Raw genomic sequence first — 115,343 nt, 5'->3', positions numbered from 1 at the left:
GCACCGCACAGGACCCACGGCCGTGATGCTCTGGGCCCAGTCGCGCTCCTCCGCCGGAGCGCCGCTCGCCGAGCACCTCATGCGCGTGGGCTGGGGACTGAAGGGCGCACGCCAGAAGCCCGTCATCCAGCTCGGCGGCCCTGGCTGGCGGGGCGCGGCGGTCGCGGGTGCCACGTATCCGGCCACCCTCGGCGACGCCCTGGCCGCGTTGCGCGGACGGTGACACCGGTCCCCGCGAGCGCGGCGCATCCGTCGGCGTCCCTTTCGCGGAACACTCCGGTACGGGCGGAACAGCCGCGCCGAAGGACGGAAGAGGTGGTCGCATGTCAGCGACCGGCGCACCCGGAGGTCGCACGTCCGCAGCCCAGGACCGGGCGGACGTCCTCGTGGTCGGAGCCGGTGTCGCCGGACTCGCCTGCGCGCGGGATCTGGCGGCGGCCGGTGTCGACGTGCAGGTCCTCGAAGCGGGCGACGAAGTGGGCGGCAGGATGCGCTCGGACGAGGTCGACGGATTCGTGGTCGACCGCGGCTTCCAGGTCTGCAACACCTCCTACCCGCAGGTGCGGCGCAGGCTGCCACTGCGCAAGCTCCGTCTGCGGCCCTTCACCGCAGGCGTCCTGGTCCACGGGCCCGCGGGCCGGCTCCGGTTCAGCGACCCCAGCCGCCGCCCGCGCACCCTGCCCGACCTGCTGCCGGGCCGCTTCGCCGGACCCCGCGACCTGGCCGCCCTCGCCGCGCTGTCCGCCCGCGACATGCTGGCGCCTCCCCGGCGGCTGAAGCGGTCCGCCGACACCACCACGCGTACCGCGCTGGCGGACGCCGGGATCTCGGACGAACTCGTCGAGCGGTTCTTCCGCCCGTTCCTGTCCGGGGTCTTCCTGGAGGACGAGCTGGAGACGTCCGCCCGGTTCTTCCACCTGGTGTGGCGGAGCATGCTACGCGGCACGCTGTGTCTGCCCGCCGCCGGCGTCGGCGCGCTCCCGCGGGCCCTCTCGGCCGCCCTGCCCCCGTACGTCGTACGGCTGGAGTCACCCGTCGCCGGGCTCACCGACGCCGGAGTGCTCACCGTCGAAGGAGACGAGATCCCCGCGCGGGCCGTCGTCGTGGCCACTGGACCCGGCGCCGTCGCCGGGCTGCTGCCCGACGTCAGCACGCCGGAGACCCGCGTGGTGACGACGTACTACCACGTCGCCCCGCGGTCCCCGCTCGGCGAGCCGACCCTCCTCGTCGACAACCGGCGCCGCTTCCTGAACACGTGTGTGCTCAGCGACGTCGTGCCCGAGTACGCGCCGCCCGGCCTCGCCCTCGTGGCCACCTCGGTGCTCGGCCGGAACACGGCGGGCCGGGAGCGCGCGGTCCGGGCCGCGGCGGGCGAGGCGTACGGCACCGGCACCGACGGCTGGGACCTGCTCACCCAGCGCACCGTCGAGGACGCGCTGCCCGCCATGACCCCGCCGCAGCCGCTGACCCGCACCACCCGCGTGACACCGGGCCGGTACGTGTGCGGCGACCACCGGGCCACCGGCTCGGTGCAGGGCGCGCTCGCCTCCGGCGCCCGGGCCGCCCGCGAGGTGCTGCACGACCTGCGGCACTGAGCCGCGCCGCAGGTCACGCAGCGGGTCACGGAGCCGCGTCACCGCGCTCCCGTTCGTCGCGCAGCAGCTCGTCCAGGTCGGCCAGCCGGTCGAGCCCGCGGACCGGCTGCGCCATTCGCGGATTGCGCTCCAGGCGGGCCCGGTGGCGGTGCAGGAACGCCCAGTACCCGGCGGTGAACGGGCAGGCCCGGTCGCCCGTGCGGTCACCGGGCCGGTACGCGCACCCCTTGCACAGATCGCTCATCCGGTTCACGTAGGCGCCGCCCGACGTGTACGGCTTCGTCGTCATGCGGCCGCCGTCGGCGTACTGCGACATGCCGACGACATTGGGCACCATCACCCAGTCGTAGCCGTCGACGAAGCAGCGGTGGAACCAGTCCGTGACTGCTTCCGGGTCCCAGCCCCGCTGGAGCGCGTGGCTGCCCAGCAGCATCAGGCGCGGTATGTGGTGGGTCCAGCCGGTGTCCCGGACCTGGGCCAGCGTCGTGGCCAGACAGCGTGCCTGTACGGCGTCGGCGTCCAGTTCCAGGAACCAGTCGGGCAGCGGCTCGTGGTGCCGCAGCGCGTTGCGGTGGCGGTAGTCCTCGTCGATCTCGTCCTCGCGCGGCCGGTACGGCGCCGGGGCACCCAGGGTGCGGGCCCCCTCGGGCGGGGGCTCGCGGTTGTCGTGGTCGTGGTTCCAGCGCCCGCCCGCCGGCTGGTCGCCGTCCATCAGCAGTTCGTGCGAGCGCCGCACCCACCGGTAGAAGTCCTCCTGCCGCAGCTGCCGTCCGCCGTGCCCGTCGGCCCACGCGCGGAACTCGCCCCGCGGCACGAGGAATCCCCGCGCGGGCAGCACGTGCACCGAATCCAACGACTTCACCAGCCGCAGCGCCGCGTACGAGGTCGGATGACTCACGGTCACCTGCCCGCCGTCCGGCACCGCCTCCCGCAGCCCCTCCGCGTACGTCTCGGCCCGCACGTACCGGGCCCGGTCGCCGAGTTCCGCGGCCCGGTGGCGCATCGCGGACAGCACCAGGTGTGCCTTGGCCCGGTGGAAGCGGCGACGGCGGAACACCGAACGTGCCTCGATCATCACCACGGGCACCTCGCCCAGACCGCTGAGGTGGTGCGGCCCCAGCTGGTCGCCGAAGAGCCAGTGGTGGTCCGTCATGCGGGTGTCTCCTCGCTCGCGCTCCCGGGCGTGTTCCGCCGGAATGCCACCCATGTTTCGCGACGGCGCCGCACACCGGATGCGCCGACGCGGCCCATCAAGCCGTTTGGATCCCGGTGCAACCGTTCGGCCTCCACCGTCGGAAGACGTGTCACCAACGGACGGAGTACCCACTTCGTCGCGGGAGGGACGCTATCCCGGTCGTCGTGGGCCCCGTCCTCAGCGGCTTCTACCACCTCTTCGTCCTGGACCGTCCCGCCAACTTCCTGGGCTTCGGCATGTCGAACGTCGTGTTCAGCTTCGTGATGGGGCTCCTGGTGGCCAGCTTCGGCAGGTACGGCCGGGTGTCGGCCGGCCTCCCGCACGACAACCCGTACTGGCGCCGCCGCCAACCCCGTCAGGCCGCCCGCGAGTCCCTCGCCCGCCGCCACGGCCCGACGCCGGGCGGGCGCGCGTGGGCCGACGGGTAGGCCCTCAGGCGCCCGCCCCGCCGTCCACCGGCAACACCGCCCCCGTCACCATCGACGCCCGGTCGCTGAGCAGCCATGCCGCCGCCTCGGCGACCTCGCGGGGCTCGGCCATCCGGCCGAGAGGGATCGCCCCCTTGATCTGTTCGACGATGCCGGGGGTCGCCTCCTCCCAGGTGTCGATCATCTCGGTCGCGGTGCCGCCGGGAGTGAGCCCGTTGACCCGGATGCCGTCCGGAGCCCAACTCACCGCCGCGGTCTCGGTGATGCTGTTCAGCGCCCGCTTCATGGCGCCGTAGGCGGGCAGCGCGGGGTTCGCGCGGCGGCTGCCGATGCTCGACGTGTTGACGATCGACCCGCCCCCGCCGCGCCGCATGAGTGCGGCCTCGGCGTTCATGGCGGTCCAGTGCGCACGGAAGTTGACGGCGAACTGCACGTCGATGTCCTCGTCGCCGGTGGTGTCCAGCGGGCCGGGCCGCTGGATCGCCGCGCCGTTGTTGAACGCGCCGTCCAGGCGCCCGTGCACCTCGCCGACGTGGTCCACCGCGGCCCGGATGCCGGCGCGGTCGGCCAGGTCCAGGGCGACGGCGTCGGCGGTGCCGCCCTCCGCGCGGATCTCCTCGACGAGGCGCCGCAGCGCGTCGGTGCCGCGCGAGGCGAGGACGACGGCGGCGCCCTCGCGGGCGAAGAGGCGGGCCGCTTCCGCCCCGATGCCGCGGCTCGCGCCGGTGATGAAGACGACCTTGCCCGTGAGCAGGCCGATGGGCGGGTGCGGCGTGTGGTGCGTCGTACGGGCGGCCGCGCCACCAGTTGTCCGACTGGTCGTGTCATGCGTCGTGTCGTTCGTCATGAGGGGAGTGTCGGCGGGGTCCGCGTCCCCGGTACAGGCACAACCGGTACCAGGATGCGCGGCCGCCGCGCGGGCACACTGGAGGCATGGACAAACAGGAACTCGGCGCGTTCCTCCGCAGCCGTCGCGAACGGCTCCGGCCGCGGGACGTCGGCCTCCCGGCGGGCGCCCGGCGCCGGACACCGGGACTGCGCCGCGAGGAGGTCGCGGTCCTCGCGCACATCTCCACCGAGTACTACGTCCGGCTCGAACAGGGCCGCGCGCCCCGCCCCTCCGGCGAGGTGCTCGCCGGGATCGCGAGCGCGCTGCGCCTCACCGACGCCGAGTCCGACCACCTCCACGTCCTCGCGGGCACCGCGCCGCACCGGAGCCGACGCCATCGGCGCGACGTCCGCCCGAGCATCCTCGCCCTCCTCGAAAGGCTCCCGCAGACGGCCGCTTTCGTGACGTCCGCCGTCTTCGAGGTCCTCGCCTGGAACGACCTCGCGGCCGCGCTCATGGAGGACTACGGCCAACTCTCCCCGGAGGAGCGCAACTTGGCGCGGCGCGCCTTCCTCGGACCGCGGCACCCCGAGGAGCCTCTGTACGGGATCTCCGATGCCGCGGAGTTCCGCCACCACGTCGTCATGGAGCTGCGCTCCGCCCTCGCCCGCTACCCGGAGGACCCCGCGGTCACCGGCCTTGTGGCCGAACTGCGCGACGGCAGCACCGAGTTCGCCCAACTGTGGGAGCTGCGCGACGTACAGGCCGCGCCGACCCTCACCAAGACCTTCGACCATCCGGTCGTCGGCAAGGTCACCGTCGACTGCGACGCACTCGCCCTCACCGACCGCGACCAGCACCTCGTCCTGTACAGCGCCCCACCCGGCTCCCACGATGCCGAAACGCTGGCGCTGCTCGGGGTGCTGGGTGCCGGTGCGGAGGGGGCACTGCGGCGGAGCCGCTGAGACGGCGGGCGCGGTTCAGCCCGCCGGGCGGTACTCCTGCTCCGGTCGGCCCGTCGCCCCGTACCGCAGTCGCATGCGCAGCAGCCCGTCCGTGCACAGGCCCGCGAGGTGGCGTTGCGCCGTGGCGCGGGAGATGCCGATGGCGAGGCCCACCTCCGCCGCGGACCGGGCGGTGTCGGCCTGGCGCACGGTGGTCAGGACCAGTTGCCGGGTCGCCGCGTGCGCGCCCGTGGGGCGGTCGCGGCGCGGCGGCGGGGCCGAGAGCGCGGCCACCGCCTCGTCGATCGTGTCCTGGTCGACGTGCGGGGAGTCCAGCGTGCGGCGGTAGCGGGCGTAGCCGCGCAGGCGGTCGATCAGGCGCTGCGGCGGGAACGGCTTCGCGAGGTAGGCCAGCGTGCCGGCCGACAGCGCCGCACGCACGGTCCGCCCCTCCGTCGCCGCGCTCAACACGAAGCAGTCGCAGGGCAGTTCACGGACCAGGTCCACGCCGGACCCGTCCGGGAGGTACACGTCCACCAGCGCCAGGTCGACCGGCTGCTCCCGGACGACCTCGCGCGCCTGCTCGGCCGACCGCGCGGTGGCCACCACCGTGAATCCCGGGGCCTGCGCCACGTGCGAGGCGTGCAGGTCCGCCACGTGGAAGTCGTCGTCCACGACCAGCACCGACAGCGTGGGACGTGCGTTCACCATGTCTCCTTCAGTACGTCCGGCAGCCGCGCTACGAACATGGCGCCACCGAGGTCTCCGCCCGGTGCCACCAACTCGACCTCACCGCCCCGGCCACGCGCGATCTGCCGCACCAGAGCCAGGCCGACACCACGGCCGCCGGGCACCGAGCCACCCTCCTTCGTGGAGAAGCCCTCCTCGAAGACGGCCTCGGCGCGGTCCGCGGGAACACCGTCGCCGCTGTCCGCCACGGTGATCACCAGCGTCGTGTCCTGGGTCATCAGCTCCACCTCGACCTGACGCGCCGGGCGCCCACCCTCGCCCGCCGCGTGCACCGCGTTGTCCAGCAGATTGCCGAGGACCGTGGTGACATCCACGGGTTCGGTGACGGGGGAGTCGACCCAGGTGCCCTCCCCGAGCACCAGCTCCACGCCCTTCTCGCGCGCCTGCGCGGCCTTCGCGCGCAGGAAGGTGCGCAGGTAGTCGTCGTCCACCGCGTCCAGGCCGGGCAGGGACACCGACGCCGAACCCGTGCCGGTCAGTTCCTCCAAGTAGCGTGCCGCCTGCGCCAGATGGCCGCCGTGGACCAGGCCGGCCACCACGTGCAGCCGGTTGCCGAACTCGTGGCGCTGGGCCCGCAGCGCCGAACCCATCGCCTGCACCGCGTCCAGCTGCCGGGTCAGCGACTCGACGTCCGTACGGTCCTTGACCGTGACGAGCGTGCCCAGGTCACGGTCGGCGCGGCGCACCCGCCGGGCCGACACCACGAGGACCCGTTCGCCCGCCGTGGTCACCACCGGCTCACCGCTCCCGCCGTCCGACCTGGCCGCACGCGCCACCGCCAACACCCGTGGAGGGAGCCCCCATTCGGCCACCGGCGCGCCCGCCGGGCCGTCCACCGCGAGCAGCCGCCGCGCCTCGTCATTGACGACCGTCACCCGCTCCCGCGCGTCGAGGGCCAGCACCCCGTCGCCGATGCCGTGCAGCACCGCCTCCTGCTCCTGCACGAGACCCACCAGCTCCTCCGGCTCCAGGCCGAGGGTCAGCCGCCGCCACCGCCGGGCGAGCGCAGCCGAGGCCAGTACGCCGACGAGCAGCGCCAGCGTCAGGCAGGCCAGACCGACAAGGAGGACGCGGACCACCTGGTCGTGCACATGGCTCGCGGCGACCCCCGCGTTCGCCTCGCCCACCACACGGCGGCTGTGCGGGGCGTAGACGGGGACCTTCGCCACGATCTCCTCGCCGAGGTGCGCGCGGTCGTGGTCGAGCACCTCGTGCCCGGCCAGCGCGCGGGACGGGTCGGTGCTCACCATGCGCCCGAGCTGGCTCTTCTGCGGGTGGGCGAGGCGGACACCGCGATCGTCGGTGACCACCACGAACAGGGACCCGGTGCGCGCCCGCGCGGCCTGGGCCAGCGCCTGCACCGGTCCTTCGGCGAGGGCGGCGACGTCCTGCTCCGCGCGGGCCCGGCGGCGCCCGTCGGCGGACACCGAGTAGCGGGCCGCCTGCGCACGGACCACCGGATTCGCGGCGACGGTACGGGCCACCCCGAGCGCCCGCAGCTGGTATTCGCGCTCGACGTGCTGATCGTTGACGTATGCGAAGGCCCCGAAGGCGGCCGTGAGGGCGAGCGCGACGACCGCGCTCTGCAACAGCAGTACCTGGGTGCGCAGTCGCAGTCGCCGTCTTCGCCACCGCACCGGCCTGGAGAACTTCACGTCGCGACGGTATCCGCCGCCTCCCGCGGGCCCGTCAGGGACCCCGGTCCGTGCGTGCACTCAATGAGCAGAACCCGCACAAGGCGGGTTTCGCGGCTTGCGCGCGCAACCTGTTCGGCGCGGATCGGCGCGGGATACGTTCGCCCGGCCCATCCCCCCACCACCCCCCTGCACACGTACCCCGAGCCATCCTGTCCGAGCCGCCCCGACCAGGAGTTCCCCATGACAGCACCGACCGCAGAGGCCAGGGACGGCCTGCGTGACAGCACCCGCGGAGGCCGCCGGTGACCACGCACACCTGGGGCCTCCTGGCCATCCTGGTCCTGTCCATCGTCGCGCTGATCGCGCTCATCAATACGCGGCTGCGCCTCCACCCCTTCCTGGCCCTGACGCTGGTCTCGCTCGCCGCGGCCGTCGCCGCCGGTGAACCCGCGGAGAAGATCGCCGAGTCCCTGGAAACGGGCGCGGGCTCCATCCTTGGCGACGTCGGTGTCACCCTCGCCTTCGGAGCGATGCTGGGCCGGCTGCTGTCCGACTCCGGAGCCACCGACCGCATCGCCCGGCTCATCGTCCACCGGGCCGGCCGACGGTCACTGCCCTGGTACATGGCCGGCGCGGCCTTCGTCATCGGGATCCCGATGTTCTTCGAGGTCGGGCTGATCGTGCTGCTGCCGCTGATCTTCAGCGTGGCGCGGCGGCTGCGCGACGACCACGACGTCAAGGGCTCCCCGTACGTGGCCCTCGCGGCCCCGGCGATCGCCGCCCTGTGCACCCTGCACGGCATGGTGCCCCCGCATCCGGGACCGCTGATCGGAGTGAGCGGTCTGCACGCCAACCTCGGACTGACCATCGGCGTCGGCCTGATGTGCGCGATACCCACGGTCGTTCTCGCGGGCCCCGTCTACGGCCGGTGGATCGCGCCGCGCCTCGACGTCAGGCCCGACCGCACGCTCGTCGCCCAGTTCACCGGTGACCGCTCCGACGACGCGGACACCCACGGGGACACCACGGAGTCCGGCCGGACGCGCCGCGGTGTGCCCACCGGCTGGGCGGTCGCCGCGGTCCTCGTCCCGGTCGTCCTGATGCTCCTGAACACCGTCGCCGACCTCGTGCCCGCGCTGCCCGCGGGGCTGCGGCACACCCTCGCCCTGACCGGTTCGCCGGTCGTCGCGATGTTCTTCGGCCTGCTCTTCGCGCTGTTCGTCGTGGCGCTGCCCAGCGGGGCGGGCGGCGAGGCGATCCGCGACTCCCTGGGCGAGAGCCTGCGGTCCGTGGCCGGCATCCTGCTGATCATCGCGGGCGGCGGCGCGTTCAATCAGGTCCTGGAGGACTCCGGCATCGGCAAGGCGGTGGAGTCGGCCGCCTCGGGCGCACACCTCAACGTCCTTGTGCTCGGCTGGCTGTTGGCGCTGCTGCTGTCGTTCTCGACCGGCTCCGCGACCGTGGGCATCGTTGCCGCCACCGGCGTCCTCGCCCCGATGGCCGCCACCGAGTCGAGCCTGACCGTCTCGCTGCTCGTCGTCGCCATCGGTGCCGGTTCCGTGGGCCTCAACTACGTGAACCACGCGGGGTTCTGGCTGGTCAAGGAGTCCTTCGGGATGACACTCGGCCAGGCCACCAAGTCGCACACCGTCATCCAGACACTCGTGAGTGTCTGCGGACTGCTGATGACACTTCTGCTGTCACTGCTGGCCTGACACGGTGACGAGGATGCGAAGGTCCCGTCGGGACGCGTGAAGGCTCCACACATAGCTCTCCATCGCTTTGACCTCGACGGAGATCCGTAAATAGGTTCGGGCGCCAAGCATGTGCCTCTCCTGCCACGGAACGGAGCTCAACCCGTGTCGTCCCATGACGCGTTGACGTCGTACGCCCTCAACGGCGAAAACCCGGTGACCAGCGCCCCCGAGTGGCTGCGGGACAACATCGGCACGTTCGTCGGCGTTCCGCTGCGCATCCTGCTGATCGTGCTCGGCGCCGTACTGGTGCGGGCGCTCGCGCAGCGGGCCATCACCCGGACCGTGAACAGGGTCCTCCAGGCGGGCGAGCACGACAGCGAGCCGCGGCGCACCACCCGCGGCCCCGCCGTGCTGCAGCGCGATGCCTCCCGGGCGCAGGAGCGGCGTGAGCAGCGGGCACGCACCATCGGCTCGGTGCTCAGCAGCATCGTGACCATCGTCGTGTCCGTCATGGGCCTCGCCATGATCCTCGACCAGATCGGCATCGCGCTCGGCCCGCTCCTCGCCAGCGCCGGCGTGGTGGGTCTCGCGATCGGCTTCGGCGCGCAGAGCCTCGTCGCCGACTATCTGGCCGGGATGCTCATCATGATCGAGGACCAGTACGGCGTCGGTGACTCGGTCGACCTGGGCGAGGCCATCGGCGAGGTCGAGCACGTCGGGCTCCGCCTCACCCAGGTCCGCGACCTCAACGGCGGCCTGTGGCACATCCGCAACGGCGAGATCATGCGGGTCCGCAACGACAGCCAGGAGTGGGCCCGCGCGGTGCTCGACGTGTCGGTGGCGTACGACTCCAACCTGGAGAAGGTCTTCGCCGTGCTGGAGGAGACCGGCATGTCGCTGCGCTCGGAGGAGGACTACAAGGGTGTCCTGCTCGAGGACCCGTCGGTGTGGGGTGTGCAGTCCATCGAGGCCGACGGCATCGTGGTCCGGCTCGTCGTGAAGACCGCACCGCTCAAGCAGTGGGCGGTCACGCGTGAGCTGCGCCGCCGCACCAAGGAGGCCCTCGACGCGGCGGGCATCGAACTGCCCTTCCCGCAGCGCTCGGTGTGGGTGCGGGGCGCGAAGGACACCGACGCGGAGGACAGTCGAGCCGAGGTCCCGATGGCGCGCTGACCCACCGCGAGCGGGGCGGTTACGAGGCCGGGTTGCGGGTCGCGTCGAGCTCCGCCAGCCGGGTCACCAGCAGCGCGGCCTCCTCGGAATCCATGGTGATGTCGAAGACGTCGTCGAGCAGCTTGGGCACCTCGTGCGGGACCACGGTCCGCGACTCCGGCTCCCGGCCCGGACGGTGCGTCGTCCACACCAGCACGTCGAGGGTGTCGTACCGGTCCGTGCGCAGCCGCTGGATGTAGGGGCGGGTGACGAAGGGCGAGCGCTCGTGCGTGGACACGAAGTGGTTTCCGACGGCGTAGTCGACGGGGTACTGCGGGGTCTCGGTGAAGACCTGCCGCACCGTCCAGCCCGCCGGCCCCTCCGGACCGTCCCCGCGCTGGTGCACCGCCCAGCCCTCCGAGTCGTGGGTGATCGCCTGCCACCGCAGCAGGTACGGCCACGGTCCGCCTTCGCTGCTGCCGCCGTCGACCAGCTCGATGGGTTCCAAGGGGCTGGCGCCGAACCCGATGTCGACCAGCCACCGCTTGTCGTCCAGGTCCACGAGCAGCATCGCGTGGGTCAGCGGGCGGGGCGTGCCGGAGTCCGCGCCGAGCTGCACCCGCGCGGAGACGGCCGTGTAACGGAAGCCGAGCGCCTCCAGCGCGGCGGCGAACAGCACGGTGTGCTCGTAGCAGTAGCCGCCCCGGCCTCGGCGCAGCAGCTTGTCCTGGACCGACGGCAGATCGATCCGCACCTCCCGGTACAGGAACGAGTCGAAGGTGTCCCACCGCAAGGTCAGCACATGCGCGCGCTGCAGGGCCCGCAGTGTCTCCAGGGTGGGCGCACGGTCGCCCGTGTACTCCAGGCGGGCCAGATAGGCGTCCAGGTCGAGTTGCTCGCTGCTCCACATGTGGGGGCAACCCCGCCGGGCGCGGCGGATATTCCGGACGCTGCGCCCGAGCCGGGGCGCCCGGCTCACACCTTCAGCATCCGCTCGCTCAGCTCCCACAGCCGCCGCGCGGAGTCGGGGTCGAGGGAGTGTGACATGGCATCGGACGGGATGCTGTCGGCGGTCAACGGACGTTCCTCGTCGTCCAGCGGCGCGATGTCGCTGTCCTTGAGATAGACGCCACCGATGCCCGCGAGTGCCGGGTGTGCGGCCCCGAACACGATCGTGGCGGCGCCCTGCGCCGCGGTCTTCTTTCCGAGGGCGGGGTCGATGACCGGGCGGCCCCGCTCGTCGACCAGACCCTCGGCGCGCAGCGCCTCCTGGCCCGCCGCGCTGTTCAGCGCCGTGCCGACGACGACGCCGGGATGGGCCGAGTAGGCGCGAATGCCGTCGGCGGCGTGGCGGTGGTCGAGTTCGACGCCGAACAGGACGTTGGCGCACTTCGACTGCGCGTACGCGAGCCGTGGACTGTAGTCGCCCGCCTCGAAGTTGACGTCGTCCCAGCGGATGCCGGACATGCGGTGCGCGCCGGAACTGACGTTGACGACCCGGGCTCCGTGGGCGGCGCGCAGGGCGGGCAGCAGGTCGAGGGTGAGCTGGAAATGGCCCAGGTGGTTGACGGCGAACTGCAGCTCGTAGCCGCGTCCTTCGACCTCGCGGGTGGCGGGGGCGGCCACGCCGGCGCAGTTCACGAGGATGTGCAGCGGGCGGCCTGTGGCATTCCACCGGTCGGCGAAGGCGGTGACGGAGGCCGGGTCGGCCAGGTCGAGGCGGCCGGTCGTCACTCCTTCGACTCCGGCCTCGCTCAGTGCGTCGGCCGCGCGCCGCGGGTCGCGGGCGGCGACGGTGACCGCGGCGCCCCTGGCGGCGAGCGCGTGGGTGACCTCCCGGCCGATTCCGGCGTGGCCGCCGGTGACGACGGTGTGCTTGCCGGTCAGGTCGATGCCGGCGAGGACGTCGTCCGCCGTCGCCGCGGGCGCGAATCCCGAGCCGATGGGCTGCTGTTTGGTGGTCATGAGGCAGGTCCTCTCGCGGTGCGGCGCGTGCCGACCCTGGTGCGGTCGCCGCGCACTTTCCGGAACATTGCTCCGGTTAGCTTACGGAGCGCTGTTCCGTTTCGGCAAGCCCAGTAGGGTTCCTCCTGATGGGCAGTCCTCGGGAGGAACGCGTGGGAACCACGGAAGGCCAGGTCGGCGGAGCCGGCCGGGGCAAGCGGGCGGACGCCGCGCGCAACCAGGAGAAGCTGCTCGCCGCGGCGGCCCGGGTGTTCGTCACCTCCGGCGTCGACGCGCCGGTGCGGCGGATCGCCGCCGAGGCGGGCGTCGGCATGGGCACCATCTACCGGCACTTCCCGACCCGCGCGGAACTCGTGGTCGCGGTCTTCCGCCACCAGGTCGAGGAGTGCGCGGAGGCGGGCCCGCGCCTGCTGGCCGGGGCCCGGTCCCCGTTCGAGGCGCTGCGCGCATGGGTCGATCTGTTCGTGGACTTCCTGGTCACCAAGCACGGCCTGGCCAACACGCTGGAGCCGGCGGGCAGCGGATTCGCCGCGCTGCACTCGTACTTCATCGACCGGCTGATGCCCGTCGCCGAGGAACTGCTGGACGCTGCCGTCGAGGCCGGCGAGATCCGGTCCGGCGTGCGGCCCTACGAGCTGTTGCGGGGCATCGGCAACCTCTGCATCGGCCACGAGAGCGACACCGGCTACGACCCGCGCCGGCTGATCGACCTGCTGATGCGAGGGCTTCGGCAACCACGCTGACGGGCGGGGATCCGCCCTCGCTCGCCCACAGGTGTGACCCCCGGGCGCGCCACCCGCCCCGTCCGACGGCCGAACCGAAGACTGGCCGCATGACTACCCGCCTCTCCCACGCCCGGTTCCTCCAGCGTGCCGCCCTGGTCGCCGCCGCCGCGCTGACGACCGCCCTGTCCGCCACCCTCGTCGCCGCACCTGCGGCATCGGCCGCCCACTGCGCCGCCGGCTCCTGCGGAGGCGCGGCCGTCGTGGCCCCGCTGTCCCAGGAGCCGCCCGCCGTCGGCGCGTGTACGAGCCCGGAACCCGTGGTCTGCGAGATCCGCCGCGCCACGCCCGACGAGCGGGTGGAGCAGCGGGACATCCGCATGCGCTACCTCGACCTCATCGGTGACATGGACCGCGTGCGGTGCTCGATGCGCGCCGAGGGTCGCACCCCGGAGGAGATCGCCCGCCGTCTGGTCGACCTGCGCAACGACGCCAAGGAGATCACCCGGGCCGGGATGACGCCGGAGGAGGTCCGGGTCCTCGAAGCGCGCAACATGGTGAAGTACGGCAACCCCCTCGGCCCCACGGCCGATCAGCTCCACGCCAAGTACGGCTCGTGGGAGAAGGTCGCCGACGCCGCCACCCGCACGAGCCGCGCCGTCGACGGGGAACTCGGCCTGGCGTACCTGCCCTGCCCCTGCGCGGTGCCCACCGCGGCCTGACGTTCGGGCCCCGGCGGGCGGTGCGGTCGACTGCTCGCCGGGGCCCGCTCAGCTGCCCGCGTCCCCGTCCGCCGCGCAGGCCGCCGGCGGGGCGGCGGCGTCCTCGCCGCCGCGGATGGGCGGCGGCCAGACCGGGCGGTGGTGCCGGGGCAACGCCTCCAGGGCGCCGCTCACGGTGGAATGGGACGGCAGCAGTTCATTGCTGGCCGTCTGGCTGAGCAGATCGGACAACCGTCGTCCGGGGCCGGCCAGCAGGAGCAGACCCTCGCGGCGCTGCAACAGCCAGCGGGCGGCGAGCAGGCAGTTGAGGCCGCGCGAGTCGCAGAACGTGAGCGCCGTGACGTCGAGCACGAGATGCCGGTGGCCCGACAGCACGCGGGTCCCGATCGCCCGGAGGAAGAACTGCTCGCAGTTCTGGTCGAGTTCCCCGCTCACGCGCAGCACCGCGCAGTGCTCGCACCGGGCCAGCTCGGTGACAGCCAGGCGGCCTGCCTGCGTGGACATCGTGCCTCCTGTGAGTCGTACGGATACGACACGTCTTCTACGGTTGCCCAGGACCATCCCGCGTACGCGCAGAAGTACATCAATGAGCGCAGTCTTTCCGTAGTCCCGTGCCGCATGTATGACAGAGCGTCAAGTTACAGGTGTGTAACGGGAGGTGGCGGGTAGGTAGGTGCCCTGCCCGACCGACAAGGGGAGCTGGTGAAGGCGTGAGGGGCTTCGGAGGCCGTCCCGGGGAGACACCCCGGATGGCGCCCGGTGTCGCGCTGGCCGTCGTCGCGGCGAGCACGCTGCTGTCGATGAGTGTGTGGTTCTCCGCGTCGTTCGTGCTGCCGCAGTTGAAGGAGGAGTGGGGGCTGAGCCCCGGGTCCGGTGCGCTGTTGACCGTCGCCGTGCAGCTCGGCTTCGTCGTGGGGGCCGTGTCGTCAGCGATGTCAGGTCTTGCGGACCGCGTGGCGAACCGCCTGTTGATGTGTGGTGGTGCGCTGGGTGCGGCGGTGGCCAATCTCGGGGTGCTGCTCGCCGACGGGCTGTGGCCGGCCGTCGTCCTGCGCCTGGCCACCGGGTTCTTCCTCGCGGCGGTGTATCCGCCCGCGCTCAAGGAGACCGCGACCTGGTTCCGCGCCGGCCGGGGAAAGGCGCTGGGCGTCATGATCGGCGCGCTCACCGTCGGCTCGGCGCTGCCCCACGCCGTGAACGCCGCGGGTGGCGTGGACTGGCATCTCGTCATCGCGGTGACTTCGCTGATGGGCGCGTGCGGGGGCGTGCTCGCCCTCTCCCTGCGCTCGCCCGGCCCGTACCCGTTCCCGCGCCGCCGGGTCACCGTAGGGGGCGCCCTGCGCTCGCTGCGCAATCGCGATGTCGTGCTCGCCGACCTCGGGTACGTGGGACACATGTGGGAGCTGTACGCGATGTGGGGCACGGTGGCGTCGCTGCTGGCGAGCGTTCCGGTGGTCGAGGAGTCGAGCCGGACGGACGCGCTGGCCTCCACCGTCGCCTTCGCGTGCATCGGCGTCGGCGCGATCGGGTGCCTGGTGGGCGGGGTGCTCGGCGACCGGTGGGGGCGGGCCTCGGCCGCCCGGATCTGCCTCGTGTGTTCCGGCGGGGCGGCGCTGGTGCTCGCCGCCGGAGTCGACGCGATGCCGTCGGGGCTGGTCATCGCCGTGTGTGTCTTCTGGGGCTTCTGGGTGGTGGCCGACTCCGCCCAGTTCTCGGCGCTGGTCACGGAACGCGCCGACCCCGACTACGTGGGCGGTGCGCTGTCGTTGCAGCTCGCGCTCGGCTACTCGACCACCGCGGTCACGTTGTGGGGCGTTCCGGTACTGGTCGAGCACACCTCGTGGCGGGTCGCGCTGTTGGTGCTCGCGGTGGGGCCCGTCGTGGGCGTGGTGGCCATGAGCCGGTCGATCGTCAGGGACCGGCGCGCGGCGTCGGCCTGAGGTCCGGTCCCGCCTGCTCGTCCGGCTCCGCCGCTCGCAGGGCGCGCAGCAAATGACCTCCTGCCCCAGGGGCTCGACCGCCGTTCGCCGCGGCGTTCGGATCCCTGTCGCGCGGTCCCTGGGGCCGGAGCGCGAGGACCTCGGAAACCGCTCGGGCGCCGATACGGCGGGCCCGGTACTCCGCCGGGTCCGACAGGAATGCCAGCGCCGCCGCGGCGAACACACCAGGGACGAGGGTGAGGCCGGACGGAATGCCCGCCAGGAGGCGGTCGGCGTGCAACCGGCCGGCCGACGCCGTGGGAATCAGTCTTGGGAGGCGGCGGCAGGCGAACTGCGGGTAGCCGTCGTCGAGGAGAGCCCGCGCCACCCCCGTCGAGGCGCCATCGCTGCCGTTCGCCAGGGCTTCGGCGGCCGGCGCGGGCCACGCCTTCGGGCGCTCCTGGTCGGTCACATCCAGGACGGCGCAGCAGATCCGCAGACGGGTGCCGAGCGGCGGGTGTGCCGTCAACTCCGTTTCCTCGTAGGCCGGTTCGGGGTCCAGTGCCCCCAGGATGTCGGCGAGGACCGCGGGGTACGCCGCCCCGCAGGCCAGGCTCGCGCACACGTCCGCGAACACCTCGCCGGACCACGCGGGCGGCAACGACGTGCCCGCGAGCCGCGCCGCGATCGTCTCCGTCAGGCCGAAATCGTCCTCGATGTGATGCCCGACCTCGTGCGCCACGGTGAGCACGGCGGGCACGTGCGAGCCGTAGTACCACGGCACGTCGATCACCGGGAACGGCAGGCTGCGCACCAGCTGGACACCCGCGCGCGTGTGCATGCCGCCGCGCGGCAACAGCTCGCGGTACTGCCCGCCGCGCCGGTGCGCACGCGGCGCCGCGTCCCGGCCGAACGACACGAGCGGCGGCTCCTTGGACCGGGCGTGCCCCGCCCCGAGCGCCGCCTTCAGAGGGCCCGCGTAACACGCCCAGGCGAGTTCGTCCGCGGCGTCGAGGTAACCGCGGTACTCGTCGAGCCTGCGCAGCGCGAACTTCGAGCGGAAGTAGTCCCAGACGTGGTGCAGGTCCAGGACCAGTACGTGCAGGCCCGCCGCCGCCGAACCGGCGGCCAGCTCGGCACGCGCCGCCGCGATGCCCTCGCCCAACATCGCCTCCACCGCGCGGAGTTGACTGCGGTGCTTCTCCAGCGGGGCCTTCGTGTCGAGGGCCAGGTGGCGCCAGGCGGCCAGTTCGTCCTCGAGGCCGTCGAGCAGCGACTCCAGCTCCGCCGGCGGCGTCACGACTGACCCATCGGGCGGCGCAGCAGCGCGGAGGACGCCGCGAACAGCGCCGACGCCCGCAGCGCGTCCCCGTCGGCCTCGAACGTGGTGCCCCGGTCCGCTCCGCCGTCACCCGCCCCCTCGCGCATGCCACGTACCGCGTGCGCCACAGCGGCTTCCTCCGACAGCGCCCGATAGAAGGACACCATGTGCTCCGGGCCGCTCTCGGGGAACAGGCCCGTGCACACGATCGCGGGGCAGTCGCCGAGCCGGAACAGCTGTGCCGCGAAGAGATTGCGCAGCGCCAGCTGGACGTGGAGGTCCACCTCGGAGCCGGGGCACGGCGGCTCGAGGACGACCAGCGGCGTGCGGTCCGGCTCGAACTCGGCCAGCCAGCGCGAGAGTTGGCTCGGGAAGAGGTCCGAGCCGCGGGCCTTGCTCTCCAGCCGGCGGGCATGACCGGGTGGCGAGAAATCGAGGTACGGCATACCGTCGCGCTGGCGCAGCGGCGCGGCGATGTGCAGGACGTCGGTGCCGTCCGGGGGAGACGTCAGGCGAGTGGTGAGTTCGGTCACCGAGTCCACCACGACCAGCTTGACCGGGAAGCGGCGCTGCTGGGGGTGGAGGCGGCGCTGCCAGTACGACAGAGGCACCACCCGCTCCTCCTGCTTCGTGCTGAACACCAGGACCTTGCGCGGCCCCGGCTCGCGTGTCTCGTCCCGCTGCAACGCGCGCCTGGTCTCCGGGCCGACGAGCGGCCGGCCCGCCGTAGGAGCACCCGGCTGGATGCGCTTCAGAGCCTTGCGGGTCTCGGGCCCCACGAGGCCGTCCACGTCGAGGCGCAGGCCGAACCGCCGGTTCAGCCGGTGTTGCAGCCAGCGCACGTCGATGCGGCGGGCCGCGGAGGGCAGCGTGCGGTACATCACCGGCTGCTCCTCCTGGTCGGCCGCGGCCAGCGCGTGCTGAAGTGTCATCTCCCAAGGCAGCGCGTGCGCCGTCGGATCCTCGGACTCCAGCCGCGCGAAGCGCAGCCGGCGCAGCGTGGACTTGCTCAGGGCGGCACGCAGCAGCCACTCGTCGGCGTGCCAGGCCGCCAGCTTCGCCGGATGCGGCGAGGCCTCGTCGTCCACCGGGTCGATGTCCGGGCGCCGGCGCAGCGCCAGCGTCCGCTCGCCCGGCCAGTCCTGGAAGAGCCGCAGCTCGTCCTGCCGGTCCGTATCGCGCATCACCGGCCAGCTCAGGCTGAGCAGGAGGTCCTGGATCCGCTCCGGCACACCGTCGACCTGGACCCGCCGCGCGCAGTCGGCCAGCGTCTGCGGGAGGCTGTGCTGCACGATGCCGGTCTGCGAGGCCAGCGCGACGGCCCGGTGGAACGCCTGGACGGCCGCGGTGCGATCCGGCTCGATCCCGGCGAGCAGCACCAGCGCGGCGAGCGCGAGCCGGGCGTGCGGAACACCCGGCGTGCCGCTCGGCACGGTGCGGGGCTGCTCCCACGGCACCCGGCGAAGAAGCCGCACCGCCTGCTCGCGTTGGCCGAGCCGGGCGGCGATGCGCCCGCACCGCCAGACGATCAGCCGGTTCTCCCCGGCCCCCTCGACGAGACTGTCCACCGCCCGTTCGAGGCGCGCCGGATCGGCGCCGCCGACCTGGGCGATCAGCAGCCGGGCCAGCGCCTGATCGGGATGCTCGCCGTCCTCAGTCATCTCGTAGAACGGGCGCAGCAGTGGCCAGGGCACCCGGTTCTCCAGGGCCGGATTGTCGACCAGATCGCGCAGGGTCGCCAGGCGCGCCTGAGCGGGCCGCACCTCCGCCAGTGCCCGCCCCAACTGCCCCAGCTGCTCACCGGGATCCTGGTCCTCGGTCAGCGCCGCGACACGGCACAGCACCTGCAAGGGACGGACCAGGGCGGGCAGCTCCCCGTACGGCATCGGCAGGCCCTCGACGGACGTCACGCCCTGCGTGCGCTTCGCCCACTCGCGGGCGAGCAGGTGCAGGCGCAGCGCGAACTCCGGTTCCTGGCCCGGGGATTCCTTGGGTTCGAGGAGGCGGTGGGCGGAGGTGAAGTCCATGCTGTCGCGCAGCAGGAAGCGGGCGAACAGATAGTGGCACTCGGGCTCGCCCGTCAGATAGCCGAGTTCGGACCACAGCCCTGCCGCGCTCGTGAACCAGTCGTTGGCGTCGGAGAGTTCTTGCAGCTCACCGTAGGCCACGCCGCGCAGCTGGGCGTTCTGCGCGAGGTGCCGGTAGCGCTCGGCGCCCTGCAACTGTCCCGCGGCGATGTCGGCACGGTGGATCGCGGTGAGCACCGGCTCCTCCCGGCCCAGCAGCAGGTGCGCCTTCGCCTGGAGCCGCGCCTTGTCCGCCCGCTCCGATGGCGTCGTCACCCGCGCCGCGTCGAGCACGGCAAGGGCCTGCTGCGGTCGCCGACAGCGCAGCAGCAGCCCGGCCTGCTGGGCGACGGCCTGGAACGTGGGCTGCCCGGCCTTCCCCAGCAGCTCGGCGGCCTGCGCGTACAGCTCGATGGCACGGCCGACGTCGCCCATCAGGCGGCGCTGCGCCGCCTCCGCGGACGCGGCGGTCGCCGCGACGACCCGCTGGCCCATCTCCCGCGCGAAGACGAGGACTTGGTGGTAGGCCGCCGCTGTGTCCTGGGAGCGCAGCAGGCGCAGCTGCGCGGCGCGGATGCTCAGCGCCCACAGCCGCTCCAAGGCGGGCAGCTCCCCGCGCGAGAGCACGCACTCGTCGAGCAGGTGCACCGCGTCCCCGGCGTTGCCGCCCAGGCCCAGCAGCGCGGCCCGTACGACGTCCTCGCGCACCGAGTGTGGCCGGTCCTGGGGGCTGACGCCGCCCTGTGCGAACAGCTCCTCGGACCGCGTCAGATGCAGCTCGATCTCCGCCCACACGTGGTCGTGCGCCTCCGAGGGCGTGCCCTCGGCCATGGCCTCGCGGAACTGGGCGTAGGCGATGTTCAGATGGGCCTCGGCCATCAGGGAGAACGTGATGACGGTGCCGCCGCGCACCCGGCGCGGGGCGTCGCGTTCCACGTACTCGTCCCCGAGGATCTCCTCGGCGAGGCCGCGCAGCTGGTCGGTGTTCCCGCCCGCCCAGGCGCGCTCCATCGCCTCGCGCCAGCGCCGGGGCGCTTGCGGGTCCCGCATCTGGAAGCGGTGGTAGAGCGATTCGCGCAGATACCAGGCCCAGTTCTCCGGATCGGCCTCGCCCGCGTCGGCGGCCCGCTCCTCGAAGCGTTGGGCGAAGTCCCGGTGCAGCTCGGTGAAGACGTTCTTGTCGGATATCAGGTCGCGCATCGGTCCGAGGACGACGCTGTGGAAGACCACGGACTCCTCGTCGCCCGGGACCACGCTGATCCAGGAGGAGCCGCCCGCGTACTGGAGCAGCTTGCCCCAGGCGGCGTCGAGGCGTTCGCGGCCCGGCGAGGGGACGGGCGGGAAGACCGTCCCCTCGCCGTGGAGTTGATGCGCGTCGGTCAGCGGGTCGTCCGCCGCCTGCGCGGGTCCGGCGGTCATCCGCTTCTGCAGATGGGGCCGCAGGATGTCGTGGACGTGCTCGCGGCGCAGCCTGCGGGGGATCACCCCGTAGCGCACCAGCCACAGCACGACCGGGTCCTCGATGCGCCGCAGCACCCGCTTGACGAGGTAGCGGATCAGCGGGTCGCGCAGGCTGCCCAGCTCCTCCGCGGTGACATCGGGGTTCTGGTCCGTGACGTCCGCGAAGAGCGCGAGATGGAAGGGCATGCCGGAGCTGCGGCGCACGATGATGTCCCGCAGCTCGGGGTGGCGCACATCGCGTACGTCGCGCAGATAGCGGTCCGCCTCGTCGGGGGTGAACTGCACCACCTGTACGTTCTCGTAGTCACCCAGCGAGGCGAGCGCCCGGCCGTGCCGGATGCTCAGGTCGGGGCGGCCGGCGAGAATCAGACGCAGCGCAGGGCAGGCACGCACGGTCTCGCCGAGCAGACGCAGCAGTCCGTCCGTGTGCGAGGCGCTGCGCAGCACGACCTCCTCCAACGTGTCCACCACGACAAGCACGGGCCGGTCCGTGCCGAAACTCTTGTTGAACCGGGTGGTGAAAGCCTCCACGACCTCGCGCTCGATACGGCCCTCGTCCTGCGTCCGGATGCCTCGGGCCGCCTCCTTGGCCGAGCGCGACGTGGGCCGGCGCAGCAGGGAGCGGTAGGCCGCATACTTGTCGAGTCCGGTGAACACCCGCTGCGGCAACCGCAGTTCGAGCTGTTCGGCGGCCTCCAGGAGCAGCAGCCAGGGCCAGTGCGCGGTGTTCAGCGGATCGATGACGTCGAAGTCGATCCGGGCGCAGTTGATGTCGGTCTCCGCGGTCACCGCCTTGCGCGACACCAGCCAGCGCAGCTGCATGGTCTTTCCGGTGCCGCCCGTGCCGTGCATCTGCCACACACGCGGGCCCTGTGCGGAAAGGAGGCGCCTGGCCCGCTCCCACAGCCCGTCCGGTTCCAGGAACTGGGCGCAGCGGGCGTAGTCGGCCGCCCAGTACGTGCGGGCCCGCAGGTATCCGGCCCGGTCCTCCGCCAGCCTGAGCAGCGGGCGCGGGGCGATCGCCGCCCGGTCCGGGTCCGTCAGTACGTCGACGAGGTCCTGGCAGCGGCTGAAGTCGCGCTGGGTGTCGCTGGCGAGGAACAGCTCGTCGAAGAGAGCGGCGGCGTCCTCGGGATCGGCGAGCATCAGATGGCGCAGCTGCTCGGCCGGCCTGCCCCGCGCGGCCCAGTGCTCGCTCAACTGCCTTTCGAAGTCCACCAGTTGCTTGGGGTACGGCGGGCCGCCGTCCTCCTCCAGCCAGGGGGCCAGATAGGCGGGGCGGTCCGCGTCCGGCACCTGGTAGCACATCCGGTGACCGGGGATCTCCTCCACGGCGCCGCGCTCCAGCAGGGCGGTGAGACCGGGCGGGGAGCCGCCCACGAAGTCCCGGACGAACGCGTACGTCTCCTCGTCGAAGAGCCGCGCGACGGCCGCCGCCCGGAGGGTTTCGGTCCACTCCGGGGGCAGCAGGGCCCGCCGGATGTCGTCCAGGGCCTCGCCCTGGCCCAGCCGCCCGACGAGTTGGCTGAACGCGGCCGCGAGACGCTCGTCCGGATCGGACATCAGCCCGCCTCCTCCATGCCGTCGACGTCGCCCATCGCGAGCCAGGTGTCCAGGACCCGCTGGTACACCCCGAGGTGGAACGACTGCTGAGAGCCCCGCAGGCCGTTCATGACGTCGAGGAGCGCCTCGAACTCCTGGAAGCTCTGGCGCCGCAGGACCCTGTTCTGGTGCCGCTGGCGCTCCCAGAACTCCCTGGCCAGACGCTTGTAGTCGGGCTGTTGGAGGTCCGTCAGGACCACGGGGGAGCCCTCCATGAACTTCTGCAGATGCCGGAATCCCGGCCAGCTCTGGGGCGCCACGGCCAGAATGCGCAGCGGGAAGTCGCCGCCGCCCTCCTGTACGGGACCGAGCAGCAACGGCAGCAGGGCCTCGCTGAATTCGGACTCGCTGATCCGCTGCACACTGTCGATGGCCAGCAGATGCGGGCGGCGCCGGGCCACGGCCCGGCTGCGCAGGGTGTTCAGGAACGCCTGGAAGATCTCCGTCCTGCGGGCCTCGGCGTGCCGGTCGGCGTCCACCGTGAAGGAGTGGCCGAGGTCGAACGCGGGCGACGGCATGCCCTCCGCCCACCGCTGGCCGCCCTGCGCGGCGAGGTTGAGTACCTGGTTGAACCGGGCGAACTCCGTGACATGCATGGCGGTGGGCTGACGCTTGTCGTCCGTGCACGCCTCGCGCAGCGCCCGCAGCACCGCCAGCCAGTCCAGGGTCACCGGCTCGTCGCCGTTGCCGAGCCCCGCGTAGTCGGCGAGATCGGCGTACGTGACGTCCTCGCCCCGCAGCATGCAGGTGAGCAGGCACCACTTGGCGAGCCACGTCTTGCCGGACTTCGGCCGAGCGGAGGTGATGGCGAGGAGCCGGTCCGGCGGCGCCGCGGCCGCCTCGTCGGGCCGCTCCCACCAGCCGGTACGGCGTTCCTTGGCCCGCCCCACGAACATCCCGAGCTCGGCGAACGGCCAACTCTTGTTCAGCCGGGTCAGTTCGGGCTCCGGGTGGCCGAACTTCACCCGCACCACGTCGCGCGGGTCCTCCACGCCGCATTGTAGGACCGGCAACGCCCACGACGGTCCGTCCGAGTCGTCGATGTGCAGATGGTTACGGGCCGAGGTGACGGCCGCGTCGATCGACTGGGCGTCGGCCAGGTGCTGGTACAGCGAATGGGAGAACTCGGCGGCGGCCGACGATTCGATGTCCGCCTGCATGGCCACCACCGCCAGGGAACCCCGCTCGAGACATGTCTCGACCAGATCCGCGAAGTCGGCCGCGGGGGCGTGCGCCTGCCGGCAGGCGTTGAGCACCACGAGCCGCGGCTGCCAGGAGACGTAGAGGTGGTCCATCTGTTCAGGACCGAGCGTCCAGCTCTCCTCCGGTGCCTCCCAGCGCGGGTCCTGCGGGCCGACCGCGGGCTGCGCGACATTGAAGTGGAGCCCTCCCGTGTCGCCTTCCACCGCGCGCATGCCGTGCCCGATGAAGTGCAGTACGTGCGGGCGGACATGGGTCACCTCCGCGATCAACTCGCGCAGGCTGGGGCCGTCGATCACCTCGGTGTGCACCCGGCCGGGCAGCCGGGTGAGCGCCGCGCCGATCATCGCCAGCTCCTGGTCGGCGAGGAGACGGCGGTCGGCCGGATTGCACACCACCAACAGGACCCGCAGGGGGCCCTGCTCCGGGGGACTCTCCGCGGAGGTCCCGACGCGCCGACCGCGGCGCAGCAGCACACGGTTGTTGCGCGACCACGCCTGCCGCCTGTCGCGCATCAACTCCCAGGGCAGCCGGGCGAGCGCCGGACAGTCGATGTCGATCCTGACGTGCAGCGGGTCCTGCTCGGACGCCCCGGCCTGCAGCTCCGCCCAGCGCCCTGCGGGTGCCGCGTCGAACACCGCCCGGTACAGGCGCAGTCCGACGTCGGTCCGCTGCTGCGGGGGCGCCCCGGACTCGAGCGCCGCGGTGAACGCCGAGGCCGTGTCGCCGGTCGGATCGTGTGCCACCGCCACCAGTTCGTCGCCCAGTCCCCACTCGAACGCGCGGGTGTTCGTGTGCAGTTGGACCCGGTCGTCGGTGATGCGAATAACTGCGTCGGTCATTGCCGGCCCCCCGAGGGTCTTGCGTGTGCCGTGTGCCGTGTGCCGTGTGCCGTGTGCTTGGCGCTTGGTGGCTGGCGCCTAGAGCCGTTCTCCCGACTCCGGGCACTCCAAGTGGTCTGGCTGCTCTACGTGTTCGACGATCGCCCCTGCCTCGTCGCGGGCCTCGTCCAGCAGGACCGGGGGCACGGGCCCCGCGGCGAGGCCACGGCCGGGCTGTGGTGTGCCGTACTCCTCCCGGACGCGCTTCAGCCACGTCCTGCGCACCCGGAGGACCCGATAGCAGGGGGTGAGATTCGCCCCGGTCCAGTTCAGGCCGAGGTGGCTCGACGCGCTGAAGGCGGCCTGGCCCGCGAGGTCGACCAGCTGCAACGGCCCCGGACCGAGCGCCCCTTGGAGCCGCAGCTCGGCGCTGGCGCCCTTCTTGTCGGCGACGAGGACGGTGCCGGCGCGGGCACCGACCACGTCGGAGACGACGAGCAGATCCGGATCCCAGTCGCCCCGCCACAGCCGCCGCACCAGGGAAGCGGCCAGCCCCGCGAGGTCCGCGAGGCCGGACTGTTCGAGACCGGTGTAGACGATCAGGGCGCTGTGCTGGTCCCGGAACTCCACCAGCGCACCGGCCTCGGCCGCCGCCACAGACGAGAAACCCTGCGCCGAGACCCCCGCCGCCTTGAAACGCACGGCGACCGTGCCCCCGGCGTCGTACGTGATGTCACCCGGAGCGCCCGCGGGGCCCCGCTTCGCCTCGATGCCGCGTTCCGCGAGGCTGCCCGCGGGGACCGCACCACGGCGGTGCAACTTCCGCACCTCGCCGACCTCGACGCGCTCCGTCAACGGCCACGCCAGCCACCAGCCGCCGTAGACGTCCCCGAGCGCCTTCCGGTACGCCTCGTATGAACCCTTGGCCATAGCCGCTCCCCCTTGCCCCCGTGAGAACGCGGCACCTTTTTTGGAGGCTAGCAGCGGTTCCGCTCCTGGGCGCCGGGCCGAACGGCCCCTGCTTTCAGTGGGGTTCGGGGCTCGTACGAGGAGCCCGGCCGGCTCCGAACAGGAGCTCGCATCACGCGTGCAACGCTGCCCCTGGAGGCCCGGGAGCCGCGGCGCGTACGCCGCCGGCGGTACGCGCAAGGGACGGAGAACGTAGCGGGATGCCGACCGGGCCACCGGGCCGCACCCGGTGGCCGGGCCGCGGGCCGAGCGGTCAGGTCACCGGGTTCTCCAGCAGCGTGACCCGGTTGCCGTCCGGGTCGGTCACGGCGGCGAACCGGGCGAGCACGCCGCCGGTCTGCACGGGGCCCGCCGTCAGGCCGCGCTCCGCGAGGGAGGCCAGCGCCTCGTCCAGGTCGGGCACTTCCAGGTTGAGCAGCGTCGAACCGGCGCGCTCGGGATCCTCGAAGACCTGGAGCCAGCCGCCGGAGGTGAGGTGCCAGTCCGCCAGGGACGGCATCGGGCGGGTGTCCGGTGAGCGTCCCAGCAAGCGTTCGTACCAGGTCACCGCGGCGTCGACGTCCCGGACCGGAGCCACCATCAGCACGCGCGCGATCTTCATGGTCGACCAGCCTCCTGAGTGCGATGCCCGTGTATCCCTGTATCCCTGTCTAGCAGTCCGAGAGGGTGCCCCGCTTCTTGTCCTGACGGTCCTGCGCGGGGTCCTTCGCGGTGTTCTCCGCGGTGCCTTCCGCGTGCGGAAGCGACGGGGGAGCGGCGGGCCCGCCCCCGGTGCGCAGTGTCACGGCCGCCGCGACCGCCGTCGCCGCCGCCATCAGCAGGAAGCCGACGGAGAAGGTGGCCACCTGCGCGGCGAGGCCCAGCAGGAGCGAGCCGAGACCGGTGCCCGCGTCGAAGCCGATGTTCCAGACGACGGAGGTGGTGTGTCGGTTTTCCACGCCCGCACGGTTGAGCGCCTGGACGAGGGTGACACTCTGGAGCCCTCCGTACGCCGCCCCCAGCAGCAGGAGCCCGGCCAGCAGGCCGGGCAGCACGGCAGTCCCGGAACGGACGGTCCAGGCGACGAGGCCGAGCCCCGCGCACGCCGCGAGCAGCAGGCCGAAGTTGAGCGGCCGGGCGCTGACCCGGTCCGCGAGCACGCCGCAGCTCCAGCGGGTCACCGCGGCGGTCGCCGTGAAGGTGACGAGCGCCCCGGCCGCCGCGCCCGGTGAGCCGGCGAACTGCGGGGTGAAGGTGAGGATCGCGCCGCCGGCCACGGTCACGAGCAGCAGCAGGACGACCGGCAGCAGGATGCGCCGCAGCGTGGCCGCCGGCCCCGTCCCCGTCGTCGCCGTCCGGGGAGCACAGGGCTCGGGATCGGGCGCGTCCGAGTGGGCGTCGAGGGCGCGCCCCAGGCCGGGCGTGAACGGCAGGGCGAGTACGGGCAGGATGCCGCATGCGAGGATCGCGGGCAGGGCGAACGCGGCGACCAGGGCCGGTGCCGCCGGGGTGAGGATCATCTGGGGCAGCGCGATCGACAGGCCGTACAGCCCGATGGCCGCGCCCTGCCTTCCGGCCGGGGCCAGGGCCGCCACGGCGGTGGCGCCGCACACCGTCATGATGCCGAAGCCCGCGCCGCGCAGCGCCGTGGTGGCCAGGATCGGCCACAGGTTGTCGCTGAGGGCCTGGAGCGGGGCGGGCAGCCCGAGCAGCAGGGCGCCGAGGGCGAACGTGCGTGCCCAGCCCAGCTTGCGGAGCGTGGCCTTGACGCACAGCTGGGAGGCGACCGTCATGGTCATCAGGACCGCGGTGACGAGTCCGGCGCCGAGCTCGTCGGCGCCGCCGTCCAGCGCCCACTGCGGGGACACCGGCAGCAGCAGCGCGAACCCCGAGAAGCAGAAGAGCACCACCGTCATCAGGTGCGGGACGCCGGGCGACCGTATGACGGAGGGTCTCGTTCCTTCAGCCATGCAACTCATTCCTCTTTTCCGTCGGGCCCGACGGGCTTGGCGGGCAGAGGACGAGCCTAAGGCTTGTCCCGTAACGGCTGATCTTGGCGACATGATCTTGGCGTGTCTGGTCTGATCACGGCTTCGGAGCCGTCCTGGATAGTCCCCTTCGCCGGGCTGAGCCCGCGGCAGTTCGGCAAGCTGGTCACCACTTTGCGGCGCGAAGGAGCGGACTCGGCCTGCAAGGGCCGTCCGTGGAGCCTGCCGCTGCACGACCGTGTCCTGCTGGTCACCGCGTACTGGCGGACGAACCTGACGCTGCGGCAGCTCGGCCCACTCTTCGGTGTGTCCAAGTCGGCTGCCGCGCGGATCATTGGGCATCTCGGACCGTTACTCGCCCTGCGGCAGCGCGACCGGTTCCGGAAGGAGGCCGTGCTGATCGTGGACGGCACTCTGGTCCCCACCCGTGATCACGCTGTCGCCGCGCAGTCGAAGAACTATCGGTACTCCACCAATCACCAGGTCGTCATCGACGCCGACTCCCGGCTCGTCGTCGCCGTTGGCCGGCCCCTGCCCGGCAACCGGAACGACTGCAGGGCATGGGAACTGTCCGGAGCCAAAGGCGCTGTCGGAAAGGCCGTTGTCATCGCTGACGCTGGGTACCGAGGCACGGGCCTGGTCATCCCGCACCGCCGCGAGCGCGGACAGAACGACCTTCCCGCCTGGAAGGAGGAGCACAACGCTTCCCACCGCCTAGTCCGAGCCCGCGTCGAGCATGTCTTCGCCCGCATGAAGACCTGGAAGATCCTGCGCGACTGCCGCCTGAAGGGCGATGGTGTTCACCATGCCGTGCTCGGCATCGCCCGCTTGCACAATGTGCTCCTCACCGACTAGGACAAGGCGGGATGTGACTGGTCAGCCGTGCTTTGTCATCCCGCCCAAGGGAGTTCGGCGTGGCGACAGTCTGCGATGGCTGATCCTCCAGCCGTCAGGCGTGGGCACGACGGTGTCGTCGTAGGAGACGGAACCGCAGGAGCCGTCCGGCTTGATACCCAGCCCCTTGGAACGGACCTTTACCCGGCCATCCTCCGACGCCGTCACGACGACGTTGGTGACGTGATGTGCGACAGGGTTGGCCTCGCCCAGCGCCCATGCCGCTTCTCGGATGGCCGCTACCCCAGATAGCGATTCCTGGCCGAAGTCGGTGAGGTCGTAGACCACATCGGCGGTGAACACTTCCTCGAGCCGGTCAAGGTTTCCGTCGTCAACAAGATGACCATGCAGTGAGACCAGTTCGGTGATGGCCAAGCGATCTTCAAGAGCGAGCGACACACGTGTCCCCTCCGGCCCGGCGTGGGAGGCACCAGGCCAAGAATCGATCCGACGTCATCACGGCACCACACCGCTCGACGAGTTGGGCCGCAGCCGACAAGAGCGGGGCCGTGCACGGCGTGATCGTCCCCTACCGACGGTCAGGCTGCCACCGAATTGTCCACCTGTGCCCTGTCACCATCAGCCGAAGCCCGTCTTACGGGACAGGCCTTTGACCAGCGCTTTCCTGTGGAATCCGATCAGCACGCCCGGGAGCGCCGCATGAAGCACTTCGTGCTCGGCGGTGCGGTCCTCCTCGCGAAACGGCTCCTGCGACCTGCTCAGTCCCTGGACCAGGCGCACGCTCCTGAGCGTCTCTCGCATCAGCAGGTCGATGACCTCGGTCAAGCGCATGAGACGCAACGTGTGCTGCACGTATGCGATGAAGGCGAGGACGCAGCAGGTCACCAGGACCATGGTGAAGAAGCCGGAGAGGAACGGGACGAAGACGTCCTTCCGACCCCTCTGGTCCTCGACACGCAACGACAAATACCGCACCACGAGCGTGTAGAAGAAAGTCCCCAGAAAAAGCGCCAGGGCGGTTTTCGTCACCCGGCTCTGCATGAACAGGCGGACCACACGCGGCGTGAGGTTCTCGGCGGCCATCTGGACCGCGACCAGGGTCAGGGAGAAGACCACACCGATGAAGGTGAGCATGGGCGGCCCGACCGACGCGATGACCGCCCGGCTCGGATCGCGGAACGCCTGGAAATCCGGATCGTTCAGTGACGGTGTCGAGGAAAGGACCTGGTCGATTTCAGTGGTGACGATTCCCCATACGCCACCCGCGAGAAATCCCAGCAGCGGTACGAGCAGGGAGAACCGTGGCACATGAGAAGTCGCGTTGAGCCGCCATCTCTGCGGCCGCATCACCCGCCACCTGCCCCTCTCCAAAGCCAAAGCCAGCCGGATTCCGAAACGTATCCCGGTCAAGATCGGGCCGCACATCGGAATGGGGGCTGGGCTTCAGCACGTCACCGGGCGGCCCTCCGCACCGACCACACACCGGCCGCGACGATCAACGCGGCCGCCCCCAGTTGCCGCCCGGTCAGCTCCTCGCCCAGCAGCACGAAACCGACCCCGGCCGCCACCGCGGGGCTCAGCGCGAGCAGCACACCGAAGGCGCGGGCGTCGATGCGCCGCAGCACCGTCATGTCCAGCGCGTAAGGGATCAGCGAGGACAGCAGTGCCACGAGGAGCCCGGTGCACAGGACGGACGGGCGGGCCGCCACCCGGCCGCCCTCCGTGACGGCGGCGAGCGGGGTCAGCACGCAGGCGCCGACGGTCAGCGCCAGCGACAGGCCCGTCCAGTCCGGGAACAGGCGGCCGACCCGCCCGCTCAGGACCACGTACCCGGCCCGGCACACCGCCGCCGCCCCGCCCAGGAGGAGCCCGGCGGCGGGCAGCGAGGCCCCCGGCGTCGCCAGCAGCAGTACCCCCGCCAGGGCGAGCAGCGCCACCACGAGGTGCTCGATCCGGCGGGACAGCGCGATCGACAGGGCCAGCGGGCCCAGCAGTTCCAGGGTTGCGGCCACGCCGATCGGGAGCCTGCTGATGGCCTGGAAGTAGGCCAGGTTCATGGCCGCGAGGACGAGGCCGAGTGCGACGGCGGAGCGCCACTGCGCGGCCGTGATCCCGCGCAGGCGGGGCCGGACGAACAGCCACAGGATCACGGCGGCGAAGCACAGCCGCATCCCGGCCAGCGCCGTGGGTCCCACGGCGGCGTACGCGTCCTTCGCGACGGCTGAACCCACCTGGAGGCTGGCGATCTGGGCGAGCATCAGAGCCGGTGCCGCCCCGGCTCCCCGTGACAGCGACGGCGGCAGCGACCGCCATCGGGACCGCGACGGGGGACTCTGCACCGGCACACCCATCCCAGACCTCCACGTTCACGTTGTCCGAACCTGTGGTGCCCACGGTGCTGTAATGCCCTTATGCACTTCAACCATTACGGCGGCGAGGCCGCCCGGCTCGCCGCGGCCCTGGTCAACCTGACGGAGTCACCACGCCCCGAGGCACTGGAGACGCTGCTCGCCGAGCACGGCGTCGTGAACCGCGCGCTCACCACCGCGCAGGCCGAGTCGCTCTGGGGCTGGAGCCGGCGCCTGGCCGGGTGCTTCGGATCGCGGGACCTCGAAGGGCGGTGCCACGCGGTCAACGAACTGCTCGCGGACGCGTCGAGCAGCCCCCGGATCTCCCTGCACGACGGGCGGCCCCACCTGCACTACAGCGCGATCGGCGCCGACGCGGCCGCACACATCCGAGCCGTCACCGCCGCCGGGCTCGCCTACGTCATCTGCTCCGCCGACGCCGGACGGCTGGGCCGCTGTGCGCGCCGGGGCTGCGCCCTGGCCTTCGTCGACACCTCCCGGGGCGGCCGTCGCACCTACTGCTCGGTGCGCTGCGCCAACAACGACGCCGTGGCGCGGCACCGCGAGCGCGGCCAGGCATCACAAGGCAGAACACATTTCTAACACGAGGGGTGTTGTGTTTGAGGGGTTCGCTGTTAGCTTGTCGGGCAGTGGCAGGAAGGAAACGCTGTGAGCCCCGATGAACTCCCCACGGGATCAGCCGAGTTGCTGAGCCCGCAGGCGCGCCAGGAGCGTATCCGCGACCGGGTCCTCGAGCTGGGTTCGGCCCGCATCGAGGACCTGGCGCGCGAACTCGGGGTCAGCGTGATGACCATCCACCGCGACCTGGACCGCCTCGCCGACGAGGGCTGGCTCCGCAAGACGCGCGGGGCGGCCACGGCCCAGCAGTCCGTGCTCTTCGAGAGCAACGTCCGCTACCGGACGACGCAGCAGGGCGATGCGAAGAAGGCGCTGGCCGGCGCCGCCCTGGAGCACATCGACCGGGGCCAGGCCATCCTGCTGGACGACAGCACCACCTCTCTCGCCCTCGCCCGTGCGCTGCCCGAGAGCGGACCGCTCACCGTCATCACCAACTTCCTCGCCATCGTCAATGCGCTGGCGGGACGGCCCGGCATCGAGCTGATCTCGCTCGGCGGCAGCTACGACCCGCACTACGACGCCTTCCAGGGCATGGCGACCTGCGACCACATCAAACCCCTGCGCGCCGACACGGTGTTCATCTCGACGTCGGCGGTCGCGGACGGCCACTGCTACCACCAGTCGCAGGAGGCGATCCTGGTCAAGCGGGCGCTCCTGGAGGCCGCCCAGCGCCGGATCCTGCTCGTCGACCACACCAAGTTCCAGAAACGGGCGCTGCACCGGGTCGCCCCGCTCTCCGACTTCGACCTCGTGATCGTCGACGACCGCATCTCCGCGGCCGAGTTGGAGGCGCTGCGCGAGGACGGTGTCACCGTGCAGGTCGCCGCCCTGCGTCCGGGAACGTCCGAGTCCTGACCCGCCGGAACACCCCTCGACCACCACGAACCCACCGGATCCCTCCCCACGCGGATCCGTGTCCCCAACCGCATCTCATCCGCGCAAGAGCCGACTGCCAATGGAGGTAGTAGTGACCAGTGTGCCGAAGCGAATGCAGGCCGTCGTCGTCCACGGGCCCGAGGACTATCGCCTCGAAGAAGTCGATGTCCCCACGCCCGGGCCCGGTGAACTGCTGTTGCGGACCGAGGCGGTGGGGGTGTGCGCGAGCGACCTCAAGTGCTACCACGGCGCCCCCAAGTTCTGGGGCGACGAGAACCGCCCGGCCTGGGCGCAGCGCGGCATCATCCCCGGCCACGAGTTCGTCGGCGTGGTGGTGGCGGGTGACGACGCCGCCCTCGCCGCCCAGCAGGTGAGCGTCGGCGACCGCATCGCCTGCGAGCAGATCGTGCCGTGCGAGGAGTGCCGCTACTGTCGGCGCGGTCAGTACTGGATGTGCGGCCCGCACGACATGTTCGGCTTCCGCAACCACCACGGCGCCATGGCGCAGTACATGGTGGTTCCGCCGAAGGCCCGCGCCCACAAGGTCTCGCACGACCTCGAGCCGCACCACGCCGCGTACGCCGAGCCGCTGTCCTGCGCGCTGCACGCGGTGGAGCGCGCCGACATCCACTTCGAGGACGTCGTCGTGGTCGCCGGCTGCGGCCCCATCGGCCTGGGTCTCATCGCGGGCGCCCGGCAGAAGAACCCGCTGAAGATCATCGCGCTCGACCTGGACGACAACAAGCTCGAACTGGGCCGCCGCACGGGCGCCGACATCGTCCTCAACCCCGCCAAGGAGGACGTCGTCGCACGGGTCAAGGAGCTGACCGACGGCTACGGCGCCGACGTGTACCTCGAAGGCACCGGCGCGACACCCGCCGTCGCGCAGGGACTCAACCTGCTGCGCAAGCTGGGCACGTACGTCGAGTACTCGGTCTTCGGCTCGGACGTCACGGTCGACTGGTCGATCATCTCCGACGACAAGGAACTCGACGTCCGCGGCGCCCACTTGGGCCCGCACTGCTGGCCCGCGGCGATCCGCCTCCTGGAGGAGGGCAAGGTGCCGGTCGACGACATCTGCACCCACCAGTTCGGCCTGCGCGACTTCCAGAAGGCGCTCGACCTGGTCGCCGACACCTCCGGCGCCTCCGTGAAGGTGTCCATCCTGCCCAACGCCGAGGCCGACGCGGTGGTCGCGTGACAACCGCAGCCACCGGGCCCGCGAAGGGGCACGAGACCCGGCTCGACCGCATGGGCATACCCCACCCGCTGCGTTGGGGCTTCGTCGCCGTCCTGGTCTTCATGACCGGCAACGGCACCGAGTCCAACTTCATCGCCCCGCACATCGAGCACGTCCTGGGCAGCACCACCGCGACGGCCAGCACCATCATCTCCATGTACGGCGTGTCCGTCCTGGTCGGCAGCTATCTGTCCGGAGCCCTCACCGACCTGTGGGGACCGCGAAGGGTCATGCTGCTCGGCACCGTGGTGTGGGTCGTCTTCGAGGTGCTGTTCCTGGCGGGCCTCGCCGCAGGCAGCATGCCGATGGTCTTCCTGACCTACTTCCTGCGCGGCTTCGGCTATCCGCTGTTCGCCTTCGCCTTCCTGGTGTGGGTGAACCTGGTGTCGCCGAAGGAGCGCAACGGCGCCGCCGTCGGCTGGTTCTACGTCATGTTCACCGGCGGACTGCCCACGCTGGGCTCGCTGTTCGCGCTCGGTATGATCCCCGCGTTCGGCGGATCGACCGGCGGCGAGACCGGCGCCATGGCGGCCTCCACCGCCCTGATCGTCATCGGTTTCCTGATCGCCCGGTTCGCCGTCAAGGAGCCGCACGGATCGCGTCGGGTGGCCCCGGACGACAAGACCTCCTTCGAAGTCCTCACCGCCGGGCTGCGCCTGACGGCACGTCAACCCAAGGTCCTGATGGGCTTCCTCGTGCGGCTGATCAACACCGCGCCCCAGTACGGCATGTTCATCATCCTGCCCGGTGTCATTGCCGACGACCGCGGCTGGGGACAGAGTCGCTGGCTCACCATGACCGTCCTCGTCTACGCGACGAACATCCTCGTCAACGCCCTGTTCGGCGCCATCGGCGACCGCTGGGGCTGGCGCCGAACCGTGCAGTGGTTTGGTGTGTTCGGCTCCTCCGTCGGACTGCTCGCCTGGTGGTACGTGCCGCAGCTCGTACCGGCCGGCTCCACCTGGGGCTTCTGGGTGTCCGTCGTCGCGGGCTGCGTGTTCGGCTGCCTGCTCGCCGGGTTCGTACCGATGGGCGCGATCATGCCCGCCCTGGTGCCCGCGGAGTTCAAGGGTGCGGCCATGGCCATGTACACCACGGCGGCCGGTGGTGCCTCGTTCCTCGGCTCCGCGGTGGTCGCCGCCGTGCTCTCGGTCGGCCTCGGCAACGCCGGCGTGGTGTGGGCGTTCGTCGTGCTGTACGGCGCTGCCTTCGTGATGGTCTCGTTCCTCAACGTGCGCCAGAGCCAGGCGAGTTCACAGGAGGAGCAAGCGGCCGGGGCCGTCATGGCCCGCTGACCCGCGGGCCCGACCGCGTACCGACGCGACGCATCGTAGTAGTTCTTGGAGGTACCCCTCGTGACCAGACTCTTCGACGACCCGGCGAACTTCGCCGAGGACCAGCTGGCCGGCTTTCTCGATCTGTACGCGGACCGGTTGCGCGGAGTGCCCGGAGGCGTCGTCGCACACCGCGACGACCAACCTCAGGTGGCGGTCGTCATCGGTGGCGGCTCCGGCCATTACCCGGCCTTCTGTGGAACGGTCGGGCCGGGCATGGCCCATGGCGCCGTGGTGGGCAACATCTTCACCTCGCCGTCGGCGACCCAGGTCTACTCGGTGGCCAAGGCCGCCGACCAGGGCAGAGGTGTGATCCTCAGCTTCGGCAACTATGCCGGGGACGTGCTGAACTTCCGGATCGCCGCGGAGCGGCTGTGCGCCGAGGGCATCGACACCCGGATCGTGATCGTCACCGACGACGTGGCGTCCGCCGAGCAGGTGGACGAACGCCGGGGCACCGCGGGCGACTTCACGGTATTCAAGGTCATGGGCGCGGCGGCCGCCGAGGGCCTCGACCTCGACGAGGTGGAACGCCTCGGCCGCGCCGCCAACGCCGCGACGCGCAGCCTGGGCGTGGCCTTCGCCGGCTGTACGCTGCCGGGCGCGGGGGAGCCGCTCTTCGAGGTGCCCGAGGGACACCTGGGCCTCGGCCTCGGCATCCACGGCGAGCCGGGCATCGAGGACGTACCGATGCTGAAGGCCGACGAACTGGCGGCGCTCCTCGTGGACCGCATCCTCCAGGAGACACCTGACTCCGCCGGTCACCGGGTGGGCGCGATCCTCAACGGCCTCGGTGCCACCAAGTACGAGGAACTCTTCCTCCTCTGGGGTCGGGTGTCCGCGCGGCTGCGCGAGCGCGGCATCGAGATCGTCGACCCCGAGGTCGGCGAGCTGGTGACCAGCCTCGACATGGGTGGCTGCTCGCTCACCCTGATGTGGCTCGACGAGGATCTGGAGCCGCGCTGGCGCGCCGACGCCTACACACCGGCGTACCGCAAGGCGCGCGCCCCGCTGTCCGGACTGCGCGCGGCCGACGCGCACGGCGGCGCGGCTGCGGTCACCGAGATTCCCCAAGCATCGCCCGCAGCAAGGAAGTTCGCCGACGACATACGCGCGGCTCTGTCGACCATCCACCGCACGATGGTGGGCAACGAGGACGAACTGGGCCGGATCGACGCGGTCGCCGGAGACGGCGACCACGGCCGCGGCATGGTCAGGGGCGCCCGCTTCGCCGCCGAACGCGCGGAACGGGCGAGCCGGGACGCCGGCGCCGGATGGCTGCTGCGGCAGGCGGGCCAGTCCTGGGCCGAGTACGCGGGCGGCACCTCGGGTGTGCTGTGGGGCGCGGCGCTTGAGGCGTTCGGACGGGCACTGAACGACTCCGCGGACTCCTACACGCCCACCGACATAGCCACCGGCGTACGGGCATTCGCCGACGCCATCGGCGACCTGGGCCGGGCGGCGCCGGGCGACAAGACGATGCTCGACGCGCTGCTCCCGTTCGCCGACACCCTGCAACGCGCGACGGACTCGGGCGTCGACCCGGCCGAGGCCTGGCGCTCGGCGGCCGCGGCGGCGACCGCCGCCGCGGAGGCGACGAAGGACCTGCGCCCCAAGGTGGGCCGGGCCCGCCCGCTCGCGGAGCGCAGCCTGGGCACCCCCGACGCGGGAGCGACCTCGCTGGCCCTGATCGTGACGGCGCTCGCCGATCCGCCGCACACCCAGGGGCAGGCGCACGACCAGAACCGACAAGGAGTGACAACGGCATGACGGACCGGCTGCGTCTGGTCGTCGGCTGCGACGACGCCGGCTTCGAGTACAAGGAACGCATCAAGGCCGACCTCCAGGCCGACCCGCGCGTGTCCGAAGTGCTCGACGTCGGCGTCGAGGCCGACGGCACGACCGCCTACCCGCACATCGGCGTGGCCGCGGCCCGCCTCGTCGCGGAGGACCGGGCCGACCGCGCCCTGCTCATCTGCGGCACGGGCCTCGGTGTCGCGATCTCCGCGAACAAGGTCCCCGGCATCCGCGCGGTGACCGCCCACGACGCGTACTCCGTGGAACGCTCGGTGAAGAGCAACAACGCGCAGGTGCTGTGCATGGGCCAGCGCGTCGTCGGCCTCGAACTGGCCCGCAAACTCGCCTCGGAATGGCTGCAGCACCGCTTCGACCCCGGCAGTTCATCGGCGGAGAAGGTGGCAGCACTGAGCCGCTATGAGACGGACCCGGGTGGGGCGGGGCCGGAGGGGGTGACGTTCACGGGGTGTTAGCGCCTCGGTTCGGATCGGGCCGGGGAGCGCGGCGCTGCCCTCGCGTCAGTGTCCGCCGGAGGACTCCATCCGGTCGACCTCCTCCTTGGCCTCCTTGAGGCCCACCCCCGTCGCCTCGCGGTAGGCCTTGATGGCCGCGATCTTCTTGCCGTCGCGTGCCAGGGCGCGTACGGCGTCGAGTCCCGGTACGAGCGTGCCGGTCTCGATTCCCAGGTGGTCGATGACCAGATCGAGCTTCCGCTCGACGCGGGCGGTTCTGCGGTCGGCGCGGTCGACCTTGCGCTCGATGGTGCCGACCGCGATGAGTACGCCGAGCAGGAGTATGAGTATCGCTGCGATGTCCATGATCGGTGATCCTAGGCAACGCGGATGAGGCGAACGGTACGCGGACGCCCGTGCGCCGTTGGATCCTGAGGTCATGACTGACCCGACCCAGGATCCGCGCTTCCTCAGGAGCCCCTGTCCGGCCCTGGCAGCCATGCGGGCCACCTGCCCCGTGGGGCCCGTCCCGGCAGGCTCCGGAGGCCGCACCGACTATGTGGTCACCGGCTACAAGGAGGCCAGGGAGGCCCTGCGCGATGCCCGGCTGTCGAAGGACACGGCCGCCTTCTTCGCGGGGAAGGAGTCGCGGCGACGCCTGCACCCCGCGGTCGCGCACACCATGCTCACGAGCGACCCGCCCCGGCACACCCGCCTTCGGCGGCAGGTGACGAAGGCGTTCACGACCGGGGCCGTCGCGCGGCTGCGCCCGTTCATCGTCCGCGTCACCGATCAGTTGTTGGATCAGTGGCACGAAGGGGAGCCGTTCGACTTCGTGGCCGGTCTGGCGGTGCCCCTGCCGGTCGTCGTCATCTGTGAACTGCTCGGAGTGCCGCCGGCCGACCGGGCCGACGTCCGGCGCTGGTCCGCGGAGCTGTTCGCGGCGGGGGAGCCCGATGTCATCGACGCGGCCTCGCACGCGATGGCGGGGTACATGACGGAGTTGATCGCCGCCAAACGCCTCGATCCCGGCGACTCCCTCCTGGACCGGCTCGTCACCGCACGCGACGGAGAGGACCGCCTGACCGAGCAGGAACTGGTGTCCCTGGCCGTCCTGTTGCTCGTGGCCGGACACGAGACCACCACCCACGCCCTCGGCAACGCCGTCCTGGCTCTGCTCCGGCACCCGGCCCAACTGGACCGCCTGCGGCGCGATCCGGACGCCATCCCTGGCGCCATCGACGAACTCCTCCGCTTCGACTCCGCGGTGAGCACGGCCACCTTCCGGTACGCCACGGAGGCCGTCACGCTCGGCGGCACCGAGATCCCGGCAGGCGCCCCGGTGCTGGTAGCGCTCGGAGCGGCGAACCGGGACCCGGCGCGGTTCCCGGATCCGGACGAGTTGGATCCGGACCGGGACGCCGCCCCTCACCTCGCGTTCGGCCACGGCATCCACCGCTGTGTCGGTGCGCCGCTGGCCAGGGCGGAGATGGAGATCGTGCTGCGAGCCGTGCTGGCACGCCACCCAGAAATCCAACTCGCCGTACCGGGAAACCAGTTGGCGTGGCGGCGCACCCGCCTCGTCCGCGGGCTGTCGTCGCTCCCCGTCCTGGCCCCGGGAGCTCGGACACCCACCATCGAATAACAGGTCGTACGGTTCCGACCCCTCCAGTAAGGTCGGGATCTTCGGACGGCGCAGGCCGTTCCGGAGTCCTGAAGGTATGGGTCCACCTCATGCATCCAGCCGCACCCCCCGCCCGGCGCAGACTCGACGCCGCCCTGGCCGACCTCGCCACGGTCTTCCGCGGAGCGACCGCACGCCCGGACGAGGCCAACTGCACGTGCCACTGGGGGAGCGAGGAGGAACTGGCCCTCCTCAAGGTGCCCGACGTGGAGCTGGATCCAGACCTCCTGCGCCGCACATGGCAGGCCGTCGACTGGACGGACCACGGCGCCGTGCTGCGCCGCATCCTTCCGCAATTCGCCGCCGCCCTGGTGGCCGGTCGCGTCGATCCGCTGTTCGGGCTGGAGGAGGCGGGGGGCTCCTTCGCCCGCGGCCACTGGCAGCGGTGGCCCGACGGTCAGGCCGCCGCCGTACGCGAGTTCCTGCACGCCTGGTGGGCACAGAGCCTCACCGATCCGGACGCCGCCGTCCCGGCGCACCAGGTCATGGCGGCGTGCGCCGAGGCCTCCGGAACGGTCGCCCCCTGGCTCGCCGAGTGGGAGCGGCGGACCGGCCCCCTCAGCGACCAGCGGCTCGCCGAGGCCGCCGAGGAGTGGGAGTACGAGCTGCTGGGCGACCGGCTCCCGTGGTACGTCAACTGGTACGAGAACGACGAGGACCGGATGTGCGCCGAGCTGGCCGCCTGGCTCCACGGCCACGCCGCCGCCCGGCTCCGCGCCGCCGGTGGCTCGGAGGAAGTGCAGCGCCGGACAGCGCTGCTCGCTCTCACCGACGAGGACCGCTGGACGCATCCGCACTGGCCGGGGCATCGCTACTGACGTCCGGGGAGGAGGGGGGCAGGAGAGGAGAGAAGAGGGGAGGGGGAGGGGGCTGTCGTTCGGCCCGCGGCGTTGACCGAATCGGGTGTGTCGGCGACCCGTTGCCACGCACGCCGTCACGCGGACGACATCAGCCCGCTGACATAGGTATCCAGCCGCCCCTCCACCACGCTCGTGGTCAGCTCCGTCCTCCCCGCTTCCCGCCACGGCCGCGCCACCACGGCCACCTCCTCCGAGAACGCCAGCGCATCCCGGACCCGCCAGTACAGCCGCTCGTCCGCTTCCCCGGTGAGCACCCCACCGGCCTCCTCGTACGCGTCCGCGAACCGCTGCCCCCACTGCGGCCCGTGCACCAGGGCCAGGTTGGTGCAGGTGTGTGCCACGTCCAGGTCCGTGGGTCCCCACGAGGCACCGGCCCAGTCGACGACACCCGTGATCCGGGTCGCCGGTGTGTCGAACAGGACGTTGCCGGGGTGGAAGTCCCGGTGCAGGAAGCGCCCTTCGTAGGGCGGCGCAGGCTCACGGATGACGTCGACGGCCGCGGCCCACGCGGCGGCGTCGGCGCCCTCGGGAACCACGACGGTGTCGGCGGTGGTCAACGCCTCGTATTTCGGCGGCTGTTCGTCGGGGGACACCTGGTGAATCGCCACGAGCTGCCGCGCGAGCAGCCGGACACGTGTCTCAAGCCCTTCGTCGCCGAGGAGCGCACGCCCCGGCAGGCAGGTCATCAGGAGTGACGGATACTCACAGTGCGCCGCGGTCGGATCGGCCGCGACCAGCCCGGGAGCCGGTACGTCCGGCGCCCCGGCGAGCACGGTCAGCGCGCTGCCCTCCCGGTCCAGCGCCTCCTCGGCACGTGCCACGAAGAACGGGTCCACGTAACTCCGCAGCACCAGCTCACGTCGGGTGTCACCGGGCCCGGCGATGGTCAGCCGCCGCATCTCGGCGGTGACACCACCGTGCAACGCCTCGACCCGAACGACCCGCTCCCCGTCCCCGAGCCCTCGCCGCACCCACGCCATCGTCGACGGCCGGACAGTGGCTTCCGCGTCAGCTGCTGCATCGTCAGCCGCGTCATCACGATCGATCACGCAGCCACCGGACCACCCCGGGGCCCTCTCGCACAAACGCTTTTCGCGGCGGGGCGCCCGGAGTGGGGCGCGGCTCCCCGTGGACGAGGAGCCGCGCCGCACCGCCTCAGTCCCCGGCCACCGCCGGCGGCGCGACACCCGCGCCCCAGGTCGTCGGCTTGTCGGAGAGCTTGAACGCGATCGTGCCGGCTCCGAGCAGGTCCTTGTGGGACAGCCAGCTCCGGCGCAGCGCGGTGCCCTTGCCCGTGGTCACGGACGACACGTACTGGTGCTTCGAGGCGTCCGCGCCCGGAGCCTCGATGCTGATCCCGCGACCGTGCGCCGGGCGGATCTCGACCTTGTCGAACATCGGGGCCGACAGGACGTACTTCGCCGAGCCGGGCTGGACCTCGAAGACGCCGGCCATGGCGAAGACGAGCAGCGACGAGGTGGCGCCGAGGTCGTCGTTGCCGGGCATGCCGTACGGGTCGTCGGTGAACAGCGTCCGCATGGCCCGCAGCACCGCGGAGGTCTTCCACGGGGTGTCGGTCCACGCGTACATCCACGGGGCGTGGAAGTCGGGCTCGTTGTTCGGGTTGAACGCGAAGTTGTTGTGGTAGTCGTAGGCGCCCGTCACCCACGAGTCCTTGGCCGCCTTTGCCGGGTCGCTGAGCACGGTCGGCATGTCGAAGAACTTGTCGAGGCGCTGCTCGGCGGCCTTCTTGCCGCCCATCAGGCCGTAGAGCGCCTGCGGGTTCTGCTGCGCGAGCCACTGGTACTGCCACGCCGTGCCCTCGTGGAAGGCGCCGGACTGCGTCGGGTCGGTGTCACCGGCGGCGCTGCCGTCCGCGTTCCTCGTCACCGGGAAGCCGGTGAAACCCTGCGAAGTGACCTTCGCGTCCCACAACTTGGTGAAGTTGTCGCAGCGTGAGGCGAGCATCGCGGCCTTGTCCCGGTGGCCGAGGCCGTCGGCCATCGTGGACAGGGCGCAGTCGCCGAGCGCGTACTCCAGCGTGGCGGAGCCCGCCTGGCGGCTGTCGCCGAACTTGTAGCCGGGCAGGTCCTGGTAGCCGACGAAGCCCTTCTTGACGTACGTCGGGTTGCCGTCACGGCCACGGAACGTCGACTGGTCGGCCGGGACCTCGTTGACGTTCTTCCAGAGCGCGTCGAAGAGCTCGCGCGAGGTGCGGTCGTCGAGCAGGCCGCGGTTGTAGAGGTCGACGATGAACGGTGTCACGGGGTCGCCGCTCATCACGTTCGTCTCACTGTTGCCGAGGCCCCAACGCGGCAGCCAGCCACCGTCCTTGTAGACACGCAGCAGGGACTTGGCCATGTCGGCGGCCTTGTCCGGGTGCAGCAGCGCCACCAGTTGGTTCTGCGAGCGGTACGTGTCCCACAGCGAGAACATCTGGTAGTACGGGGAGTCCGAGCGGTGCACCTTGTCGTCGAAGCCGCGATAGCGGTTGTCGACGTCGGAGCCGATCGACGGGTGCAGCAGCGAGCGGTACAAGGCGCTGTAGTACGTGCGCTGATCGGCGGTGGAGCCGCCGGCGACGCGCATCCGGTTCAGCTCGGCCTTCCAGGCGTCGTGCGCGCCGGAGCGGGCCCGGTCGAACGAACTCGGCTGCTCGGCGCCGCGGTTGAGGCGCGCGCCGTCCACCGAGGTGTAGGACAGGCCCACCGACGCGCCGACCTTGTCACCCTTGGCCGGGTCGAACGACAGCCAGGCACCGGCGCGCTTGTCGCCCCGCGTGGCCTCCCGCTGGTTCGGGGTGAGCGTGCCGTCGCTCCAGGTGCCGAACGTCGAGAACGACCGGTTGAACTTGGCGCTGAAGAAGACCCGGTAGCGCTCCTTGCCGGTCTCCCCGCAGAAGTTGCCGCCCTGCACCCACCCCTCGACGGTGTTGTCGCCGACGACCTTGATGTCTCCGGCGTAGGTGCTGCCGTTGCTCTCCCCGGCCTCGATGAGGACGTTCTCCGCGCCCGAACCGCTGGGGAAGGTGTAGCGGTGCTGGCCGGTCCGCCGGGTCGACGACAGTTCGGCCTTGATGCCGTTGTCGAACTTCACGCCGTAGTAGCCCGGCGACCGGGTCTCGTTGTCGTGGTTGAACTTCGCGCCGTACTGCGCCGGGTCGGACGAGGTGACCGCGCCCGTGGTCGGCATGAACCGGATATTGCCCATCGTCTGGCAGCCGACGCCCGAGAGGTGCGTGTGGCTGAAGCCGAGGATGGTGTCCTGCGCGTAGTCGTACGAGGCGTACTTGTTCAGCTGCGTGTCGGGGCTCAGCTGGACCATGCCGAAGGGGGAGGCGGCACCGGGGAAGGTGGTGCCGTCGCCGTTGTTCCCGATCGACGTGTCGACGAGGCTCGTCGGATCGGCGGCGAAGCCGGGTCCGGCCTCCCGCGCGCTCGCGACCCCGGGGGTGAGCGTGGCGGCGGCCACCGTGGTGACGACGAACGCGGCGGTGACGGTGCGTATCAGCGATCGCAGCGCGCGCGGGGAGCGGCGCGGTGCGAGGGACCTGGGCGGTCTCGGTGAGTTCTGCGAGCTCGATGACGGCGACGCTCTCATCGCGACCCTCTCGTTGGACAACGTTGTCGGTACGGTTCCAGTCGATCTTTGTCCGGGGGGAGGGGATCCGTCAATGGATGGGGTCGCAAGGGCTGTTGGGGCGACGGAGGGGTGCCGTCAGTGCGCGGGCGGTTGGTTCCTGGGCGGGGACGTCTCTGCCACCGCAACCCGCCCCGACCGCAAGGACGCCCGACCCCGCGCGGGGCTGCCGAGGGATTCGGCGAGGGGGAGGAGGGAGTCGTCCGATGTCACCGACCAACCGTGTTCCGCGAGCAGTGCCGCCAGTTGCCGCGGCTTCCACAGCGAGCGCCACGGCTCGCCCGCCGTGACGGAACTGCGGAGCACGCGTGTCAGCAGGCGTCCCGCGGCCGCCTGCACCGAGGGTGCCTGGTAGTTGACGACGAGCGCGCTGCCGGGAGCCGTGCGCGCGGCGAGCGTGGCCAGCGTCGCGCGGACCTCGGCGCGTGTGAGGTAGGGGACGACGCCCTCCCAGAGCCAGGTCGTCGGCGCGGCCGCGTCGTGCCCGGCGGCGGCCAGCGCGGCGCCGAGGTCGTCGGCTGCGAAGTCGACGGGCGTGAAGCGCACTGAACGGGCCACGGGCGCCGGCCCGGCGGCCTCCGCGAGCCGGGCCCGCTTGTCCCGCTGGGAGGCGGGATGGTCCACTTCCCACACATCCGTCCGCGCGAGTTCGGCCAGCCGCCAGGCGCGGGTGTCGAGGCCGGCACCGAGGATCACGAGCTGGCCGGTCGGACGGGCGCGCAGGGCCTCGTCGATGGCGACCGTGCGCGGCACGGCCACCTCGGCACACGCCCGTACGCTCTCGTACGTCATCCGGGCCCGCCAGTCCTTCGGCGGTGTGCCCGCCCGCACCTCGTCCACGGGCACCCGCTCCGCGCCCCGCAGCAGCCGCGCCGCCACCGGATCCGCGAACCTGCCCGCACCGGCCCGCCCGTCCGTGGCCGCCCGGCCCTGACACACGAGCACCGCAGTCCGGCTGGCGGCGCGCCCACTTTCGTTCATGAGGCCGTATTCAATCGCACCCGCTCCCGGTGCACCCCACCCGGAGGGGCGGGCCTGTCGGGCGCCGTCACCACGACCACCAGGCACGACGTCACGCCCGTCGCCAACTTCTGTGTCGGCTGCGGATGTTCGGCCGAATTCACCAGTCCCACTGTGTGACCCACGTCACGTTACCAGCGGTATCTGAAACAGAGTGTCGCAGGTAAATTGCGGGTACCGCGCAGATGAGAACCACGTGTCTGAGTACCGCCAACGCCCCGAGCGGCGTTGAACCCTCCGTCCCTGTCTCTCTCAGGGGCTCACGAGCGAGAGCGAGGACCCTCCGCGATGGAGCAGCAGCACGTCGACGTCCTGGTCATCGGTGCCGGAATATCCGGCATCAGCGCCGCGCGCCATGTCCTGCGCGACAACCCCAGGGCCTCGGTCGTCGTACTCGAGCGCCGCGCTCGCGTGGGCGGCACCTGGGACCTCTTCCGCTACCCGGGCATCCGGTCCGACTCCGACATGCCCACCTTCGGCTTCGGATTCCGGCCCTGGAGCGACGCCCGTATCCTCGCCGACGGCGCGCGGATCCGCCAGTACGTGGAGGACGCCGCGGCCGACGGCGGCATCCTGGAGCGCACCCGCTTCGGCCGCCGCGCCCTCAGCGCCGACTTTTCCCACGAGACCGGGCGCTGGACGGTGGAGGTCGAGGACGAGGGCACCGGCGAGCGCGAGTCGTACAGCGCGGGCTATCTCGTCGGCGCGACCGGCTACTACGACTACGACAAGCCCTACCGCCCCGAGTTCCCGGGCGAGGCCGACTACCGGGGCACGCTGGTCCACCCCCAGCAGTGGCCCGAGGGCCTCGACTACGCGGGCAAGCGCGTCGTCGTCATCGGCTCCGGCGCCACCGCCATCACGCTGCTGCCCGCGATGGCCGACACGGCCGAGAGCGTCACCATGCTGCAGCGCTCGCCCACGTATGTCCTGGCCCTGCCGGAGGTCGACCCGCTCACCTCCGTCATGAAGAAGCTGCGCGCCCCCGCCCGCCTCACCCACAAGGTGGTGCGGGCCCGCAACATCGCGTTGCAGCGCGGGAGTTACGCCTTCTGCCGCAAGTATCCCCGCCTGGCCCGCAAGGCGCTGCTCGGGCTCGTGCGCGCCCAGGCCGGCAAGGGCGTCGACATGCGGCACTTCAGCCCGAACTACAAGCCCTGGGACCAGCGGCTCTGTGTCGTGCCCGGCGGCGACCTGTTCAAGGTGCTCAAGCGCGGCAAGGCGGCCATCGCCACCGACCACATCGACACGTTCACCGCCGACGGCATCCGCCTGAAGTCCGGCGAGGAGCTGAAGGCCGACATCGTCGTCACCGCGACCGGCCTGAGCGTCCGTCTCATGGGCGGCATGGACGTGACCGTGGACGGCGTCCCGGTGGATGTCACGAACCGCGTGCTCTACAAGGCCGTACTGCTCGAAGGCGTGCCCAACATGTCGCTCGTCATCGGCTACACCAACGCCTCCTGGACCCTGAAGGCGGACCTCGCGGCCGACTACACCGCCCGCCTGCTGTCCCACATGCGGAGCAACGGACACGACATCGCCACCCCGGTGGCCTCCGACGCCGACCGTTCCGAGTTCTCCGTCATGGGCGAGGCGCTGACCTCCGGGTACATCGCGCGTGCCGACAAGGTCATGCCGCGCCAGGGCACCCGCGACCCGTGGCGGCTGTGGAACAACTACTACCGCGACCGCGCCATGCTCCAGAACGCCCCCATCGACGACGGCCCGCTGCGCTTCGGGAAGGCGGGCAGGACGGCCGAGGTCAAGGAACCTACCCGCGCCGCCTGACCGTCCGCCCGTCCGTCTGCCAGCACCGCCCCTACCAACGACAATCGAGGACGAAGATGACCCCGAAGCTGTCCAGGAAGGTCTACGACGAGCGCCTGCGGACCTTGTCCGAGGGCTCCGTCAACGTCAACTTCAACGCCTTCATCGACATCAAGTGGGACGACCCCGAGTTCGCCGTGGACGCCACGGACACCCGGTGGGTGCTCACGTCCGCGGACGCGCTCGGCGCCCACCGCTGGTACCAGGAGCAGTCGCTCGAGACACAGATCCGGATCGGGATCTGGCGCTGGGCGGTCATCGCCAAGGTGGGCATGCAGTTCGAGAACCTGCTCATGCGCGGGGCGCTCGACTACATCTACCAACTCGGCAACCAGAACCTGGAGTTCAGGTATCTCACCCACGAGATCACGGAAGAGACCCACCACACCCAGATGTTCCAGGAGCTGGTCAACCGCACCGGCGTGGACACCCCGGGCGGCAAGCGCTGGTTCCGCCAGCTCAGCCGGGTCCTCCCACTGTTCGGCTCGCTCTACCCCGAGGCGTTCTTCACCGGCATCCTCGCCGGCGAGGAGCCCATCGACCACCTCCAGAAGGGCGCCCTGCGCAGCGGGGAGCCGGTGCACCCGCTGCCGCAGCGGATCATGCAGATCCACATCGCCGAGGAAGCCCGGCACATCTCCTTCGCCCACGAGTTCCTGCGGCTGCGCGTCCCGCGCTACGGCAAGGCCCGGCGCGGCGCGCTGTCCGTCCTCTTCCCGCTGATCATGCGGATCCTGTGCGACGTCATCATGATCCCCGACAAGAAGTCCGCCGAGCTGGTCGGCATCCCGGACTGGGTGATCAAGGAGGTCTTCTGGAAGTCCGAGGCCGGTCAGAAGATGCTCCAGGAGCTCTTCTCCGACGTGCGGATGCTCGCCCAGGACATCGGCCTGATGAACAAGGTGTCCCGCCCGCTGTGGCGCGCCCTGCGCATCGACGGCCGCCCGGCACGCTTCCGCGGCGAGCCTGCCCCGCTCACCGACTGACCGCTCACCAGCGCTGACCGAGTCCCCGTCAGCCCCGCACCGCTCTTCCTGAACGCCCGAACGGAGACCAGCCCGCCGTGCCGTACGCCGTCACCCGATCCTGCTGCGCCGACGCCTCCTGCGTGCTGGCCTGTCCGGTCAACTGCATCCACCCCGCCCCGGGCGAGCCCGGCTTCGCCACCGCCGAGATGCTGTACGTCGATCCGCGCACCTGCGTGGACTGCGGCGCCTGCACGACGGCCTGCCCGGTCGACGCACTCAAGCCCCACACCGCGCTCAGTGAGGCGGAGTTGCCGTTCCTGGAGCTGAACGCCGGCTACTACAAGGAGAATCCGCACGACGACCGTGCACCCATGTACGTCGTGCCCAAGCAACGCACTCTTCCGCAGGGCGAGTTGTCCGTCGCCGTCGTCGGCGCGGGGCCCGCCGGGCTCTTCGCCGCCGACGAGCTGCTGCGCCATCCCGGCGCCCGTGTCACCGTGTACGACCGGCTCCCCACCCCGTACGGGCTCGCGCGGGCCGGCGTCGCACCCGACCACCAGGACACCAAGCAGGTCACCGAGCTGTTCCGGACCATCGAGTCGCAGCCCGGCTTCAGTTACCGCCTCGGCGTCGAGGTCGGCACCGACCTCACCCACGCCGATCTGCTGCGCGAGCACCACGCGGTGCTCTACGCGGTGGGCGCGGCAACCGACAAGCGCCTCGGCATCGAGGGCGAGGACCTGCCCGGCAGCATCTCCGCCACGGACTTTGTCGCCTGGTACAACGGCCACCCCGACCGCGCCCACGACGAGCACCCCCTCGACACCGAACGCGCGGTCGTCATCGGCAACGGTAACGTCGCCCTCGACGTCGCCCGCATCCTCACGGCGGACCCCGACGCCCTGGCCCGCACCGACATCTCCGACCGTGCGCTGGACGCCCTCCGTGACAGCAAGGTCCGCGAGGTTGTGCTGCTCGGCCGCCGCGGGCCCGCGCAGGCCGCCTTCACCGTCCCCGAACTCCTCGCGCTCGCCGCCCTCAAGGACGTGGACGTGAGCATCGAGGGCTGGCCCGAGGGCCTGGCCGCAGACACCAACGACAAGACCCGGCTGCTGGCCGAACTGGCCACGCGTACACCGGTGGAGGGCCGCCGCCGGATCACGCTGCGCTTCCTCGCGGGACCGGCACGCCTCATCGGTGAGGACCGCGTACAGGCCCTGGAGATCAGCCCGACCACCCTGCACACCGATGAGGACGGCACCGTGCGGGCCCGCCCCACCGGTGCCACCGAGACCCTGGAGACCGGCTTCGTGCTGCGCTCCGTCGGCTACCGCGCCCGGCCCGTCCCCGGGCTGCCCTTCGACGAGGACAGCGCGACCGTCCCGCACGAGGGCGGCCGGGTCGAGCCCGGTGTCTACGTCGCGGGCTGGATCAAGCGCGGCCCGACCGGGTTCATCGGCACGAACAAGACCTGCGCCCACGAGACCGTCGAGTCCCTCCTCGACGACTTCGCCGCGGGCCGCCTCCCGCAGCCGGAGCCCGGCGCCACGGCGGCGCCGGACGCCCTGGGCCTGACGGCCTGGCAGGCGATCGACCGTACGGAACGGGCGGCGGGTGAGGCCCAGGGCCGCCCCCGCGTCAAGCTTACGGACACCGAGGCCCTGCGGCAGGCCGCGCGGGCCACTCCGGTCGCGACGGGCTGATGTACTGCGGCGCTGCCGGCCGGTCGACACCGGCCGGCAGCGCCGCGCTCAGACCCCTTCCACGTCCGCCACCCGCTGCTGCGGCGTCAGCTCCACGCCGAGGTCGCGCAGTGTCGCCTCCAGTACGGCCCAGACCGAGCGGCACAGCATGGCGCGCAACTCGTCCTCGGTCTGCTCGCGTTCGGGATCGCGCATCCACTGGTTGACCGCGGTGTCCACGAAACCCACGATGCCGACCGCCACCGAGCGGATCGGCGTCCCCTTCACCCCGAGCGCCGCGAGTACGTCGCTGAACCGCTCGCTCAGCATCAGCGCGATGGCCGTCTTCGTGTCCGCCACCAGCGAGCCGTCCCCCATGGCGTGCTCGGCGACGCCCATGTAGGCGTACAGGCGCGGGTGTTGCAACACCCAGTCCAGGTGCGCGCCCACCACGCGGTGCACGGACTCCTCGACGGTGCCCTCGAAGCTGAGCGTGGGCTCCATCCGCTTCACGAACGACTCCACCACCCGCCGGCGGATCAGCTCGTCGAAGGAGGCGCGGTCCTTGAAGTGCCGGTAGAGCACGGACCGCGGCAGCCCCACGCGCTCCGCCAGGCGCTGCATCCGGAAGTGCGCGCCCTCCTCCTCGATGAGCGCGACAGCCGCGTCCACCAACTTCACCTGACGCTGTGCCTTGTGCCCGTCCCAGCGGGTGGAGCGTCCATCGATCTGCGGCTCACCGCGGGTTCTCTCCGCCATCCGTCCAGGATATCGGCCCGATCCGAACACATGAGCACGAGAGCGGCCGAAGCTCTGGCCGCCATACTTTCGGGCCGCGACGGCGCGTTTGCGCAGGTTCGGGCGTGAGGTGTGGAAACGTTCCTTCTGCAAGGTGGTCGCCGCCGGGGACCTTCCGCCCCCTCCTGGGCCCCGGCGGCACCTTGCGTTCGAGCGGGCTACCTCGCCGCCTGCACCGGGGCTCGACCGCGCAGGAACGTCCGCTCCATGTGCTGCTCCTCGTAGAGATCGACGCGGCGGGCCTCCAACAGCTGACTGAGGCTCAGGATGCCCTCGACGCGGTCCGGTTCGTCGCGCGGAGTGACGACGACACGGGTGACGTGGTGGGCGGCCATCCGGTTGGCGACCGTCCGCAGGGTCTCGTCGGGGTGGGCGACGACCGGCGGCCCGGCGAGGGCGCTCAGCGGCCGGGTGTCGTCGGGGGCGGCCCGCAGTACCTGGTCCGAGGTGACGACGCCGGTCAGGGTGGCGGCGCCGTCCAGGACCGGGAAGAGGCGCTGGGCCGGCACACCCGACGCGTCGTGCTCGTCCCGCAGGCTGCGCAGCCGCGCGGCGGTCGTGTCGACGCTCGCGTCGGCGTGCAGCGTGCGGGCGGGCGCTGAAGTGTCGAGCTGGCGCACCAGGTGGACCTCCAGCGGGTCCACGGAGTACTCGCGGGTGAGGTGCAGTCCGCGGCGCGCGATCTTCTCGGTGAGCACGGACCTCTTGAGGATGATCACCGAGAGCAGGTACGCGGAGGACGCGGTGATCACCATGGGGACAAGGGCGTTGACCTCATGGGTGAGTTCGAGGCAGAAGACGATGCCGGTGAGCGGGGAGCGCATGACACCGCCGAGGACACCGGCGAGCGAGACCAGGGCCCAGAAGCCGGGGCTGACGGCGGGGAAGACGAGGCCCTCGGCGGCCCCCAGCGCGCCGCCGATCATGAACATGGGGGCGAGGACGCCTCCGGAGGTGCCCGAACCGAGCGACAGGCCCCAGATCAGAGTCTTGACCAGGAGGATGCCGATGATCAGGCCGACGGTCGCGCGGCCGGTCAGCAGCTGGTCGATCACGTCGTAGCCGACGCCCAGGGCGCGCGGCTCGACCAGGCCGCCAATGCCGATGATCGCCCCGCCGATGGCCGGCCACCACATCCAGTGCAGCGGGATCCGGGCGAACATGTCCTCGGAGAAGTAGACGAGCCAGGTGGCGACCAGGGCAAGGAGCCCCGCGCCGATTCCGGCGACGACGCACAGCCCGTACGCGGACAGCGGCAGCCGGTCGGGAACGTGCGCTCCCGCGAACAGGGGAGCGGTGCCGAGGATCGGGCCGCGCACGAGCGTCGCGGTGACGGCGCCGACCGCGACCGGTATGTAGGAGCGCGGCCGCCACTCGAACAGCAGGAGCTCGACTCCGAGCAGGATCGCGGCGAACGGGGCGTTGAACGTGGCGGCCATGCCCGCGGCGGACCCCGCCACCAGCAGGGTCTTGCGTTCGTCGGTGGTCACCCGCAGGAACTGCGCGAGGATCGAGCCGACCGCGCCACCGGTCATGATGATGGGCCCCTCGGCGCCGAACGGGCCGCCGGTCCCGATGGACACCGCGGACGAGACGGGCTTGAGGACCGCGATCCGGGGCTGGACCTTGCTGCGCCCGACGAGGATCGACTCGATGGCCTCCGGCATCCCGTGGCCGCGAATCTTCTCCGATCCGTAGCGCGCCATCACGCCGATGACGAGCCCGCCGACGATCGGCATGAACAGGATCAGCCACCAGTGCGAGGTGGTCGCCGGCGTGGTGTCACCGAAGGAGAGGCGGCCGTGAAAGCAGAGGTTGGTGAACAGGGCGATCAGCTTGAGCAGGCCCACGGCGACGAGCGCCGCCGCGGCCCCGACGGGCACGGCCAGCGCGGCGATCACCGCCACCCGCGGCATGACGTGGAAGTCGCCCAGGTGCGGGATCTTGGGATGGGCGTGGGGAGTCGGCTGGGCGGCGGCAGGCTCATGGGGAGCTCTGGCGGCTGTGGGCGTGGCCACGAAGCCTCCGGTTTCATGGTGCGTGAGCGGGCAGGAACCTGCCGCCCTACGGGCGCGCGGGAGCGGCCCGCCGGCTCGCGGCCGTGCGGGGCAGGGGTGGGCGTCATTGCCCGGGGTGGAGCGGAAGGCGAGAGCCTTCGGGCGTGCGAGCGAGGAAGAGGTCAGTCAGTCCTCGTGCCGCACACGGGCGGAGTCCACCCGCCCAGGGCGCAGGATGCGCACGTGGTGGCTCTCGCAGGCCGGGCAGCGCGCATCGCTGAGCGGCGACGGCACGCGACGCTCGGCGACGTAGTACGTGGCGTGCAGCCTCCCGTAGTCGTCGGTGGCAAGCCGAATGGCGAACTCGGCCTCCCAGCCATGACCACAGCTCAGGCAGACGAACGAATATCCTCGATGTACGAGTTCACTGCTCACGGACATCACTTCCTCGAACCGGCCCCGCCGTGCCGATGCGGGGCGGGCATACGCCGAGAGTAACATTGCAGACTGCAATAGTGAACATGGGTGATGTGGAGAGAGTGGCAGCGGTGGACGGTCTGAACAGGCGTGACGACGACGAACCGCCGCGCGTGGACCAGGAGTCCCCGCAGGGCGTCGACGAGGAGACCAAGGAGGTCACCGAGACGGTCATGGCCGCGTCCAGGCTCCTGGTCGCCCTGTCGGCCCGCGCCCTCGCCTCGGTAGACGCCACGCTGACACTGCCGCAGCTGCGCACGCTGGTGGTGCTCGACCGGTGCGGACCGGTCAAACTCGCCGTACTGGCCGCCACGTTGGGCGTCAACGCGTCGACGGCCCTGCGCATGGTGGACAAGCTGGAGGCCGGCGGCCTGGTCGACCGCAAGGCCAACCCGGCCAACCGCCGGGAGGTCGTCCTCCGGCTCACGCCGTCCGGCGCCACCCTCGTACGCCAGGTGCTCGACCACCGCCACCGCGAGGTCGCCGCACTCGTCGGCACCCTCCCCGTCGGGATCCGCGCCGGTCTGGTCGAGGGGCTGCGCGCCCTGACCGAAGCGGCGGACGACCTGGCCGTGGGCCCGGGGGCCGCCGGTCGCACGGCCGACGGCCTGCCGTCCGAACCGGGCTTCTGACCCGGATGTCTTCCGTCCGCTTCAGCGGTGGCGCGGCGGCCGGAAGCGGCGCCACGGAGGTCCAACTGATGGCGGGCTACGCGAAGTCGGCATGCGGATTCGACGGCACGGTGCTCATCGAGAACCGGTCGACGACGACGTGGGAGAACATCACGAACGTGCTCCCCATGATCGAGGACGTCCAGCGCATCAAGATCGTCTCCCAGCCCGCGCACGCCCTGAAGGCCCGCGCGTACCTGCGGCGGCAGCGTCCCGATCTTGCCGAGCGGCTCGTGCGGGCGGACGACTGCCGCCCCGGCGAATGGCTGCTCGGCAAGCCGCTGCTGGCCCTGCACGGGCTCTGGAAGCTGCGTGGCCTCACGTCCGAAGAGCGGAAGGCCGCCTGAGCAGGAGCACGCCGACGACGGCGCCGGCCAGGATGCCGAGGGAGTTGTTCATCCAGTCGACCGGCTGGCACGAGCGCTCCGGGTCGAGGGTCTGTGCCACCTCGACGAGTGCCCACACCACGGATCCGGCGAGGGTGAACACCGCGGGGCGACGGCTCGCGAGGACACCGAAGAGGCCAAGTGGCACCCAGGCCACCACGTTGAAGGCGTGATGAACCGGTCCGCCGGGGAAGGCGCGCGTCGAGGACCCGTTCAGACATGACTGGAGCCGCGCCGCCGCTCCGGCCTGGAACTGGTCCGGAAGTGTCAGCCCCAGGCAGACGGCGGCCATCAGGAGCATGCCGAGCGTCGCCGCCGGAGGCATCCCCGTGCGGCGGGCCAGCGGGCGCCGGGCGGCGAACGCCGCGGCGGCCAGTACCAGTACCAACAGCCCCATGACGGCGGCGTGTTCACGTTGCGACATGCGCGTTCCCACCACTCCCCTTAGCCCCTTGTGCCCCGTACATCTATCTGCTGACCGTGGGCAACTGTCAAGGCACGGGGTCGGGTTGGGGTGGATCAGTACGCGAGGGTGGGCGTCACTCCCCGGTCCCCGCCGTCGCGAGCTTCACCGCGATGCGGTTGCGGGAGCTGATGCCGAGTTTGGAGAGGATGCGTTCCATGTGGGCGTCGACGGTGCGGCGGGAGATGAAGAGGCGCTCGGCGATCTCCCGGTTCGACAGGCCGTCCGCCGCCATGCGTGCCACCTCGTGTTCGCGGCGGGTCAGCGACTCTCCGGAACCCGCCCTGCGCTGCCCCGGCAACTCGGCCGGCTCCACGCTGAGTTCGTTCGCGCCGGTGAGCGCCGCCGCGAACAGTGCCTCGCGCGGCGCGGTGGCGCCCAGCTGCCACAGGTGCTCGTAGACATCGCCACCCAGCCCTGAGCGCGTCGCCTCCGCCGCCATCCGGTGGTTCTCCACGGAGACCGGCGCGCCGCTCAGCAGCTCGCCGCCGGTCGACTGCCACAGCGCGTCCGAGCCGCCGAACAGCCAGGCGGCCCGCCGGTGCCGGCCGTCCCGGGCCGCGGCCCACGCCATGATCTCCACCGCGTAGCCGCAGCCGATCACGTCGCCGAGCGCCGCCTTGAGTGGAAGCGCCTCCTTGAGGGCCGCCTCGCTCGCCCCCGGGTCCCCCTTCGAGTAGTGGCTGAGCCCCACGATGGTGTGCACGAAACCGCGCAGCCAGCACTCCTTCGAGCCGGCGCCGAGCCGGGCCAGCCCCTGGCCGCTGCGCTCCAGGGCGAGGTCGTCCTGCCCCGAGAGGTGGTACTGGTATCCGGCCTGGACGTCCAGGCAGACAAGGCCGATGAGGTCGCCGAGCGCCGCGAGCCGTTCATGGGCGGCCACCGCGGCCCGCTCGGCGCGCTCGAAGTCGCAGGCGAACGTGTACGCGCAGTGCAGGTACAGCCAGCCGCGGGCGCGGATCAGGGACTCGCCGAGCCGGTCGGCGATCTCGATGCCCTCCTTGATCTCCGGCACGGCACCGACCGGATCACCCTGGAACGTCCTGATGTACCCGCCGATGACCAGCGCCCACGCCCGCTCCGGAGTCGCCCCGGGAAACGCCGCCGCGGCCTTCTGCTGCCAGTACCGCCCCTCCGTGAGGAGCCCCGTGATCTGCCAGTACCCCCACAGCGCCCCGGCGAGCCCGGCACCCTTCTGCTCCCGGTCGCCGCGCCCGAGCGCGTACTCCAACGCCAGCCGGATGTCCGGGTGTTCGCGGCGCAGCGCCTGGACGCGCGGCAGCTGGTCGTCGTCGATGAAGTGCCGGTCGAACTCGTCCGCCGCCTGGACGTAGCGGGCCAGATGCCGGTCGCGTGCCGCGGTCCCCTCGCCCGATGCGGCCAGCTTCTCCGCCCCGTACTCGCGCAGAGTGTCGAGCATCCGGTAGCGGGTGGTGCCGTCGACGCCGGTGTCTGGCCCGAACTCGTCCACCCGCTGCACCACCGACTTGTCGACGAGGTCGATGAGCACCTCCAGCACCTCGTCCGAGCCCAACTCGCCGAATCCGCACACCGCTTCGGCGGCCGAGAGGTCGAAGACGTCACCGAAGACGGAGAGCCGTGCCCACAGCCGCTGCTCGCGGGCGTCGCACAGGTCGTGGCTCCAGTCGATGGTCGTCCGCAGCGTCTGGTGGCGCGGCAGCGAGGTGCGGCGGCCGCCGGTCAGGAGGCGGAAGCGGTCCTCCAGACGGTCGATGAGCTGGTTCAACGGCACGGCGCGCAGTCGGACGGTGGCCAGTTCGATGGCGAGCGGCATGCCGTCCAGGCGCCGGCACAGCCGCACCACGGCGTCCCTGCTGGCGTCGGTCACCTCGAACCCGGGGACGACGGCCGCGGCCCGCTGCTCGAACAGCGACACCGCCTCGCCGCCCGCGTCCGACACGCCCAGCGGCGACAACGGGAAGGTGTGCTCACCCGGCACGTCCAGGGGTTGCCGACTAGTGGCCAGGACGCGTACGCCGTCGGTCTCGCGGAGCAGTACGTCTACGAGCTCGGCGCAGGCGTCCACCAGGTGCTCGCAGGTGTCCAGGACGATGAGCGCGGGCGTCTCTCGCAAGTGGTCGAGCACCACGTCTAGTTGAGGCCGCCCCGACTGCTCGGGAAGGTCGAGGCAGGCGGCGAGGGTGTGCGGCAGCAGTCCGGGGTCGCGCAGCGCGGACAGCTCCACCAGGCACACCGGCGCCTCGGCCCCGGTGGTGCGGCCCGCGAGCGCGCGCAGCGCGAGCCGGGTCTTGCCGACACCACCCGGCCCCACCACCGTGACGCAGCGCTGCTTGTCCAACGCCGCTGCCAACTGGGTCAATTCAGGGGCCCGGCCGATGAAGCCGGTGAGTTCACGGGGGAGTTCGCCGGGACGGCGCCGCACGATGCCGAACGTCATGCAGCGGATTGTCGCGCGCGTGCGCGGGCTGTGCGGTGGGATGCGCGAAGGTCCATACGAACAGGTGACGCGCGGCGTAGGATCCGCTGCCGTGGTCAGACCTGTGTGCTCACCGCCGGGCGTCCAGGTGCTCCGCGACCGCGTCATGGCACACGTCCTCGGGGTCGACCTGAACGGCCGAGAGCGTGGCGTCTCCGCTCTCCTTGTCCTCTTGCTCGCGCACGGCCATCCACTTGTCGAGCTTCGCGATGCGGGCGTCGCAATCGGCGTGCGCGGACTGCCTCTCGGGCCGCGGCTCGGTCTGTCGCTCCCGAGTCGGGGAGGCGTTCAGTGCGGCGGTGGCGGCGAGCCCGCCGAGGCACAGCACCGCCCACGCGGCGATCAATGAACGGCGGTTCACCGGGATCGGCTTCGGCACCCCGGCATCATACGAGCCCGTTGGTGCTGGCGTGCGAACGGTCGAACAGGTTGCGTGGGATTGATGGTCATCGATGACTATGCCAACGGCACTTCTGACTCCGTATCTAAGTTAGTTCGAGCGTCGTTCTACGGCTCGTCGCGCGGCGCGTCCACGGGGAAGGGAATGATCAGGGTGGGTCCTGACAGGGGTAGTGAACGGCAGCTCGAAGCGACCGTACGTGGGCTCGCGGGCGAGGCGGACGGTGGCGTGCGTGATCCGTGCGACGTCAGGCTCCGCTACAGCGAGGACGACCCCCTGGTCGTCGAGGTGACCGTGTCGCGGCGCGGCCGCCGGGTCGAACACTGGCTGTTCTCCCGGGACTTGCTGTCGGAAGGCCTGTCCGGCCAGGCGGGTGTCGGCGACGTGACCGTGTGCCCCGTCGTCGACCCCGACGGTCCGCCCGGAGTGCTGCTGCGGGCCCGCGATACGGGGCGTGGGCTCCGTGTCCGCATCGGCCACCAGTCGCTGCTGGTCTATTTGGCGCGCAGTCACGCCCTGATCCCGTTCGGCAGCGAAGTGCGTCCCGGCTGGATCGACAAGGTGATCGAGGGCCTGCTCGCGCCGCGGTGACGGTGGGTCAGCTCTCGTCGGCGTCGAAGCGCAGCCAGTACGGGTCGCCGATGCGCTTGCCGACGCGGGCGGCCGCCGCCCGTACCGCCGTGCCGAAGCGTTCGGTCGTCCCGTCGCGCAGTTCAGGGGCCGGCAGGGCGATGCCGATGCCGAAGACCTGCCCCGTGTCGGTGTCGAGCACGGCGGCCGAGATGCCACCCACGTTCGACACCCACTCGCCCCGCGAGACGTCCCAGCCGTCGGCGCGGATCCGGGCCAGCACGGCGACCAGCTCCTCGCGGGTCCGCGGGGCCGTCCCGGTCGCCTGCTCGAGGCGGGCGTCGACGAGCCGCGTGACCTGTGCGTCGTCCAGGCGGGCCAGGAGCGCCCGACCCATCGAAGTGGCGTACGCGGGCGCCCGGGTGCCCGCCGGTGTGTATGCCTGGAGGGCGCCGGCCGTACCGATGCGCATGTGCAGCACCAGCGACTCGGCTCCGTCGAGCACGTCCACGTACCCGGTGTAGCCGGTGTCGGTGACGAGGCGGGCGGCCTCCTCCTCCAGCAGGGACACGGTGCCGCGCGAGGCCCGGAAGTGGTACGAGGCCTCCATGATCAGGCCGCCGGGGCGGTAGGCGCGGGTCAGCGGGTCGCGGTCGAGGAAGCCGTACTCGGCCATCATGCTCAGCGTCCGTGACACCGAGCTCTTGGGCAGGCCGAGCTCGGCCGCGACGTCGGTCACGGTGACATCGCGCTGCAAGTGCGCCATCAGGCGCAGCACGTCCCGTGCGTTGGCGAGTGTGCTCACCGGTTCCTGTGCCTCCCCCGATCGGTTTCCGGGTCCGATCGTATGTGTTCGTGCGGTGTCACCAGCACCGCCCCTTCGCAGGCCGCGCACGGCTCACATCGTGAGAACTCCTCAATGGGGCTTGACGGCGCGCCGGACAGCTATGAATGATCCAGGTCCAGATATTCGGATCTGGTTCCAGATTATAGAACTCGGCAGTTCGCGACCAGGCAGATCCAGACCTCGCCAGGTCGCCGACCGGCGCCGACCCTCAGGAGCACGCATGAGCACCAACGCCGACACCGCGCGGCCGCCCACGGCCGCCGCCGGGGGCACGAACGACGTGGGCGGCGCCCCGCGTCGCCATCCCCGCGCGCTCGCTCCCGGCAATCTGGTCCTGACCGTGGTGCTCAGCGTGTTCGGCGCGATCGTGGGCGTACAGCTGCTCGCCACCCTCGGCGTCACCCCGAGCACCTCGCTGATCGGCGCGCTGGCCGCGATGACGCTCGCCCGCGTCCCGCTCGTCGCCTTCCGCGGCTTCCGTTCGGTGCACGCCCAGAACCTGGCGCAGACGAGCATCTCCTCGGCCACCTTCGGCGCGGCCAACAGCCTGTTCCTGCCGATCGGCATCCCGTTCCTGTTCGGCCTGGACAACATGATCGTGCCGATGCTCATCGGCGTCTCCGTGGCGATGCTGGTCGACGCCTGGCTGCTGTACCGGATGTACGACACCCCGGCCTTCCCCGCGAGCAATCCGTGGGCCCCGGGACTCGCCGCCGCCGAGGCCATCAAGGCGGGCGACGAGGGCGGCCGGCGGGCAGGGGTGCTCGGGCTCGGCCTGGTCACGGGAGTCGCGGGCGCCGCGTTGGCGCTGCCGATGTCCGCGTTCGGTGTCGCCCTGATCGGCGGGCTCGCCTCGATGGCCGCGTTCGGCGCGGGCCTGCTGAGCATCAGCTACGCCGAGCCGCTGCTCGGCCTCGACCTGAACGCCATGTACCTGCCGCACGGCATGATGATCGGCGCCGGTCTGGTCGCCCTGGTCCAGGTCGGCCGCACGGTCCTCAAGGCACGCAAGGCGACCGCCCCGGCCACCGGCACCCCTGCCGACGACGGCGCCCGGCGCCTCGGCAAGTCCCTGCGCCTGGGCTTCGGCGCCTACCTCGCCATCTCGGTCCTGCTCTCACTCGGCACCGGCATCGTCACGCACATGAGCGTCGGCATGCTGATCGCCTTCGTCCTCTACGCCACCGTGGCCGCGTTCCTGCACGAACTGCTCGTCGGCATCGCCTCCATGCACTCCGGCTGGTTCCCCGCCTTCGCAATCGCCCTGATCACGCTGCTGATCGGCATCCTCGTCGGCTTCCCGCCCGAGGCCCTCGTCGTCCTCTCCGGATTCACCGCGGCCACCGGACCGGCCTTCGCCGACATGGGCTACGACCTGAAGGCGGGCTTCCTGCTGCGCGGCGAGGGCGCCGACCCGGCCTTCGAACTGGAGGGCCGCCGCCAGCAGCTGATCGCCGCGATGGTCGGCTTCGGCATCGCGATCGTCGTCGTGGCCGTCTCGTACCAGATGTTCTTCGCCAAGGGGCAGACCGCGCCGATCGACGCCGCGTACGTCGCCGCCATCAAGGCAGGACCGTCGGTGGAGACGGCCAAGCAGCTGGCCTTGTGGGCGATCCCGGGCGCGATCATCCAGCTCATCGGCGGTTCGAGGCGCCAGCTCGGGATCATGCTCGCCACCGGGCTGCTGATCACGACGCCCATGGCCGGCTGGATGGTCGCCGCGGGCCTCGCCGTCCGCGTCCTCGCGCCCCGCTTCCTGGGCCCCAAGGCCAAGGAGAACCTCGAGATCTTCGCCGGCGGAGCGATCGCGGGCGACGCGCTCTATTCGTTCGGCAACGGCGTGTGGACGGCGACGAAGTAACCCTCCGCGCAGCCACACCCCCGCCACTCGGACACCCCGCACCACCTGTACATCGAGAACGACCCAGGAGCCCCCTGTGAAGCGACAGTTGACGCACGACGACCTCAAGGCAGCCGTCTACGGAGGAGCCGTGCTCGGCGGCGGAGGCGGCGGATTCGTCGCACGGGGCCTGCGCACCGCCGAACTGGCCCTCCAGGTGGGCACGCCCGAACTGTGGAGCGCCGACGAGTTCGCCGACGACGCGCTGACCGCCACCGTCGCCCTGGTCGGTGCCCCCGCCGCGCCCGACCCGCAGGTGCTGCCCACCCACCTGCTGCGCGCCCTCGAACTGCTGCGCCGCGACCTCCCGCGCCCGCTCGCCGCGATCCACACCAACGAGAACGGCGCCGAGACCACCATCAACGGCTGGTTCCACTCCGCGATGACCGGCCTGCCCGTCATCGACCTGGCCTGCAACGGCCGCGCCCACCCCTCCAGTCAGATGGGCGCGATGGGCCTGCACGCACGGGACGGCTACCGCTCCTACCAGGGCTACGCGGGCGGCAAGCCGCACACCTACGTCGAGGGCGCCGTCACCGGCACCCTCGACGCCACCTCCAACGTGGTCCGCCGCGCCTCGATCGAGGCGGGCGGCTGGGTGGGCGTGGCCCGCAACCCGGTCGAGGTCGCCTACGCGAGGCGGCACGGCGCCCCCGGCGCCATCGGCTCTGCCATCGAGCTCGGCCGCCGCTTCCTGGCGGAAGGGCCGGCGGGCGCGGCCGCCCACCTCGGCGGCGAGATCGCGGTGACCGGCACCGTCCGCGAGTACCGCTGCGCACAGCGGGAGGGTCTGGACATCGGCGTCGCGGTCCTGGACGACGCGGTGGGCACGGAGCTGCACTTCGTCAACGAGTACATGACCTTTGAGTCCGGCGGCGAGCGCAAGGCCGCGTTCCCCGACCTGATCACGACGTTCGACGCGGCCGGTCAGCCACTCGCCTCCGCCGACGTCGAGGTCGGGAAAGAGATCTCCGTCCTGGTGGCCCCGGCGGCGAACCTGCTGCTCTCGTCCACGATGCACACGCCCGAGCTGTACGCGCCGATCGAGGACCTCCTCGGCTTCCCGTTCGCTCCCGCGGCCAAGGTCCTCGCCGAGGCCTGAGCGGGCACGCGCCGCGTATCGTCGGGCCATGGACACCGCCACCGCCACCGCCACCGCCGCCGCACCCCGCGTCCTCGTCATCGGGTTCGACCCGCGTCGGGTGCCGGGGCCCTGGGATCCCGAGCCGGTGGTCGCGCGCATCGAGGCGGGGCTCGCCAAGTTCGCCGAACACGGCGTGGCGGTGGAGACCTGTCTGTTCGGCCTCGACGGAAGCGATGACGTCGAGGCCGTCGTCGGCAGCGCGCTGCGGGCCCACCCGTGGGAGTGCGTCACCATCGGTGGCGGGCTGCGGCACTCGGACGATCAGGCCGAACTCCTCGAACTGGTCGTCAACTTGGTCCGACGGTACGCGCCCGCCGCGGCCATCGCGTTCAACGACGCCCCGGACACCACCTACGAGGCGGCCGCCCGCTGGATCGAGTGAGGTGACACGTTCACCACCTCGCCGTCGGGGAACGTGACCGCGACCGTGCCCGCCGTGTCGACCGTGCACTCGATCGCCTCCCGCAGCGCCCGCGGGTGCACCGCGTCGCGGGTGAGGGCGACCAGAGTGACGTGGACGGTGGTGCCGCCGGGGTGGGGCAGTGAGCGCAGGAACGGGGTCGCCGAGTGGGGACCGAAGGCGTTCGCCGCCACCTCGCGGGCGACCCCGGCCTCCGTGTCCCAGCCGTGCAGGGCCACCACCGCGCTCGTCAGTCCCGAATCGGTGCGCGCCAACGACCAGCCCGGGCCCTGTTCGGCATGCGGCCGTGCGGTGTCGGCGACCGCGTGCCCGCCCTCGCGGACCGTGCTGCCCGCGGGGGCCCGCACCCGGTGCACCCGCAGCTCCCAGGGGCCGTGCAGCACACTCGTCGACTCGATCGGGAACTCGCTCTCGCTTTCCGGGAGGTGCACGTGGTGGAGCGATGAAGCCCGGCGGTTTTCGCAGGTGAGGGGGTGGACGCGGAGGCGGCGCGACGGGGTGCCGTCCGGGGCGAGCAGCGCGATGTGGTTGTCGATCGTGCGGGACCAGGCGTGCGGGGCGGACTCGGGTGCCGTCGCCGTGGAGTAGGCGAGCTTGGCGTAGTGCGGGTCGTCGTCGGCGGGGCCGTCGAGCGGATTGTGGTCGCTGCCGTGGTTGACGAGGCGGACGATGCCGTCGTGCGGAGTGCCGTGCAGCAGCCAGCCCGGTGCGGGCAGCACCGTGTACTGGGTCTCCCGCTCCACGGGCAGGGGGAGTTCGCGGTCGGTCCACACCGGATGCTCCGCCGGCAGGAGGAGCCCCAGGAAACCCTTGCTCGACCAGTACGGTGAGGCCGGGCCCGAGTACGGCTGGGTGGTCGGCAGGTGCGTGCCGTACCAGCCCAGGGGCTGGAGCCCCCGCTCGTCCGGCACGCCGCGCTCGGCGAAGTGCCGTGCGGTGCCCGAGGCCAGACGGCGTGTCAGGCCCGGCGCGAGCGGCGTGCAGTCGGCCAGCGCGCCCAGCCAGACGGGCGCCGTCGCCGCCATCCGGTACGTCAGGGAACGCCCCTGGTGCACGGGCGCGCCGTCGGCGCCGAAGAACTGCGGGTACGTCTCCAGGAACAGGGAGAGCCGCTCCCGGTAGACCTTCGCGCGCCCGCTGTCGTCCTCGCCACCGCCGTTGCCGTCCATGCCCGCGATCCGCGCCCACAGCAGCGGGTACAGGTGCAGCGCCCAGCCGACGTAATAGTCGAAATTGCGGCCGTCGCCGTCGCTGTACCAGCCGTCGCCGATGTACCAGTCCTCGATCCGGTCGAGCCCGCCGTCGATGTCGCTCTGGCTGTACGGGGCGCCGACCGAGGCCAGGAACTGCTCGGCCACCACCTGGAAGAGGCGCCAGTTGTTGTCCCAGGTGCGGGCGCCCACGAAGCCCGAGAGCCAGTCCACCACCCGTTCCTGGACCCGGCCGTCGAGCCGGTCCCAGATCCAGGGGCGGGTCTCGTGCAGGCCGATCGCGATCGAGGCGGCCTCGACCATCTGCTGGGAGCAGTCGGTGAGTTCCGGCCAGGCCTCCGCGTGGTCACGGTCCGTGCCCGTTGTCAGACCCTGCGTATACCTTTCGATCAGGTGGGAAACGGCAGGGGCCTCGGTCCCGTTGCCGGTCCCCGCCGTGTCCTTGCCCGCGCCCGCGATCCGGAAAGAGGCCAGCAGAAATGTCCGAGCGAACCCTTCGAGCCCGTCCAGCACCACCCCCGACCAACTGCCACGACCGGGCAGCCGGTACTGCGCGAACCCCGGCGTCGCGTAGGGCAGCAGCGCCGCCAACTGCTGGTCGGCGAGGGCCTCCCAGTGGGCCCGGGTCCATCCCGTCAGCGGGGAGCGGACGCGGTCGGTCGGCGGCAGGGAGAGGTACGGGGCGGGCATGGTGGCTCGACGGCTCCTCGGTGGGGACGGGCGGGACAAAGGGCTGCGCTATACGAGGTCGACGGTGTGCGTATGGCCGCGCGAGCCCGCGACGCGCACCGTGACCACCGGGCGGCGGCCCGGCGTGACCGAGACCGTGTCGTCTGCGCGGACCACGCGGCGTACGGGGAAGGGGAGTTCGACGGACAGGGTGGTCCCGGTGCGGCCGGGGTCGGACACGGCGACGCTGATGCCGTCGTCCCGGCGGCGGACGAGGACGGTGCCCGGGCCGTCGGCGCGCAGTCCTTCGACGGATCCCGCCGCCCAGAAGTGCGCGGCGCGCAGCCCGAGCCGGGGCGACTCGACGGCCTGGACGGTCGCGGTGTTCGTGAGGACGCGCACCGGGGTGGAGCGGGACCACGCGGCGGTGGCGGCGGCCGTCGCGCCCGGCAGCAGGACGTAGGCGTAGGAAGCGGATTCGGGGGAGGGGCCGTGATCGAACCAGAGGGTGGCGTAGCGCCGGGTGACCGGGGTGGTGGAACCGCCGGTGTCCGCACCGGTGTTGAGGGAGCGCCACGTCCCGGTGCGTTCCTCGCGCAGCACGCGCAGCGGACCACCGGCCGGGAAGACGTAGCCTCCCGTGCCTTCCAGGTGTGCCCAGTGCGCGTCGGTGAGCCGCGCCGACCAGCCCTGCTCGCCGGGCTGCGGCCGGTCGTCGACGGTGAGCCGTGGGGCGCCGTCGGCGTGCAGGTTCCGGTTCTCCACGACTGTCTCGATCGTGCGGCCGTCGCTCGCCGTGATGCCGGCGCCCAGGGCGACGACCGCGTTGTCGAGGAGGAACCACGCCTTCTTGGCGCGCAGCGTCGACCCGTCGGCGATCAGTTCCATCGCCGCCGCCCCGTACCGGGAGTCGAGCACCGCGCCGCCCGCGACCGCGTTCTTCGGCCGGAAGGTGCCGGTTCCGGCGCCTGTGCCCAGGTCGGCGCGCTCGCGCGTGTCCACGGTGGTTCCCGGCAGCCGGTACGGGTTCACCGTCGGCCAGAAGTCGTCACCGAAGGCGTCGAGGTCGTCGCCGTCGTACAGGTACGTCATGCCGTCGCCCGTGTACCAGCCGTGCAGATTCTCGCCGTTGCCCGCCTCGTACGCCGCGATGCGCTTGGAGGACAGGGACAGGGCGCACGACCAGCCGGGCCGCCGGTGCACCACCCGGTCCATGTCGGCGAACGCGTAGTGGCCGGTGAGCCGCTCCGCGGGGCGCACCGCCGTATCCGCCAGCAGGGCCTTCGCGCGGGTCAGGGCGGGGAGGCCGACGAGCCGCAGGTACGGGGTGTCCTTGTTGCGCAGGATCCATCCCTTGACGGTCGAGCGCCAGCCGGCGGCGTACGACTGCGGGGCGCCGTCCGCGAGTTGGAGGACGAACGAGGCGGTGGCCGCGCCGTCGGTGTGGTCGCGGGCCCGTTCGCGCGAGACGGCGCGGCCGCGCAGCGCGTCCATCATCACGCCGTCGAGGAGCACGGGCACGAAGGAGCGCTCGACCGCCTCGTACAGCACCTTCACCGCAGGGTCGGTGACGGACCACTGCGAGTCGGCGAGCAGTGCGATCAGCTGTCCCGCGCTGCCGAGCAGGACGCCTCCGTAGGTGCCGGTGTAGGCGACCGAGGAGTGCTGGACGAACGAGCCGTCCTCGTAGAAGCCGTCGCCCGAGGTGACGTACTGGAACAGGCTGTTCTTGCCGCTGTCCCGGACGTCCGAGAGGCCGTCGCGGGCCAGCGCGACGACGTCCGGGTCGCCGGCGAGCAGGCCGCGCAGGGCGACGATGACGGCCTTGTCCGCGCGGTTGGCGCCCGTCTCCGCCAGTGTGGGCGAGTTCGTGCGCCGGTCGGCGTTCGGGACGAACTTGGCGACCGTCTTGAGGTAAGCGGACAGATCGGCGGCGGGGAGGTGCGCGCGCAGCAGGACACAGGTGTCGAGGAGCGCGCGCGGTGCGCCGATCTCCCAGAACCACCAGTTGCCGGATTCGGCGCGCGCGTCGTTGTAGCCGGTGGTGCGCAGGAAGCGCAGCGCGTCGAGGAGGGCGTCGCGCACCGTGCCGTCGTCGGTGAGGGAGGTGCCGGGGGTCGCCCAGGCCGTGGCGAGGGTGCGCAGCCGGGTGTAGCTCTGGCCGAACATGCCCGGATCGGAGGCCGGGGCCAGATCGGACCACAGGGCCGTGCGGCCGGCGGAGCGGTCGAGTGCCTGCCACCAGCCGGCGGCCTGCTGGTCGAGGGCGGCCAGCGCGGCGGCGACATCGGGGTCGTCCGGGTCGACCTCGCCTCCGGTGAGCTGCCCGGCCGCCCGCGCGAGCAGCGGCTCGTAGGGGTCGTCCTCGGCCGCGGCGGCGATCCCGGAGCCGGGGCCGAGGGGAAGTGTCGTCGCCGCTGCGCCCGCGCCCATGAGGGCCAGGGTGCGGCGTCTGCTCAGCTGCATGATCGGTGTTCGCCCTTCGGTTCAGTCGGTCAGCGTGGCGGGGTCGACGGACGGCTTCGGCAACTCGAGCGCGGCGAGTTCCGCGCGCCCCTGCGCGTCGATGGGGAGGGCCCAGGTGGTGACGAAGAAGTCGGTGAGGTCGCGCTCCGCGATCCGGCTCGCGTAGGTGGCGAGGGCGCGGTAGCGCCCGGCCGAGTCCGAGGAGGCCGACTGCGGGTTCTCCTCGCGCACCAGCCGGTGCAGCCGCGGCCAGAACGAGTCGCCGAACGCCAGCTCCAACTGTCGCAGCGGAACCAGCTTCTCGTATGCCCCGAAGGACTTCTCGTACGTGAGCCCGTCCGCGCCGAACTTGGCGCGGGCCGACTGGAAGGGGCTCAGCCCCGTCGCCGGATCGACGGTCAGCAGGTTGGAGGGCTGCCCCAGGGCCCGCTGCACGGCCAGGGAGTAGATGTTCACGGTGACCTCGGTCATCGCGGCGGGCTTGTACGCGAACTGCTGATGCAGATGGCCGAGTTCGTGGTACAGACCCCAGCCGCGGGTGCGCAGCCCCTGCGCCGTCGTCGCCCGGTCGAGGTAGGCGCGCGGGAAGCCGTTGTAGCCGTGCGTGGCGTACGCGCCGACACCGGAGGGCACCACCGACACCTCGGTGAAGTGGTAGCCGCCCGCCTTGGGCCGGTGCACGGGCTTGGAGCCGTTCAGCCCACTGACCGCCGACTCGGCGTCGATGATCTGCTCCAGGAGACGCAGCAGCTCCGCGTGGCTCTCGTCCCGGTAGAGGAGGGCGCCTTCGCGGGTGAGTGTCACGATCGAGCGCGGGCCGTGCAGTTCCACGACCGGTACCTCGGTCATGGTGTCCAACTGGCTCTGGAATTCGTCCTCTTCGGTGCTGCCGAGCGTGAACACCGGCATGGGCACGCTGCCGCTCTTGAACGCGACCGTGGCCCGCTCGCCGTTGCCCTCCAGAGAGAAGTAGACGGGGCCGCCGTGCGGGTCGGTGACCGTGTTGGCGCCCGGCTTCAGCGGGTAGCGCCGGGGCGCGGTCAGGGTGGCGTAGTAGTCCCACCGGCCGATCCATACGGTGGGCAGTGCGTCGTCGTGCGGCTGCACGTCCACGCGCAGCGGGGCGTCGGCCGCGACGTAGCGGCCCGTCGGCTGGAACTCGGAGGCGCGCAGGGCCTGCCCGAGGCGGAGCCGCTCGGCCTCGGCGGACGGACGGGCCGTCAGCCGCACCGTCGCGGCGGTGGCGGCCTGCGCGGCGCCGGCCCCGAGAGTGAGCGCGAGGCCTGTGGCGGCTCCGGCACCGGCCAGCGCGGTGAGCACCGTGCGCCGCCCGGGGCCGGGGCGTGTGTCGGGACGGCCGGCGGCGGCGAGGTCGTGGGACGTGTCGGCAGGGCGCATGCAGGGACTCCCCAGGAGACGAAGGACGTCGGAAGGACGAGCGGGACGTGGTGCGTGCGAACTGGGCGACAGCATGTAAGCGTTTGCTGCGTCGGGGCAAGGTGCCGGCGCGATTTTCTGCTCGTTACTACACCAAGTGGCCGCGAAGCGAGCAGTTTCGAGCAGCGGGGCGCGCTGCTGCGGGGTCGTGACCGGTGCGGGCCCGGCCCCTCGCGGACTGCCTCGGCTCGGCCTCCGGCCGCCTCAGCCCTGCTTCCGACCGCCGCGGCCCGGCGGCGCCGCCGGGGGTGCCACGGAGTCGCGGACCACGATGTGGGTGCCCAGGCGCAGTGCGCCGGTCGTGGGCGCGCGCCAGTCGTCCTCGTCCCCGCCGTTCAGGGCGACGCGCACGGCCTGGCGGCCCATCTCCTCCAGCGGGATGCGGACCGTCGTCAGGCGAGGCCGCAGCTCCTGGGCGACCGGGATGTCGTCGTAGCCGACCAGCGACACGTCCTGCGGCACCCGGAGACCGGCCTCCTCAAGGGCCTGCGCGGCCCCGGCGGCGACGATGTCGTTGGCGGCGAACACGGCGGTGAACTCGGGCCCGTCCCGCAGCAGTTCCGACATGCGCCGGTAGCCGAAGGACCGGCCGAAGGCGCCTGGCTGCTCCAGCTCGGGGACGCGCTCGATGCCGCGCAGTTCCAGCGCGCGCCGGTGTCCGGCGAGCCGGTCGCGCGCCGTCGACAGGGCGGGCGGGCCGCCCAGATAGAGGATCCGCCGGTGTCCCCGGGTGATCAGGTGGTCGGTGATGGCGAAGGCGCCGCCCTCGTTGTCGTACTCCACGTCGACCGTGGGCACGTCCGCGCCGAGCGAGGGGCGCCCGCACAGCACCAGCTTGGCGCCGTCCGCCGCCAACTCGTGTGCCCTGCGCGAGAGTTCCGCGCGGTACTCGGGGTCGTCGACGCTCCCGCCGACCAGCACCACCGCGTCCGCGCGCCGCTCGTGCATCAGCTCGATGAAGGCCAGCTCGCGCTGCGGGTCGCCCTGCGTGCAGCACACCAGGCACAGCCGGTCGCCCGCGGTCGCCTCGCGTTCGACGCCGCGCGCGATGTACGCGTAGAACGGGTCGATCAGCTCGCTCACGATGATGCCGACCGTGCGCCCCGAACTGCCGGCGAGGGCGCGGGCGTGGGCGTTGGCCACGTAGCCGAGCTCGCGTGCCGCGGCCTCGACGCGCTCGCGGGTGGCGGCGGCGACCGGGTAGTTGCGGTTCATGACGCGGGAGACGGTGGCGGTGGAGACACCGGCGTGCCTGGCGACGTCGACCACCGTCGCGCGGCGCTGCTCGCGGTGACCGGGGCCGCCCGCCGCCGTCGATCGTTGCCGGGCCATCCGGCCCACCCCCTGGTGATCCTGCCGTGCCGTTCCTGCTCCGCCCGCCCCAGAGCTTATGCCGTGCGGGGTGGGCCCGGTCACGCGATGTGCTCCAAGTCGTCGAGGCGGACCGGGTGGTGGAGCGCGGCGCCGTGCGCGTACCGGGTGAGCTCGTCGACGGCGAGTGCGCCGAGCCGGCCCACCTCGTTGCCCTGGGCACCGGCCAGGTGCGGTGTGATGAGGACGTTGGGCAGGTCCCACAGCGGGTGGTCGGCGGGCAGCGGTTCCGGGTCAGTCACGTCGAGCACTGCGTCGATCCGGCCACTGGCCAGGTGCGCGACCAGGGCCTCGGTGTCCACGAGGGGTCCGCGTGCCGTGTTCACCAGCAGGGTGCCCGGCCGCAGCAGGTCAAGGCGGCGGGCGTCGAGCAGCTGCCGGGTCTCCTCGGTGTCGGGCGCGTGCAGGGTGACCACGTCGCTCGTGGCGAGCAGGGTGTCCAGGTCGGTGCGGGCGACGCCGAGCAGGGAGGCCTCGGTGTCCTCGATGTACGGGTCGTACAGGAGGACCTCGACGTCGAGCGCGCGCAGCAGCCGCACCACGCGGCGGCCGACGTGGGAGGCGCCGACGACCCCGACGGTCAGGCCGCGGGTGCCGATCCAGTGGTGCCGGTCCAGATCGGCGTCGGTGCGATGGGTGCGCCGTGCGCGGAAGAGATGGGCGAGCGGGAGGGCCCGCTTGACGCCCATGATGATCGCCGCGAGGGTGAACTCGGCGACCGGCACGGCATTGGCGGCGGCGGCCGACGACACGGCGATCCCGCGTTCGTAGGCCTCCCGCCCCAGGAAGGGCTTGACGGTGCCGGCCGCGTGGATCACCGCGCGCAGCCGCGGCGCGCCGTCGAGCGCGGCGGTGTCGATGGGTGGGCAGCCCCAGCCGGTGAGCAGCACCTCGCACTCGGCGAGCGCGGCGCGCGCCTGCGGGCTGGTGAACTCGCGCAGGACGTGCGGCGGCCGGATGTCGGCGGTGTCCTCGAGCCGGACGCGCACGGCGGGTGGGAAGACGTCGTCGACGACCGAGGAGTGCATCGCCAGAACCGTACGGGGCCGCCGTGGGGGCGGTGTGGCGCCGGTGGCCGAGGTCTCGGCCCCGGTCGACACCTGGTCAGTGGTACGCACCCTGCCTCCGGACAGTAAACGTGTTCTATCAGGTGACCGAACGCTAAGGACGCCTCCGGGCGATCGTCAACCCAAAGTCCGGCGCGGATCTGCGAGTTGGCAGGTCAAGCCGTGCAAATCCCGTTCAGGAGGTGCGTATTGAAGAAGAGCGTCCGAGCAGGGCTCGCCCGAATCTATTGACGACAGGGTTAAACGCTTACTAACTTGCCGCCGCAGTAACGCAGTTCTTGCGTCGCCCGGCCGAACAGGACCGTTCCATGACTGCTTCCGCGCCACCAGCCGTACCCCGCACCATCCGCAGAACCCTGTGGCAGCGCGTCAAGCGCGACAAGGTGATGCTGCTGCTCTGCCTGCCCGGCTTCCTCTACTTCGTGGTGTTCCACTACGTGCCGCTGCTCGGCTACATGGTGGCCTTCCAGGACTACCAGCCCTATCTGGGCTACATGCACAGCGCCTGGACCGGCTTCGCCAACTTCGCGAGCGCCTTCGCCGACCCCGACTTCTGGTCGGCGACCGCGAACACGCTGGAGATCGCCCTCGTCCAACTGGTCCTGTTCTTCCCCGTGCCGATCGGGCTCGCGCTGCTGCTCAGCAGCATCGTCAGCGACAAGCTGCGGCGCTTCGTGCAGAGCGTCGTCTATCTGCCGCACTTCATCGGCTGGGTCATCATCGTCTCGATCTTCCAGCAGATCCTCGGTGGCGCGGGCGTGGTCCCCGACCTGCTCGAAGCGGTCGGTCTGCCGCACTACGACATGATGACCGACCCGAACGCGTTCCCCTGGCTGCTCGCCTTGCAGATCATGTGGAAGGACGCCGGCTGGGGCACCATCATCATCCTCGCCGCGCTGCTCAACATCGACCGCGGCCTGTACGAAGCGGCCGCCATGGACGGCGCCGCACGTTGGCGGCGTTTCTGGCACGTCACGCTGCCGGGCCTTTCCCCGGTGCTCGTCCTGTTGCTGATCCTCAACCTCGGCAACATCCTCACCGTCGGCTTCGAGCAGATCCTGCTCCAGCGCGACGCCGTCGGCCCCGGAGCCGGCGAGGTGCTCGACACCTACGTCTACTTCCACGGCATCAAGGACAACCAGTGGGGCACCGCGGCCGCCGTCGGCCTGGTGAAGGCGGTCATCGGCACGGCCCTGGTGATCGGCGCCAACAAGTTCGCCCACCGGCTCGGACACGAAGGGGTGTACAGAGGTGCTGACCGCTGAGACGACCGCCGTGCGGACACGCCGCAAGGCCGCACCCGCCGCGCAGAGCGCCGGGGACGGCGAACTCCGTCCGTCGGGCGCCCGCCCGCCGTGGATGGAACGGCCCACGCGGGCCGGACTCTTCCTCAAGGGCATCGCCCTGGTCGCCGTCGTGGCCCTCGTCGCGTACCCGCTGCTCGGCGTGATCGGGACGAGCTTCGCCTCGCAGAACGACATCATCCACGCCAACGGCCTGGTCCTGTGGCCCGACCACCCCAACCTCGACGCCTACCGCACGGCCTTCACCGGCGGCCGGGTCACCCGCGCCCTGTTCGTGAGCATCGCGGTCACCGTCGCCGGCACCGTCTGCAGCCTGCTCGCGACCATCGGCATGGCGTACGGCCTGTCGCGGCGCGGCATCGTCGGCGGCCGCTTCCTGCTGATGACGGCCCTGTTCACGATGCTCTTCAACGCGGGTGTCATCCCCAACTTCCTACTGGTCAAGGAGCTCGGCCTCTACAACACCTTCGCCGCCCTGGTCCTGCCGACCATGGTCAGCGCCTTCAACCTCGTGGTGATGCGGGCGTTCTTCATGAACCTGCCGGAGGAGCTGTACGACGCCGCGAAGGTCGACGGCGCGGGCGACTTCCGCACCCTCATACAGGTCGTGCTGCCGCTGTCGAAGGCCGTCATCGCCGTCGTCGGACTCTTCTACGCGGTCGCCTACTGGAACGCGTACTTCAACGCCCTGCTCTACCTCGGCGACAACGACAAATGGCCGCTGCCCATGGTGCTGCGCACCTTCATCCTCCAGGGCCAGAACCTCGACACCGCCGCGGCAGGCGAGGCGATAGCCCCGCAGCAGGCCGTGCAGATGGCCGTGCTCGTGATCGCGGTCGTGCCGATCCTGCTCGTCTACCCGTTCCTCCAGCGCTACTTCACCAAGGGCGTCCTCACCGGCGCCGTCAAGGGCTGAGACGCCCCAGGGCCCCCGCACACCGGCCGCCACCCCCCGACTTCCGTGTGTCCCTTCACGTTGAGGAGACTTCGCATGCCCGGCACCACGACCATGAACCGCCGCACCATGCTTCGCTGGGGTGTGGGCGCCGGGCTCGGCGTCGCCGCCGCGCCCCTGCTCGCCGCCTGCGGCGACGGTGGCACGGCCGCCAAGGCGGAGGCCAAGAGCGCCAAGCTGCTGCCGGCGACCGCTATCCGCAATATCGGCATCGAGGCCGACCTGCCCGGCACCACCGCGGGCGTGCCCGCCGCGTTCCTCAAGTACCCCACCGAGATGGCCCGAGCCACCAAGGGCACCCTGCTCAAGGGCGCCAAGAAGATCACCGCGGTCGTCGAGACCTTCGCGCCGCTGCCTCCGGAGCGCGGCAAGAACGCCGCGTGGCGGAAGATCGAGAAGCTGCTGGGCGCCAAGGTCGACTTCACGGCCGTGCCGGCCGACGACTACCCGGCGAAATTCTCCACCATGGTCGCCGGTGACCAGCTCCCCGACATCTTCATGTACCCGGAGACCGGCGGCGTCGACAACAAGGCGGCCTTCCTCGCCTCCACCTGCGCGGACCTCACCCCGTACCTCGCCGGGGACAAGGTCAAGAAGTACCCCAACCTGGCGGCGATCCCCGAGTACGCCTGGAAGGAGGCCATCTTCGGCGGCAAGCTGTACGGCATCCCGATCGCCCGGTCCGGCAGCGGCGGCGCCGGGTTCTACCGGGCGGACCTGTTCAAGCAGGCGGGCGTGGCGAGCCTCGACGAGATTGACACCTTGGAGCGGCTCGTCGAGCTGGCCAAGGAGCTGACCGACACCAGGAAGAAGCAGTACTTCTTCACGGGCGGCAGCATGAATCTGCTCGCCCAGTCGGCCGGCGCCCAGTACTTCTGGACGCGCGACACCAAGACCGGCCAGTGGACGTACCAGTTGGAGGACGAGGCCTACCGGCACGCCGTCGAGACCGCCGCCAAGCTCTACAAGGCGGGCTGCTTCTACCCCGGCACCGTACAGATGTCGGGCGCCCAGAAGGCCCAGTACACCGACCTGTTCAAGAACGGCAAGGCCGCGTACGTGTACGACGGCATGCCCTCCTACCTCACCACCGGCACCGGGTACGTCGACGCGATGAGCGCCATCGACAAGTCCTTCGACGTCCGCCCGATGGTGCCGGTCGGCAAGGACGCGGTCGCCTGGAGCGACAACCCCGCCCTGGAGAACTGCCACATCACCAAGGCGGGCCGGAGCCGGATCGAGGAGATCCTGCGCCTCGCCGACTTCGCCGCCTCACCCTTCGGCTCGCTCGAGTACACCCTCATGAACTACGGCGTCGAGGGCACCGATTACAAGCGCGACAAGCACGGCACCCCCGTCCTCACCAAGCAGGGCACGCAGGACGTCACCGTGCCCTGGACCAAGCTGGCCTCGGCCGCTCCCGCGTTCTTCAGCGCCACGCACCCGGAGGCTGCCCGCTACGCCCACGACGCGTACACGAAGATCATTCCGATGATGGTGGAGGACCCCACCCTCGGCTACACCTCGCCCACCTGGGACTCCAAGGGCCTCGGCAGCCTCTACACCATCCACCTCGACGGGGTGAAGGACCTCGTCACCGGCCGCAAGCCGCTCTCGTCGTACGACGCCCTGGTCAAGAAGTGGCGCAACGCGGGCGGCGACACGTGCCGCGCCGAGTTCAAGCAGGCCGCCGAGCAGGGCGGGAAGAAGGGGGCCAAGTGACCACCAGCAGACGGACGTTCCTCACCGCCGCGACCGGCGCGGCGGTCGCCGTCCCCCTGTTCGGCGCCCCGGCAGACGCCGCCGGCTTCGACCCCCGACCCGGCTCCGACGGCGTCGGCGACCCGCTGTTCCCGACCCTCGGAAACGGCGGCTACCAGGTCGACCACTACGACCTGACCTTCGACTTCACCCCCGGCACCTACGACTTCACGGCCGCGGTCACCCTGCACGCCCGGGCCACCCACGACCTGTCCGCCTTCAACCTCGATACCGACGGACACACCATCGACTCCGTCACGGTCGAAGGCCGGCAGGCGCACACCGCCCTCTCCCTGGGCCAGTCCGGCCAGGAGCTGACCGTCACCCCGCGGACCCCGCTTCACAAGTGCGCCCCGTTCACGACCACCGTCCGCTACCACGGCAACGGCAAGGCGCCACGCGCCGGGCTCACCGGCTGGCGCTTCGGGGCGGACGGCGGATTCGCCTCGGCCGTGCAGTCCTCGCGCGCGGACACATTCCTGCCGTGCAACGACACCCCGTCCGACAAGGCCACCTGGTCCTTCCACATCTCCGCGCCCGAGGGGTACGTCGCGGCGGCCAACGGCGAGTTGACCGGGAAGGACCGTCGCGGTGACGGCTCCACCGTGTGGCACTTCGCGCTGCGCGAGCGGATGCCCACCGAGCTCCTCGGCATCGCGGTCGTCAAGGGCGCGTATCTGTACGGCAGTTCACACACCGGGCTGCCGCTGCGACACATCGTCCCGGAGGGCCGCGAGGACTTCTACGCGTCGATCGTCGCCCGCACCCCGGACCATCTCGCTTGGTTGGAGGCGAAGTTCGGTCCGTACCCGTTCTCCGTCTACGGCGTCCACATCTACGACGGGTACACCGACGCCCTGGAGAACACGACGCTCACCCTGATGGGCACCAACTGGTTCAAGAACGACGCGGCCGGCCACCCGACGTACGAGAACACCATGGTCCACGAGCTGACCCACCAGTGGTTCGGTGACAGTGTCACCCCACACGACTGGCAGCAGGCCTGGCTCAACGAAGGGCCCGCGGTGTACTACGCCGCCCTCTACAGCGAGGAGCGCGGCTGGTCGCGGATGGCCGACAAGATGCAGGCCACGTACGAGAAGCTGGACGCGATCCGCGCGAGCGACGGCCCTCCGGGCCTGCCCAAGGCGCTCGGCGGTACCAACATCTACGACGGCGGCGCGCTCGTCCTCTACGCGCTCCGACTCCAGGTGGGCCGGAAGAAGTTCGACCGGGTGATGAGGCTGTGGCCGCGGCGCTTCAAGGACCGGACCGTCACCAGTGAGGACTTCATCCGGCATGCGGTGGAGGTGACGGGGGAGCGGGGCGTCGATTCGTTCCTCCGGGAGTGGTTGTTCGGGGCGAAGAATCCGCCGATGCCGAAGCCTTCGTCGGATGGCTGACCCGCGGGGCCGTTGGTGGCCGCTCAGGCGCCGTCGACGTCGCGGGGCTCTGCCCCGGCCCCCGCGCCTCAATCGCCGGCGGGGCTGGATTGTGCATACCCGCCGCCGAGTCCGTCCGCAGTCCATTCGCTCGAGAGGAAGACTCCGTATGAGAATGGGTATCCGCTCGACCCGTACCGCCGCCACGGCTTTCCTGTCGGCTGTCGCTCTCTCGCTCGCCCTCCTGCCCGCGGACCAGGCGGGAGCCGTCGATACGGCGGTCCTGCACGCGGCGCCGAACGGCTCCGGTTCCGCGTGCACCCGTGCCACTCCCTGCTCGCTCGACGGCGCCCGCGACGCCGCGCGTGCCGTAACCGGTAGGAACGTCCGTGTGGAACTCGCGGGCGGCACCTACGCGTTGAGCCGTTCGCTGGACCTCGGCCCCAAGGACTCCGGAGTCACCTGGGCCGCCGCGCCCGGCGCGCGCCCCGTCCTGTCCGGAGGCCGGGCGATCACCGGCTGGTCCGCGAACGACGACGGCACCTGGACGGCTAAGGTCCCGGAAGGTGTCACCCCGCGCCAGCTCTTCGTCGACGGCGCCCGAGCCGTCCGCGCGCGGGGCGACTCCTGCGCCGCCTCCGTGTGCGACGCCACCAAGACGGGCATGACCGGCGCCGAACACACCGGCATCGACCGATGGGCCCGGCCCACCGACGCCGAGGCCGTCATCCGGGTGCGCTGGCGCAACTACCACTGCCGGATCGCCTCCGTCAGCGGTGACCACATGACGTTCGCCCAGCCCTGCTGGACCAACGCCTCCTCCGGCACCGGCCGCACCGGACCCGCCTGGGACACCACCACCGTCGACTCCGCCCGCTACGCGAAGGTGTCGTTCTTCGAGAACGCCCCCGAACTCATCGACAAACCGGGCGAGTTCGCGTGGAACTCCTACGACCGGACCGTCACCTACCTGCCGCGCCAGGGCGAGAACCCGCGCCGCTTCCAGGCGGTCACCCCCGCCACGGAAGGGCTCGTCACCCTCGACGGGGCCCACGACGTGCGCCTCGCCGGCATCGGCTTCGCGTACTCCGCCTACCGGCAGCCCTCCACCGACGAGGGCTACGCGGGCACCCAGGCCGGACTGACCCTCACCGGAGCCACTGGGCCCGTCGATCACGCCGGCCGCCACTACACCAAGCCCGCCGCCGCGCTCACCGTGCGCGGGGGCCGGGACGTGGTCGTCGACAAGGCCTCCTTCACCCGGCTCGGCGGCGCGGGCGTGATCTTCGAGCAGGGCACCCAGGACTCGACCCTCACCCGCTCCCGCTTCACCGACCTGTCCTCCGGAGCCGCCTACATCGGCGACACGGAACCCCGGCCGTCCGTCGAACTCGCCGGCGCCCGCAACACGGTGTCGTACAACACCGTCCGGCACACCGGTGTGGAGTACACGGACGCCGTCGGCATCTGGGCGGGCTACGAGGCGGGCACCGCCATCGACCACAACACCCTCGAAGACCTGCCGTACTCCGGCATCTCCGTCGGCTGGGGCTGGAACCAGCCCGAGGTCCAGAAGTCCGTCCTGCGCGACAATCGCATCACGAACAACCGGATCACCGACGCCATGCGTGTCGCCGACGACCAGCACGACGGCGGCGCCATCTACACGCAGGGCGCCCAGCCCGGCACCGTGATCTCCGGGAACTACCTCAACCGCAGCGCGTACGGGAACACCGAGCGCGACGGCAACGGCATCTACCTCGACGAACAGTCCAGCCACATCACCGTCACCCGCAACGTCCTGACCCGGCTCGGCTACAAGTGGGTCTCCAACTGGGCCGACTACGGCATCGACAACCACGCCACCGGCAACTGGACGGACACCGACGCGCCCGCCCTCGGCGGTACCGGTTCGACGATGACCGACAACCACACCAAGCTCGACCGACTGCCCGCGGAGGCGGTACGGGTCGCAGGCGCGGCAGGCTCGGCCCCCCACGGCAACGTCGAACAGCTCCGCCGCGACCTCGCCCGCACCGGTACCGCCACCCAGTCCTCCACGGACGGCACCGCCACCGCGGCCCGTGCGACCGACGGCGACACCTCCACCGACACTCGCACCCAGGCCGAGCCGGGTGCCTGGTGGCAGGTCGACCTCGGCGCCGTCCGGCACATCGGCCAGGTGGAGGTCTGGAACGACGCGTCGACGACCACCGGCGACTTCGACGTGCAGCTCGCCAGGTCCGCCGACTTCTCGGACGCGACGACCGCACACATCACGGGCAAGGCTCTGCGCCCCACCCTCCTCGACACCAACACCGAGGCCCGCTACGTCCGCATCCAGCTGAAGGGAACGGGCCGGGTCGGCCTGAGCCACGTACTGGTGCACCTCTGACGGGAGGCTCAAAACGCGAGTGAGCGGGGGCGGTCACGGTCCGCCCCCGCTCACTCGCGGCCGCTCCAGGGCGACGCCTCTCGAAAACCGGCCCGAGGCCACCTCCTAGACTGGCCCGGTGACCGACAACACCTGCACCCACTGCGGCACCGGCGGCCTGGAAGACGGATTCATCGAGGACGCCGGGGAGCATTCGCGCGGCTACGCGCGCTGGATCGAAGGCGCCCTGGAGCGCGGCCTCTTCGGCGGTGCCAAGCGGCTCGGCCGGCCCCGTCGACGGATCGAGGCGCGGCGCTGCCCCAAGTGCGGGCACCTCGAACTGTTCGCCATCGACAAGGTGTAGCCCCGTCAGGTCCTCGGCTGCTCCGCGGCTCCGCCCGCCAACTCCCACGCCGCGATGTCCCGATAGCGCCTCGGCGGGGGCGTGTTCCCGGGAGTGCTGCCCACCAGGTGCAGGCGCAGTGCGCGCCAGGGGCGGCCGGTGAAGGGGGCGAGAGCGGTCGCCGCCTCCGGGACGGATGTCGTGTCGTGGCGGCGGGCGCGCGCCAGTGTCAGGTGGGGGCGCAGCGGGCGTTCGGGGAAGTCGACCCCGCAGGCCCTGACTTGTTTGCGGACCGCTTCGGACAGCAGGTGCAGGCCGTCGAGGTCGCCCAACACGCCGCTCCACAACACCCGTTCGTCGAAATGCCCGCCGCCGGACAGCGTCAACCCGGGGGAGGGGTGGGCGGTCGCCAGCTCGGCGAGTGGCCGCCGCAGCCGCTCGACCGCCTCCACCGACTGCTCGCCGAGGAACGCCAACGTGATGTGCCAGTCCTCGATGCGGTTCTCCCGCAGCCGGGGATGGGCGGCGTAGACCGGGCGCAGGGCGTGGGCCAGTTCGTCCTTCGCGTCGTCGGGCGGGGCGAGCGCGACGAACGCGCGCAGGGTGGCGGCGGGTTGGGACGGGGCGGTCACGTGTGCCTTCGTGTCAGTCTCGGGCGAGAGTCGATCGTCGATGGGTGGAGGGCGTCGAGGGAGCGCGGCGGTGGAGGCCCGGTCACTCCAAGAGCTCGATGTAACCGTCCGTCCCGTGCACCCGGATCCGTTGACCGTCCCGGATCAGCCGGGTCGCCCCCGCCACGCCCACGACCGCCGGCAGACCGTACTCCCGGGCGATCACCGCGCCGTGCGTCATCAGCCCGCCCACCTCCGTGACCAGGCCCGCCACCGCGACGAACAGCGGCGACCAACTGGGGTCCGTGTAGGCCGTGACCAGGATGTCGCCCGCCTCCAGATCGGCCTCCGCCATGTCGAGGACGACCCGTGCCCGCCCCTCGATCGTCCCCGCGGAGACCGGCAGGCCGACCAGTGCGCCGTCCGGCACGTCCTCGCGCCGGTACGTTCCGCTGACGGCCTCACCGTCCGACGTGAGCACGCGCGGCGGGGTGAGCGACTGATACGCACGGAAGTCGTCCCGGCGCCGCTGGATGAGCGCGCCGTCCGCCCGGTTCGTGCGGACGACGTCGTGGAGTTCCTGGAACGTGAGGTGGTGGATGTCCACCGGGTCGGCGAGCACACCTGCCTGGACCAGGCGTTCCGCCTCCGCCGACAGGGCCTGCTTGTAGATGAAGTAGCGGCGGATGATGCCGTACTTGGGGTACTCGCGGTATCCGATGAAGGTGCGGACCCGCTCGATCATCCGGCGGGTCTCCTCGGCCTTCTCCTCCCCGTCCACAGGTAGGGCGCGCAGGCGCGCCAGTACGTCCGCTTCCTTCTGGCGCGCCTTCTCCAGGCCCTCCTCGAACCTCCGCTCCGCGGCGCCCGGTTCGAAGTTGCGTACGTTGTCGAGGATCACGGGGACGAGCGTGGTGGGGCGTTCGCTCCAGCGCGGCCGCGTGATGTCGATCTCGCCGACGCAGCGCATGCCGTACCGGTCGAGGTACACCTCGATGGCCTCGCGGGCCTCGGGGCCGCCCGCGCGCTTGGCCAGCTCGTCCAGGAAGGTGTCGTCCGCGAGGTGCCCGGCGTCCTGGAGGAAGGCGAGCACCTCGGGGAGCGGGCGGATGACGTCGGCGACATTGAGCAGGGCGAGGCCCATCTCCGACGTGACGTTGCCGGGGGCGGAGAGCGTGAGGGTGTCGGTGGCGTTCTTCTCGCCCAGCCACTCGTGCAGCTTGTCGTTGAGCCACCACGTGGCCTGCATGCCCGCCATGACGGCCTGCATGCTCAGCCGGTCCCCGAGGGCACGTTTGTGCTCCTCGAAGGCGTCGAGCAGGAAGTCGAACAGCGCGGGACCGGTCTTCGTCCGGATGTCGCGCTCCAGGGCGGCGATGGATTCCTGGCTGCGTTCGATCAGTCCGGCGACGACGGCCGGGTCGGTCGGGACGGGGGCGGGCGGTGCGGCGCCGGCCGGTGGCGTGGCGGGCGTCGGGTCCGGGAGCGTCGGGACGAAGTCGCCGCGGTCGAGGACGGTTTCGAGGGCGTCCCTGAACAGCGGGTCGCCCCTGCCCACGAGGTCGAGGAGGCTCGCGCGGCTCGTGGGCGCGCCCAGGCGCCGGGTGGCGTCGACAAACAGCCGGCCACCGGCCTCGTGCATCGGCGCCATCGCGGTCAACTGCCATACGGAGATGCCCAGCGGCCGCATCGGGTCGGTCATCATCTGCTGATGGCCGACGGAGAGGTAGACGTGATTCTCCGCGTCGTCCCGCTCGGGGACCGGGAACAGTGTCGTGATCGGACGGCTCTGCACGATCCGGAACCCGGCACCGGCACCGGCCTCGGCATCGTCACCGGCCTCGGCCTCGGTGTCGGCTTCGGTCAGGCACCATTCGATGTCCTGCGGCCGCCCGAAGTGCGCCTCGATCCGCCGCCCGAGCTCCACCAGCCGTACGACCTGCGCGTCCGTGAGGGACGGCTGCTCCTGCCGCCGCGCGTCGAGCGTCACTTCCTCCGTGCCGCCGCCCGGCAGCGCGTACACCGCACGTTCCTTGGTGGCGATGGTCCGCTCGACGACCGCGCCGTCGCGCACCCGGAACACGTCCGGGTTCACCAGACCGGAGACCAGGGCCTCGCCGAGGCCGAAGCCGGCGTCCACGGTGGCGACCTTGCGGTTGCCCGAGACCGGGTCGGCCGTGAACAGGACGCCGGAGGACTCGGGGCGCACCATCCGCTGGACGACCACGGCCATGTCGACCGTCCGGTGATCGATGCCCGCCCGCTGCCGGTAGGTCACGGCCCGCTCGGAGAACAGGGAGGCCCAGCACCGGCCGATGTGCCGGAGGATCGCATCCGGCCCGACGATGTTCAGGTACGTGTCCTGCTGGCCGGCGAAGGAGGCCGTCGGCAGGTCCTCCGCGGTGGCGCTGGAGCGGACGGCGCAGGCGGCCTCCTCGCCGAGGTCCGAGAGCGCGCGCCTGACGTCGGCCGCGAGGTCGGCCGGGACGCCGATCCCCTCGATGGTCCGGCGGATCTCCGCACTGAGCGTCCGGATCGTCTCCCGGCCGTCCGGATCCGTGCGCTCCAGCCGGTCGAGAAGACCGTCGAGCGACGGCGCGTGCGCCACGGCCCGCCGGAAGGCGCCCGTCGTCACGCAGAACCCGGCCGGGACCCGGACGCCGTCGATCCGGGCGAGGCCGCCCAGGTGCGCGCCCTTGCCGCCGACGAGGGCGACGTGCGTCTCGTCGACCTCCTGAAGACCCACCACGTACTGCTCGCTCACTGCGTTGCCTCCCGGGCGGCCGTCCGTTGCTGACAGCTCACTATGGATGACGTGTGCCGCACCGTGTGCGACGGGTCATGAATCCGACGCCGCCCGGCGCAGGTGTTCGGCGAGCGCCTCGGCCGCAGGCGACGCGCCGCCGTCCTCGGCGCCCCAGGCCAGCAGATGGCGCCGACGGGCCCACGGCTCCTGCAATTCGCACACGTCGAGGGTGTGGCGGGGGTCGATCGCGCGGCGCGGCACGACGGCGAGCCCGGCGCCCGCGGCGGCGAGGGACACCAGGACGTTCAGGTCGGCGACCGTGGTGCGGTGGCGCACCACCGGCGCGTGCGGCCCGATCCGCTTCTCGATCCAGCGGCGCAGCGAGGAGCCGGCGTCGAGGCCCACGAGCGGGTGCTCGGCGACCTCGCCGTACGTCAGCGAGGTCCGCCCGTCGAGGACGCCGCCCGCCTGGCCGATCACCACCAGGGAGTCGTCGCCCAGGGGCTCCGTGCGCAGACCGCTGTCGCCCGCCTCGTCGTCGATGACGACCCCGAGGTCCGCCTCCCCGTCGGCGAGCCTGCGCACGGTCCGCGGCGTGCGGCTCTCGGACACGGTGACGTCGGTGTCCGGGTGGGCGCGCAGGAACGGGACCAGGGCGTGCGGCACGAGCCGGTGCATCGCGGATCCGCCGCACAGCAGGGTCAGTCGGGCGTTCGGGGACCGGGTGTAGCTCGCCACGGCGCTGTCGAGCCGCGCGGTGCGGTCCAGGACGTCGCGTGCGTGACGGGCCAGCGTCGCCCCCGCGGGAGTGGGCCGTACGCCCCGGCGGCCGCGGATCAACAGCGCCACTCCGGCGTGGTGTTCCAGCGAGCGGACCCGGGCGCTGGCCGAGGGCAGGCTCAGGTGCATGCGGCGGGCGCCCGCCGTGATCGAGCCCTCCGTGACGATGTGGAGGAAGAGCCGCAGGTCGTCCAGGTCGTAGCGCACAGGACAAGGATAGGGCCGGAGCCTAAGGCGGAGCCTTAGGCTGGGGACGTCGATGACGCATTGTGGTGTCGAGCGTCGGCGGGTGATGCTCTGCGGGTGATCGAGCCCTTCCTTGTCCTGCTGGCCGGCGTCGCCGCCGGAGCCCTGAACGCCATCGGCGGCGGTGGAACCTTCGTGGCGCTGCCCGCACTCGTCGCCGTCGGCCTGCCACCGGTGGTCGCGAACGCCGTGTCGCGCGTCGCCCTCGTGCCCGGCGCGGTCGCCAGCGCGTGGGTCTACCGGCGTGAACTCGCCCCCGTCGGAGCTACGTCCACGAAGGCGCTGACGGCGATCAGTGTGGCCGGCGGAGCCGTGGGCGCGGGGCTGCTCCTGGTGCTCCCCGCGTCCTCCTTCGACGCGGCGGTGCCGTGGCTGCTCGCGTTCGCGACGGTGGTCCTGGCCTTCGGGCGTCATCTGTCGAGCGCGTTGACCCGTGCGCTCGGCCGCCCGGTCGGCATGAGTGCGCGCGGCGTCCTGGTAGGACAGTTCTTCCTCGGTATCTACGGCGGTTACTTCGGCGGAGCCGTAGGCATCCTGATGCTCGCGCTGTGGGGCGTCGGCTTCGGCCTCGACGCCGCGGCCGGCAATCCGATGCGGGTCACCCAGCTCGCCGCCATCTACCTCAGCGCGACCGTGCTCTTCCTGCTCGCCTCGGACGCGCTGAGCGCGCCGCTTCTCCTCATGGCCATGCTGGTCGGCGCCGTGGCGGGCGGTTACGTCGGCGCCCATCTGGCCCGCCGTCTCTCCGCCCGGCTGCTGCGGGGCGTCCTGTTGGCGACGGCCGTCGTCACGACCGTGCTGTACTTCCTGCGCGGGTGACCCGCCTTGTGGCGGTGCCGGGCGCGGTCCGATAGAAACGGTGACCATGGACCCCCGCCCCACCGGATACACCACCGAGGAGTACGGCGCGGTGAGCGTGCTCGTCGGCGCCCGCAACGGCGCCTACCCGGGCGCCAATTCGCTGCTCGTACGCGGCACGGACGCCGCACTGGTCGTCGACCCGTCGCTGTCGCTCGTCGGCGGCGCGCCGCCCGCGGACCTCGTTCTCGTGAGCCACGCGCACGAGGACCACATCGCGGGACTCGGGCGCTACGACGTGCCGGTGCACGTGCACCACGGCGACCTCGACGCGCTGCGTTCGCGCGCTGCCCTGATCGCCGCGCTCGGCCTGCCGCCGGACACGGTCGAGGCCGTCGACGCGCAGATGCGGGACGAGTTCCATGTAACGGGGCGCCCCGACGCGCAGGCGTTCGGGGACGGCACCGTCTTCGACCTGGGCGGGCGCACGGTGACCGTCGTCCACCTCCCCGGACACACCGCGGGCCACAGCGGATTCCTGGTCGAGCCCGACGGCTTCCTGTTCGTCGCTGACATCGACCTCACCTCGTTCGGGCCGTACTACGGCGACGTGGGCAGCAGCCTCGTCGACTTCGAGGCGTCGATGCGGCGCTGCGCGGAGATCGACGCCCGCTGGTACGGCACCGCCCACCAGAAGGGTGTGATCGAGGGAGCGGCGGAGTTCCGCCGCCGGCTCGACGCGTACGCGGGGGTGGTGGACAAGCGTGATGCCGAACTGCTCGCCTTCCTGTGCGAACCGCGCACGCCGGACGAGATCGCCGACCACCGGCTGGTGTACCGGCCGCACGTCGAGGGGCCGAACATCCGGCCCGTGGAACTGCGCACGGCGCGGCGGCACTTGGATCGCCTGATGGCGCAGGGGCGGGTCGAGGAAGTGGCGGCCGGACGCTTCCGTGCCGCGTAGGGACGCGGAACGCGGGGGAGTCCGCGGCGCCCCGCGGACTCACGGCGGCGCCGCCCCATGCGCTCAGAGCAGCGCCGCGACCAGCACGGCGAACGCGGCGACGATGACGGCGACGCGGACGTAGTGGTAGCGGTCCCAGCGGTGCACCTGCTCCTTCCAGTCCGCGGGCCGGTTCCCGGCGGTCCACGTCTTGCTCTGGTTGTTGATCGGGACGAGCAGCAGGATCGACATGACGACGCTGACGAGCAGCAGCGCGGCGGCGACGACGAGGAGATACGTGCCGTCGTCGCCCCACGCGGCGACGGCCCAGATCGCGATGAGGACGAGCGATCCGATGTACCAGACGGGCATCACGGCGCCGAGCATCCGGCCCCCGTGCGAGCGGGCCTGCTGATTGGCGTCGTCTGCCAGGCCCCTGAAGATCGGGTTCATGACGAAGGCGACGGAGAACTCCACCCCCACCATCACGCCGAGAACCACGGTGGTGAAGACCTCAAGTGCGTTGAGCATGGTGCCCCCTCTTGAGAGATATCTAGCAGCGCTAGATGATGGGGCAATGCTAGCTCTACTGCCGCTCGGTTGTCTAGCGGTGCTAGCATCGGGTCATGTCGGTACAGGAACGCAAGGAGCGTGAACGCGCGAGCCGCGAGCGGCTCATCGTGGCGACGGCCCGCGAACTCGCCGAGCGGCAGGGCTGGGACGCGGTCACCACCCGAAAGCTGGCCGAGCGCATCGAATACAGCCAGCCCGTCCTCTACAGCCACTTCCGGGGCAAGCGCGAGATCATCGGCGCCGTCGCCCTCGGCGGCGCCGCCGAGCTGGCCGAGGCGCTGCGGTCCGCGACCGCCGCCGCGGACGGCCCGCGCGCCCGGGTCACCGCTCTCGCCCGCGCCTATCTCGATTTCGCCGAGCGCAACCCGGCGGTCTACGACGCCGTGTTCAGCCTCGACGGGGGACTCGCGTTCGCGCGCGAGGACACCCCGGAGCCGCTGAAGGACGCCTTCGCGGCCCTGCTGGAGTGCCTCGCCGACGTGTCGGGGGAAGGCGTCCACCCGGGGCTCTTCACCGAGGTGTTCTGGGCCTCCCTGCACGGTCTCGCGACGCTGGGCCGCGCGGGCCGGCTGCCGTCCGCGTATGTGGAACAGCGCTTGGAGCTGCTGGTGGACCGGCTCGCCGTGCTGTGACGTGCCGGCGGCCGAACTGGCAGGGAGGGGGCGTCACTTGAGGAGTTCGCGGACCCGGTCGTGCGGGAGTGCCGGAGTGCGGTGCCCGTCCCGGCCGGTCATCTCCGCGTTCGCCACGAGGGCGTTGAGGACCGCCTCCTCGACCGCCTGGACCACGGCCTCGTAGAAGGGGTCGATGCGGCCCCAGGGGATGCTGCGCAGCACGTCGTAGTCGTCGGCCGTCGGCTCGCCGGCCGGGAAGGTGCTCTTCAGTGCGCCGGCGTTGGCGGTCGACATGGCCAGGAAGATGTCCCCGGAGAAGTGGCCCCCGGTGGTGCCTGTGCGGCCGAGGCCGATGGGGACGCGGCGGGCCAGTGCCTTGCACTGTCCGGGCAGCAGCGGCGCGTCGGTGACGATCGCGACGATGACGGAACCCGCCCCGCCCGGCGCCAGCCAGTCGGTGTCCTCCATGGGATTGTCGTCGAGCAGCCGGCGGCCCATCGGCGTTCCGGCGATGGTGAGTTCGCGCCGGTCGCCGAAGTTCGCCTGGACGAGCGCGCCCACCGTGTACCGGTCGGGACCGTGGTCCACCACGCGCGACGCGGTGCCCGAACCGCCCTTGAAGCCATAGCAGTTCATGCCGGTGCCGCCGCCCACCGAACCCTCCTCCAGCGGGCCGCGGGCGGCCGACTCGATGGCCGTGACGGCGTGTTCGGCGCGCACGTGCGGGCCGTTGATGTCGTTGAGGTAGCCGTCCCACGTCTCGGCGACGACGGGCAGCAGCCACTGCCGGGCGAGCGCGGGATGGTGCTTCGCCGCCCAGTCGATGACGCCGCGGTGCACGGTGCCGACCGCGTGGGTGTTGGTGACGCAGACCGGCAGGGTCAGTGCGCCGGTCTCCTCGATCCATGTGGTGCCGGTCATCTCGCCGTTGCCGTTGAGCGAGTACCAGCCGGCCGCGCAGGGGGTGCCCACGGCGTCGCGGCCCCGCGGCAGCAGCGCGGTGACCCCGGTGCGCACCGAATCGCCCTCGACGAGTGTCACGTGCCCGACCTCCACGCCGGGCACATCGGTCACCGCGTTCCAGGGGCCGGGAGTGCCGTCGAAGGGGATGCCGAGGGCGCGGGCCCGGGGGCGGCCCGAGGGTGTGGTGTCGGTGGTCATGACGCGGGGTCCTCCGGGGTGGTGGCCGTGGGGCGGTCGGCGACGAGGTCGGCGCAGCCGGTCGCGGTGCGGGCGTAGCCGAGGATCAGGTCCAGCGCGCGCCGGTTGGTGACGACGGAGCTGCTCGCGATGATGTGCAACCCGTAGGCGTCCTCCAGGCCGACCAGATTGGTGGCGATGTCGAGGGCGGGCTCGCTCAGTCGGAAGTGCCCCTGCGCGACACCCACCTCCAGGATGCCCATGTACAGCACCACTTGACGGTCGGTCAGGCCCTCGATGTGGGCCTGCTGGACCGGGTCGTCGGGCAGATCGGAGCTGAACCGGTACAGGGCCCGCACCAGCTCGTCGTCCGGACCGTACGGAAGGCCGCAGTGGGCCGACGCCACCAGTTTGTCGCGGGCGTCGGACAGTGCCGAGACCCTGGCCCTGCGCCGGGTGAAGAAGCGGTCGACGGCGTCCTTGTAGACCTGGCGCAGCAGTTCGTCGAGGTCCTGGAAGTAGTAGTGCACGGAGCCCCGGGCCACGCCCGCGGCGTCCGCGATGTCGGCCACGCGGACCCGGGCCGGGCCGTGCTTGCTGACGGCGCGGGTCGCGGCGGCCACGAGCTGGGCCCGCCGCGCGGTCTGGTTCTTTGGTCTCGCCACGCCTCAATCTTTGGCGACTCGACCAAGAAATTCAAGAGAAGCGGAACTATCCGTTGACAGGAGTGTCTTGCTGGAATTTGGTTGGGGCGCCAAAGAATCCAATGCGGCATCCGGCACAGGGGAGAGACCGATGGACGAAGAGCTCACGGAGGGCAGCGGAGCCCCCGCCGCACCGACCGGTTTCGCGCGGCCGGACGCCCCGGCGCCCGAGGCCGGCCCCAAGTACGCCCAGCAGCTGTCGCGTTCGCTGACCTTCAAGGAGAACGTGCTGATCACGCTCTCCTCCGTCACCCCCGCCTCCAGCGTGTTCATCATCGTGCCGTCGGTCGTCCAGGGCATCGGCGGCGCCTCCACGATCGCCTTCGCCATCGCCGCGCTGGCAGGCGTGTTCATGGCCTTCTGCTACGCCGAACTCTCCAGCCGCTATCCGGTCACCGGAGGCGAATACGCCTTCGCTGCCCGCACGTTGGGCAGGCCGACCGGCTTCGCGACGTTCGTGCTCGCGCTCGTCGGAGGCATCGGCATCCTGGCCGTCGTCGCCCTGGGGACCGGTGACTACCTCGGCGTCGTGTGGGGCTCCCTGCACGGCAAGGGCGTCGGCGTCGCCGTGGTGCTCATCGCCACGGTCGTCGCGCTGTTCAACATCCGCACCAACGCGTGGGTCACCGGCGTGTTCCTCTTCCTGGAACTGGCGGCCCTCGTGGTGCTCGCCGTGCTCGGCCTCCTCCACGTCGACCAGCCGGTCTCGACCCTGTGGACCGCGCAGACGCTCGGCCACTCCGGCGTGCTCGAAGGGGCCTCCTGGGGACTGGTCGCGGCGGGCACGACCACCGCCATGTTCGCCTACAACGGCTATGGGACCGCGGTGTACTTCTCCGAGGAGACCCGCGAGGCCGGGGCGACGATCGGCCGCGCCATCCTGTGGTCCCTCGGCGTCACCGTGGCCGTCGAGATGATCCCGCTGATCGCGGTGCTGCTCGGGACGCCGAGCCTGCCCGACCTCATCGGGTCGGACGCGCCGATGAACTACTTCCTGCTGGCCCGGGGCAACGGCACCCTCAACACCGTCGTCAGCCTGGGCGTCGCCCTGGCCGTCATCAACGCGGTCATCGCGATGATGTTGCAGATGGGCCGCCTGCTGTACTCCTCGGCGCGGGACGGCTCCTGGCCGGACGCGGTCGGCCGCCCGCTGGCCGCCGTACACCCCCGCATGAAGACTCCGATCCCCGCGACGCTGGCCGTCGGCGTGGCCACGGCGCTCGCGGCCTGGCTGGTCCCCTTCTCCACGCTGCTCCTGGCCACCGGCGCCAACCTGCTCGTGCTCTACGCCGTCGTGGCCCTGTCGGCCCTCGTCGGACGCCTCACCGGGCGCACCGCGGCGGCCGCGTACCGGATGCCCCTCGGCATCACCGGCCCGCTCGTGATTCTCGCGGTGATGGCCTACGTGGCGTGGGAGACGGCGACCACCGACTGGGCGCCGATGGTGATCACCCTCGCCGTCTTCGCCACCGGGTATCTGTACTACTACGGCTATCTCCACGCCCGCCGCGAGGAGCGCTGGACGCTGCCCGAGCCGGCCGACGAGGAGAGCGTCTGACGGCCCACCGGCCGGTCCGCGCACCCGACGGCCGCGCGAACCACGTGCCCACCATGTGAAGGCGGCCGGGGAGTCCGGTGCAATTCGTCAACCCGGTGCCGGATGGCAGAACATGGCGGATCGCGGCTCGTTAGCTCCCGTGAGACCGGCTGCGGCACCTGTCGCGTGATGAGCGTACGGGGGAGTGCACACTCCGTGGCCGGCCTCTTCCCCTCCGGCCCGGCCCCGCTTCCTCGAACCAGCGGGGCCGGGCCGGAGGGTTTTCAGCGGGTCAGCGGATCGTCGCCCAGCGGGGTCCGCGGCGCGGGAGCCGGGGTGATCGTCCGGTACGCCGCCCGGGCGTGGGACAGGCGGGCCCACAGCGTGCCGACGAGGGTGGCGGTGAGCAGGCAGGTGAGCCACACCGTGTCACGGTGGCCGATCCAGCTGAGGGTGCCCGCGGGAGGAATGGCGAAGCCGTTGAGGAACAGCCAGCACAGCACGGCCGTGCCGGGCGCCGCGGTGAAGCGGGCGCAGAAGCCGAGGCCCGCGGCGAGCAGGGCGAGCGCGGTCAGCGCGAGCCAGGGGCGGCCCGGTCCGAGGAAGGTGTTGATGAGCGCCACGAGCAGCAGGGCGGTGCCACCGGTCACCGCCCACACCAGCGGCGTGGCCACGGGCCGGGGGACGGGACGCGGTCCGGTGCTCTCGACGGACACCCACTTGATCACGCGCACGCTTCCTTCCGGCCGGCTTCGGACGCCAGGGTTGTATTCTCCCTCACCGCTTCCCGCGCCCGGAAGGCCATGACCGAATGACCGCAATGGTGCGATACAGGGCTTTTGTGCAGGGCGAAACTCCGTGAATGCCTTCCCGGGTCGTCCGGAATCCGGATGGCACTGGTCAAGTGGTTTACGTGCGCGTAACACTTACCCCTGTCCCACGCACGGCAATGGCGCCGCGCGCTCATCGAACGACCGGACCCGAGCGAGCCGCACCCGCAAGGAAATGGCGACTGCCGAGCCCGAAAGGCTTTCAGTGACGACGCGAACCAACACGCAGGACACCCTCGGCACCCTCCTTGCCGAGATCGAAAAGCGAAACCCCGCGCAGCCCGAGTTCCACCAGGCCGTGCACGAAGTCCTCGAGACCCTCGCCCCGGTGCTCCAGGCCCGCCCCGAGTACGCCGACGCCGCCCTCGTGGAGCGGCTCGTCGAGCCTGAGCGGCAGGTCATGTTCCGGGTGCCGTGGCAGGACGACCACGGCCGGGTGCACGTCAACCGAGGGTTCCGCGTCGAGTTCAACAGTGCGCTCGGCCCCTACAAGGGCGGTCTGCGCTTCCACTCGTCGGTCAACCTCGGCGTCATCAAGTTCCTCGGCTTCGAGCAGATCTTCAAGAACGCGCTGACGGGTCTCGGTATCGGCGGCGGCAAGGGCGGCAGCGACTTCGACCCGCACGGGCGCAGCGACGCCGAGGTCATGCGGTTCTGCCAGTCGTTCATGACGGAGCTCTACCGGCACATCGGCGAGCACACCGACGTACCCGCGGGCGACATCGGCGTGGGCGGCCGCGAGATCGGCTACCTCTTCGGCCAGTACCGACGCATCACCAACCGCTGGGAGGCCGGCGTCCTCACCGGCAAGGGCCAGGGCTGGGGCGGCTCGCTGATCCGCCCGGAGGCGACCGGGTACGGCAACGTCCTGTTCGCCGAGGCCATGCTGCGCGAGCGCGGCGAGGACCTGGAGGGCCAGACGGCCGTCGTGTCCGGCTCGGGCAACGTCGCCATCTACAGCATCGAGAAGCTGCAGGCCCTCGGTGCCAACCCCGTCACCTGCTCCGACTCCTCCGGCTACGTCGTCGACGAGAAGGGCATCGACCTCGAACTGCTCAAGCAGATCAAGGAGGTTGAGCGGGGTCGCGTCGACTCCTACGCCGAACGCCGCGGCTCCTCCGCCCGGTTCGTGCCCGGCGGGAGTGTCTGGGACGTCGCCGGCGATGTGGCGCTGCCGTCCGCCACGCAGAACGAGCTGGACGAGAACGCCGCCGCCACGCTGATCCGCAATGGTGTCAAGGCGGTCTCCGAGGGCGCGAACATGCCGACGACGCCGGAGGCCGTGCACGCGTTCCAGAAGGCGGGCGTCGCCTTCGGCCCTGGCAAGGCGGCCAACGCGGGCGGTGTCGCCGTCAGCGCGCTGGAGATGGCGCAGAACCACGCGCGTACGTCGTGGACCGGGCAGCGGGTCGAGGACGAGCTGGCGCACATCATGAAGGACATCCACGCCACCTGCCACGAGACCGCCGAGCGCTACGGCGCCCCCGGCGACTACGTGACCGGCGCGAACATCGCGGGCTTCGAGCGCGTCGCCGACGCGATGCTGGCGCAGGGCGTCATCTGAGCCTCGCCGTGCAGGTGGCAACGGGGGTCACGACTACGGGGCGTCCGTCGCGTCGAGCGCGCTGATCGCGGCCCGGACGCGGAGTGCGTCCGGGCCCGATGTCACGTCGAGGCCCGTGATCTCGGCGGCGCGGCGCAGCCGGTAGTCGACCGTGTTCGGGTGCACGCACAGTTCGTGTGCGGTGCGACGGCGGCTCAACCCGCACCGCAGGTACCCGCGCACGGTGGCCAGCAACTCGGGGCGTGCCGCCAACGGCCGCATCAGGTCGGCCAGTTCGTCCCGGGCCGGGCCGGGACGCATCAGCTGGTACTCGAGGAGCACGTCCGGGAGCCGGTAGAGGCCCGGGGGCCGCTCCGAGGCCGCCGCCACCCGGCGGACCTCCCGCGCCAGCGCGACCGCCGTGGGAACGTCCGCGGGCGCGGCGGCCGTCGCGCCCGCCATGATGTCGACCCCGGCGACCCGGCACATGTGGGAGACGGCGCCGGCCAGCCGCGCCCAGTCCTGATGTGCGACCCGGTCGGCCGCCGTCCGGCAAGGGATCAGGGCCAGACCGCCGTCGCCGGACAGCGCCGAAAGGACCGTGCCGTCGACGTGCCGGTCCAGCTCCACCCGCAGCCGGCGCAGCTTGCGCTTGCCCGCGATGACCGGACTCACCCCGTCGAGCGCCTCGTCGGGGTGAGTGCCGATGGACAGGTCGAGGACCAGATAGCAGTCGGGAACGTCCAGGCCCCAACGGGCCGCGGCGCCCACCACGTCCGCCCCCTCGACCAGCGCTGTCAACAGGTCCTGGCGTGCCGACTGCTCCTCGCCGAGCACCGCCTGGCGCTCGGCGGAGTACCCGGCCACCACGGTGACCGTCATCCGCTCCAGGAACTCCAGGACCAGTGCGGTGGCGGCCCGCACATGGTCCAGGTCGTCCCCCGTCGCGTGACGCAGCATCTGCCCCAGGCACTCCTGCGCGCCGACGTGGTACGCGCGCAGCACCGCCCCGACCGGCACCCCCTCCTCCGCCCGTTTGGCCGCAGACTGACGCAGCGCCAGAAAACGCCCCTCGCCGGGGAGCCGGCCGGTGCGCAGCATCGTGGCGAAAGAGGCGATGCATTGCTCGACGACGCCCTGGATCTCGCCCCGCAGCTGCTCGCGGGGCATGGTGTCGTACACCGGCACCTGGTCGACGAGGCGGTCGAGGACGCGGGCGGTCAGCGGGGCGAGCGCATCGCTCAGGCGCTGGTGCAGGAGCACACCGTCGAAGCTCAGCGGCAGCGGCGGCGCGCCATCGCCGATCATGCTGCCTCCTTGCGGCGCCCGAGGTTACCTACGCGTAGCGCCAGTAAAGGTCGCTGGCGGGGGCCGTGGTGTCAAGGGCGGGTCCGGTGCGGCGGACGGCACTCCGCAGGGCCCGCCGCTTTGTGACGGCTCACAAAGTGTGTCGCCCATGTCTGGACGTCGGCCGGGGTGCAGAGGGGTGTCCGCCGGTCCAGGCTTGCCTGGACGCCCGTTCCTTCGTGACGTACCCCGGGAGACACGTATGCCCGTGACCGATCCGTCCCCACGGCGGCCGAGGTCCCGCACGGCCCTGGCCGCCGCGGCCGTCTGCGCCTCCACCGCCCTCACACTGTCGGCCGCGCTCCCCGCACACGCGGACGACGCGAAGAGACTTCCCGAAGGGGGTGTGGCTCAGGCTCTGGCCAATTACGTGAGCTCCCCGGGAGCCGTTCCCGGTGCCAACGACTGGTCGTGCAAACCCAGCGCCGAGCATCCCGAGCCGGTCGTGCTGCTGCCGGGCACGTTCTTCAACATCGGCGCGAACTTCGTGAAGGCGGCACCCCGTCTGAAGAACGCCGGCTACTGCGTCTACGCCATGAACTACGGTTTCACGTCGGTGTCCCTCGGGCGCGTCGGCGGCCTCGGTCCGAACCGCGAATCGGCGGCGCAGCTCGACGCGTTCGTGGACAAGACGCTCGCCTCGACGGGCGCGAAGAAGGTGAACATCGTCGGCCACTCGCTGGGTGGCAATGTCCCGATGTGGTGGATGAAGAAGATGGGCGGTGCCCAGAAGGTCGACAACTACGTTGGCTGGGCGCCGAGTTCGCACGGCACCGACCTCAACGGGATCGTCGGCCTCGGCTCCGCGCTGAACCTGATGGGCTTCGTGACGCACCTGTCGAACGTGGCGCGGTTCCCCGGCGTCATCGAGCAGACGAACACCTCCGAGTACACCCGCGAGCTGTGGGCGGACGGCGACACCGTCCCGGACGGCCCGCACTACACCGTCGTCATGACGAAGTACGACACCGTCGTCACGCCGTACGCCACCCAGGCGCTCAAGGGCAGGGACGTCGACAACGTGCTGCTGCAGGACGCCTGCCCCGACGACCGGGCGGGCCACATGGGCCTGTTCAACGACGACCCGACGCTCCAGATCACCATGAACGCCCTCGCCGACGGACCGTCGGACTTCAAGCCCGACTGCCGCGGTTACGGCCTGCAACTCCTTTGACCCTCCGCCCTCCTCACGGCACGACGGTGGCGGATCCGAAACCTCCGGCCTAGCGTGAAGTGCTCCGGCACGGAAGGCGCGCCAGGGAGGCACCGTATGACCGGACAGGACGCACAGGCAGTGGCCGCCTCGGCGGCCGAACTCACCACCGCCCACGCATCCGCGGCACTGCTGGAACGGCTGGCCGACAAGCTCGGCGGCCGGGCCTCGGTCGCCGCGGTCTTCGGCGAGCCGGTGTTCCGGGAGGGCGTCACCGTCGTCCCGGTCGCCCAGGTCGGCTTCGGCTTCGGTGGCGGCGCCGGGCGGGAGAAGGCCGGGGACAAGGACGGGGAGGGCGGGGGAGGCGGCGGCGGTGCGGGGGCCAAGCCGCTCGGCTTCATCGAGATCAAGGACGGCACCGCCACCTACAAGCCGATCCGCGATCCGTGGGTGGACGTGGCCCTGCCGCTCGCCACGCTGCTGATCGGCGTCGCCGGGAGCAGGATGATGCGAGTGGTGGCGAAGGCCCGGATCGGGCGGCACGAAAAGTCGGAGCGAGGCCGTGCCGGGTGAAGTGCGGGCCCGGGCCCGGTCCCGCTCAACAGCCCGTGCCCGGCGCGCCGTTGACATGTCACGCCCCCTGGATCACCTTGTGCGTAACCGGAGGCACTGCCACAGCAGGGTGAGGTGACCCGCATGACGGTCGAGGGGGTCGAGACGCGGGCCATTCCGGCCCAGCGGCGCGACGACCGCGGACTGCCCTGGATCGGGCAGCTCTTCGCGTACTCCAAGGACCCGGTCGCGTTCTACCGGCGCGGCTGGGAGCGGTACGGGCCGGTCGCCCCGTTCCACGTGCTGGGCAAGGACTCGGCGATGCTGCTCGGCCCCGACGCGTGCGGCGAGGCGCTGCTGAACAAGGACAAGGCGTTCGCCAACGAGCCCGCGTGGGCCCAGCTCGTCGGGCCCTTCTTCCACCGCGGGCTCATGCTCATCGACTTCGACGAGCACAAGGCGCACCGGCGGATCATGCAACAGGCCTTCACCCGCGAGCGGTTGGCGGCGTACACCCGGCGCCTGCACCCCGCCGTCGAGCACGGCACGGCGGGCTGGAGGGAGAGCGCGGAGTTCCCCTCGTACTGGAAGCTGAAGCAGCTCACCCTCGACATCGCCGCCGACCTCTTCATGGGCGGGGCGCAGGACACGGGCCAGGCCGAGATGGACCGGGTCTACAAGGCGTTCATCGCCTGCGTCCAGGCCGCCGCGGGTGTCGTGCGCGCCGATGTGCCGTTCACCCGGTGGGGCAGGGCGTATCGGGGCCGCAAGGTGCTGGAGGCGTTCCTGCGCCATTACCTTCCGGCGAAGCGGGCCGAGCAGACGGACGACATCTTAGAACCGCTCGCCGTCCTCCGTCTCGATGTGGCAGAGCACCGAGACGGAGGCCGAGCTTGAGGGCCTGGACTCGATCGACCTGGTGATGCGCGAGGCGCTGCGGCTGCGGGCGCCGGTCCCGACGCTCGTCCGGTACGCGGTGAAGGACACGACGGTCCAGGGCGTGCGCATCCCCGCGGGCACGGACGTTCTCGTGGGCGTCCAGTTCAGCCACCTCATGGACGAGTACTGGACGAATCCCACGGCCTTCGACCCCGGCCGCTTCGGCCCGGACCGCCGTGAGGACCGCTCGCACCGGTACGCCTGGGAACCGTTCGGCGGCGGCGTGCACAAGTGCATCGGCCTGTACTTCGCGGGCCTGGAGATCAAGGCGATCATGCACCGCCTGCTGCGTTCCTACCGCTGGACGGTCGACCCCGTCTACGTCCCGCCGATGGACTACCACTCCCTGCCGTTCCCCAAGGACGGCCTGCCGATCGCCCTCGCCGGACGCCGATCCGGGCGATCAGTCCGGTTACCTCCCTATTATCTGTAAAGTTGCTTTAAGGACTTTCGGTCCTTACGAAGGTCAAACGCGATCCGCGACGCTTGTCCCTGGAGAGCCACGCGGAAGGGGGAACCCCCAGGGAGGTCAGTACATGGTCGGCACCGGCGCGTCCGGGGTGGCGGCGGTCGGCACACAGGGCTCGACGCGTGTGGTCGGGCTGCTGCTCGCCGCCGTGGCGGCTCTGTACGTGATAGCACCCGCCGTGCACACGGCAGCCGTCCCGCTGGTGCACGTCGAGCTCGGCCTCGGCCCGGGCCACGAGGTGGTCGCACGCGTCGTGGGTTCCTCCCTGGCACTGTTCACTCTGGTCGTCGCGGGACGCGCGGGGGACCTTCGGGGACGGCGCTCCGTACTGAGCGTGTCGCTCGCGGCGCTCGCCGCGGGCTGCACCCTGCATGCCGTCGCGTTCGACGGCTGGTCGTACGTGCTCGCCCGGATCGTCGTGGCCGTGGCCCTCGCCGCCGTCTTCGTCAGCTGCCTCGCGTTGCTGCCGACCGTGTTCCTGCCCGGCAGGATGCGCAGGGTGATGGGCGGCTGGCTCGCCGCCATGTCCGTCGGCTTCGTGCTCGCCGTGAACCTGGCGCCGCGGTCGGCGTCCACGACCGGGTGGCGCGTGGCCATGGCCGGGATGACCCTCGCGGCGGTCGCCGCCCTGTTACTCGTGCACCGCTACGTGCCCGAACCGGCCAGGACGAGCGGCCGGCCGCTGCCGGACCGGCCGCGCGCCGGCTACCTGATCGCCTTCGGCGTGCTCGCCCCCGCGGCCCTTCAGCTCGCCCCCGTCTGGGGGTGGGCGGACCCGCGCGTGGGCCTGCTGCTGCTCGCCGCCACCGTCTGCCTCGTCGTCGCCCGGCTGCGCTGCCCGGGCCTGTCGGTGCTGTCCCGCGGCCGCCCGGCGCTCATGCCGGGCGAGCTGCGCGCGGGCGCCCTGATCGCGGGGCTCGCGCTCGGTTTCACCCAGGTCGTCCTCGCCATGGCCCTCCCGGCGCTCGCGGCCGAGCGGGGCGGCGGCCCGCAGTCCGCCGGATTGGCCCTGTCGGCCTTCGGCGTCGGCGGCGCGGCGAGCTGTCTGCTGGTGCGGCGCCGCGCGATCGCCCCGGTGGCGGGCTCCTCGCTCGGCCTGCCACTGGCCGCGCTCGGACTGGTCCTGGTGCACGGAGGACTCGGCGTGCACGCCTATCCGGTGGCAGGCGACTTCGCCGTCGTGGCGCTCATCGGCTTCGGCGTCATGCTGGCCGCCGCCCCGCAGATGGCCCGCTACCTCGCCGCCCTCCCGCGCACCCACCTCGGCACCAGCGCGGCCCTGCTGCCCGGCTCCATCCTGCTGGGCACCGCCGCCGCCCAGGCCCTCCCGTACACCTCCGCCGTCGACAGCGTCCCGGTGCCCGCCGAGGCGCGCCAGCTGCTGCGCATCGGCACCATCGTGCTCGCCGTGGCCGCCCTGCTGCTCGGCCGCGTCGCGGTCTCCGTGGCGGTGGCCTGCGCAGCGGCCCTCCAGTACCTGCTCACGCGCACCGGCATCGGGGACGCGGGCACCCTCATCGTCGCGCTCGCCTTCGGGGCGGCGGCCGGTGCCCTCGTCTGGTCACGCCGCGAACAGCGCGACCGGCTGGCCCGGATGAGCCAGACCGCGAGCACCCTCCAGCACGCCGTGCTGCACCCGATACCCGAGGACCTGGGCCGGCTGCACCTCGCCAGCCTGTACCGGCCCGCCACCGCGGACACCGGCATCGGCGGCGACTTCATCGAAGCCCTGCACACCCCCTTCGGCACCCGCATCCTCATCGGCGACGTCCGCGGAAAGGGCCTGCAAGCGGTGCAGACCGTCACCGACTTGCTGGGCTGTTTCCGCAGCCAGGCGTACGAGACGGAGGAGCTCGGGGAGCTCGCCGCGCGCCTTGACCGGCAGGTGCTGCGCGCGGCCGCCACACGCGGCGACGAGGAACTCTTCGCTACGGCGCTGCTGCTCCAGCACGACGGCCCGGAGCAAGAGGCGTGCGAGCTGCACGTCGTCAACTGCGGCCACCTCGCCCCGCTGGAGGTCACCCCCGACGGCGTCACGGAGCTGGACGCGCCGACCCTGCTGCCGCTCGGCTTCGGCACGCTCGGCTCCGGCGCCCCGCCCACCCCGCACCCGGTGCGCCTGGGCGCCGGGGCGACGCTCGTGGCCCACACCGACGGCCTGAGCGAGGCCCGCAACTCGACCGGCGAGTTCTACCCCCTCACCGAGGGCCTGACCCTGGCGCCGTACGGCACCCCCGAGCACCTCGTCGGCCACCTCGACGACGGCGTCCGCGACTGGACCCATCACCTGGCCGACGACATCGCGATCATCGCGTTGCGCCCCGCGGAGAGCCCGGCCGCCCCGCTCCCCGGCCCGACGGCCCACCTCGGCGGTGACGTCATCCCGACAGTCCGGGGATGACCGGGGCCGGGGCCGCCTGCCCCGTGCGCAGGACCGTCAGGAGCGAGTGCAGCGCGGCGTGGGCCCCCGGGGCGCAGGTGGCCGAGTCCGCGTCCGAGACCGCGCGGTGGGCGCGGGTCCAGGCCCTCGCGGTGCGGCCGTTGTGGTGGTCGACGAGGGCCAGGGCGTAGCGGGCGCGCATGCTGGACCACACGTCGTCGCGGAGTCCGGGCTGGGCGAGGGCGGCGAGCGCCGCACGGTGCGCGGCGCGCGGCTCGGTGTCCCGCCGGGCGAAGGCGAGGGCCGCGAGGTAGACGGCCCGGCCCGGACCGCCGGTGGCGTGGTCGGGGGCGAGGACACAGGCCTGCTCGAAGAGGTCGGCGGCCTGGAGCGGGTCGCCGAGGGAGAGGGCGATGACGCCGTGGACATGGGCGATGCGGGCCAGCAGGGTGTCGTCGCCGTCGAGCACGGCGCCGGGCCAGATCCGGTCGAGCAGGGTGAGCGCCGTCTCGGGGTCGGTGCGGGCGGCGAGCCACGCGGCGAGCCAGGCCGCGGAGGCCGCCGAAGGGTGGTCCTCCGGGCAGCGGGCCAGAAGCTGGAGCAGATAGCGAAGGCCGGTCGCGGCATGGCCGGTGACCCACCAGAACCACAGGCGGGTGGCGGTCTCCAGAGCGGCGACCGTGGCCTCGGGCCGGGGGTCGGTCAGCGCGTACCGCAGGATGGCGTTGAGGTTGTGCTGCTCGTCGGCCACGAGGCGTACGGCCTGCGTCTGGTGGCCGTGGTCCCACAAGTGTTCCGCGAGGTGCACGATCCTTCGGCAGTGCCCGGCCCGGCGCTCGACGGCGATGTCAAGCTCGCCGGCCTCGGTGAGCCGGCGCTCGCCGAACTCCCGTACGGCCGGGGACATGCGGTAGCGCGGCTCGCCGGGGCCGTGCGGGTCGTTCTCGTGCTGGAGCAGGCCGAGCGAGGCCAGTTGGGTCAGCAGGCCCGGCACCTGATGCGGAGCGATCTCGCCGCCAGTGCACAGCAGGACGGCGGCCGCCTCGCCGAACGGCCCGGCCAGAATGCTGGCGCGGCTCCACACCATCCGCATCCAGGGGGAGCACAGCGTGTGCACCGCGCCGACGGCCTCCTCGACGGAACGGTGCCGCCGCAGGCGCGGCTTGGGGCTGTGCAGCCACGTCTGCCCGTGCTCCACGAGTTCGGCCAGGTCGTGCAGGGAGTACGAACTCAGCTGGGCGGCGGCGAGTTCGATCGCCAGGGGCAGTCCTTCGAGGGTGTCGCAGACGGCCTGGACCCGTTCGAGGGTGGCCGGATCGCGGCGCCGCAGCGTGCCGCCGGCCGCGGCGAGGAACAGTTGGGCGGCGGGGGAGGGGGAGCCGTCGTCCGCGGGCCCGGTGGCGAGCGGGCCGAGCCGCAGCACCGCTTCGTCGCCGAGCCCGAGGGGCCGGCGGGCGGTGATCAGAACTTGCAGCGTGGGGTGGTGGAGCAGATGCCGCTGGACCACGCCGACGCACTCGTCGTGGACCGGGTCGACGTCGTCGAGGAACAGCAGGACCCGAGGGGCGGCCCGCCGTCCGGCCGGCGGGCGGTCCGGCGAGAGCGGGGTGCCGAGCAGTGCCTGCCGCACGGCGTCCCGGAAGGCCCCGGGACGGCCGGAGACCTCGGGCCAGGACACCGGGACCACCTGACGCCGGGGCGTCCGGGCCCGCTGCACGGCGACGTCGCTCAGCAGACTCTTGCCGACCCCTACGGGACCGGTGACGGTGACCAGTCGGTGGTTCGCCAACAGGCTCCGCAATTGGTTCAGTTCCGCCTCTCGCCCGATGAGGGAGTCGTCGGCCCTGGTGTCCGCGACGAGCCTGAGAAGCGTGCCGACCTCGCCGGCTTGCTTGCGCACCTTGTGTCCTTTGCGGCGTCGATGAATGGAACGAACGGCGGTGAGCGAAGATCAGCAGAATCGTTACTGTCGGCAACTCCCGGCTGCTTCAACGCTGGTGGTGCGCGCCGGTAGTGCGCGTGGGCGCAGGGGTACCCGCAGGGCAGACAATTTGGATGCACCTGATGACGGAGTCCATGCAAAACACCCTCTGTGGACACATCTCGCACACATCTGTTTACGGGAACTCCACATGCGGTCGCCGCGTCCGGTCGTCCGCCCTTGGGGTGGCGGGTCAGGGGTCGCGGCCGGGGCATGCCTTGGCGGGTCGAGTCACTCAATGGCACTGTATTCCCCGATCATCCATGTCAAATCACCGTTCACGGCCGCTGGTTGGAGTGGACGGCACATCAATTGCCGCTCGGGCGGCGGCAATTGACGCGCAACCTGTTGCCCCCGGGGCTTTAGCGCTTTAGCGTTCTCGCACTCAACCGCTTGAGTTCAGGGCAGTTGGGTTGCAGGCCGTCCCGTTCGGGGGCGGCTCGCCGGTGTGTCGTGCCGGTGTGCGTGGCAGGAGAATCCATGCGCCGTACCCCCTCCAGACGCTCGACCCTGAAGGACATCGCCGAAGAGGCGCGGGTGTCCGAGTCCGCCGTGTCCCTGGCGCTCAACGGGCGGCCCGGTGTCTCGCCGGCCACCCGGCAGCGGGTGCGCGAGGTCGCCGACCGCCTCGGATGGCAACCGAGCGCGGCGGCACGGGCGTTGAACGGGGACAGCACCGCCACGGTGGGCCTCGTCCTCGCCCGGCCCGCGCGTGCCCTGGGTGCGGAGTTCTTCTTCCTGCAACTGGTGTCCGGGATCCAGGAGGCGCTCGCCGGGCGGAGCATCGGGCTGCTCTTCCTGGTGGTCCCCGACCTGGACGCCGAGTGCGCCGCCTACCGGCGCTGGTGGGCCGAGCGCCGGGTCGACGGGGTGCTCGTCGTCGACCCGAGGGAGGGCGACCCGCGGCCTTCGCTGCTCGACGAGCTGGGCCTGCCCGCCGCGTTCGTGGGCTCGGTGCCGCGGGGCGAGGACGGCTCGGCGTATCCGGGCATCTCCAGTGTGTGGGCCTCGGACACCCGGGCGATGGCAGGCATCGTCCAGCACCTGCACGGCCTGGGCCACCGCCGCATCGTGCACATCGCGGGGCTGCCCCGCCTCGCCCACACCCAGCAGCGGATCCGCTCCCTGCGGGACGAGGCGGAGCGGCTCGGCCTCGACCCCGCCGGCGTCCGCAGCATCCCCACCGACTACTCCCGGCAACAGGGCGTCGCGGCCACCCGGCAGGTGCTCGACACGGCCGGGCCGCGGCCCACGGCGATCGTCTACGACACCGATGTGCTGGCCGTCGCCGGGCTCGGGGTCGCCGCCTCGCTCGGCATAGCGGTGCCCGGCGCGCTGACGCTCGTCGCCTGGGACGAGTCCGTGCTCACCGGCTCCACCCGCCCGCCGCTGTCCGCCCTGGTCCGTGACACCCCGGCCTTCGGGCGGCGCGCCGCCGAGGAGCTGCTCGCGCTGATCGACGGAGGGCCCGCGCGCACCGTCGAGGACGAGACCCCGCGGCTCGTCCCGCGCGGCAGCAGCGGCCCGGCACCGGCGGACCGCGGCCCGGACCCCGGCTGACCCATGCTCCACCTTCCCAGGCGCCGCACCGCCACTGCCTGACAACGATGTCCACCACTCTGCTGCGTGCCACCCCCACACGTGAAGTCCCCCGTCCCCAACACTCCCCGGGAGCCCCGATGAACCCGAAGTCCCAACCCGCCCTGCGCACCGGCGTCCGCGTCGCCGCCGTCGGCGCCGCCGTGCTCTCGCTCGCCCTGTCCGGCTGCTCGGCGGCGCCCAGCCCGGCGGGCGGCTCCGCCGGCGGCGGCGCGCTCACCACGAACCTCGGGTTCGCGGGCACCACCATCAACCGCAACTTCAACCCGTTCGCCCTCAAGCCGACGCAGGGCACCTTCGGGTTCCAGTACGAGGCGCTCTTCGACTTCAACATCCTTGAGAGCGGCAAGTTCACGCCCTGGCTCGCGAAGAAGTACGAGTGGGCCGACGGCGGCAAGAAGATCACCGTCCACCTCGACGAGCGGGCCAACTGGAGCGACGGCTCCAAGCTCACCGCCCAGGACGTCGTGTTCACCCTCAACTATGTGAAGAAGCACAAGCTGCCCCCGACCTGGGCCTTCGACTTCACCAAGGCCTCCGCGCCGGACGCGCACACCGTCGAGATCACCTTCGACAAGGCCGCCTACTCCAAGATCGACAGCATCGGCGGGATCACCCCGGTGCCCGAGAAGATCTGGAAGAAGAAGGACGGCGCGAAGGACACCAACCCGAACCCCGTCGGCTCGGGCCCGTACAAGCTCAAGCAGTACACCCCGCAGCAGCTCACCTTCGAGGCCCGCGACGACTACTGGAAGCAGAAGAACGTCCCGGTCAAGACCGTGAGGGCGCCCATCGTCACGCAGGCGTCCGAGGTGCCCAAGCTGCTCAGCGGCGAGCTCGACTGGAGTGGCGGCGTCGTGCCGGACGTCAAGAAGCAGTACATCGACAAGGATCCGAAGAACCACCACGCCTGGTACCCCACCTACGGCGGCCAGTTCCTGTTCTTCAACCACACCAAGAAGCCGTTCGACGACGTCCACGTCCGCAAGGGCCTCTCGCTGGCCGTCGACCGCAGCCAGCTCCTGAACGTCACCAACCCGGGCATGTTCAACACCCTCAACCTCACGGGCCTCGACTCGAAGACCCAGGGCAAGTGGATCGCCGACAAGTACCAGGACGCCGAGCAGCCCACGGCCGAACTCGCCAAGTCCCTCGCCGAGTTCAAGAAGGCCGGATACACGAAGAAGAACGGCAAGCTGGTCGACGCCAGGGGCAAGCAGCTCCGCTTCTCCATCATGGAGGTGCAGGAGTGGGGCGACGCCGTGCAGTTCGACAAGGTCGTCGCCTCGCAGTTGAAGAAGGCCGGCGTCGACGTCGACGTGAAGCCCATCGCGGCCGCGCAGATCGACGCCAAGCGCAAGACCGGCGACTTCGACGTCACGATCGGCGGCGGGGTCTACTACTCGACGCCGTACAGCTTCTTCAAGGACATGCTCTACAGCAAGAACGGCGGCATCTGGACCAACTACGGCCACTACAAGAGCAAGAAGGCCGACGCGCTGCTCAAGGAGATGGCCAGCGCCAACGACGACGCGAGCATCAAGAAGTACTCGGCCGAGTTCGAGAAGATCATGGTCGACGAGGTACCGGCCGCCCCGCTCATCACGATCGGGGTCTCCTCCGAGTACAACAGCAAGAACTGGACCGGCTGGCCGAACGAGAAGAAGCCCTACGCCCAGCCCGCCCCGTGGGCCGGTGGCATCGACGCCATGAGCATCCTGCTCAACCTGCGCCCGGCGAAGGGCTGACCGCCATGGCCACCGCCCCCGTCCTCACGCCCGCGACCGCGGAGACCCCGCCGCCCGCCCGGCGCTCGGCGGCCGCCCGGTTCGGCGCCGCCCGCTACTTCCTGCGGCGCCTCGGCTTCTACATCGGCGCCGCCGCCGTCGCGGTCACCCTCAACTTCCTCATCCCGCGCCTGATGCCGGGCGACCCCGCCTCCGCGCTCATCTCCCAGATGCAGCAGAAGCAGAACCTGTCCGCCGACCAAGTGACCAGCATCTACCGGCTGTTCGGCGCACCCGGCGCGCCGCTGTGGGACCAGTACGTCACCTACCTCGGCCAGATCGCCCACTTCGACTTCGGCGCGTCGGTCGCCTACTACCCGACGCCCGTATGGGAAGTGATCCGCTCCGGGCTCCCCTGGACGATCGGTCTGGTCGGCCTGACCGCCGTACTCGCCTTCGTCATCGGCACCTCGATGGGCGTCCTCGCGGGCTCCCGGGTCGGCTCGCGCTTCGACTCCTTCATCACGCCCGCCTCGATGTTCCTCGGCGCGCTGCCCTTCTTCTGGGTCGCGCTGCTGCTGGTCATGGCGTTCGGCGTACAGCTCAACTGGCTGCCGATCAGCGGCGCCTACGACGGAGACATGGCGGTCGCGTTCAACGGACCGTTCCTGATGAGCGTCCTGGAGCACGGCATCCTGCCCGCCGTGACCATGGTCGTCGCCTCGTTCGGCGGCTGGCTGGTCGGCATGCGCAACATGATGGTGACGACCGTCTCCGAGGACTACGTGCTCCTCGCCCGCGCCAAGGGCCTGTCCAAGGCCCGCGTGATGTTCCAGTACGCGGCCCGCAACGCGGTCCTGCCCAGCGTCGCGGGGTTCGCCCTCACCATCGGCTCCGCCGTCAGCGGCCAGATCCTCGTGGAGATCGTCTTCTCGTACCCCGGGGTCGGCTATCTGCTCTACCAGGCCGTCTCCAGCGTCGACTACCCGCTGATGCAGGCCCTGTTCCTGATCGTCTCGCTCACCGTGCTCGCCGCGAACTTCATCGCCGACTCGGTGTACGGCCTGATCGACCCGCGTGCGAGGGAGACCCGCTCATGACGACGTCGAAGCGCGCCCGGCGGCTGCCGAGGCTGCCGGGAAATCTCAAGGTCCGCGTGGGGATCGTCATCATCGCGTTCTTCGCGCTGCTCGCCCTGTTCGGCCCCTTCGTCGTCGAGAACCTGATGGGGCTCTCGCCGACCGACGTCGACACCAGCGGCTCCATGCAGCCGCCCTCCGGCGCACATCTGCTGGGCACCACCGCCAACGGCGAGGACGTCTTCGCGCAGCTCGTCGTCGGCACCCGCGTCTCGCTGCTCGTCGGGCTCGTCGCGGGCGTCGTCACCACGGTGCTCTCGGTCCTGGTCGGGGTCGCGGGCGGCTATCTCGGCGGGCGGGCGGACTCGCTCCTGACCGTCGCCACCAACATCTTCCTCGTCATCCCCGGCATGCCGCTCCTCATCATCGTGGCGAGCTATGTGCAGGGGCGCGGCGGCTGGCTCACCGTGGCCCTCGTCATCGGCCTCACCGCATGGCCGTGGGCCGCACGCCAGAAGCGGGCGCAGACGCTGTCGCTGCGGCACCGCGACTTCGTGGCCGCGGCCGAGATGACCGGCGAGAGCCGCTGGGGCGTCATCACCCGCGAACTCATCCCGTCCCTCGCGCCGCTGATCTCCGTCAGCTTCCTCGGCGCGGTGGTCGGCTCGATGTTCGCCGACGCGGGCCTGTCCTTCATGGGCCTCGGCAACATCAACATCACCAGCTGGGGCTCGATGCTGTACTGGGCGCAGAACGGCGCCGCGCTCACCCGCGGCGCCTGGTGGTGGTTCGTCCCGCCGGGCGCCTGCATCGCCCTGGTCGGCGTCGCCGCCGGACTCATCAACTTCGGCATCGACGAGGTGTCCAACCCCCGCCTGCGCAAGCCCTCGAATCAGGTACGCATGCGAGCCCGCGCCGCGCGCATCGGCGCGGGCGACGCCACTGAGTCCCTCAAGGCCGCACCCGTCAAGAAGGTCACCTCGTGACCGGCGCCCCTCTCCTCACCGTCCGCGATCTGCACGTCGACTACTTCGACCAGGAGAACCCCGTGCACGCCGTGCGCGGCGTCGACCTGACCCTGCGGCGCGGCGAGACCCTCGGCATCGTCGGCGAGAGCGGCTGCGGAAAGTCCACCCTGGTCACCGCCGTGACCCGCCTTGAGCGGCCGCCGGCCGTGACCACCGCGGGCTCCGTGATCCTGCACGGCCACGACGGCGCCGACAACACCGACATCCTGCGCCTGACCGAACGTCAACTGGCCGCCCTGCGCTGGGAGAAGATGGCGATCGTCTTCCAGAGCGCGATGAACGCCCTCAACCCCGTGCTCCGCCTTGGCACCCAGTTCGCCGACGTCCTGCGGGGTCACCGCGGCCTGTCGAAGAAGGCGGCCTGGGAGCGGGCGGGGGAGCTGCTCGGCATGGTCGGCATCCCCGCCGACCGGCTGCGCTCCTACGCCCACGAGCTGTCCGGCGGCATGCGCCAGCGCGCCACCATCGCCCTCGCGCTCGCCTGCGAACCCGACCTCGTCGTCATGGACGAACCGACCACCGCCGTCGACGTCGTCATGCAGCGCCAGATACTGCGCCAAGTGGCACGCCTGAAACGCGAGTTGGGCTTCTCGGTCGTCTTCATCACCCACGACCTGTCGCTGCTCATCGAGATCGCCGACCGGATCGCCGTGATGTACGCGGGCAAGATCGTGGAGACGGGGCCGCCGCGCCGCCTCTACGAAGACCCCCGCCACCCCTACACCACCGCGCTGCGCGGCGCCTTCCCTCCGCTGCACGGCGAGCGCCGCGAGATCACCGGCATCCCCGGCTCGCCACCCGGCCTGCGCACCCCGCCGCCGGGCTGCTCCTTCCACCCGCGCTGCGCCCGGCGGGTCGACGCCTGCGACCGCGAGGAGCCGGTCCTGCTGCAGTTCGGCGACGACACCGGAGACGTCGCCTGCCATCTCCACCGGAACCCCGCCACCACACCGGAAGCCGAGGACCGTCATGCCCGTACCTGAGACGCTCCCCGTCCTGCAGGCCCGCGAGGTCGTCAAGCGCTTCCCGGTGCACGGGCCCGGCGGCCACGGCAAAGAGGTCAAGGCCGTCGAGCCGACCACGCTCGCCCTGCACAAGGGCCGCATCACCGCGCTCGTCGGCGAGTCCGGCAGCGGAAAGTCCACGCTCGCCCGGATGCTCGCCCTGGCCTACCCGCCCACCGAGGGCGAGATCCGCCTCGACGGCGACGTCGTCAAGAAGGCCCGCACGGCGAAGGCCAAGCGCGCGTACTACCGCCAGGTCCAGATGATTTTCCAGGACCCGTTCTCCTCGCTCAGCCCGGTCCACAAGATCCGCTACATCCTCAGCCGCCCCCTCAAGCTGCACGGCCTCGCTTCCGGCGCCGAGGACACGGAACGCCAGATCCTCCAGCTCCTCGAACGCGTCAACCTCACACCCGCCGACCAGTTCATCGACAAGTTCCCCTACGAGCTCTCCGGCGGCCAGCGCCAGCGCATCGCCATCGCCCGCGCGCTCGCCGCCCGCCCCAAGGTCCTGCTCGGCGACGAACCGATCTCCATGCTGGACGTCTCGATCCGCCTGGACATCCTCAACCTGCTCGGCAGGCTCCGCGACGACGAGGGCCTGGCGATCCTCTACATCACCCACGACATCGCCAGCGCCCGCTACTTCGCCGACGAGATCAAGGTGCTGTACGCGGGCCAGCTCGTCGAATCCGGGCCGGGCGACGAACTCGTGGCCAACCCTCAACACCCCTACACCAGGCTCCTGTTGGAATCGGCACCCGACCCCGACCGCGGCGGCTTTCTCGACGAACCGGATGTCGACGACGACGAGGAGACCCTCGGCGAACCACCAAGCCTCGTCGACCCGCCCTCCGGCTGCCGGTTCCGCACCCGCTGCCCCCTGGCCAAGCCGGTCTGCGCCACGGACTTCCCGGCCAGGACCCACGTCGACGACAGCCACTGGGTGCACTGCTGGGCGCAGGACGAGCAGTACGCCTGAGCCCGACCCCGTACCACCCCTGAAAGGACCCGCGTTGCAATCAGACGCCCCTCTCGTACCGACACCGCACCAACTCGCCTGGCAGCGCGCCGGCACGGGCGCCTTCTTCCACTTCGGCATCAACACCTTCCACGGCCAGGAGTGGAGCGACGGCACCCTCCCGGCCTCGTCCTTCGACCCCACCGACCTCGACGCGGGACAGTGGGTCGAAACCGCCCGTGCGGCCGGCGCCCGCTACGCGATCATCACCGCGAAACACCACGACGGCTTCTGTCTGTGGCCCACGAAGACCACCGACTACTCCGTCGCCTCCTCGCCGTGGAAAGACGGAAAGGGCGATGTCGTCGGGGAGTTGGCCGCCGCCTGCCGGGCGGCCGGGCTCGGCCTCGGCGTGTACCTCTCCCCGTGGGACCGGCACGCGCCCGAGTACGCCGACCCGGCCGCGTACACCAAGCTCTACACCGAGCAGCTCCGCGAGCTGTGCACCTCGTACGGGCCACTGATGGAGCTGTGGTTCGACGGCGCGGGCTCGGACGGCTACGCGTACGACTGGGCCGCCATCATGGCCGTCGCCCGCGCGCACCAGCCCGATGCCATGGTGTTCAACATGGGTGACCCGACGATCCGCTGGGTGGGCAACGAGGACGGGCTCGCGGCGGACCTTGTCGAGTACGTCGTCGACCACACGCAGATGAGCAACTACACGGTCGTCACCGCCGAGTTCGCGGAGGCGCTCTATCTGCCGCCCGAGTGCGACGTGTCGATCCGTCGCGGCTGGTTCTGGCACCCGGACGACGAGCCCAAGTCCCTTGAGCACCTGCTCGCCATCCACTACCGCTCCGTGGGCCTCGGCGCGAACCTCCTGCTCAACCTGCCGCCCGACAACCGCGGCCGGATCCCGGACGCCGATGCCGCGCGGGCGGCGGAGTTCGGCGCGGAGGTGGCGCGCCGCTTCGGCACACCGGCGGCGACCGCCGAGCCGACCCGCGGGGACACCTGGACGGCCTCCTTCGGCGAACCGGTCACCTTCGACCACGTCCGGCTGCGCGAGGACCTCAGCGACGGGCAGCGCGTCGTACGCCATGTGGTGCGGGCGGGCGACCGCGTCCTCGCTGAAGGGCTGAGCGTGGGCGTCGGACGCATCCACCTCACCGAGCCGGTGACTGCCGCCGAGCTGACCGTCGAAGTCGACGGTGAAGGCGCAGGGTTGGAGTCGGTCGAGGTATTCGAGACAGGGGTGCGGGAGCTGCCGCGGGTCCCCGACGGGTATCGGGCACCGACGGATCGGCCGGACGAATGAGGGGGCAGGGGAACGTGGAACTGACGGGCGAGGGCTGGACGCTTCGGAGTGCGCATGGCGCCGGTGAAATCGAGGTCCCGGCGGTCGTGCCGGGATGCGCGCACACCGACCTGATGCGGGCCGGTGTCATCGCCGACCCGTTCCTCGGTACGAACGAGGCGGACGCGCAGTGGGTCGGGCTTGCCGACTGGGAGTACAGCAGACGGTTCGACGTGGCCGACCGGCCCGACGGCTCCCGGGTGCACCTCGTCTTCGACGGCCTCCAGACGATCGCGACGGTCCTCGTCAACGGCACGGAGGTCGGCAACACCCGCAATATGCAGCGCCGTTACCGCTTCGACGCGACCGACGCCGTCCGGGCCGGGGCGAACGAGCTGACCGTGCGCTTCGCCTCGTCCGCGCGGGCGATGCTGGAAGCGGCGGGCGACGACCCGCTGCCGTACGACTGGTCGTACCCCTACAACGAACTGCGCACGATGGCCTGCGAGGGCGGCTGGGACTGGGGCCCGACCCTCGTCACCGCCGGGATCTGGCGGGACGTGCGCCTCGACGTGTGGGACACGGCCCGCGCGGACGTCGATGTCACCACGACCCTGGACGAGGACCTGCGGCGCGGAACCCTCGTCGTCGGGCTCGACGTGGAAGGCGGCCCGTACGAGGCCGAGATCGCCGTTGCCGGGCGCACGGAGAGGTTCGCCATCGACTCAACGGGGCGCCGGCGGCTGGCCGTTGACGTACCGGACCCCGACCTGTGGTGGCCGCGCGGCTACGGCGCGCCCACGCGGCACGACGCGACCGTGCGGCTCCTCGGGGAGGACGGCAGGGTCCTCCAGGAGACCCACCATCGCGTCGGCTTCCGGCACATCGCCGTCGACACGACACCCGACGAGCACGGCCGCGCGTTCACCCTGCGGGTCAACGGCCGACCGGTGTTCTGCAAGGGCGCCAACTGGATCCCCGACGACCTGTTCGTCTCCCGCATCACCCCGGCCCGCTACGAGACCCGCGTCGACCAGGCCTGCGCCGCCAACATGAACACCCTGCGGGTCTGGGGCGGCGGCATCTACGAGGACGAGGCGTTCTACGCGGCGTGCGACGAGCGCGGCGTCCTGATCTGGCAGGACTTCGCGTTCGCGTGCGCCGCCTACCCCGAGGAGGAGCCACTGCGCTCGGAGGTCGCGGCCGAGGCCGACGACGTCGTGCGCAGGCTCGCGGCCCACCCGAGCGTCGTCGTGTGGAACGGCGCCAACGAGTGCCTGCTCGGCCACGAGGACTGGGGCTGGCGGTCCCGGATCCGGGACCGCACCTGGGGCGAGGGGTACTACCGCGAGCTGCTCCCGGCCGCGGTCGAGGCCCACGCGCCCGGCGCCGTGTACGTCGTGAACAGCCCGGCGGCGAGCGAGCCCGGCGTCCACCCGCAGGTCCCCGGCGACGGCCCGACCCACCTCTGGGACACCTGGAACCTCCTCGACTACGCCCACTACCGCGACCAGATCCCGCGCTTCGCCGCCGAGTTCGGCTGGCAGGCCCCGGCCACCCGGGCCACGCTGACCGAGGCCCTCGGCACACTCCCCGAACGCCCCGACGACCCGGCCCTCCTGGCACACCAGAAACAACCCGGCGGCGAGCGCCACCTCGTGGACCGCCTGAAGGCCCGCTTCCCCGACCCGGCCGCCATCGCCACGGACACCGACCGCTGGCACCTGGCCACCAGCCTCAACCAGGCACACGCCCTGCGCACCGCCGTCGAGCACTTCCGCTCCTGGTGGCCGCGCACGGCCGGGGCGCTGATCTGGCAGCTCAACGACGTCTGGCCCGCCCTGTCCTGGTCCCTGATCGACCACGGCGGCCGCCCCAAACCCGCCTGGTACGCGGTACGCGGCGCCTTCGCCGACCGCCTCGTCACCCTCCAGCCGAGGGAAGCGGGCCTCAGCGCCGTCCTGGTCAACGACACGGACGAGCCGTGGACCGGCGAACTCGTGCTGCGCCGCGTGCACGTCCGCGACGGGGAAGTAGCCCGTACGGAGAAGGAGTTCACGGTACAAGCGCGCTCGGTCCTCACCCTCCCCGTCGGCCCCCGCATCACGCAGGCGAGCCGTCGCCGCGAGGAACTGGTGGTCGCGGACACCGCGGGAGCCGACCGCGCCGTCCACGTCTTCGTACGCGACGACGGCGTCCGCTGGCCCGACCCCGACATGAAGTGCTCCGTGGAGCGGAAGGAGGACCACGCGCTCGTGCACCTCTCCGCGGGCGCCGTGCTCGGGGACCTGATCGTCGAGGCTCCGGGCGTGCGCGCGGACACGGCGCTGCTGACGCTGCTGCCGGGGGAGAGCGCGACGGTCCTGCTGCGCCCGGAGCGCGAAGGGTCGCCGCTGCCCGACGACGGAGCCGTCCGCCTGCACACCAGGAACGACTTCTTCGCGACGTGACGGCAAACCGGAGGGGGTGTCTCCGTGTGGCTCGCTACAGTGGACCCATGAGTAGCCGTGCCACTCCCTCCGGGAGCACCCCCGCCCGGCCCCTGCGGGCCGACGCCGAACGCAACCGGCAGCGCATCATCGCCGCCGCCCGCGAGGTGTTCGCCGAACGGGGCGTGGAGGTCACGCTGGACGACATCGCGCGGCACGCGGGCGTCGGCGTCGGCACCGTCTACCGGCGCTTCGCCGATCGCGAGGAACTCATCGAGGCGGTCTTCGAGGACCAAGTGGAGCGGCTGGCGGCGGCCGCCGAGGAGGCGACGCGGTGCCAGGACCCCTGGACGGGCCTCGAACAGCTCCTCACGGTCGCCGGCCAGTACTTCGCCGACAACCGCGGGCTGCGCACCATCCTGCTGGAGGGCGGGTCCGACAGGCCACGTACGGTCGGCATGCGGGAACGGCTCACCCCGGCTGTGACCGCCGTACTCACCCGTGCCCAACAGGCCGGCACCCTGCGCGCCGACATCGAGGCGACGGACGTCCCCCTCATCCACATCATGCTGATGGCCGCTGCCGAACAGGGCCGAGCCGTCACCCCGGATCTGTGGAAGCGGTACCTCACCCTGATCCTGGACGGCCTGCGCCAGGACCGGGACCGGCCGACTCCGCTGCCGCAGCGGGCGCTGGACCAGGGCGAGTTCGACCGCGCCATGAGGTGAGCCCGCCCGCGCCTGCTACTCCTTCACGGCCCCGCTCAACATCCCCTCGATGAACTTCCGCTGCAACGCCACATAAACAACCACCACCGGCAACGCGATCAGCACCGACGCCGCCGCGAGCAGCGTCGTGTCCGCGCTCTGCTGGCCCTGGAAGAAGGCCAGGCCCAGGGGGACCGTGCGCAGGGACTCGTCGTTGATCATGACGAGGGCCATCAGGAACTCGTTCCACGTCCACATGAACGTGATCACGATCAGCGTGGTGATGGCGGGGCGGCCCATCGGGACGAGGATGCGCCACAGCGTGGTCCACGACCCCGCGCCGTCGACGCGGGCCGCCTCGATGGCCGAGCGGGTGCTGTTCCTGAAGTACGTCCGCATCCAGAACACGCCGAACGCCAGGGACTGCGCGGTCTGGGGCAGGATCAGCGCCCAGTAGGTGTCCGTGAGGTGGAAGTACCGCAGGTCGAAGTAGAGCGGGACGACCAGTGCCTCCTGGGGGAGCGTGAGACCCAGGACGAACAGGTAGAAGAGCAGCGTCGAGCCCGGAAAGCGCATCGTGCCGAAGGCGTACGCGGCCAGGACCGACAGGACCGTCGACGCCGTCACCACGGCCACCGTGACCAGGACCGAGTTACCCAGGTACGTGCCGAAGTGGCCCCGCTGCCACGCCTGTTGGAAGTTGGACCAGTGGAAGGTGTCCGGCAGGGCGAAGCCGCCGCCCACCGCGTCGGGGGAGGAGAAGGCCGTGGAGAGGATGCCGATCACCGGGGTCAGCGCCAGGACCGCGAAGAGTGCCAGGATCGCGTACGTGGCCGTGCGTTCGAAGCGGGAGGTCATGCGCGGCGCCCTTCGACGAGACGGGAGACCGTGACGGTCAGGGCGAAGATGAGGACGGTGAGTGCCACGCCGATGGCGGCCGCCGAGCCGACCTCGTTCAGCTCGAAGGCGCGGTGGTAGACCTCGTAGGCCGGTACGGACGTGGCGTTGCCGGGGCCGCCGCCCGTGGTGATGTAGATCAGGTCGAAATTGCGCAGGCCCGCGATGATCGTGAGGGTCAGGGCGACCGACACCTCGCCCCGCAGGCCGGGCAGTGTCACCGCGAAGAACTCGCGCACGGCGCCCGCCCCGTCGAGCCGCGCCGCCTCGTACAGCTCGCGCGGGATGCGCTGCGCCCCGGCGAGGAAGAGGACCATGCACAGGCCCGTCATGACCCAGGTGCCGACGACGCCCACGGCGGGCAGCGCCCAGGTGTCGTCGCCCAGCCACGGGCGGGCCAGGCCGTCGAGGCCGATGCCCCGCAGCACGTCGTTGAGCAGGCCGTCCGGCGCCAGGATCGAGCGCCAGGCCACGCCCACGACCACCATGGCCAGGACCTGCGGCAGGAACAGCACCGTACGGAAGAAGGTCATGCCGCGGACCCGGATGCGGGACATCGTCGCCGCGAGCAGCAGGCCGATGGCCACCGGCAGTGCCGCGTAGAAGACCAGCAGTACCAGTGCGTGGCCGAACGGGGCGCGCAGCGTCGGGTCTGTGAAGAGGGCCGTGTAGTTGTCCAGGCCCGCCGACGTGGCGCGGGTCAGGCCGTCCCAGTGCAGGAAGGAAAGGCCCACGGCCTGGCCGAAGGGGTACAGGAGGAACAGGCCGTAGACCGCAAGTGCGGGCAGTACGTAGAGGTAGCCGATGGAGCGGGGCTCGCCGGGCGCCCGGCTCGATCCGTGAGAACGCTTGGTCACGAGCCCGACGCTCCCGAACTGCCCTTGCCCTGCTGCGTCTTGAGGAACGGGGCGTAGTCGGACTGGAGCTTGCGGGCGAAGTCCCGCGGTGAGCTCTTGCCCGCGATGAGGTCCTGCAGGGCCGCGGAACTGGTGTCGTAGAACGTGGGCGTCGCGTAGTCCAGGTACGGGACCAGGCCGTCCGCCGACGTCAACTGCCGCCAGCCGGCGACCATCTGTCCGTCGGGCGACTTCGGGTCGAGGGCGTCCGCCGCCTTTCCGGGGACCGCCGGCAGGACGCCGTTGCGCGTCATCACGTCTGCCGCGTGCTCGCTGGTGATGAAGTCCAGGTATGCGGCCGCCACCTCGGGGTGCGCGGAACGCGAGGTGACCGACCAGGCGAGGCCCTGGCCGCCGGTGGTGACCGGCTTGCCGCTCTTCGTGGGCGGCGGCGGAGGTATGACGCCGAGATCGTCGCCGAGCCGCTTCTTCAGGTCCGCCAGCATCCATGTGCCGGTGATGGTGTACGCGCCCTGCCCGGCCATGAACTTCTTGTTCGCGTCGTCGTAGCCGAGCCCGTTGGCGTCCTTGGGGAGGTAGCCGCGGTCCAGCCAGTCGGTCAGCGTGGTGGCCGCCTGCGTCGTACGGGAGTCGGCGAAGCCGTCGCCGCGGCCGAGGACGGTGGCGCGCGCCTGCTCGGCGCCCTGCTGGTCCTGGAGCAGGCCGAAGGTGTGGATCGCGGGCCACTTGTCGAGATTGCCGAACTGGATCGGGAGCTCCCCGGCCTTCTTGAGCGCGTCGAGGCCGTCGGTGAACTCCGCCCAGGTGCGCGGGGGTTGCAGCCCGGCCTTCTTCAGGACCTTCTTGTTGTAGTAGAGGCCCACGAACTCGCCGGTCTGCGAGATCCCGTAGAGGCGGCCGGTGCCGAAGCGGCGGGACGCGCCCGGCTCGGCGATGGTGACCCGGTTGAGATTGAGGAGTGTGGCCGGGTAGCGGGTGTTCCACTCGTAGATGCCCGCGTAGTTGTCGAGCGGTGTCAGCAGGCCCGCCTCGACGAACGCCACCATGTCCGGGTAGCCCTGGTTGGCCTGGACGACATCGGGCGGATTGTTGCCGGACAGGGCCAGTTTGAGCGTCGTCTTGAGGTCGTCGAAGCTCCGCGAGACCCGCTTGATCGTGACGTTCGGGTACTTCTCCTGGAACTCCTTGTTGAGCTGTTCGATCTCGGCGTCGGTGCCGCCACGCACCTCCTGGTCCCACACATGGAGCGTGATGTTCCCGGCCTTCGCCGGGTCGGGCACGCCGTTGCCGCCGCCCGGCGCGGTGTCGCCGGTCGCGGCGCCCGAGCCGTCGGTGCCCGGGGTGCAGCTCGCGGCGCCGACGGCGAGCGCGCCCGCGAGCACCGACCTCCGCGTGAATCTTGAGCTCATGGTGGTGTCTCCTACGCGGCGCGGAAGCCGAGGGTCGGGGTGGCCCGGCGGCGTGCCACCTCGTGCAGGCGGGCCGGGACGAGGTCGTGCAGGAAGCCGTAGCGGTGTGCCAGATCGGAGGCGGCTGCGTCACCGGCCTTGTCCCGGACCGTCAACTCGCCCCACCAGGCGGCCACTTCCACCCAACCTGGCGCGGACAGCGAACCGCCGAAGTGCTGCACGGACAGGGCGGCCGTGAGGTTGGCGAAGGCAAGACGGTCGGCGAGCGGCCACCCCGCGAGGGTGCCGGTCACGAACCCGGCCATGAACACGTCGCCCGCGCCGGTCGGATCGAGCGCCTCCACGCGCAGGCCCGGGACGTCGGCGTGCTCACCGGTGAGCGAGTCGACAGCGACGGCGCCCTCGGGACCCTTGGTGACCACGGCGATCGGCACCAGGTCGGCGAGCCTGGCCACCGCGTCCTGCGGGGTGTCGGTGCGTGTGTAGTGCAGCGCCTCCGTGGCGTTGGGCAGGAAGGCGTGGGCGTACGGGAGTCCGGTCAGCGTCGCGGTGTCCCAGCGGCCCGACTCGTCCCAGCCGACGTCGGCGAAGATCCGGGCGCCCTGCTCATGGGCCTGCCGCAGCCAGGCGTCCTCGCGGTCGGGTTCGAGCGAGGCCACGCCGGCGCGGGCGCGCGGCACGGTGTGCTCCAGCGGCGGCGCCGGGTGCTCGTGCGTCACCATGGTGCGCTCGCCGTCGTACGCCATGGAGACCGTGAGCGGCGAGTGCCAGCCGGGCAGGCGCTGCGAGTGGGTGAGGTCGACACGCTCGACGTCGGCGAGCGACTCCCAGCAGTAGTCGCCGTACAGATCGGTGCCGAAGGTGGCCGCCAGCGTGGTGCGCAGGCCCAGGCGGGCGAGCGCGGTGGCCATGTTGGCGATGCCGCCGGGGCTGGATCCCATGCCGCGGGCCCAGTTCTCGGTGCCGATGCGCGGGGCGCCGTCGAGCCCGGTGAAGACCAGGTCCATGAAGACGGTTCCCGTGAGGAATACGTCGTGTTCGGGATCGCCGGTGGCACGTACCCCCGCCAGCGGATCGATGCAGTCGCACACCGTCCTGCTCGGACTCACCGTCGTACCCTCCCTGTTCGCGAACGTCGGCCGATTCAGCGCGACGATGATCGATACCATGCACTTCCGGCCAGACAGTTGCAAGAAGTTGCTCACCTTTGCGCGGGCTCCGGCGGTCCGTAGGCGCGCGAAAAAGGGGCGTCCGCCCTCCGGCCGCGTGGCGGGAGGGCGGACGCCCCTTCTCGACGCCCCGGTCTAGGGCTTGTCGTGTGGGTGGGGGCCCCCCCCCCCCCCCCGCTCCCAAACACCAACCCCAACGACCGCGCGTGGGGGCCCCCCCCGCCGACGGCGTG

Annotated in this window: 95 protein-coding genes and 2 pseudogenes (1 of these 97 only partly in view); 52 read left to right on the top strand and 45 right to left on the bottom strand. The window is 71.5% G+C overall.

Annotated features, from left to right (window positions below; all coding sequences use genetic code 11):
* Together ACIA8D_RS07390 and ACIA8D_RS07385 are read left to right on the top strand one after the other, a co-directional pair.
* Nucleotides 1–223 carry the 3' portion of a MerR family transcriptional regulator gene (locus ACIA8D_RS07390; RefSeq protein ID WP_399229594.1) on the top strand. The gene continues 788 nt to the left of window position 1, outside the view, so only the last 223 of its 1,011 coding nucleotides appear in the window; the start codon falls outside the window, past its left edge; its stop codon occupies nt 221–223.
* Between the two features lie 100 nt (nt 224–323).
* Nucleotides 324–1,595, top strand: coding sequence for an NAD(P)/FAD-dependent oxidoreductase (locus ACIA8D_RS07385; RefSeq protein ID WP_399229592.1), 1,272 nt, complete (start codon nt 324–326; stop codon nt 1,593–1,595).
* 25 nt (nt 1,596–1,620) lie between these two features.
* Here ACIA8D_RS07385 and ACIA8D_RS07380 read toward each other — a convergent pair whose 3' ends face one another.
* Nucleotides 1,621–2,748: a cryptochrome/photolyase family protein gene (locus ACIA8D_RS07380; RefSeq protein WP_399229590.1), complete on the bottom strand. Its 1,128-nt coding sequence runs from the start codon at nt 2,746–2,748 to the stop codon at nt 1,621–1,623.
* Nucleotides 2,749–2,963: 215 nt separating this feature from the next.
* Here ACIA8D_RS07380 and ACIA8D_RS07375 point away from each other — a divergent pair.
* A pseudogene (locus ACIA8D_RS07375) lies at nt 2,964–3,218 on the top strand (DUF4383 domain-containing protein); the annotation flags it as partial.
* A gap of 4 nt (nt 3,219–3,222) precedes the next feature.
* Here ACIA8D_RS07375 and ACIA8D_RS07370 read toward each other — a convergent pair.
* Entirely contained in the window at nt 3,223–4,065 is an 843-nt protein-coding gene (locus ACIA8D_RS07370) for an SDR family NAD(P)-dependent oxidoreductase (RefSeq protein WP_399229588.1), read from the bottom strand.
* A gap of 86 nt (nt 4,066–4,151) precedes the next feature.
* On the opposite strand from ACIA8D_RS07370, the gene ACIA8D_RS07365 reads away from it, so the two are divergent.
* Nucleotides 4,152–5,012 (top strand): helix-turn-helix transcriptional regulator, encoded by an 861-nt coding sequence (locus tag ACIA8D_RS07365; RefSeq protein ID WP_399229586.1) that lies wholly within the window; start codon nt 4,152–4,154, stop codon nt 5,010–5,012.
* 15 nt (nt 5,013–5,027) lie between these two features.
* On the opposite strand, the gene ACIA8D_RS07360 is transcribed toward ACIA8D_RS07365, so the two are convergent.
* Entirely contained in the window at nt 5,028–5,699 is a 672-nt protein-coding gene (locus ACIA8D_RS07360; RefSeq protein WP_399229584.1) for a response regulator, read from the bottom strand.
* Nucleotides 5,696–7,396: an ATP-binding protein gene (locus ACIA8D_RS07355; protein WP_399229582.1), complete on the bottom strand. Its 1,701-nt coding sequence runs from the start codon at nt 7,394–7,396 to the stop codon at nt 5,696–5,698. The genes ACIA8D_RS07360 and ACIA8D_RS07355 overlap by 4 nt, the downstream gene beginning before the upstream one ends.
* A 284-nt stretch (nt 7,397–7,680) precedes the next feature.
* On the opposite strand from ACIA8D_RS07355, the gene ACIA8D_RS07350 reads away from it, so the two are divergent.
* Together ACIA8D_RS07350 and ACIA8D_RS07345 are read left to right on the top strand one after the other, a co-directional pair.
* On the top strand, nt 7,681–9,093 hold the full coding sequence (locus tag ACIA8D_RS07350) for a GntP family permease (RefSeq protein WP_399229580.1): 1,413 nt from the start codon (nt 7,681–7,683) through the stop codon (nt 9,091–9,093).
* A gap of 144 nt (nt 9,094–9,237) precedes the next feature.
* On the top strand, nt 9,238–10,248 hold the full coding sequence (locus ACIA8D_RS07345; RefSeq protein WP_399229578.1) for a mechanosensitive ion channel family protein: 1,011 nt from the start codon (nt 9,238–9,240) through the stop codon (nt 10,246–10,248).
* A 19-nt stretch (nt 10,249–10,267) separates the two neighbouring features.
* On the opposite strand, the gene ACIA8D_RS07340 is transcribed toward ACIA8D_RS07345, so the two are convergent.
* Nucleotides 10,268–11,137 (bottom strand): arylamine N-acetyltransferase, encoded by an 870-nt coding sequence (locus tag ACIA8D_RS07340; RefSeq protein WP_399229576.1) that lies wholly within the window; start codon nt 11,135–11,137, stop codon nt 10,268–10,270.
* A gap of 65 nt (nt 11,138–11,202) precedes the next feature.
* Nucleotides 11,203–12,192, bottom strand: a complete 990-nt coding sequence (locus ACIA8D_RS07335) for an SDR family NAD(P)-dependent oxidoreductase (protein WP_399229574.1) — start codon at nt 12,190–12,192, stop codon at nt 11,203–11,205.
* Nucleotides 12,193–12,344: 152 nt separating this feature from the next.
* Here ACIA8D_RS07335 and ACIA8D_RS07330 point away from each other — a divergent pair, with 152 nt between their 5' ends.
* Together ACIA8D_RS07330 and ACIA8D_RS07325 are read left to right on the top strand one after the other, a co-directional pair.
* Nucleotides 12,345–12,935 (top strand): TetR/AcrR family transcriptional regulator, encoded by a 591-nt coding sequence (locus ACIA8D_RS07330; protein ID WP_399229572.1) that lies wholly within the window; start codon nt 12,345–12,347, stop codon nt 12,933–12,935.
* An 89-nt stretch (nt 12,936–13,024) separates the two neighbouring features.
* Entirely contained in the window at nt 13,025–13,636 is a 612-nt protein-coding gene (locus tag ACIA8D_RS07325; protein WP_399229570.1) for a hypothetical protein, read from the top strand.
* A gap of 48 nt (nt 13,637–13,684) precedes the next feature.
* Here ACIA8D_RS07325 and ACIA8D_RS07320 read toward each other — a convergent pair whose 3' ends face one another.
* On the bottom strand, nt 13,685–14,140 hold the full coding sequence (locus tag ACIA8D_RS07320) for an STAS domain-containing protein (protein WP_399229568.1): 456 nt from the start codon (nt 14,138–14,140) through the stop codon (nt 13,685–13,687).
* 245 nt (nt 14,141–14,385) lie between these two features.
* Between ACIA8D_RS07320 and ACIA8D_RS07315 the strand changes: the two genes are divergently transcribed.
* Entirely contained in the window at nt 14,386–15,576 is a 1,191-nt protein-coding gene (locus ACIA8D_RS07315; protein ID WP_399229566.1) for a nitrate/nitrite transporter, read from the top strand.
* Here the strand turns inward: ACIA8D_RS07315 and ACIA8D_RS07310 are convergent.
* From ACIA8D_RS07310 to ACIA8D_RS07285, 6 genes are all read right to left on the bottom strand, one after another.
* Nucleotides 15,548–16,855: a hypothetical protein gene (locus ACIA8D_RS07310; protein ID WP_399229564.1), complete on the bottom strand. Its 1,308-nt coding sequence runs from the start codon at nt 16,853–16,855 to the stop codon at nt 15,548–15,550. The two genes, ACIA8D_RS07315 and ACIA8D_RS07310, sit on opposite strands and share 29 nt — an antisense overlap.
* Nucleotides 16,852–21,966 carry a hypothetical protein gene (locus tag ACIA8D_RS07305; RefSeq protein WP_399229562.1) on the bottom strand — a complete coding sequence of 1,705 codons (5,115 nt, stop codon included), beginning with the start codon at nt 21,964–21,966 and terminating at the stop codon, nt 16,852–16,854. The genes ACIA8D_RS07310 and ACIA8D_RS07305 overlap by 4 nt, the downstream gene beginning before the upstream one ends.
* Nucleotides 21,966–24,047, bottom strand: a complete 2,082-nt coding sequence (locus tag ACIA8D_RS07300) for a CHAT domain-containing protein (protein WP_399229560.1) — start codon at nt 24,045–24,047, stop codon at nt 21,966–21,968. Before ACIA8D_RS07300 ends, ACIA8D_RS07305 begins: the two co-directional genes overlap by 1 nt.
* A gap of 78 nt (nt 24,048–24,125) precedes the next feature.
* Nucleotides 24,126–24,956, bottom strand: a complete 831-nt coding sequence (locus tag ACIA8D_RS07295; protein ID WP_399229558.1) for a hypothetical protein — start codon at nt 24,954–24,956, stop codon at nt 24,126–24,128.
* A gap of 292 nt (nt 24,957–25,248) precedes the next feature.
* On the bottom strand, nt 25,249–25,596 hold the full coding sequence (locus tag ACIA8D_RS07290; protein ID WP_399229557.1) for a VOC family protein: 348 nt from the start codon (nt 25,594–25,596) through the stop codon (nt 25,249–25,251).
* Nucleotides 25,597–25,645: 49 nt separating this feature from the next.
* Entirely contained in the window at nt 25,646–26,944 is a 1,299-nt protein-coding gene (locus tag ACIA8D_RS07285; protein WP_399229555.1) for an MFS transporter, read from the bottom strand.
* A gap of 102 nt (nt 26,945–27,046) precedes the next feature.
* On the opposite strand from ACIA8D_RS07285, the gene ACIA8D_RS07280 reads away from it, so the two are divergent.
* Nucleotides 27,047–27,817 (top strand): transposase, encoded by a 771-nt coding sequence (locus tag ACIA8D_RS07280; protein ID WP_399229553.1) that lies wholly within the window; start codon nt 27,047–27,049, stop codon nt 27,815–27,817.
* 21 nt (nt 27,818–27,838) lie between these two features.
* Here ACIA8D_RS07280 and ACIA8D_RS07275 read toward each other — a convergent pair whose 3' ends face one another.
* The 3 genes from ACIA8D_RS07275 to ACIA8D_RS07265 all read right to left on the bottom strand — a co-directional run bounded on the left by ACIA8D_RS07275 (nt 27,839) and on the right by ACIA8D_RS07265 (nt 30,075).
* Entirely contained in the window at nt 27,839–28,255 is a 417-nt protein-coding gene (locus ACIA8D_RS07275) for a nuclear transport factor 2 family protein (protein ID WP_399229552.1), read from the bottom strand.
* A 180-nt stretch (nt 28,256–28,435) separates the two neighbouring features.
* Nucleotides 28,436–29,164 (bottom strand): DUF2254 family protein, encoded by a 729-nt coding sequence (locus tag ACIA8D_RS07270; RefSeq protein WP_399229550.1) that lies wholly within the window; start codon nt 29,162–29,164, stop codon nt 28,436–28,438.
* Between the two features lie 104 nt (nt 29,165–29,268).
* Complete coding sequence (locus ACIA8D_RS07265) at nt 29,269–30,075, bottom strand: EamA family transporter (protein WP_399229548.1); 807 nt, start codon at nt 30,073–30,075, stop codon at nt 29,269–29,271.
* Between the two features lie 153 nt (nt 30,076–30,228).
* On the opposite strand from ACIA8D_RS07265, the gene ACIA8D_RS07260 reads away from it, so the two are divergent.
* The 6 genes from ACIA8D_RS07260 (at nt 30,229) to ACIA8D_RS07235 (ending at nt 36,524) form a co-directional block, all read left to right on the top strand.
* Entirely contained in the window at nt 30,229–30,768 is a 540-nt protein-coding gene (locus ACIA8D_RS07260; protein ID WP_399229547.1) for a CGNR zinc finger domain-containing protein, read from the top strand.
* Nucleotides 30,769–30,834: 66 nt separating this feature from the next.
* A complete protein-coding gene (locus tag ACIA8D_RS07255; RefSeq protein WP_399229545.1) occupies nt 30,835–31,659 on the top strand; it encodes a DeoR/GlpR family DNA-binding transcription regulator in 825 nt (274 codons plus the stop codon).
* A gap of 112 nt (nt 31,660–31,771) precedes the next feature.
* Nucleotides 31,772–32,881: an alcohol dehydrogenase catalytic domain-containing protein gene (locus tag ACIA8D_RS07250; RefSeq protein ID WP_399229543.1), complete on the top strand. Its 1,110-nt coding sequence runs from the start codon at nt 31,772–31,774 to the stop codon at nt 32,879–32,881.
* Entirely contained in the window at nt 32,878–34,215 is a 1,338-nt protein-coding gene (locus ACIA8D_RS07245) for an MFS transporter (RefSeq protein WP_399229542.1), read from the top strand. Before ACIA8D_RS07250 ends, ACIA8D_RS07245 begins: the two co-directional genes overlap by 4 nt.
* 60 nt (nt 34,216–34,275) lie before the next feature.
* Nucleotides 34,276–36,024, top strand: a complete 1,749-nt coding sequence (locus tag ACIA8D_RS07240; protein ID WP_399229540.1) for a dihydroxyacetone kinase family protein — start codon at nt 34,276–34,278, stop codon at nt 36,022–36,024.
* Nucleotides 36,021–36,524 carry a ribose-5-phosphate isomerase gene (locus tag ACIA8D_RS07235; protein WP_399229538.1) on the top strand — a complete coding sequence of 168 codons (504 nt, stop codon included), beginning with the start codon at nt 36,021–36,023 and terminating at the stop codon, nt 36,522–36,524. The genes ACIA8D_RS07240 and ACIA8D_RS07235 overlap by 4 nt, the downstream gene beginning before the upstream one ends.
* A gap of 45 nt (nt 36,525–36,569) precedes the next feature.
* Here the strand turns inward: ACIA8D_RS07235 and ACIA8D_RS07230 are convergent, their stop codons facing one another.
* Nucleotides 36,570–36,869: a ribosomal protein L7/L12 gene (locus ACIA8D_RS07230; RefSeq protein WP_399229536.1), complete on the bottom strand. Its 300-nt coding sequence runs from the start codon at nt 36,867–36,869 to the stop codon at nt 36,570–36,572.
* 73 nt (nt 36,870–36,942) lie between these two features.
* Between ACIA8D_RS07230 and ACIA8D_RS07225 the strand changes: the two genes are divergently transcribed.
* Both ACIA8D_RS07225 and ACIA8D_RS07220 read left to right on the top strand, forming a co-directional pair.
* Nucleotides 36,943–38,148 carry a cytochrome P450 gene (locus ACIA8D_RS07225; RefSeq protein ID WP_399229534.1) on the top strand — a complete coding sequence of 402 codons (1,206 nt, stop codon included), beginning with the start codon at nt 36,943–36,945 and terminating at the stop codon, nt 38,146–38,148.
* 89 nt (nt 38,149–38,237) lie between these two features.
* A complete protein-coding gene (locus ACIA8D_RS07220; RefSeq protein ID WP_399229532.1) occupies nt 38,238–39,005 on the top strand; it encodes a hypothetical protein in 768 nt (255 codons plus the stop codon).
* 116 nt (nt 39,006–39,121) lie between these two features.
* On the opposite strand, the gene ACIA8D_RS07215 is transcribed toward ACIA8D_RS07220, so the two are convergent.
* The 3 genes from ACIA8D_RS07215 to ACIA8D_RS07205 all read right to left on the bottom strand — a co-directional run bounded on the left by ACIA8D_RS07215 (nt 39,122) and on the right by ACIA8D_RS07205 (nt 43,667).
* Nucleotides 39,122–40,027, bottom strand: a complete 906-nt coding sequence (locus ACIA8D_RS07215; RefSeq protein WP_399229683.1) for a phosphotransferase family protein — start codon at nt 40,025–40,027, stop codon at nt 39,122–39,124.
* A gap of 175 nt (nt 40,028–40,202) precedes the next feature.
* Entirely contained in the window at nt 40,203–42,647 is a 2,445-nt protein-coding gene (locus ACIA8D_RS07210; protein WP_399229531.1) for a GH92 family glycosyl hydrolase, read from the bottom strand.
* Nucleotides 42,648–42,764: 117 nt separating this feature from the next.
* Nucleotides 42,765–43,667 (bottom strand): class I SAM-dependent methyltransferase, encoded by a 903-nt coding sequence (locus tag ACIA8D_RS07205; RefSeq protein ID WP_399229529.1) that lies wholly within the window; start codon nt 43,665–43,667, stop codon nt 42,765–42,767.
* 327 nt (nt 43,668–43,994) lie between these two features.
* Here ACIA8D_RS07205 and ACIA8D_RS07200 point away from each other — a divergent pair, with 327 nt between their 5' ends.
* The 3 genes from ACIA8D_RS07200 to ACIA8D_RS07190 all read left to right on the top strand — a co-directional run bounded on the left by ACIA8D_RS07200 (nt 43,995) and on the right by ACIA8D_RS07190 (nt 48,207).
* Nucleotides 43,995–45,497 (top strand): flavin-containing monooxygenase, encoded by a 1,503-nt coding sequence (locus ACIA8D_RS07200; RefSeq protein ID WP_399229527.1) that lies wholly within the window; start codon nt 43,995–43,997, stop codon nt 45,495–45,497.
* 56 nt (nt 45,498–45,553) lie between these two features.
* Nucleotides 45,554–46,522, top strand: a complete 969-nt coding sequence (locus ACIA8D_RS07195) for a diiron oxygenase (protein WP_399229525.1) — start codon at nt 45,554–45,556, stop codon at nt 46,520–46,522.
* 77 nt (nt 46,523–46,599) lie between these two features.
* Nucleotides 46,600–48,207, top strand: a complete 1,608-nt coding sequence (locus ACIA8D_RS07190; RefSeq protein ID WP_399229524.1) for an FAD-dependent oxidoreductase — start codon at nt 46,600–46,602, stop codon at nt 48,205–48,207.
* A 48-nt stretch (nt 48,208–48,255) separates the two neighbouring features.
* Here the strand turns inward: ACIA8D_RS07190 and ACIA8D_RS07185 are convergent, their stop codons facing one another.
* The 3 genes from ACIA8D_RS07185 to ACIA8D_RS07175 form a co-directional block, all read right to left on the bottom strand.
* Nucleotides 48,256–48,945, bottom strand: a complete 690-nt coding sequence (locus tag ACIA8D_RS07185; RefSeq protein ID WP_399229522.1) for a TetR/AcrR family transcriptional regulator — start codon at nt 48,943–48,945, stop codon at nt 48,256–48,258.
* A gap of 197 nt (nt 48,946–49,142) precedes the next feature.
* A complete protein-coding gene (locus ACIA8D_RS07180; protein WP_399229519.1) occupies nt 49,143–51,002 on the bottom strand; it encodes a chloride channel protein in 1,860 nt (619 codons plus the stop codon).
* Nucleotides 51,003–51,167: 165 nt separating this feature from the next.
* Nucleotides 51,168–51,422 carry a hypothetical protein gene (locus tag ACIA8D_RS07175; RefSeq protein WP_399229517.1) on the bottom strand — a complete coding sequence of 85 codons (255 nt, stop codon included), beginning with the start codon at nt 51,420–51,422 and terminating at the stop codon, nt 51,168–51,170.
* A 107-nt stretch (nt 51,423–51,529) separates the two neighbouring features.
* Between ACIA8D_RS07175 and ACIA8D_RS07170 the strand changes: the two genes are divergently transcribed.
* Both ACIA8D_RS07170 and ACIA8D_RS07165 read left to right on the top strand, forming a co-directional pair.
* Nucleotides 51,530–52,090 (top strand): MarR family winged helix-turn-helix transcriptional regulator, encoded by a 561-nt coding sequence (locus ACIA8D_RS07170; RefSeq protein ID WP_399229515.1) that lies wholly within the window; start codon nt 51,530–51,532, stop codon nt 52,088–52,090.
* Nucleotides 52,091–52,104: 14 nt separating this feature from the next.
* Nucleotides 52,105–52,476 (top strand): annotated as a pseudogene (locus ACIA8D_RS07165) (YdcF family protein); the annotation flags it as partial.
* Here ACIA8D_RS07165 and ACIA8D_RS07160 read toward each other — a convergent pair.
* From ACIA8D_RS07160 to ACIA8D_RS07150, 3 genes are all read right to left on the bottom strand, one after another.
* Nucleotides 52,448–52,939, bottom strand: a complete 492-nt coding sequence (locus ACIA8D_RS07160; RefSeq protein WP_399229514.1) for a VanZ family protein — start codon at nt 52,937–52,939, stop codon at nt 52,448–52,450. The pseudogene ACIA8D_RS07165 and the gene ACIA8D_RS07160 overlap by 29 nt on opposite strands.
* A 115-nt stretch (nt 52,940–53,054) precedes the next feature.
* Nucleotides 53,055–55,397, bottom strand: a complete 2,343-nt coding sequence (locus ACIA8D_RS07155; protein WP_399229512.1) for an ATP-binding protein — start codon at nt 55,395–55,397, stop codon at nt 53,055–53,057.
* 109 nt (nt 55,398–55,506) lie between these two features.
* Nucleotides 55,507–55,815, bottom strand: a complete 309-nt coding sequence (locus ACIA8D_RS07150; protein ID WP_399229509.1) for a hypothetical protein — start codon at nt 55,813–55,815, stop codon at nt 55,507–55,509.
* A 249-nt stretch (nt 55,816–56,064) separates the two neighbouring features.
* Between ACIA8D_RS07150 and ACIA8D_RS07145 the strand changes: the two genes are divergently transcribed.
* Nucleotides 56,065–56,427: an SsgA family sporulation/cell division regulator gene (locus ACIA8D_RS07145; RefSeq protein ID WP_399229508.1), complete on the top strand. Its 363-nt coding sequence runs from the start codon at nt 56,065–56,067 to the stop codon at nt 56,425–56,427.
* 7 nt (nt 56,428–56,434) lie between these two features.
* On the opposite strand, the gene ACIA8D_RS07140 is transcribed toward ACIA8D_RS07145, so the two are convergent.
* On the bottom strand, nt 56,435–57,211 hold the full coding sequence (locus ACIA8D_RS07140; protein WP_399229506.1) for an IclR family transcriptional regulator: 777 nt from the start codon (nt 57,209–57,211) through the stop codon (nt 56,435–56,437).
* A gap of 262 nt (nt 57,212–57,473) precedes the next feature.
* On the opposite strand from ACIA8D_RS07140, the gene ACIA8D_RS07135 reads away from it, so the two are divergent.
* The 3 genes from ACIA8D_RS07135 to ACIA8D_RS07125 all read left to right on the top strand — a co-directional run bounded on the left by ACIA8D_RS07135 (nt 57,474) and on the right by ACIA8D_RS07125 (nt 60,679).
* On the top strand, nt 57,474–59,114 hold the full coding sequence (locus tag ACIA8D_RS07135) for an OPT/YSL family transporter (protein WP_399229504.1): 1,641 nt from the start codon (nt 57,474–57,476) through the stop codon (nt 59,112–59,114).
* Between the two features lie 76 nt (nt 59,115–59,190).
* Nucleotides 59,191–60,255 (top strand): DUF917 family protein, encoded by a 1,065-nt coding sequence (locus tag ACIA8D_RS07130; protein ID WP_399229502.1) that lies wholly within the window; start codon nt 59,191–59,193, stop codon nt 60,253–60,255.
* A 28-nt stretch (nt 60,256–60,283) separates the two neighbouring features.
* Nucleotides 60,284–60,679 carry a hypothetical protein gene (locus ACIA8D_RS07125; RefSeq protein WP_399229500.1) on the top strand — a complete coding sequence of 132 codons (396 nt, stop codon included), beginning with the start codon at nt 60,284–60,286 and terminating at the stop codon, nt 60,677–60,679.
* On the opposite strand, the gene ACIA8D_RS07120 is transcribed toward ACIA8D_RS07125, so the two are convergent.
* The 5 genes from ACIA8D_RS07120 to ACIA8D_RS07100 form a co-directional block, all read right to left on the bottom strand.
* Nucleotides 60,649–62,619 carry a DUF2264 domain-containing protein gene (locus ACIA8D_RS07120; RefSeq protein WP_399229497.1) on the bottom strand — a complete coding sequence of 657 codons (1,971 nt, stop codon included), beginning with the start codon at nt 62,617–62,619 and terminating at the stop codon, nt 60,649–60,651. The genes ACIA8D_RS07125 and ACIA8D_RS07120 overlap by 31 nt on opposite strands.
* A 48-nt stretch (nt 62,620–62,667) precedes the next feature.
* Nucleotides 62,668–65,064, bottom strand: a complete 2,397-nt coding sequence (locus tag ACIA8D_RS07115; RefSeq protein WP_399229496.1) for a polysaccharide lyase 8 family protein — start codon at nt 65,062–65,064, stop codon at nt 62,668–62,670.
* A 21-nt stretch (nt 65,065–65,085) separates the two neighbouring features.
* Nucleotides 65,086–66,462 carry a M60 family metallopeptidase gene (locus tag ACIA8D_RS07110; RefSeq protein ID WP_399229494.1) on the bottom strand — a complete coding sequence of 459 codons (1,377 nt, stop codon included), beginning with the start codon at nt 66,460–66,462 and terminating at the stop codon, nt 65,086–65,088.
* A gap of 243 nt (nt 66,463–66,705) precedes the next feature.
* Nucleotides 66,706–67,833 carry a LacI family DNA-binding transcriptional regulator gene (locus ACIA8D_RS07105; protein ID WP_399229492.1) on the bottom strand — a complete coding sequence of 376 codons (1,128 nt, stop codon included), beginning with the start codon at nt 67,831–67,833 and terminating at the stop codon, nt 66,706–66,708.
* Between the two features lie 80 nt (nt 67,834–67,913).
* Nucleotides 67,914–68,900, bottom strand: a complete 987-nt coding sequence (locus ACIA8D_RS07100) for a hydroxyacid dehydrogenase (protein ID WP_399229681.1) — start codon at nt 68,898–68,900, stop codon at nt 67,914–67,916.
* A gap of 347 nt (nt 68,901–69,247) precedes the next feature.
* Between ACIA8D_RS07100 and ACIA8D_RS07095 the strand changes: the two genes are divergently transcribed.
* The 6 genes from ACIA8D_RS07095 (at nt 69,248) to ACIA8D_RS07070 (ending at nt 77,079) form a co-directional block, all read left to right on the top strand.
* Nucleotides 69,248–70,204 (top strand): ABC transporter permease, encoded by a 957-nt coding sequence (locus tag ACIA8D_RS07095; RefSeq protein WP_399229489.1) that lies wholly within the window; start codon nt 69,248–69,250, stop codon nt 70,202–70,204.
* A 94-nt stretch (nt 70,205–70,298) separates the two neighbouring features.
* Nucleotides 70,299–71,159, top strand: coding sequence for a carbohydrate ABC transporter permease (locus ACIA8D_RS07090; RefSeq protein ID WP_399229680.1), 861 nt, complete (start codon nt 70,299–70,301; stop codon nt 71,157–71,159).
* A gap of 75 nt (nt 71,160–71,234) precedes the next feature.
* A complete protein-coding gene (locus ACIA8D_RS07085; protein ID WP_399229487.1) occupies nt 71,235–72,920 on the top strand; it encodes a hypothetical protein in 1,686 nt (561 codons plus the stop codon).
* Nucleotides 72,917–74,362 carry a M1 family metallopeptidase gene (locus tag ACIA8D_RS07080; protein ID WP_399229486.1) on the top strand — a complete coding sequence of 482 codons (1,446 nt, stop codon included), beginning with the start codon at nt 72,917–72,919 and terminating at the stop codon, nt 74,360–74,362. Before ACIA8D_RS07085 ends, ACIA8D_RS07080 begins: the two co-directional genes overlap by 4 nt.
* Nucleotides 74,363–74,510: 148 nt before the next feature.
* Nucleotides 74,511–76,736, top strand: a complete 2,226-nt coding sequence (locus ACIA8D_RS07075; protein WP_399229484.1) for a right-handed parallel beta-helix repeat-containing protein — start codon at nt 74,511–74,513, stop codon at nt 76,734–76,736.
* A gap of 118 nt (nt 76,737–76,854) precedes the next feature.
* Nucleotides 76,855–77,079: a hypothetical protein gene (locus ACIA8D_RS07070; RefSeq protein ID WP_399229482.1), complete on the top strand. Its 225-nt coding sequence runs from the start codon at nt 76,855–76,857 to the stop codon at nt 77,077–77,079.
* Nucleotides 77,080–77,084: 5 nt separating this feature from the next.
* On the opposite strand, the gene thpR is transcribed toward ACIA8D_RS07070, so the two are convergent.
* From thpR to ACIA8D_RS07055, 3 genes are all read right to left on the bottom strand, one after another.
* On the bottom strand, nt 77,085–77,690 hold the full coding sequence (gene thpR / locus ACIA8D_RS07065; protein WP_399229480.1) for an RNA 2',3'-cyclic phosphodiesterase: 606 nt from the start codon (nt 77,688–77,690) through the stop codon (nt 77,085–77,087).
* An 82-nt stretch (nt 77,691–77,772) separates the two neighbouring features.
* Nucleotides 77,773–80,433 (bottom strand): rifamycin-inactivating phosphotransferase, encoded by a 2,661-nt coding sequence (gene rph / locus ACIA8D_RS07060; RefSeq protein ID WP_399229479.1) that lies wholly within the window; start codon nt 80,431–80,433, stop codon nt 77,773–77,775.
* Between the two features lie 75 nt (nt 80,434–80,508).
* Nucleotides 80,509–81,402: a LysR family transcriptional regulator gene (locus ACIA8D_RS07055; protein ID WP_399229476.1), complete on the bottom strand. Its 894-nt coding sequence runs from the start codon at nt 81,400–81,402 to the stop codon at nt 80,509–80,511.
* A 96-nt stretch (nt 81,403–81,498) separates the two neighbouring features.
* On the opposite strand from ACIA8D_RS07055, the gene ACIA8D_RS07050 reads away from it, so the two are divergent.
* Complete coding sequence (locus ACIA8D_RS07050; RefSeq protein ID WP_399229474.1) at nt 81,499–82,260, top strand: sulfite exporter TauE/SafE family protein; 762 nt, start codon at nt 81,499–81,501, stop codon at nt 82,258–82,260.
* A gap of 46 nt (nt 82,261–82,306) precedes the next feature.
* Nucleotides 82,307–83,203 (top strand): MBL fold metallo-hydrolase, encoded by an 897-nt coding sequence (locus tag ACIA8D_RS07045; protein WP_399229678.1) that lies wholly within the window; start codon nt 82,307–82,309, stop codon nt 83,201–83,203.
* 63 nt (nt 83,204–83,266) lie between these two features.
* Here ACIA8D_RS07045 and ACIA8D_RS07040 read toward each other — a convergent pair whose 3' ends face one another.
* A complete protein-coding gene (locus ACIA8D_RS07040; protein WP_399229472.1) occupies nt 83,267–83,713 on the bottom strand; it encodes an anthrone oxygenase family protein in 447 nt (148 codons plus the stop codon).
* Nucleotides 83,714–83,808: 95 nt separating this feature from the next.
* Here ACIA8D_RS07040 and ACIA8D_RS07035 point away from each other — a divergent pair, with 95 nt between their 5' ends.
* The gene (locus ACIA8D_RS07035) at nt 83,809–84,387 is read left to right on the top strand and encodes a TetR/AcrR family transcriptional regulator (RefSeq protein WP_399229470.1); all 579 of its coding nucleotides are present in this window, start codon (nt 83,809–83,811) and stop codon (nt 84,385–84,387) included.
* A gap of 33 nt (nt 84,388–84,420) precedes the next feature.
* On the opposite strand, the gene ACIA8D_RS07030 is transcribed toward ACIA8D_RS07035, so the two are convergent.
* Together ACIA8D_RS07030 and ACIA8D_RS07025 are read right to left on the bottom strand one after the other, a co-directional pair.
* A complete protein-coding gene (locus tag ACIA8D_RS07030; RefSeq protein WP_399229468.1) occupies nt 84,421–85,530 on the bottom strand; it encodes a P1 family peptidase in 1,110 nt (369 codons plus the stop codon).
* Nucleotides 85,527–86,174: a TetR/AcrR family transcriptional regulator gene (locus ACIA8D_RS07025; RefSeq protein WP_399229466.1), complete on the bottom strand. Its 648-nt coding sequence runs from the start codon at nt 86,172–86,174 to the stop codon at nt 85,527–85,529. Before ACIA8D_RS07025 ends, ACIA8D_RS07030 begins: the two co-directional genes overlap by 4 nt.
* A 130-nt stretch (nt 86,175–86,304) precedes the next feature.
* Here ACIA8D_RS07025 and ACIA8D_RS07020 point away from each other — a divergent pair, with 130 nt between their 5' ends.
* Nucleotides 86,305–87,771, top strand: a complete 1,467-nt coding sequence (locus tag ACIA8D_RS07020; RefSeq protein ID WP_399229464.1) for an APC family permease — start codon at nt 86,305–86,307, stop codon at nt 87,769–87,771.
* Nucleotides 87,772–88,034: 263 nt separating this feature from the next.
* Here the strand turns inward: ACIA8D_RS07020 and ACIA8D_RS07015 are convergent, their stop codons facing one another.
* A complete protein-coding gene (locus ACIA8D_RS07015; RefSeq protein WP_399229463.1) occupies nt 88,035–88,478 on the bottom strand; it encodes a hypothetical protein in 444 nt (147 codons plus the stop codon).
* 307 nt (nt 88,479–88,785) lie between these two features.
* Between ACIA8D_RS07015 and gdhA the strand changes: the two genes are divergently transcribed.
* Nucleotides 88,786–90,144, top strand: coding sequence for an NADP-specific glutamate dehydrogenase (gdhA, locus tag ACIA8D_RS07010; RefSeq protein WP_399229461.1), 1,359 nt, complete (start codon nt 88,786–88,788; stop codon nt 90,142–90,144).
* 33 nt (nt 90,145–90,177) lie between these two features.
* Here gdhA and ACIA8D_RS07005 read toward each other — a convergent pair whose 3' ends face one another.
* A complete protein-coding gene (locus ACIA8D_RS07005) occupies nt 90,178–91,431 on the bottom strand; it encodes a PucR family transcriptional regulator (protein WP_399229460.1) in 1,254 nt (417 codons plus the stop codon).
* 241 nt (nt 91,432–91,672) lie between these two features.
* Here ACIA8D_RS07005 and ACIA8D_RS07000 point away from each other — a divergent pair, with 241 nt between their 5' ends.
* The 5 genes from ACIA8D_RS07000 (at nt 91,673) to ACIA8D_RS06980 (ending at nt 96,984) form a co-directional block, all read left to right on the top strand.
* A complete protein-coding gene (locus ACIA8D_RS07000; RefSeq protein ID WP_399229458.1) occupies nt 91,673–92,644 on the top strand; it encodes an esterase/lipase family protein in 972 nt (323 codons plus the stop codon).
* Nucleotides 92,645–92,740: 96 nt separating this feature from the next.
* A complete protein-coding gene (locus tag ACIA8D_RS06995) occupies nt 92,741–93,196 on the top strand; it encodes a spore germination protein GerW family protein (protein WP_399229455.1) in 456 nt (151 codons plus the stop codon).
* 123 nt (nt 93,197–93,319) lie between these two features.
* Nucleotides 93,320–94,072 (top strand): cytochrome P450, encoded by a 753-nt coding sequence (locus ACIA8D_RS06990; RefSeq protein ID WP_399229452.1) that lies wholly within the window; start codon nt 93,320–93,322, stop codon nt 94,070–94,072.
* A complete protein-coding gene (locus tag ACIA8D_RS06985; protein WP_399229450.1) occupies nt 94,038–94,547 on the top strand; it encodes a cytochrome P450 in 510 nt (169 codons plus the stop codon). Before ACIA8D_RS06990 ends, ACIA8D_RS06985 begins: the two co-directional genes overlap by 35 nt.
* Before the next feature lie 103 nt (nt 94,548–94,650).
* A complete protein-coding gene (locus ACIA8D_RS06980; RefSeq protein WP_399229447.1) occupies nt 94,651–96,984 on the top strand; it encodes an MFS transporter in 2,334 nt (777 codons plus the stop codon).
* Here ACIA8D_RS06980 and ACIA8D_RS06975 read toward each other — a convergent pair.
* Complete coding sequence (locus tag ACIA8D_RS06975) at nt 96,962–98,863, bottom strand: ATP-binding protein (protein ID WP_399229446.1); 1,902 nt, start codon at nt 98,861–98,863, stop codon at nt 96,962–96,964. The two genes, ACIA8D_RS06980 and ACIA8D_RS06975, sit on opposite strands and share 23 nt — an antisense overlap.
* Before the next feature lie 561 nt (nt 98,864–99,424).
* Between ACIA8D_RS06975 and ACIA8D_RS06970 the strand changes: the two genes are divergently transcribed.
* From ACIA8D_RS06970 to ACIA8D_RS06930, 9 genes are all read left to right on the top strand, one after another.
* Nucleotides 99,425–100,504, top strand: a complete 1,080-nt coding sequence (locus ACIA8D_RS06970) for a LacI family DNA-binding transcriptional regulator (RefSeq protein ID WP_399229443.1) — start codon at nt 99,425–99,427, stop codon at nt 100,502–100,504.
* Between the two features lie 119 nt (nt 100,505–100,623).
* A complete protein-coding gene (locus ACIA8D_RS06965) occupies nt 100,624–102,291 on the top strand; it encodes an ABC transporter substrate-binding protein (RefSeq protein ID WP_399229440.1) in 1,668 nt (555 codons plus the stop codon).
* A gap of 5 nt (nt 102,292–102,296) precedes the next feature.
* On the top strand, nt 102,297–103,370 hold the full coding sequence (locus ACIA8D_RS06960; RefSeq protein ID WP_399229438.1) for an ABC transporter permease: 1,074 nt from the start codon (nt 102,297–102,299) through the stop codon (nt 103,368–103,370).
* Nucleotides 103,367–104,335 carry an ABC transporter permease gene (locus tag ACIA8D_RS06955; RefSeq protein ID WP_399229436.1) on the top strand — a complete coding sequence of 323 codons (969 nt, stop codon included), beginning with the start codon at nt 103,367–103,369 and terminating at the stop codon, nt 104,333–104,335. The genes ACIA8D_RS06960 and ACIA8D_RS06955 overlap by 4 nt, the downstream gene beginning before the upstream one ends.
* Nucleotides 104,332–105,360: an ABC transporter ATP-binding protein gene (locus tag ACIA8D_RS06950; protein WP_399229435.1), complete on the top strand. Its 1,029-nt coding sequence runs from the start codon at nt 104,332–104,334 to the stop codon at nt 105,358–105,360. The genes ACIA8D_RS06955 and ACIA8D_RS06950 overlap by 4 nt, the downstream gene beginning before the upstream one ends.
* Nucleotides 105,347–106,363, top strand: a complete 1,017-nt coding sequence (locus ACIA8D_RS06945; protein WP_399229433.1) for an ABC transporter ATP-binding protein — start codon at nt 105,347–105,349, stop codon at nt 106,361–106,363. Before ACIA8D_RS06950 ends, ACIA8D_RS06945 begins: the two co-directional genes overlap by 14 nt.
* A gap of 34 nt (nt 106,364–106,397) precedes the next feature.
* Complete coding sequence (locus ACIA8D_RS06940) at nt 106,398–107,663, top strand: alpha-L-fucosidase (protein ID WP_399229432.1); 1,266 nt, start codon at nt 106,398–106,400, stop codon at nt 107,661–107,663.
* 14 nt (nt 107,664–107,677) lie between these two features.
* Complete coding sequence (locus tag ACIA8D_RS06935; protein WP_399229430.1) at nt 107,678–110,092, top strand: glycoside hydrolase family 2 protein; 2,415 nt, start codon at nt 107,678–107,680, stop codon at nt 110,090–110,092.
* A 47-nt stretch (nt 110,093–110,139) separates the two neighbouring features.
* Nucleotides 110,140–110,799 (top strand): TetR/AcrR family transcriptional regulator, encoded by a 660-nt coding sequence (locus ACIA8D_RS06930; RefSeq protein WP_399229429.1) that lies wholly within the window; start codon nt 110,140–110,142, stop codon nt 110,797–110,799.
* Between the two features lie 15 nt (nt 110,800–110,814).
* Here ACIA8D_RS06930 and ACIA8D_RS06925 read toward each other — a convergent pair whose 3' ends face one another.
* From ACIA8D_RS06925 to ACIA8D_RS06910, 4 genes are read right to left on the bottom strand one after another with little or no spacing between them, the layout of a single operon-like run.
* The gene (locus ACIA8D_RS06925; protein WP_399229427.1) at nt 110,815–111,636 is read right to left on the bottom strand and encodes a carbohydrate ABC transporter permease; all 822 of its coding nucleotides are present in this window, start codon (nt 111,634–111,636) and stop codon (nt 110,815–110,817) included.
* On the bottom strand, nt 111,633–112,532 hold the full coding sequence (locus tag ACIA8D_RS06920; protein WP_399229425.1) for a carbohydrate ABC transporter permease: 900 nt from the start codon (nt 112,530–112,532) through the stop codon (nt 111,633–111,635). The genes ACIA8D_RS06925 and ACIA8D_RS06920 overlap by 4 nt, the downstream gene beginning before the upstream one ends.
* Nucleotides 112,529–113,941 (bottom strand): extracellular solute-binding protein, encoded by a 1,413-nt coding sequence (locus tag ACIA8D_RS06915; protein WP_399229424.1) that lies wholly within the window; start codon nt 113,939–113,941, stop codon nt 112,529–112,531. The genes ACIA8D_RS06920 and ACIA8D_RS06915 overlap by 4 nt, the downstream gene beginning before the upstream one ends.
* Before the next feature lie 11 nt (nt 113,942–113,952).
* Nucleotides 113,953–115,110 carry a carbohydrate kinase family protein gene (locus tag ACIA8D_RS06910; protein WP_399229422.1) on the bottom strand — a complete coding sequence of 386 codons (1,158 nt, stop codon included), beginning with the start codon at nt 115,108–115,110 and terminating at the stop codon, nt 113,953–113,955.
* Nucleotides 115,111–115,343: the final 233 nt, after the last annotated feature.

The sequence above is a fragment of the Streptomyces sp. NPDC051684 genome (assembly GCF_044453445.1).
GTDB lineage: Bacteria > Actinomycetota > Actinomycetes > Streptomycetales > Streptomycetaceae > Streptomyces.
The sequence above is the reverse complement of the archived record's forward strand: the minus strand, read 5'-3'. Positions and strand labels throughout refer to the sequence as shown.

Bases quoted from the DNA above. Each gene is read 5' to 3' on its own strand.
- ACIA8D_RS07385 (WP_399229592.1), top strand. From the start codon at position 324: ATGTCAGCGACCGGCGCACCCGGAGGTCGCACGTCCGCAGCCCAGGAC.
- ACIA8D_RS07380 (WP_399229590.1), bottom strand. From the start codon at position 2,748: ATGACGGACCACCACTGGCTCTTCGGCGACCAGCTGGGGCCGCACCAC.
- ACIA8D_RS07370 (WP_399229588.1), bottom strand. From the start codon at position 4,065: ATGACGAACGACACGACGCATGACACGACCAGTCGGACAACTGGTGGC.
- ACIA8D_RS07365 (WP_399229586.1), top strand. From the start codon at position 4,152: ATGGACAAACAGGAACTCGGCGCGTTCCTCCGCAGCCGTCGCGAACGG.
- ACIA8D_RS07340 (WP_399229576.1), bottom strand. From the start codon at position 11,137: ATGTGGAGCAGCGAGCAACTCGACCTGGACGCCTATCTGGCCCGCCTG.
- ACIA8D_RS07335 (WP_399229574.1), bottom strand. From the start codon at position 12,192: ATGACCACCAAACAGCAGCCCATCGGCTCGGGATTCGCGCCCGCGGCG.
- ACIA8D_RS07325 (WP_399229570.1), top strand. From the start codon at position 13,025: ATGACTACCCGCCTCTCCCACGCCCGGTTCCTCCAGCGTGCCGCCCTG.
- ACIA8D_RS07320 (WP_399229568.1), bottom strand. From the start codon at position 14,140: ATGTCCACGCAGGCAGGCCGCCTGGCTGTCACCGAGCTGGCCCGGTGC.
- ACIA8D_RS07315 (WP_399229566.1), top strand. From the start codon at position 14,386: ATGGCGCCCGGTGTCGCGCTGGCCGTCGTCGCGGCGAGCACGCTGCTG.
- ACIA8D_RS07305 (WP_399229562.1), bottom strand. From the start codon at position 21,966: ATGTCCGATCCGGACGAGCGTCTCGCGGCCGCGTTCAGCCAACTCGTC.
- ACIA8D_RS07300 (WP_399229560.1), bottom strand. From the start codon at position 24,047: ATGACCGACGCAGTTATTCGCATCACCGACGACCGGGTCCAACTGCAC.
- ACIA8D_RS07295 (WP_399229558.1), bottom strand. From the start codon at position 24,956: ATGGCCAAGGGTTCATACGAGGCGTACCGGAAGGCGCTCGGGGACGTC.
- ACIA8D_RS07290 (WP_399229557.1), bottom strand. From the start codon at position 25,596: ATGAAGATCGCGCGCGTGCTGATGGTGGCTCCGGTCCGGGACGTCGAC.
- ACIA8D_RS07285 (WP_399229555.1), bottom strand. From the start codon at position 26,944: ATGGCTGAAGGAACGAGACCCTCCGTCATACGGTCGCCCGGCGTCCCG.
- ACIA8D_RS07270 (WP_399229550.1), bottom strand. From the start codon at position 29,164: ATGCGGCCGCAGAGATGGCGGCTCAACGCGACTTCTCATGTGCCACGG.
- ACIA8D_RS07265 (WP_399229548.1), bottom strand. From the start codon at position 30,075: ATGCTCGCCCAGATCGCCAGCCTCCAGGTGGGTTCAGCCGTCGCGAAG.
- ACIA8D_RS07260 (WP_399229547.1), top strand. From the start codon at position 30,229: ATGCACTTCAACCATTACGGCGGCGAGGCCGCCCGGCTCGCCGCGGCC.
- ACIA8D_RS07235 (WP_399229538.1), top strand. From the start codon at position 36,021: ATGACGGACCGGCTGCGTCTGGTCGTCGGCTGCGACGACGCCGGCTTC.
- ACIA8D_RS07230 (WP_399229536.1), bottom strand. From the start codon at position 36,869: ATGGACATCGCAGCGATACTCATACTCCTGCTCGGCGTACTCATCGCG.
- ACIA8D_RS07225 (WP_399229534.1), top strand. From the start codon at position 36,943: ATGACTGACCCGACCCAGGATCCGCGCTTCCTCAGGAGCCCCTGTCCG.
- ACIA8D_RS07220 (WP_399229532.1), top strand. From the start codon at position 38,238: ATGCATCCAGCCGCACCCCCCGCCCGGCGCAGACTCGACGCCGCCCTG.
- ACIA8D_RS07215 (WP_399229683.1), bottom strand. From the start codon at position 40,027: ATGGCGTGGGTGCGGCGAGGGCTCGGGGACGGGGAGCGGGTCGTTCGG.
- ACIA8D_RS07210 (WP_399229531.1), bottom strand. From the start codon at position 42,647: ATGAGAGCGTCGCCGTCATCGAGCTCGCAGAACTCACCGAGACCGCCC.
- ACIA8D_RS07205 (WP_399229529.1), bottom strand. From the start codon at position 43,667: ATGAACGAAAGTGGGCGCGCCGCCAGCCGGACTGCGGTGCTCGTGTGT.
- ACIA8D_RS07200 (WP_399229527.1), top strand. From the start codon at position 43,995: ATGGAGCAGCAGCACGTCGACGTCCTGGTCATCGGTGCCGGAATATCC.
- ACIA8D_RS07195 (WP_399229525.1), top strand. From the start codon at position 45,554: ATGACCCCGAAGCTGTCCAGGAAGGTCTACGACGAGCGCCTGCGGACC.
- ACIA8D_RS07185 (WP_399229522.1), bottom strand. From the start codon at position 48,945: ATGGCGGAGAGAACCCGCGGTGAGCCGCAGATCGATGGACGCTCCACC.
- ACIA8D_RS07175 (WP_399229517.1), bottom strand. From the start codon at position 51,422: ATGTCCGTGAGCAGTGAACTCGTACATCGAGGATATTCGTTCGTCTGC.
- ACIA8D_RS07160 (WP_399229514.1), bottom strand. From the start codon at position 52,939: ATGTCGCAACGTGAACACGCCGCCGTCATGGGGCTGTTGGTACTGGTA.
- ACIA8D_RS07155 (WP_399229512.1), bottom strand. From the start codon at position 55,397: ATGACGTTCGGCATCGTGCGGCGCCGTCCCGGCGAACTCCCCCGTGAA.
- ACIA8D_RS07135 (WP_399229504.1), top strand. From the start codon at position 57,474: ATGAGCACCAACGCCGACACCGCGCGGCCGCCCACGGCCGCCGCCGGG.
- ACIA8D_RS07125 (WP_399229500.1), top strand. From the start codon at position 60,284: ATGGACACCGCCACCGCCACCGCCACCGCCGCCGCACCCCGCGTCCTC.
- ACIA8D_RS07120 (WP_399229497.1), bottom strand. From the start codon at position 62,619: ATGCCCGCCCCGTACCTCTCCCTGCCGCCGACCGACCGCGTCCGCTCC.
- ACIA8D_RS07115 (WP_399229496.1), bottom strand. From the start codon at position 65,064: ATGCAGCTGAGCAGACGCCGCACCCTGGCCCTCATGGGCGCGGGCGCA.
- ACIA8D_RS07110 (WP_399229494.1), bottom strand. From the start codon at position 66,462: ATGCGCCCTGCCGACACGTCCCACGACCTCGCCGCCGCCGGCCGTCCC.
- ACIA8D_RS07105 (WP_399229492.1), bottom strand. From the start codon at position 67,833: ATGGCCCGGCAACGATCGACGGCGGCGGGCGGCCCCGGTCACCGCGAG.
- ACIA8D_RS07100 (WP_399229681.1), bottom strand. From the start codon at position 68,900: ATGCACTCCTCGGTCGTCGACGACGTCTTCCCACCCGCCGTGCGCGTC.
- ACIA8D_RS07095 (WP_399229489.1), top strand. From the start codon at position 69,248: ATGACTGCTTCCGCGCCACCAGCCGTACCCCGCACCATCCGCAGAACC.
- ACIA8D_RS07090 (WP_399229680.1), top strand. From the start codon at position 70,299: ATGGAACGGCCCACGCGGGCCGGACTCTTCCTCAAGGGCATCGCCCTG.
- ACIA8D_RS07085 (WP_399229487.1), top strand. From the start codon at position 71,235: ATGCCCGGCACCACGACCATGAACCGCCGCACCATGCTTCGCTGGGGT.
- ACIA8D_RS07075 (WP_399229484.1), top strand. From the start codon at position 74,511: ATGAGAATGGGTATCCGCTCGACCCGTACCGCCGCCACGGCTTTCCTG.
- ACIA8D_RS07045 (WP_399229678.1), top strand. From the start codon at position 82,307: ATGGACCCCCGCCCCACCGGATACACCACCGAGGAGTACGGCGCGGTG.
- ACIA8D_RS07040 (WP_399229472.1), bottom strand. From the start codon at position 83,713: ATGCTCAACGCACTTGAGGTCTTCACCACCGTGGTTCTCGGCGTGATG.
- ACIA8D_RS07035 (WP_399229470.1), top strand. From the start codon at position 83,809: ATGTCGGTACAGGAACGCAAGGAGCGTGAACGCGCGAGCCGCGAGCGG.
- ACIA8D_RS07030 (WP_399229468.1), bottom strand. From the start codon at position 85,530: ATGACCACCGACACCACACCCTCGGGCCGCCCCCGGGCCCGCGCCCTC.
- ACIA8D_RS07020 (WP_399229464.1), top strand. From the start codon at position 86,305: ATGGACGAAGAGCTCACGGAGGGCAGCGGAGCCCCCGCCGCACCGACC.
- ACIA8D_RS07005 (WP_399229460.1), bottom strand. From the start codon at position 91,431: ATGATCGGCGATGGCGCGCCGCCGCTGCCGCTGAGCTTCGACGGTGTG.
- ACIA8D_RS07000 (WP_399229458.1), top strand. From the start codon at position 91,673: ATGCCCGTGACCGATCCGTCCCCACGGCGGCCGAGGTCCCGCACGGCC.
- ACIA8D_RS06995 (WP_399229455.1), top strand. From the start codon at position 92,741: ATGACCGGACAGGACGCACAGGCAGTGGCCGCCTCGGCGGCCGAACTC.
- ACIA8D_RS06990 (WP_399229452.1), top strand. From the start codon at position 93,320: ATGACGGTCGAGGGGGTCGAGACGCGGGCCATTCCGGCCCAGCGGCGC.
- ACIA8D_RS06985 (WP_399229450.1), top strand. From the start codon at position 94,038: ATGTGGCAGAGCACCGAGACGGAGGCCGAGCTTGAGGGCCTGGACTCG.
- ACIA8D_RS06980 (WP_399229447.1), top strand. From the start codon at position 94,651: ATGGTCGGCACCGGCGCGTCCGGGGTGGCGGCGGTCGGCACACAGGGC.
- ACIA8D_RS06970 (WP_399229443.1), top strand. From the start codon at position 99,425: ATGCGCCGTACCCCCTCCAGACGCTCGACCCTGAAGGACATCGCCGAA.
- ACIA8D_RS06965 (WP_399229440.1), top strand. From the start codon at position 100,624: ATGAACCCGAAGTCCCAACCCGCCCTGCGCACCGGCGTCCGCGTCGCC.
- ACIA8D_RS06960 (WP_399229438.1), top strand. From the start codon at position 102,297: ATGGCCACCGCCCCCGTCCTCACGCCCGCGACCGCGGAGACCCCGCCG.
- ACIA8D_RS06955 (WP_399229436.1), top strand. From the start codon at position 103,367: ATGACGACGTCGAAGCGCGCCCGGCGGCTGCCGAGGCTGCCGGGAAAT.
- ACIA8D_RS06945 (WP_399229433.1), top strand. From the start codon at position 105,347: ATGCCCGTACCTGAGACGCTCCCCGTCCTGCAGGCCCGCGAGGTCGTC.
- ACIA8D_RS06930 (WP_399229429.1), top strand. From the start codon at position 110,140: ATGAGTAGCCGTGCCACTCCCTCCGGGAGCACCCCCGCCCGGCCCCTG.
- ACIA8D_RS06925 (WP_399229427.1), bottom strand. From the start codon at position 111,636: ATGACCTCCCGCTTCGAACGCACGGCCACGTACGCGATCCTGGCACTC.
- ACIA8D_RS06915 (WP_399229424.1), bottom strand. From the start codon at position 113,941: ATGAGCTCAAGATTCACGCGGAGGTCGGTGCTCGCGGGCGCGCTCGCC.
- ACIA8D_RS06910 (WP_399229422.1), bottom strand. From the start codon at position 115,110: ATGGTATCGATCATCGTCGCGCTGAATCGGCCGACGTTCGCGAACAGG.